102 protein-coding genes, 1 tRNA gene and 3 pseudogenes (1 of these 106 running past the window's edge) are annotated in these 112,622 nt (G+C 63.8%); 65 read left to right on the forward strand and 41 right to left on the reverse strand.

All coding sequences use genetic code 11. The features are described 5' to 3' along the window. Positions 1–111 precede the first annotated feature (111 nt). The 8 genes from ACZK3W_RS09510 to ACZK3W_RS09545 all read left to right on the forward strand — a co-directional run bounded on the left by ACZK3W_RS09510 (position 112) and on the right by ACZK3W_RS09545 (position 11,402). Positions 112–2,088, forward strand: a complete 1,977-nt coding sequence (locus ACZK3W_RS09510) for a type I restriction-modification system subunit M (protein WP_478450689.1) — start codon at positions 112–114, stop codon at positions 2,086–2,088. After that, positions 2,085–2,420, forward strand: coding sequence for a restriction endonuclease subunit S domain-containing protein (locus ACZK3W_RS09515; RefSeq protein WP_478450690.1), 336 nt, complete (start codon positions 2,085–2,087; stop codon positions 2,418–2,420). Before ACZK3W_RS09510 ends, ACZK3W_RS09515 begins: the two co-directional genes overlap by 4 nt. Before the next feature lie 34 nt (positions 2,421–2,454). Beyond that, on the forward strand, positions 2,455–3,471 hold the full coding sequence (locus ACZK3W_RS09520) for a restriction endonuclease subunit S (RefSeq protein ID WP_478450691.1): 1,017 nt from the start codon (positions 2,455–2,457) through the stop codon (positions 3,469–3,471). Next, complete coding sequence (locus tag ACZK3W_RS09525) at positions 3,471–6,659, forward strand: type I restriction endonuclease subunit R (protein WP_478450692.1); 3,189 nt, start codon at positions 3,471–3,473, stop codon at positions 6,657–6,659. The genes ACZK3W_RS09520 and ACZK3W_RS09525 overlap by 1 nt, the downstream gene beginning before the upstream one ends. Before the next feature lie 153 nt (positions 6,660–6,812). Beyond that, positions 6,813–7,754, forward strand: coding sequence for a DUF5655 domain-containing protein (locus ACZK3W_RS09530; protein WP_478450693.1), 942 nt, complete (start codon positions 6,813–6,815; stop codon positions 7,752–7,754). Between the two features lie 176 nt (positions 7,755–7,930). After that, positions 7,931–9,268 carry a DUF4433 domain-containing protein gene (locus ACZK3W_RS09535; protein ID WP_478450694.1) on the forward strand — a complete coding sequence of 446 codons (1,338 nt, stop codon included), beginning with the start codon at positions 7,931–7,933 and terminating at the stop codon, positions 9,266–9,268. A 7-nt stretch (positions 9,269–9,275) separates the two neighbouring features. Further along, positions 9,276–10,577: a macro domain-containing protein gene (locus ACZK3W_RS09540; protein ID WP_478450696.1), complete on the forward strand. Its 1,302-nt coding sequence runs from the start codon at positions 9,276–9,278 to the stop codon at positions 10,575–10,577. A 594-nt stretch (positions 10,578–11,171) separates the two neighbouring features. Then, the gene (locus tag ACZK3W_RS09545) at positions 11,172–11,402 is read left to right on the forward strand and encodes a hypothetical protein (protein ID WP_478450698.1); all 231 of its coding nucleotides are present in this window, start codon (positions 11,172–11,174) and stop codon (positions 11,400–11,402) included. 319 nt (positions 11,403–11,721) lie between these two features. Here ACZK3W_RS09545 and ACZK3W_RS09550 read toward each other — a convergent pair whose 3' ends face one another. Both ACZK3W_RS09550 and ACZK3W_RS09555 read right to left on the reverse strand, forming a co-directional pair. Then, positions 11,722–12,078, reverse strand: coding sequence for a hypothetical protein (locus tag ACZK3W_RS09550; RefSeq protein WP_478450699.1), 357 nt, complete (start codon positions 12,076–12,078; stop codon positions 11,722–11,724). Positions 12,079–12,632: 554 nt separating this feature from the next. Continuing rightward, entirely contained in the window at positions 12,633–13,556 is a 924-nt protein-coding gene (locus tag ACZK3W_RS09555) for a LysR family transcriptional regulator (protein WP_478450700.1), read from the reverse strand. A gap of 96 nt (positions 13,557–13,652) precedes the next feature. Here ACZK3W_RS09555 and ACZK3W_RS09560 point away from each other — a divergent pair, with 96 nt between their 5' ends. Continuing rightward, on the forward strand, positions 13,653–14,492 hold the full coding sequence (locus ACZK3W_RS09560) for a type 1 glutamine amidotransferase domain-containing protein (RefSeq protein WP_478450701.1): 840 nt from the start codon (positions 13,653–13,655) through the stop codon (positions 14,490–14,492). Positions 14,493–14,587: 95 nt separating this feature from the next. Here the strand turns inward: ACZK3W_RS09560 and ACZK3W_RS09565 are convergent, their stop codons facing one another. Further along, the gene (locus tag ACZK3W_RS09565; RefSeq protein WP_478450702.1) at positions 14,588–15,163 is read right to left on the reverse strand and encodes a 5' nucleotidase, NT5C type; all 576 of its coding nucleotides are present in this window, start codon (positions 15,161–15,163) and stop codon (positions 14,588–14,590) included. A 398-nt stretch (positions 15,164–15,561) separates the two neighbouring features. On the opposite strand from ACZK3W_RS09565, the gene ACZK3W_RS09570 reads away from it, so the two are divergent. The 5 genes from ACZK3W_RS09570 (at position 15,562) to ACZK3W_RS09590 (ending at position 21,629) form a co-directional block, all read left to right on the forward strand. Continuing rightward, positions 15,562–16,914 (forward strand): YwqG family protein, encoded by a 1,353-nt coding sequence (locus ACZK3W_RS09570; RefSeq protein WP_478450703.1) that lies wholly within the window; start codon positions 15,562–15,564, stop codon positions 16,912–16,914. Between the two features lie 91 nt (positions 16,915–17,005). Continuing rightward, on the forward strand, positions 17,006–17,737 hold the full coding sequence (locus ACZK3W_RS09575; protein ID WP_478450704.1) for a hypothetical protein: 732 nt from the start codon (positions 17,006–17,008) through the stop codon (positions 17,735–17,737). Positions 17,738–17,816: 79 nt separating this feature from the next. Beyond that, a complete protein-coding gene (locus tag ACZK3W_RS09580; RefSeq protein WP_478450705.1) occupies positions 17,817–18,296 on the forward strand; it encodes a hypothetical protein in 480 nt (159 codons plus the stop codon). 1,120 nt (positions 18,297–19,416) lie between these two features. Continuing rightward, entirely contained in the window at positions 19,417–20,199 is a 783-nt protein-coding gene (locus tag ACZK3W_RS09585; RefSeq protein WP_478450706.1) for a 3-hydroxybutyrate dehydrogenase, read from the forward strand. A gap of 269 nt (positions 20,200–20,468) precedes the next feature. Further along, positions 20,469–21,629 (forward strand): hypothetical protein, encoded by a 1,161-nt coding sequence (locus ACZK3W_RS09590; RefSeq protein WP_478450707.1) that lies wholly within the window; start codon positions 20,469–20,471, stop codon positions 21,627–21,629. 259 nt (positions 21,630–21,888) lie between these two features. Here ACZK3W_RS09590 and ACZK3W_RS09595 read toward each other — a convergent pair whose 3' ends face one another. The 3 genes and pseudogenes from ACZK3W_RS09595 to ACZK3W_RS09605 all read right to left on the reverse strand — a co-directional run bounded on the left by ACZK3W_RS09595 (position 21,889) and on the right by ACZK3W_RS09605 (position 23,156). Further along, positions 21,889–22,350 carry an SRPBCC family protein gene (locus ACZK3W_RS09595; protein ID WP_180844117.1) on the reverse strand — a complete coding sequence of 154 codons (462 nt, stop codon included), beginning with the start codon at positions 22,348–22,350 and terminating at the stop codon, positions 21,889–21,891. 2 nt (positions 22,351–22,352) lie between these two features. Next, entirely contained in the window at positions 22,353–22,685 is a 333-nt protein-coding gene (locus tag ACZK3W_RS09600) for an ArsR/SmtB family transcription factor (protein WP_132809957.1), read from the reverse strand. A 10-nt stretch (positions 22,686–22,695) separates the two neighbouring features. After that, a pseudogene (locus ACZK3W_RS09605) lies at positions 22,696–23,156 on the reverse strand (SRPBCC family protein). 164 nt (positions 23,157–23,320) lie between these two features. Between ACZK3W_RS09605 and ACZK3W_RS09610 the strand changes: the two are divergent. Continuing rightward, positions 23,321–23,845: a GNAT family N-acetyltransferase gene (locus ACZK3W_RS09610; protein WP_478450708.1), complete on the forward strand. Its 525-nt coding sequence runs from the start codon at positions 23,321–23,323 to the stop codon at positions 23,843–23,845. Between the two features lie 141 nt (positions 23,846–23,986). Continuing rightward, positions 23,987–25,756, forward strand: a complete 1,770-nt coding sequence (locus ACZK3W_RS09615) for an oleate hydratase (protein WP_478450709.1) — start codon at positions 23,987–23,989, stop codon at positions 25,754–25,756. Between the two features lie 43 nt (positions 25,757–25,799). On the opposite strand, the gene ACZK3W_RS09620 is transcribed toward ACZK3W_RS09615, so the two are convergent. Continuing rightward, on the reverse strand, positions 25,800–27,044 hold the full coding sequence (locus ACZK3W_RS09620) for a hypothetical protein (protein WP_478450710.1): 1,245 nt from the start codon (positions 27,042–27,044) through the stop codon (positions 25,800–25,802). A gap of 79 nt (positions 27,045–27,123) precedes the next feature. After that, positions 27,124–28,125 (reverse strand): helix-turn-helix domain-containing protein, encoded by a 1,002-nt coding sequence (locus ACZK3W_RS09625; RefSeq protein ID WP_478450711.1) that lies wholly within the window; start codon positions 28,123–28,125, stop codon positions 27,124–27,126. 317 nt (positions 28,126–28,442) lie between these two features. Here ACZK3W_RS09625 and ACZK3W_RS09630 point away from each other — a divergent pair, with 317 nt between their 5' ends. From ACZK3W_RS09630 to ACZK3W_RS09670, 9 genes and pseudogenes are all read left to right on the forward strand, one after another. Then, the gene (locus ACZK3W_RS09630; RefSeq protein WP_478450712.1) at positions 28,443–31,019 is read left to right on the forward strand and encodes a TonB-dependent receptor plug domain-containing protein; all 2,577 of its coding nucleotides are present in this window, start codon (positions 28,443–28,445) and stop codon (positions 31,017–31,019) included. Positions 31,020–31,071: 52 nt separating this feature from the next. Next, positions 31,072–31,653 carry an FMN reductase gene (msuE, locus tag ACZK3W_RS09635; RefSeq protein ID WP_478450714.1) on the forward strand — a complete coding sequence of 194 codons (582 nt, stop codon included), beginning with the start codon at positions 31,072–31,074 and terminating at the stop codon, positions 31,651–31,653. Between the two features lie 142 nt (positions 31,654–31,795). Continuing rightward, the gene (locus tag ACZK3W_RS09640; RefSeq protein WP_219626372.1) at positions 31,796–32,173 is read left to right on the forward strand and encodes a DUF3088 family protein; all 378 of its coding nucleotides are present in this window, start codon (positions 31,796–31,798) and stop codon (positions 32,171–32,173) included. 14 nt (positions 32,174–32,187) lie between these two features. Next, entirely contained in the window at positions 32,188–33,165 is a 978-nt protein-coding gene (locus ACZK3W_RS09645; RefSeq protein WP_329810479.1) for an MsnO8 family LLM class oxidoreductase, read from the forward strand. 18 nt (positions 33,166–33,183) lie between these two features. Continuing rightward, positions 33,184–34,527 (forward strand): LLM class flavin-dependent oxidoreductase, encoded by a 1,344-nt coding sequence (locus ACZK3W_RS09650; RefSeq protein ID WP_478450715.1) that lies wholly within the window; start codon positions 33,184–33,186, stop codon positions 34,525–34,527. Positions 34,528–34,531: 4 nt separating this feature from the next. Further along, positions 34,532–35,752, forward strand: coding sequence for a M20 aminoacylase family protein (locus ACZK3W_RS09655; protein ID WP_423162743.1), 1,221 nt, complete (start codon positions 34,532–34,534; stop codon positions 35,750–35,752). Continuing rightward, positions 35,749–36,154: pseudogene (locus ACZK3W_RS09660) on the forward strand (GNAT family N-acetyltransferase); the annotation flags it as partial. The gene ACZK3W_RS09655 and the pseudogene ACZK3W_RS09660, both read left to right, overlap by 4 nt. 138 nt (positions 36,155–36,292) lie before the next feature. Next, the gene (locus ACZK3W_RS09665) at positions 36,293–38,038 is read left to right on the forward strand and encodes an amino acid ABC transporter permease/ATP-binding protein (RefSeq protein ID WP_478450716.1); all 1,746 of its coding nucleotides are present in this window, start codon (positions 36,293–36,295) and stop codon (positions 38,036–38,038) included. Positions 38,039–38,054: 16 nt separating this feature from the next. Further along, positions 38,055–39,103, forward strand: a pseudogene (locus ACZK3W_RS09670) (ABC transporter substrate-binding protein). Positions 39,104–39,192: 89 nt separating this feature from the next. Here ACZK3W_RS09670 and ACZK3W_RS09675 read toward each other — a convergent pair. Continuing rightward, on the reverse strand, positions 39,193–42,309 hold the full coding sequence (locus ACZK3W_RS09675; protein ID WP_478450717.1) for a discoidin domain-containing protein: 3,117 nt from the start codon (positions 42,307–42,309) through the stop codon (positions 39,193–39,195). A 198-nt stretch (positions 42,310–42,507) separates the two neighbouring features. On the opposite strand from ACZK3W_RS09675, the gene ACZK3W_RS09680 reads away from it, so the two are divergent. Then, entirely contained in the window at positions 42,508–42,804 is a 297-nt protein-coding gene (locus tag ACZK3W_RS09680; protein WP_049398559.1) for a hypothetical protein, read from the forward strand. 80 nt (positions 42,805–42,884) lie between these two features. Here ACZK3W_RS09680 and ACZK3W_RS09685 read toward each other — a convergent pair whose 3' ends face one another. Beyond that, positions 42,885–43,961 (reverse strand): MBL fold metallo-hydrolase, encoded by a 1,077-nt coding sequence (locus ACZK3W_RS09685; protein ID WP_478450718.1) that lies wholly within the window; start codon positions 43,959–43,961, stop codon positions 42,885–42,887. 104 nt (positions 43,962–44,065) lie between these two features. Here ACZK3W_RS09685 and ACZK3W_RS09690 point away from each other — a divergent pair, with 104 nt between their 5' ends. Further along, positions 44,066–44,677: a TetR/AcrR family transcriptional regulator gene (locus ACZK3W_RS09690; protein ID WP_049398557.1), complete on the forward strand. Its 612-nt coding sequence runs from the start codon at positions 44,066–44,068 to the stop codon at positions 44,675–44,677. Here ACZK3W_RS09690 and ACZK3W_RS09695 read toward each other — a convergent pair. Both ACZK3W_RS09695 and ACZK3W_RS09700 read right to left on the reverse strand, forming a co-directional pair. Beyond that, a complete protein-coding gene (locus ACZK3W_RS09695; RefSeq protein ID WP_478450719.1) occupies positions 44,674–46,620 on the reverse strand; it encodes an EAL domain-containing protein in 1,947 nt (648 codons plus the stop codon). The genes ACZK3W_RS09690 and ACZK3W_RS09695 overlap by 4 nt on opposite strands. A gap of 63 nt (positions 46,621–46,683) precedes the next feature. Then, the gene (locus ACZK3W_RS09700; RefSeq protein ID WP_478450720.1) at positions 46,684–47,610 is read right to left on the reverse strand and encodes a LysR substrate-binding domain-containing protein; all 927 of its coding nucleotides are present in this window, start codon (positions 47,608–47,610) and stop codon (positions 46,684–46,686) included. Between the two features lie 96 nt (positions 47,611–47,706). Between ACZK3W_RS09700 and ACZK3W_RS09705 the strand changes: the two genes are divergently transcribed. Beyond that, positions 47,707–49,218 (forward strand): MFS transporter, encoded by a 1,512-nt coding sequence (locus ACZK3W_RS09705; protein WP_478450721.1) that lies wholly within the window; start codon positions 47,707–47,709, stop codon positions 49,216–49,218. Here ACZK3W_RS09705 and ACZK3W_RS09710 read toward each other — a convergent pair. Genes ACZK3W_RS09710 through ACZK3W_RS09720 form a run of 3 tightly spaced genes read right to left on the reverse strand, consistent with a single transcriptional unit; the run spans position 49,212 to position 51,365 of the window. Next, entirely contained in the window at positions 49,212–49,928 is a 717-nt protein-coding gene (locus ACZK3W_RS09710; RefSeq protein ID WP_478450722.1) for an SDR family NAD(P)-dependent oxidoreductase, read from the reverse strand. The two genes, ACZK3W_RS09705 and ACZK3W_RS09710, sit on opposite strands and share 7 nt — an antisense overlap. 28 nt (positions 49,929–49,956) lie before the next feature. After that, positions 49,957–50,685, reverse strand: coding sequence for a GNAT family N-acetyltransferase (locus tag ACZK3W_RS09715; RefSeq protein WP_478450723.1), 729 nt, complete (start codon positions 50,683–50,685; stop codon positions 49,957–49,959). 14 nt (positions 50,686–50,699) lie between these two features. Next, positions 50,700–51,365, reverse strand: a complete 666-nt coding sequence (locus ACZK3W_RS09720) for an ArsR/SmtB family transcription factor (protein WP_032129739.1) — start codon at positions 51,363–51,365, stop codon at positions 50,700–50,702. Positions 51,366–51,420: 55 nt separating this feature from the next. On the opposite strand from ACZK3W_RS09720, the gene ACZK3W_RS09725 reads away from it, so the two are divergent. Together ACZK3W_RS09725 and ACZK3W_RS09730 are read left to right on the forward strand one after the other, a co-directional pair. Next, positions 51,421–51,924, forward strand: coding sequence for a DUF2938 domain-containing protein (locus ACZK3W_RS09725; RefSeq protein ID WP_032129738.1), 504 nt, complete (start codon positions 51,421–51,423; stop codon positions 51,922–51,924). Between the two features lie 41 nt (positions 51,925–51,965). After that, positions 51,966–52,769 carry an APH(3')-II family aminoglycoside O-phosphotransferase gene (locus ACZK3W_RS09730; RefSeq protein ID WP_478450724.1) on the forward strand — a complete coding sequence of 268 codons (804 nt, stop codon included), beginning with the start codon at positions 51,966–51,968 and terminating at the stop codon, positions 52,767–52,769. Here the strand turns inward: ACZK3W_RS09730 and ACZK3W_RS09735 are convergent. Continuing rightward, the gene (locus ACZK3W_RS09735) at positions 52,742–53,167 is read right to left on the reverse strand and encodes a DoxX family protein (RefSeq protein ID WP_049421317.1); all 426 of its coding nucleotides are present in this window, start codon (positions 53,165–53,167) and stop codon (positions 52,742–52,744) included. The two genes, ACZK3W_RS09730 and ACZK3W_RS09735, sit on opposite strands and share 28 nt — an antisense overlap. Before the next feature lie 143 nt (positions 53,168–53,310). Here ACZK3W_RS09735 and ACZK3W_RS09740 point away from each other — a divergent pair, with 143 nt between their 5' ends. The 3 genes from ACZK3W_RS09740 to ACZK3W_RS09750 all read left to right on the forward strand — a co-directional run bounded on the left by ACZK3W_RS09740 (position 53,311) and on the right by ACZK3W_RS09750 (position 56,036). Then, positions 53,311–53,901, forward strand: coding sequence for a TetR/AcrR family transcriptional regulator (locus ACZK3W_RS09740; protein ID WP_049421318.1), 591 nt, complete (start codon positions 53,311–53,313; stop codon positions 53,899–53,901). Further along, on the forward strand, positions 53,898–54,932 hold the full coding sequence (locus tag ACZK3W_RS09745; RefSeq protein WP_478450725.1) for a DUF418 domain-containing protein: 1,035 nt from the start codon (positions 53,898–53,900) through the stop codon (positions 54,930–54,932). Before ACZK3W_RS09740 ends, ACZK3W_RS09745 begins: the two co-directional genes overlap by 4 nt. 99 nt (positions 54,933–55,031) lie before the next feature. Next, the gene (locus ACZK3W_RS09750) at positions 55,032–56,036 is read left to right on the forward strand and encodes a phosphotransferase (RefSeq protein WP_478450726.1); all 1,005 of its coding nucleotides are present in this window, start codon (positions 55,032–55,034) and stop codon (positions 56,034–56,036) included. Between the two features lie 141 nt (positions 56,037–56,177). Here ACZK3W_RS09750 and ACZK3W_RS09755 read toward each other — a convergent pair whose 3' ends face one another. From ACZK3W_RS09755 to galE, 8 genes are all read right to left on the reverse strand, one after another. Next, complete coding sequence (locus tag ACZK3W_RS09755) at positions 56,178–57,065, reverse strand: DMT family transporter (RefSeq protein WP_180844127.1); 888 nt, start codon at positions 57,063–57,065, stop codon at positions 56,178–56,180. A gap of 32 nt (positions 57,066–57,097) precedes the next feature. Next, a complete protein-coding gene (gene murB / locus ACZK3W_RS09760) occupies positions 57,098–58,159 on the reverse strand; it encodes a UDP-N-acetylmuramate dehydrogenase (RefSeq protein ID WP_107431775.1) in 1,062 nt (353 codons plus the stop codon). A gap of 8 nt (positions 58,160–58,167) precedes the next feature. Continuing rightward, a complete protein-coding gene (locus ACZK3W_RS09765; protein WP_478450727.1) occupies positions 58,168–59,223 on the reverse strand; it encodes a quinone-dependent dihydroorotate dehydrogenase in 1,056 nt (351 codons plus the stop codon). Between the two features lie 8 nt (positions 59,224–59,231). Then, positions 59,232–60,002: a class I SAM-dependent methyltransferase gene (locus tag ACZK3W_RS09770; RefSeq protein WP_049398543.1), complete on the reverse strand. Its 771-nt coding sequence runs from the start codon at positions 60,000–60,002 to the stop codon at positions 59,232–59,234. A gap of 5 nt (positions 60,003–60,007) precedes the next feature. Continuing rightward, positions 60,008–60,292, reverse strand: coding sequence for a DUF4190 domain-containing protein (locus ACZK3W_RS09775; RefSeq protein ID WP_010484694.1), 285 nt, complete (start codon positions 60,290–60,292; stop codon positions 60,008–60,010). 219 nt (positions 60,293–60,511) lie between these two features. Further along, the gene (locus ACZK3W_RS09780; RefSeq protein ID WP_478450728.1) at positions 60,512–61,321 is read right to left on the reverse strand and encodes an SDR family NAD(P)-dependent oxidoreductase; all 810 of its coding nucleotides are present in this window, start codon (positions 61,319–61,321) and stop codon (positions 60,512–60,514) included. Positions 61,322–61,361: 40 nt separating this feature from the next. Beyond that, a complete protein-coding gene (gene amaB / locus ACZK3W_RS09785) occupies positions 61,362–62,894 on the reverse strand; it encodes an L-piperidine-6-carboxylate dehydrogenase (RefSeq protein ID WP_478450729.1) in 1,533 nt (510 codons plus the stop codon). A gap of 158 nt (positions 62,895–63,052) precedes the next feature. Then, positions 63,053–64,090, reverse strand: coding sequence for a UDP-glucose 4-epimerase GalE (gene galE / locus ACZK3W_RS09790; protein ID WP_478450730.1), 1,038 nt, complete (start codon positions 64,088–64,090; stop codon positions 63,053–63,055). A gap of 340 nt (positions 64,091–64,430) precedes the next feature. On the opposite strand from galE, the gene ACZK3W_RS09795 reads away from it, so the two are divergent. From ACZK3W_RS09795 to ACZK3W_RS09830, 8 genes are all read left to right on the forward strand, one after another. Next, positions 64,431–65,888 carry an undecaprenyl-phosphate glucose phosphotransferase gene (locus tag ACZK3W_RS09795; RefSeq protein ID WP_478450731.1) on the forward strand — a complete coding sequence of 486 codons (1,458 nt, stop codon included), beginning with the start codon at positions 64,431–64,433 and terminating at the stop codon, positions 65,886–65,888. Positions 65,889–66,103: 215 nt separating this feature from the next. Continuing rightward, entirely contained in the window at positions 66,104–66,475 is a 372-nt protein-coding gene (locus ACZK3W_RS09800; protein ID WP_478450732.1) for an arsenate reductase/protein-tyrosine-phosphatase family protein, read from the forward strand. Between the two features lie 57 nt (positions 66,476–66,532). Then, complete coding sequence (locus ACZK3W_RS09805; protein ID WP_478450733.1) at positions 66,533–68,746, forward strand: polysaccharide biosynthesis tyrosine autokinase; 2,214 nt, start codon at positions 66,533–66,535, stop codon at positions 68,744–68,746. 97 nt (positions 68,747–68,843) lie between these two features. Then, positions 68,844–69,593 (forward strand): WecB/TagA/CpsF family glycosyltransferase, encoded by a 750-nt coding sequence (locus tag ACZK3W_RS09810; protein ID WP_442247147.1) that lies wholly within the window; start codon positions 68,844–68,846, stop codon positions 69,591–69,593. A 163-nt stretch (positions 69,594–69,756) separates the two neighbouring features. Beyond that, the gene (locus tag ACZK3W_RS09815; protein WP_478450734.1) at positions 69,757–70,839 is read left to right on the forward strand and encodes a hypothetical protein; all 1,083 of its coding nucleotides are present in this window, start codon (positions 69,757–69,759) and stop codon (positions 70,837–70,839) included. A 100-nt stretch (positions 70,840–70,939) separates the two neighbouring features. Continuing rightward, on the forward strand, positions 70,940–72,169 hold the full coding sequence (locus ACZK3W_RS09820; RefSeq protein WP_442247149.1) for an oligosaccharide flippase family protein: 1,230 nt from the start codon (positions 70,940–70,942) through the stop codon (positions 72,167–72,169). Between the two features lie 13 nt (positions 72,170–72,182). Continuing rightward, positions 72,183–73,577: an SDR family NAD(P)-dependent oxidoreductase gene (locus ACZK3W_RS09825; protein WP_442247150.1), complete on the forward strand. Its 1,395-nt coding sequence runs from the start codon at positions 72,183–72,185 to the stop codon at positions 73,575–73,577. Beyond that, on the forward strand, positions 73,574–74,395 hold the full coding sequence (locus tag ACZK3W_RS09830; protein WP_478450735.1) for a LicD family protein: 822 nt from the start codon (positions 73,574–73,576) through the stop codon (positions 74,393–74,395). The genes ACZK3W_RS09825 and ACZK3W_RS09830 overlap by 4 nt, the downstream gene beginning before the upstream one ends. A gap of 57 nt (positions 74,396–74,452) precedes the next feature. On the opposite strand, the gene ACZK3W_RS09835 is transcribed toward ACZK3W_RS09830, so the two are convergent. The 6 genes from ACZK3W_RS09835 to ACZK3W_RS09860 form a co-directional block, all read right to left on the reverse strand. Further along, positions 74,453–76,624: a YjbH domain-containing protein gene (locus ACZK3W_RS09835; protein WP_442247152.1), complete on the reverse strand. Its 2,172-nt coding sequence runs from the start codon at positions 76,622–76,624 to the stop codon at positions 74,453–74,455. Continuing rightward, a complete protein-coding gene (locus ACZK3W_RS09840) occupies positions 76,621–77,394 on the reverse strand; it encodes a capsule biosynthesis GfcC family protein (RefSeq protein WP_442247153.1) in 774 nt (257 codons plus the stop codon). Before ACZK3W_RS09840 ends, ACZK3W_RS09835 begins: the two co-directional genes overlap by 4 nt. 2 nt (positions 77,395–77,396) lie before the next feature. After that, a complete protein-coding gene (locus ACZK3W_RS09845; RefSeq protein ID WP_442247154.1) occupies positions 77,397–78,077 on the reverse strand; it encodes a YjbF family lipoprotein in 681 nt (226 codons plus the stop codon). A 1-nt stretch (position 78,078) separates the two neighbouring features. Next, entirely contained in the window at positions 78,079–79,233 is a 1,155-nt protein-coding gene (locus ACZK3W_RS09850) for a polysaccharide biosynthesis/export family protein (RefSeq protein ID WP_478450736.1), read from the reverse strand. Between the two features lie 35 nt (positions 79,234–79,268). Further along, positions 79,269–79,592 carry a hypothetical protein gene (locus ACZK3W_RS09855; protein ID WP_478450737.1) on the reverse strand — a complete coding sequence of 108 codons (324 nt, stop codon included), beginning with the start codon at positions 79,590–79,592 and terminating at the stop codon, positions 79,269–79,271. Positions 79,593–79,701: 109 nt separating this feature from the next. Further along, the gene (locus ACZK3W_RS09860; RefSeq protein WP_478450738.1) at positions 79,702–80,292 is read right to left on the reverse strand and encodes a phosphatase PAP2 family protein; all 591 of its coding nucleotides are present in this window, start codon (positions 80,290–80,292) and stop codon (positions 79,702–79,704) included. 109 nt (positions 80,293–80,401) lie between these two features. Between ACZK3W_RS09860 and ACZK3W_RS09865 the strand changes: the two genes are divergently transcribed. The 4 genes from ACZK3W_RS09865 to ACZK3W_RS09880 all read left to right on the forward strand — a co-directional run bounded on the left by ACZK3W_RS09865 (position 80,402) and on the right by ACZK3W_RS09880 (position 83,521). Then, positions 80,402–80,478 (forward strand) — tRNA-Arg (locus ACZK3W_RS09865). A 144-nt stretch (positions 80,479–80,622) separates the two neighbouring features. Next, a complete protein-coding gene (locus ACZK3W_RS09870; RefSeq protein ID WP_478450739.1) occupies positions 80,623–81,537 on the forward strand; it encodes a hypothetical protein in 915 nt (304 codons plus the stop codon). 150 nt (positions 81,538–81,687) lie between these two features. After that, a complete protein-coding gene (locus ACZK3W_RS09875; protein ID WP_478450740.1) occupies positions 81,688–82,461 on the forward strand; it encodes a hypothetical protein in 774 nt (257 codons plus the stop codon). A gap of 52 nt (positions 82,462–82,513) precedes the next feature. Beyond that, the gene (locus tag ACZK3W_RS09880; protein WP_478450741.1) at positions 82,514–83,521 is read left to right on the forward strand and encodes an acyltransferase family protein; all 1,008 of its coding nucleotides are present in this window, start codon (positions 82,514–82,516) and stop codon (positions 83,519–83,521) included. Between the two features lie 192 nt (positions 83,522–83,713). On the opposite strand, the gene ACZK3W_RS09885 is transcribed toward ACZK3W_RS09880, so the two are convergent. Together ACZK3W_RS09885 and ACZK3W_RS09890 are read right to left on the reverse strand one after the other, a co-directional pair. Continuing rightward, the gene (locus ACZK3W_RS09885; protein ID WP_478450742.1) at positions 83,714–84,676 is read right to left on the reverse strand and encodes a hypothetical protein; all 963 of its coding nucleotides are present in this window, start codon (positions 84,674–84,676) and stop codon (positions 83,714–83,716) included. A 326-nt stretch (positions 84,677–85,002) separates the two neighbouring features. Continuing rightward, positions 85,003–85,917 (reverse strand): BstA C-terminal domain-containing protein, encoded by a 915-nt coding sequence (locus ACZK3W_RS09890; protein WP_478450743.1) that lies wholly within the window; start codon positions 85,915–85,917, stop codon positions 85,003–85,005. A 170-nt stretch (positions 85,918–86,087) separates the two neighbouring features. Between ACZK3W_RS09890 and ACZK3W_RS09895 the strand changes: the two genes are divergently transcribed. Further along, positions 86,088–86,591 carry a hypothetical protein gene (locus ACZK3W_RS09895; protein ID WP_478450744.1) on the forward strand — a complete coding sequence of 168 codons (504 nt, stop codon included), beginning with the start codon at positions 86,088–86,090 and terminating at the stop codon, positions 86,589–86,591. 163 nt (positions 86,592–86,754) lie between these two features. Here the strand turns inward: ACZK3W_RS09895 and ACZK3W_RS09900 are convergent, their stop codons facing one another. Continuing rightward, entirely contained in the window at positions 86,755–87,645 is an 891-nt protein-coding gene (locus ACZK3W_RS09900; protein WP_478450745.1) for a dihydrodipicolinate synthase family protein, read from the reverse strand. 108 nt (positions 87,646–87,753) lie between these two features. Here ACZK3W_RS09900 and ACZK3W_RS09905 point away from each other — a divergent pair, with 108 nt between their 5' ends. Further along, complete coding sequence (locus tag ACZK3W_RS09905) at positions 87,754–88,227, forward strand: GNAT family N-acetyltransferase (protein ID WP_478450746.1); 474 nt, start codon at positions 87,754–87,756, stop codon at positions 88,225–88,227. 7 nt (positions 88,228–88,234) lie between these two features. Here the strand turns inward: ACZK3W_RS09905 and ACZK3W_RS09910 are convergent, their stop codons facing one another. After that, positions 88,235–88,792: a GNAT family N-acetyltransferase gene (locus tag ACZK3W_RS09910; RefSeq protein ID WP_478450747.1), complete on the reverse strand. Its 558-nt coding sequence runs from the start codon at positions 88,790–88,792 to the stop codon at positions 88,235–88,237. Between the two features lie 146 nt (positions 88,793–88,938). Here ACZK3W_RS09910 and ACZK3W_RS09915 point away from each other — a divergent pair, with 146 nt between their 5' ends. After that, positions 88,939–89,832, forward strand: coding sequence for a helix-turn-helix domain-containing protein (locus ACZK3W_RS09915; protein ID WP_478450748.1), 894 nt, complete (start codon positions 88,939–88,941; stop codon positions 89,830–89,832). Here the strand turns inward: ACZK3W_RS09915 and ACZK3W_RS09920 are convergent. After that, positions 89,780–90,610, reverse strand: a complete 831-nt coding sequence (locus ACZK3W_RS09920) for a universal stress protein (protein WP_478450749.1) — start codon at positions 90,608–90,610, stop codon at positions 89,780–89,782. The genes ACZK3W_RS09915 and ACZK3W_RS09920 overlap by 53 nt on opposite strands. Before the next feature lie 171 nt (positions 90,611–90,781). On the opposite strand from ACZK3W_RS09920, the gene ACZK3W_RS09925 reads away from it, so the two are divergent. Continuing rightward, on the forward strand, positions 90,782–91,348 hold the full coding sequence (locus ACZK3W_RS09925) for a TetR/AcrR family transcriptional regulator (RefSeq protein ID WP_049421338.1): 567 nt from the start codon (positions 90,782–90,784) through the stop codon (positions 91,346–91,348). 31 nt (positions 91,349–91,379) lie between these two features. Here ACZK3W_RS09925 and ACZK3W_RS09930 read toward each other — a convergent pair whose 3' ends face one another. Both ACZK3W_RS09930 and ACZK3W_RS09935 read right to left on the reverse strand, forming a co-directional pair. After that, entirely contained in the window at positions 91,380–91,739 is a 360-nt protein-coding gene (locus ACZK3W_RS09930; protein WP_010482617.1) for a response regulator, read from the reverse strand. Next, positions 91,729–92,892, reverse strand: a complete 1,164-nt coding sequence (locus tag ACZK3W_RS09935; protein ID WP_478450750.1) for a two-component system sensor histidine kinase NtrB — start codon at positions 92,890–92,892, stop codon at positions 91,729–91,731. The genes ACZK3W_RS09930 and ACZK3W_RS09935 overlap by 11 nt, the downstream gene beginning before the upstream one ends. A 151-nt stretch (positions 92,893–93,043) precedes the next feature. On the opposite strand from ACZK3W_RS09935, the gene ACZK3W_RS09940 reads away from it, so the two are divergent. The 5 genes from ACZK3W_RS09940 to ACZK3W_RS09960 all read left to right on the forward strand — a co-directional run bounded on the left by ACZK3W_RS09940 (position 93,044) and on the right by ACZK3W_RS09960 (position 99,183). Further along, positions 93,044–96,145: a response regulator gene (locus tag ACZK3W_RS09940; RefSeq protein WP_478450751.1), complete on the forward strand. Its 3,102-nt coding sequence runs from the start codon at positions 93,044–93,046 to the stop codon at positions 96,143–96,145. Beyond that, a complete protein-coding gene (locus ACZK3W_RS09945) occupies positions 96,142–96,966 on the forward strand; it encodes a CheR family methyltransferase (protein ID WP_032127427.1) in 825 nt (274 codons plus the stop codon). The genes ACZK3W_RS09940 and ACZK3W_RS09945 overlap by 4 nt, the downstream gene beginning before the upstream one ends. After that, entirely contained in the window at positions 96,966–97,541 is a 576-nt protein-coding gene (locus ACZK3W_RS09950) for a chemotaxis protein CheB (RefSeq protein WP_049398526.1), read from the forward strand. The genes ACZK3W_RS09945 and ACZK3W_RS09950 overlap by 1 nt, the downstream gene beginning before the upstream one ends. Beyond that, on the forward strand, positions 97,538–98,671 hold the full coding sequence (locus ACZK3W_RS09955) for a hybrid sensor histidine kinase/response regulator (RefSeq protein ID WP_478450752.1): 1,134 nt from the start codon (positions 97,538–97,540) through the stop codon (positions 98,669–98,671). The genes ACZK3W_RS09950 and ACZK3W_RS09955 overlap by 4 nt, the downstream gene beginning before the upstream one ends. An 83-nt stretch (positions 98,672–98,754) precedes the next feature. Then, positions 98,755–99,183 carry a BLUF domain-containing protein gene (locus tag ACZK3W_RS09960; RefSeq protein ID WP_032127425.1) on the forward strand — a complete coding sequence of 143 codons (429 nt, stop codon included), beginning with the start codon at positions 98,755–98,757 and terminating at the stop codon, positions 99,181–99,183. A gap of 3 nt (positions 99,184–99,186) precedes the next feature. Here the strand turns inward: ACZK3W_RS09960 and ACZK3W_RS09965 are convergent, their stop codons facing one another. Further along, a complete protein-coding gene (locus tag ACZK3W_RS09965) occupies positions 99,187–99,507 on the reverse strand; it encodes an ArsR/SmtB family transcription factor (protein ID WP_478450753.1) in 321 nt (106 codons plus the stop codon). An 86-nt stretch (positions 99,508–99,593) separates the two neighbouring features. Here ACZK3W_RS09965 and ACZK3W_RS09970 point away from each other — a divergent pair, with 86 nt between their 5' ends. The 3 genes from ACZK3W_RS09970 (at position 99,594) to ACZK3W_RS09980 (ending at position 101,561) form a co-directional block, all read left to right on the forward strand. Beyond that, positions 99,594–100,031 carry a YeeE/YedE family protein gene (locus tag ACZK3W_RS09970; protein WP_032127423.1) on the forward strand — a complete coding sequence of 146 codons (438 nt, stop codon included), beginning with the start codon at positions 99,594–99,596 and terminating at the stop codon, positions 100,029–100,031. Beyond that, complete coding sequence (locus ACZK3W_RS09975; protein WP_032127422.1) at positions 100,028–100,441, forward strand: DUF6691 family protein; 414 nt, start codon at positions 100,028–100,030, stop codon at positions 100,439–100,441. The genes ACZK3W_RS09970 and ACZK3W_RS09975 overlap by 4 nt, the downstream gene beginning before the upstream one ends. A 67-nt stretch (positions 100,442–100,508) precedes the next feature. Continuing rightward, positions 100,509–101,561 (forward strand): linear amide C-N hydrolase, encoded by a 1,053-nt coding sequence (locus ACZK3W_RS09980; RefSeq protein WP_478450754.1) that lies wholly within the window; start codon positions 100,509–100,511, stop codon positions 101,559–101,561. On the opposite strand, the gene ACZK3W_RS09985 is transcribed toward ACZK3W_RS09980, so the two are convergent. After that, entirely contained in the window at positions 101,558–102,337 is a 780-nt protein-coding gene (locus ACZK3W_RS09985; protein ID WP_049421346.1) for a DUF6491 family protein, read from the reverse strand. The genes ACZK3W_RS09980 and ACZK3W_RS09985 overlap by 4 nt on opposite strands. A gap of 81 nt (positions 102,338–102,418) precedes the next feature. Between ACZK3W_RS09985 and ACZK3W_RS09990 the strand changes: the two genes are divergently transcribed. Next, positions 102,419–103,117, forward strand: a complete 699-nt coding sequence (locus ACZK3W_RS09990) for a helix-turn-helix domain-containing protein (protein ID WP_180836979.1) — start codon at positions 102,419–102,421, stop codon at positions 103,115–103,117. 159 nt (positions 103,118–103,276) lie between these two features. Further along, the gene (locus ACZK3W_RS09995) at positions 103,277–104,227 is read left to right on the forward strand and encodes a DMT family transporter (RefSeq protein WP_180836981.1); all 951 of its coding nucleotides are present in this window, start codon (positions 103,277–103,279) and stop codon (positions 104,225–104,227) included. Between the two features lie 9 nt (positions 104,228–104,236). Here the strand turns inward: ACZK3W_RS09995 and ACZK3W_RS10000 are convergent, their stop codons facing one another. Beyond that, complete coding sequence (locus ACZK3W_RS10000; protein WP_162489745.1) at positions 104,237–104,557, reverse strand: hypothetical protein; 321 nt, start codon at positions 104,555–104,557, stop codon at positions 104,237–104,239. 27 nt (positions 104,558–104,584) lie between these two features. Here ACZK3W_RS10000 and thrA point away from each other — a divergent pair, with 27 nt between their 5' ends. From thrA to thrC, 3 genes are read left to right on the forward strand one after another with little or no spacing between them, the layout of a single operon-like run. Beyond that, the gene (gene thrA / locus ACZK3W_RS10005; protein WP_478450755.1) at positions 104,585–107,089 is read left to right on the forward strand and encodes a bifunctional aspartate kinase/homoserine dehydrogenase I; all 2,505 of its coding nucleotides are present in this window, start codon (positions 104,585–104,587) and stop codon (positions 107,087–107,089) included. Further along, positions 107,086–108,000 (forward strand): homoserine kinase, encoded by a 915-nt coding sequence (locus ACZK3W_RS10010; RefSeq protein WP_478450756.1) that lies wholly within the window; start codon positions 107,086–107,088, stop codon positions 107,998–108,000. Before thrA ends, ACZK3W_RS10010 begins: the two co-directional genes overlap by 4 nt. 29 nt (positions 108,001–108,029) lie before the next feature. Then, the gene (gene thrC, locus ACZK3W_RS10015; RefSeq protein ID WP_478450757.1) at positions 108,030–109,316 is read left to right on the forward strand and encodes a threonine synthase; all 1,287 of its coding nucleotides are present in this window, start codon (positions 108,030–108,032) and stop codon (positions 109,314–109,316) included. Between the two features lie 101 nt (positions 109,317–109,417). On the opposite strand, the gene ACZK3W_RS10020 is transcribed toward thrC, so the two are convergent. Then, positions 109,418–110,170: a Crp/Fnr family transcriptional regulator gene (locus tag ACZK3W_RS10020; RefSeq protein ID WP_032127414.1), complete on the reverse strand. Its 753-nt coding sequence runs from the start codon at positions 110,168–110,170 to the stop codon at positions 109,418–109,420. Between the two features lie 127 nt (positions 110,171–110,297). On the opposite strand from ACZK3W_RS10020, the gene hisS reads away from it, so the two are divergent. The 3 genes from hisS to ACZK3W_RS10035 form a co-directional block, all read left to right on the forward strand. Next, a complete protein-coding gene (hisS, locus tag ACZK3W_RS10025) occupies positions 110,298–111,695 on the forward strand; it encodes a histidine--tRNA ligase (protein ID WP_014037003.1) in 1,398 nt (465 codons plus the stop codon). Positions 111,696–111,721: 26 nt separating this feature from the next. Further along, complete coding sequence (locus ACZK3W_RS10030; RefSeq protein WP_478450758.1) at positions 111,722–111,988, forward strand: hypothetical protein; 267 nt, start codon at positions 111,722–111,724, stop codon at positions 111,986–111,988. Between the two features lie 410 nt (positions 111,989–112,398). Continuing rightward, positions 112,399–112,622: the 5' portion of a YerC/YecD family TrpR-related protein gene (locus tag ACZK3W_RS10035; RefSeq protein WP_088025802.1), read on the forward strand. It continues 85 nt past the right edge of the window; the window shows 224 of its 309 coding nt (coding positions 1–224); it begins with the start codon at positions 112,399–112,401; its stop codon lies beyond the right edge, outside the window.

A 112,622-nucleotide genomic window follows, 5' to 3' on the forward strand; every position in this document is an offset into this window, starting at 1 on the left:
GCCAAGGGGGAGGCGCTGGAAAAGGGGTGGGGCGGGGAGGCGGCTCGTTGCTCCTGCCGGCCGACCTTGAGTGTAGACTTTCCCTTTGCATTCGATCCAAGGTGTTGTTGCGTGAACTCGGAAAATCACTCCCAGACGGCCGCATTTCTCTGGTCGATTGCCGATCTTTTGCGTGGTGACTTCAAGCAGTCCCAGTACGGTCGAGTCATTCTGCCGTTTACTCTTCTTCGCCGAATGGAGTGTGTGCTCGCACCGACCAAGGACAAGGTGATCAAACAAGCTTCGGCTCAGCAAGGTCGGCCAGATCAAGTGCGAGAGATGCTACTGCTGCGCGCTTCAGGCCAGCAGTTCTTTAATGCGTCATCGCTCAACCTCAGCACTCTATCTGATACGCAGACCGCGGCCGATCTGATGAGCTATGTGCAAGCCTTCAGCAAGGATGCACGTGAGATCTTCGAGCACTTCCACTTTGAAGATTTCGTTCAGCAGCTGGAAACTGCCAACCTGCTCTATCAAGTGGTACAGCGTTTCGCAGCTACGGATCTGAGCCCGGAGCGCATCAGCAACTTCGGCATGGGCATCATCTTCGAAGAGCTGATCCGCAAGTTTGCAGAGAGCTCCAACGAAACCGCCGGTGAGCACTTCACGCCGCGCGATATCGTGCACCTCACTACCTCCTTGGTGATCACCAATCAGGACCACAAGCTCGCGCCCAACAGCATCGTCACCATCTACGACCCAACCGCTGGCACCGGTGGTTTTCTGTCTGAGGGTGATGAGTACATCCAGTCCATCAGCGAAAAGGTCAGTGTGTCGCTGCACGGCCAAGAGCTAAACCCCGAGTCTTACGCCATCTGCAAGGCGGACATGCTGATCAAGGGCCAGGACGTGGCCAGTATCAAGCTCGGCAATACCCTGTCCAACGATCAACTGGCCGGCAAGCACTTCGACTTCATGCTCAGCAATCCGCCATTTGGCGTGGAATGGAAGAAGGTGCAAAAGCAGATCACCGACGAGCACAGCCACAAAGGCTTTGACGGCCGCTTTGGACCCGGCCTGCCACGCGTATCCGATGGCTCGCTGCTTTTCCTCCTGCACCTGGTCAGCAAGATGCGTGACCCGCGCGACGGTGGCTCGCGCATCGGCATCATCCTCAACGGCTCGCCATTGTTTACCGGCGGTGCGGGCTCGGGGGAGTCGGAAATTCGCCGCTACCTGCTGCAGAACGACCTGGTAGAGGCCATCGTCGCGTTGCCGACCGACATGTTCTACAACACCGGCATCGCCACCTATGTGTGGATACTCAGTAACCACAAGGCCGCTGTGCGTCAGGGCAAGGTGCAGCTGATCGACGGCAGCCAGCACTTCGCCAAAATGCGCAAGTCGCTGGGCAGCAAGCGCCAGTACATTACCGAAGATCAGATCAGCAATCTGGTGCGCCTATATGGTAGCTTCGAGCAGACCGCCAATAGCAAAATCTTCCCGATCGAGGCCTTCGGCTACCGGCGCATCACCGTCGAACGCCCGTTGCGTCTAAACTTCCAGACCAGTGCTGAGCGCGTCGCTAAAGTTCTGGAAGAAAAAGCCCTACAGAAGCTCGACAGCGCCGCTCAGCAGCTCCTGATGGCGGCCCTGCAAACAATGGATGCCAGCCGGCTGCACCGCAACCGCGAGCAGTTCAGCAAGCTGCTGAAAAAAGCCCTCACCGCCCACAGCGTCAGCCTCAGCACGCCGGAGCTAAAAGCTTTGATGAGCGCCTTGAGCGAGCGCGACCCCGAAGCGGACATCTGCATGACCAAGGGCCAGTCGGAAGCCGACGCCGGCCTGCGCGATAACGAGAATGTGCCGCTGGGTGAATCGGTGTATGAGTACTTTGCGCGCGAAGTCATTCCCCATGTGCCGGATGCCTGGATCGACGAAAGCAAGACCGATGCGCTGGATGGTGAAGTCGGTATTGTCGGCTTCGAGATTCCCTTTAACCGCCACTTCTACGTGTTCCAGCCGCCGCGCCCATTGGTCGAGATCGACCGCGACCTAAAAGCCTGCACCGACCGTATCAAGCAGATGATTGAGGGGCTGTCGGCATGAGCTTTCCCCGTTATCCTGCATACAAGGATTCTGGCGTTGAGTGGCTGGGCGAGGTGCCGCAGAATTGGTCGGTTTACTCACTTAAGCGTACGGTGGATGGGTGTGTAAACGGCTTGTGGGGCGATGAGCCCGATGGCGAAAATGATATTGCAGTCATCCGGGTTGCCGACTTCGAGCGATCTTTTTCGACTATTGGACTCGATAAGCTGACCTACAGAAGTATCACGCCTAAAGAAAGACAATCGCGATTGATCAAGTCAGGTGATTTGCTGATCGAGAAGTCTGGGGGGAGAAAAAACGCTGGTCGGCTGTGTCGTTTTGTTCAAGCATGAGTTTGACGCTATCACATCAAACTTCGTGGCGAGAATGCGCCCGCTCGCGGAGTTCGATAGTCAGTTTCTTTGTTATGCCTTCGGCAATCTTTACCGCGGCCGGGTTAACTACCCTTCGGTGAAGCAGGTTACCGGTATCCAGAATCTTGATGCTGAGTCCTATTTGCAGGAGCGGTTTTGCTTTCCTGCGCGAGTCGAACAAACCCAAATCGCCCGCTTCCTCGACCACGAAACCGCCAGCATCGACGCGCTGATCGAAGAGCAGCAGCGCCTGATCGAACTGCTTAAGGAAAAGCGCCAGGCCGTGATCTCCCACGCCGTTACCAAAGGCCTCGACCCCAGGGTGCCGATGAAAGACTCCGGCGTGGAGTGGCTCGGTGAGGTGCCGGCACATTGGAAGCAGATTCGTATCAAGCACATATTGAACGCAATGATTGATGCTGAGCATAAAACTGCTGAATATAGTGATGATGGTGAGTACTTGGTTTGTCGCACGACAAATGTTCGAAATGGCTTGCTTAGTCTTGACGGGGCAAAATATGCCGACAGAAATACTTACATTGACTGGACTAGGAGAGGGGTGCCAGAGCCATTAGATATACTTTTCACGAGGGAGGCGCCGGCAGGTGAGGCATGTTTGGTGCCAGAAAACCTTGAGGTATGCCTGGGTCAACGCATGGTGCTTTTTAAGCTTGACAAGACTAGGATTGATCCTGCCTTCACTGTCCACTCAATATATGCCGGGCTGGCTTCAGACTTCGTTAAACAGTTGTCTCAAGGAAGTACTGTCAGTCATTTCAATATGGCGGATATCGGAAATATTCCACTTTTTGAGCCGCCTCTGTCTGAGCAGAAGGGGATTTCTGATTTCTTAGCCAAGCGCTGTGACTCTTATGACCTACTAATCAACGAGGCACAGTCTTCGGTGAAGCTAATCTCCGAACGCCGCTCCGCCCTAATCTCCGCCGCCGTCACCGGGAAAATCGATGTGCGCGGCTGGCAGCCACCGACCCGCGCGTCATTCCCCGAATTAGAAGAAGAGGCCGTGTAATGGCGGATAGCAAGGAAGCGCAATTCCAGCAAGACATCATCGACGTCCTGGCCGCCCAAGGCTGGCTGGTTGGCACCGCCAGCGGCTACGATCGCCGTACGGCGTTGTACACTGAAGATGCGCTGGGTTACTTCAAGGAGGCCTGGCCGGAGCGCTGGGACAAGTTCGCCAAAGCCAATCCGAATAATCCGGATGATGTGTTGGTGCAGAAACTGGTGCGCGAGCTGGAGCAGAGTGGCACTCTGGATGTGCTGCGGCATGGCTTCAAACTGCCGGGTGTGAAGGTGGAGCTATGCAGCTTCCAGCCCGACCATGGCATGAACCCCGACACGCTAAGACGTTACCAGTGCAACCGCCTGCGCGTGGTGCCGGAGGTGTCCTACTCGCCGCATGCGCGCGAGGCTGGCAGCGGTGGCCAGAGCTACAATCCACGGCTGGATCTGGTGCTGTTCGTTAACGGCGTCCCTACCGCCACGCTGGAGCTGAAAAGCGAGTTCAAGCAATCGGTGGAAAACGCCAAGCGTCAGTACCGCCAAGACCGCCCGGTAAAAGACCCGCTCACGCGCAAGCCCGAGCCGCTGCTGACCTTCAAGCGCGGTGCGCTTGTGCACTTTGCCGTGGGCCAGAACGAAGTGGCGATGACCACCAAGCTGGCGGGCAAAGACACCTTTTTCCTGCCATTCAACCTCGGCAGCGAAGAAGGCGGCGCGGGAAACCCCATGCCCGAAGACGACAGCCAGTACGCGACCAGCTACCTGTGGCAGCGCTTGCTGCAGCCGGATGCCTGGCTCAAGGTGCTGGGGCGCTTTCTGCACATAGAAAAGAAGACCAGCGAGGGCTCCGACGGCACGCCGGTGACCAAGGAGACGATGATCTTCCCCCGTTACCATCAGTGGGAGGTGGTCAACCAGTTGATAAGCACCACCCGTGCCGAAGGGTCGGGCAAGCGCTACCTTATCCAGCACAGCGCTGGTTCCGGCAAGTCGAACTCCATTGCCTGGACGGCGCACCAGTTGGCCTCGCTCTACGAGGCTGACGGCCAGCGCCTGTTCAACTCGGTGATCGTGATTACAGATCGTACGGTGTTGGACAGCCAACTGCAGAACACCATCTACCAGTTCGAGCACGCCCAGGGCGTGGTCAAGCCGATCACTCGTGATGTCGGCACTCTGAGCAAGTCGGAGCAACTGGTTCAAGCATTGGCCGGGCAGGCGCGCATCATCATTGTCACCATCCAGACTTTCCCTGCTCTATTCGATGCCCTGGACAAGCACCCCAAGCTGGCCAGTGGGCGCTATGCGGTGATCGCCGACGAGGCGCACTCCTCACAAACCGGCTCATCGGCCAGCAAGCTGAAGCAGATTCTCGGCAGCGATGCGTTGGATGCCGAAGAGGTCAGCGCCGAAGATCTACAGAATGCCGCCGTTGCAGCACGTGGCCCCAATGAGCGCATCAGCTACTACGCCTTCACCGCCACGCCTAAGCCCAAGACACTGGAACTGTTTGGCCGCCCGGCCGACCCGACGCTCCCGGCCAGCTCCAGCAACAAGCCAGAGGCGTTTCACCTGTACTCGATGCGCCAGGCCATCGAGGAGGGCTTCATCCTCGACGTGCTGCGCAACTACGTCACCTACAGCACCGCCTGGAAGATCGCCCACCCGGAGGGCGCAGACGACGAGGTGGATAGCAAAAAGGCGCGCATCAAACTGGCCCGTTGGGTACGGCTTCACCCGTACAACATCAGCCAGAAGGTGGAGGTGATCGTGGAGCACTTCCGCGCCAGTATCCGTGGTCTGCTGAATGGTCAGGCCAAGGCCATGGTGGTGACCGGCAGCCGCCAGGAAGCGGTGCGCTACCAGTTGGCGGTGAAAGCGTATGTGCAGCAGATGGGCTACCGCGATGTACACCCCCTGGTGGCGTTCTCGGGCAGCGTGTTGCCCGATGAGGTGATCCCCGAAGAGGTGACGGAAAGCAGCAACTTGCTCAACGCCGGCCTGAATGGCCGTGACCTGGCGGATGCCTTCGATACCCAGGATTTCAATGTGATGATCGCGGCCAACAAGTACCAGACCGGCTTCGATCAGCCAAAGTTGTGCGCCATGTACGTGGACAAGAAGCTGCAAGGCGTGGACTGCGTGCAGACCCTGTCTCGCCTGAACCGCACTTTCGGTGACAGCAAGGAAACCTTCATCCTCGACTTCTTTAACGAGCCGCAGGATATCCTCGACGCCTTCCTGCCGTACTACACCAAGGCAGAGCTGACCGACGTGACCGACCCGCAGATCATCTATGACCTGCAGAAGAAACTGGATGCCGAAGGTATCTATCACTGGCAGGAAGTTGAGGCGTTCGCCATGGCCTTCTTCGACCCCAAGGCGGCGGCCAGTAAGCTCAGCTACTACTGCGCGCCCGCGAGGGAGCGCTTCGCCAAGCGTTATGCATTCTCGCTGGAATCACGTCAGCAGGCGCTGGAGTACAAGCGCACTGCAGAGGCTAATGGTGACATCGCCGGTCTGAAACTGGCCGAACACGCACTGAAAGAGGCCGGCGAGCAGGTGGACCAGCTCGATCTGTTCCGCAAGAACCTGCAGAGCTTTGTGCGCCTGTACGAGTTCCTCTCGCAGATCGTTCCTTATGAGGACCGCGAGCTGGAGCAGCTGTGCGTGTACGCTAAGCACCTACACCCGTTACTCCGCGTGGACCGTCTGCAACAAGACGATGTGGACGTGGGCGAGCTGCAATTAAGTCATTACCGCCTAAGCAAGCGCGCTGAGCACCGCCTGCGATTGAGTGAGGAAGAGGGCGAGTACGCCCTAAAGCCGGGCAGTGACGTGGGCAGCGGTAAGCCACATGATCCCGAAAAGAAGCGACTGTCGGAAATCATCGAGGCGCTGAATGATATCTTCGGTGCGGAGGTTAGCGATGACGACCAGCTGCAGTTCCTCACTGGCATCGCTCAGCGCATTAGCCGGCAGGAAGATGTAATGGCCCAGGTCAACAACCACTCGGTGGAACAGGTGATGCATGGACTGTTCCCCAAGCGGGTACTGGAAACCGTGCTGGACGCGATGACCGACCACGAGAAGCTGTCGCTGGAAGTGCTGGATAACGACACCAAGAGTCGAGCATTCGCGCTGGTCATTCTGAAAATGCTCAAGACGGCCGTTGATACGCGCAAGCTTGAGTAGCCTCCGGTTTCTCATTGCGGGTGCTGCGTGAGAGTCTAGTCGGGTCTCACTTGCTATGACGAGGCTATCGTGCGTCCATCGTCTGTACTTCATGGACTGTGGGCTCTAGTAGTAAGTTCATGGGCTTCAGTTGAAGAGACGGGTATAGAGAAAGTGAGCGACATCAAACTCTTTAGATTGGTAGATGGAAGAGCGGCAGAGTTGCGTGGCAGTGCGTCTGACTTGGAGAAGCCGCTGCAATCGCTTATCGAGGCCAATCTACTCACCATGTTGGGTATCCGTTTCGTTGCCACCGAGTACGCCACGGGGAGAACTCATGGCGGTCGCATCGATTCACTGGGCTTGGACGAAAACAATAGTCCCGTGATCCTCGAGTACAAGCGTTCCGTCGGCGAGAACGTTATCAACCAGGGCCTTTACTACCTGAACTGGTTGATGGATCACCAAGCGGAGTTCAAGCTCCAGGTAATGGATGCCCTTGGCATGGACGTGGCTGCACAGATTGACTGGAGCTCGCCGCGAGTTCTTTGCATCGCCGCTGATTTCACGAAGTTCGATGAGCATGCCGTTCAGCAGATCAATCAGGGCGTGGAGCTCATCCGATACCGCCGTTTTGGTGCGGATCTGCTGCTCTTCGAGCAGGTCAACACTGTTGGTGGGCCCCGATCTAAGCCGAGGGCGCGGATCCAAGAGGTTGAGGCACAGCCTGCGAGTGGGACTCGACCAGTTGGAGCTACTGGCGACCGTAGCTATGCAGAATGGATGGGCTTGTTTGGGCCGGATATGAAAGAGCTGGTCAGCTCACTGGACGACTTCATCGGATCGCTTGGTGATGACGTTCAGCGAAAAGAGCTGAAGTTGTACACGGCCTTCAAGCGTCTGAAGAACTTCGCAACGGTTGTTCCTCAGAAGAGCCGTCTGCTTCTATTCCTGCACGTGGACCCAGATTCGCTCATGCCGCTCGCGCCCAATATGCGTGATGCGAGGACATTCGGCCACTGGGGGACAGGGGATTTGGAAGTTGCTATCTCCAGCTTTGAGGACCTTGAGCAAGCGAAGCCTCTCATCGTGCAGGCCTACGTAGGCCGAGAATAGCGAGAGGGGTGGATTCCCGACCTCATCATTGCCCTCTAGAGAATGATCTGCCAGTATTGCAGCTGCCCACATTAATTTTCTATGCCGTGTTTCATGTTGCGTATGGTGTAGATAATAATCGAATCAAGCGGTAGGATAAATTCCGCAGAAATGCCACACAACAAGGATAGTTCTGAATGCCAATCCCAGTCGTCCACGCGCATCGCTACGTCTATCACTTCTCTCACATTGACAATTTGCCCGGCTTGCTGGAGCACGGGTTTCTGTCAGTTAATCATCCTCAGTTCCCTGAGAGGCACCGCTCGATCGCCGCTGCGGGCATACAGAAACGCCGTGCCGAGATGAAAGTTACCTGTCCGCCCGGCGGGTGTGTTCATGATTATGTGCCGTTCTACTTCGGCTCGGTCAGCCCGATGCTCCTCGGCGTGATCAACGCAAAGAATGTCGATCAGTACGACATTCTCTATTTCGAGTTTCCGATCACACTGGCCGATCAGCCTTGCGCGGTGTTTTCGGACAGCTCTGCTAACACGATGGTTCCGCCCACCTTCTACAGCGATCCTGCAGACCTCGACAAGCTTGACTGGATGGCGATCGACTGCCGCAAGTGGGGCAGTATTGACGAAAATTTTCGGCATCGGCGCATGGCTGAACTGCTGATTCTGGGCCACCTTCCAGTCACCGCTGCCACTCGCTGCGTCGTTTGGAACAACGACGTGAAGCAGCGTGTTCAAGAGATCGTCGGTGCGGCGCCGTTTCCCGCCATCGAGTTTCAGGATACATGGGGAAGGCCGCATTGGTTCACCGATTTCGCCAGCGGTGGCAGTTCAAGTGTGGTCAAGGGGCCGGGTGAAATCGCGATGAGGTTCGAAGACGCTTGTGCTCTCGTTGACAAGCATTCGGGCTCGCATGCCGGCACCGCGAAGTTCAAAAGCCTGCGGGACCTGCGAGGCGGGCTGCGCACGGACTTCGGCTGTCTTCCCCAGACCGCTGAACTTGTTGGGCTCAAATCCGCGAACGGCGTGCACAAGCGGACGGTCGACGTCCATACCGAGGAGGTGGTCGACAAGCTCCGGTCGTTGAGAGAATTCGCCGCACTAGACGAGAAGTCGCAGCTCTTAGTGGAGATTGCCGCTTACCTCCACGACATTGGCAAGGGGCCGCGGGCGCGCTGGGATGAGAATGGCGGGTTACAGAAGGTCGATCCCAATCATCCGGTTGGTGCAATGCCGATGATGGTGGAGATCCTCACCAAGCATATCGGTAAGGTTGGCCAAGCATCGGCCAGGACGCTGATGAAATTGGTCTGTTACCATGACCTAGTCGGTGACGTGCTTGGGAAGGGGCGCGACGAGCAGCAGATTGTCGACGTTGTTGATAGCGAGGAAGAGATGGACATGCTCTTTGCCCTTGGCAAGGCTGACGCTACTGTGCTTGTTGAGCACTGGTGGGACGAACCGGCAGCGAAGGCGCTCTATGCTCGCTGCCTCGAAGCGATCGAGGAGGCGGCGTAAGCGCGCTATGCTGGAATTCACGCAAGGCGACATGTTCGAGACTCCGGCGGATATTCGCGTCAACACAGTGAATTGTGTCGGCGTGATGGGCGCTGGCGTCGCTCTAGCGTTCAAGCAGCGCTATCCGGAGATGTTCAAGGATTATCAGCGCGCCTGCAAAGATGGCCGGGTGCGCCCCGGGAGGATGCACGTTTGGAAGTCTCTAGAAGGCGACTGGATCGTGAACTTCCCAACCAAGCGAGACTGGCGTGATCCGTCGTGTTACGAGGATATCGACGCTGGCCTCGACGATCTTCGTGCCTATCTTGAGAGCGTCGGGCAGGTGACGGTCGCGCTACCTGCTCTGGGATGCGGACATGGCGGGCTCGACTGGGACCGGGTCTCCGGAATGATCCAGAACAAGCTCGGCGACATAGATGCGCGTGTGTTGGTGTTTCCACCATCAGCATCGCGGCAGGCCGGACGCTCGGCTAGTGAAGTGCCAACGAGCGATGAGCGCGCAAACGCTGTGAAACTAGGCTATCGGCTGGTGGAGCCCGGTGCGGTGCCAGCACTGCAGTTGCAAAGCCCGGTTTACCTGATTGGTGAGGAGCAGTTGCTGTCTCGCAGGTGGATCGCGCTTCTGCCCTCTCGCGAACCGGGGGGGCGAGAGATTCAGGCGCTTCATACCATTGCAGCTGAGCTCGCACGTTCTGCCGGCGTAGCGACAGTGGCGCTGGTCCACGGCGGGAAGGTGAGTGAGACAGTTGCTCAAGTATTCGTCGACCAAGGTATCAACACGCTGTTGCTGCTCCCATTTGGTGTGCTCACTCGCAAGGCGATCGCGAGGCAACCTGCGATTGACCTCAGGCAAGCGCCGGCGCTGGCTTCTGTAGCGCCCGCTAGCGCGAAATGGTCGCGCCAGCTGTTCGCTCAGGCGCAGGATCTGCTCCGTGCCAACGCCGCCGCATTGCTGATCTCGGATCCGGAACCGGACTGGTTGACCGCCAAGGGCCTCGGCAAATGGGTAAAGCCCCCGATTTCGTATATCCGCTACGAGACCACCCCTGTGCACATGCATGAGGCACTTGCGAGTGTAGGTGCTCGCCGGATTTCCCGGCGCCGAGAGGATGGGGCGCCTGACATCCACTATCTTGTCGGCGCTTTGGACGCGGCCCGGTTGGCGCAACCGGATTCAGTGAATGCGTACGATTCTAACTCGGATGCGAACATCGTAGATCAGCCATCGACAACCCGGGTGCTGGAAAAGGGGGGGGGGTGTCAATGTCGTCACAATCGCGTGGGACAAGCTTTCGCAAGAGTCGCGTAGGGAGTGGCTTGAGTTGCTGAGCGGGCTGGATGTTGCCGACGTTACTGTCTCGCTTAAACTTCCGACCACCCTGTCCAAGGTCGACCGTGAGCGCCTCGCACATCTGCTCCCTGCCGGAGACGAAAGGTAAGTCGTTCGGGGTCGGCGCCGTCATAGCTGGAGAAGGATGGCCAATCTAGATCTGGGGAGTGAGGTGATTACACGTAGAATTTGGAGGGCAGATTGACGAGTCCATGCGCGGTAGTAAGGCGGAGCCCATCTTGAATGGCGTCAAATCCCTGATTGCGTGTTGTTATCCAGCCTCGGGCGCACTAAGATCGAGCTGTGCCAGAGGGCTAGCCCACCAGACGGTGAGCTGTGGTTAAGTCGCATATCCGGATGTAGCGATCCGGCTACTAGCTCGGGGGGGAGATGATTCTTAGCGATGCTGATGCAAAAGCAATTCTTATGGCCAAGGGGCGGTGGCCAGTAAGGACAAATACTTGGCCTATTCCTGGATACAAAGGCTACTGGATCAAGACCTGTCCCAGCAACGCACCGCGTCCTTTCATCCATCCAGCAGGCGCCAAAGTCGGTAGGACTTGGCCGGATGGCATGTACGTCTACGTACATGCCGAGAGTGGCTTTGCGGACATCATTGCCATTGAGGTTTGCTGTAATAATCAAAATTTCAATGACAAAAGGTCGCGCTACACGCCAACTTCGGGCAATGTCCAGATGACCTTGCCCATGGAATGGCTGGATTCAGATCTCACAATTCAGAAAGGGCGAAAGCGAAAAGCTTGGGAAGCGTCCGGATGGTTTGCAAAAAAAGCCCGCAGCTGACTTGACGCTTACAATTCGCCACCTTCGTGCATTGTTTGTGCTAACCGATGCAGATTACAGCCGCTTCGGAGCAAACCACTTGCCCGCCGGGCACGAATATTTCTGCAGGCATCGAGACCTCAACCAGATAACGCGCCAGGAAATGCAGGCCTTTGTTAAATCCATGGCGCTCATGCACCATTTCCGAGTGCGCCCCTAACAGTTGACTCAAGCCGACGCCACTTAGCGGCGCAGCTTAATTCTGGCGTGGGTCGATGTCCGCTTCTGACCGGAATCGGATACTGGGTTCATCAGTAGGCATCTAGGCAGCTAAGGGAAATCACTCTGGCCTAACCTCCCGACAAGCCCACTCAACCAACCCCCGGCAAGCCAGAAACAACCCATCCACTACCCCCTCATCCAGATGCCGCTCCGGGTCCGCTGCAACCCGGCAGCGGTCTGCTGAATGCAGCACCTCCAGCACCGTCAGCAGCCCCACCAGCGCGCGTTCGGTTCTCGCCAGGCTCACGCGACGGCCGGGTGACACGTCGTTCTCCGGCCAGGGCAGCCCATCAGCCCCCTCGCAGCCGCGCATGCGCTTGAGGATGCCAAGCAGGGAGTTCAGGTCGGGCAGTGGGGTGTCGTCGTTGATCGGCTCAACAGCGGCGTACGAGGAGAAGGTGTCGGATTCGTTCATGGCGTCGGTTTCCTTTGCTGCGCTTAACAGCGCCACCGCGTGAGCGGGGTGGCGGACGATGCGTGGCTGCAAACCGGTTGATGCAGCGCTATTGGCCGGTGAGTCCGAAGACTCCCACGCACCGCCCGCCAGAAAGGCCGACGGATTGCCCGCCGGCACCGGTTAAGGACGGTGCCGACGGGCAAGCGTAAACAACTTGCGCGTGCATCAAACGGGTTTGCAGACCCGTTGCCACCCGTTGTCGGTGGCGCGTCATGGTGTTTACGCGGTCGCTTCGAATGCAAATTGAAATTCGCGAAGAAATCGCGGAGTTCGAGAGCGAAGATCTATTGTTGCACGCGCTATTCGTGCAGCACGCGACGCCACAAGACGCATTCGTGCAGATGCTCTCCTTATTGCGAATCAAAGTGGCGCAATCGCCCGTGCCGCAAACGAATAGTGCGATGGCTTTCTTTGCAACAGTTCTTAGTCCGCACTGGGTGGCCACGCCGCCTGATCTGCCGCGTGGTCCGAAAATCGGTTCAAACCCGACACCGCAAGTAGGCATCGCTTCCTTAGCCGACGCCTTCCTCAACGGCCGACGCATTCCCTACCAACAGCTCAATCATCGCCCGCGCCGCAGCCGACTGCCGCCGATGCGGCGCATAGATCACCGAGAATGGTCTTGACCGCCCCCGCAACTGCGGCAGCACTTCCACCAACTTCCCACGCTGCAATCGCTCGCGCACGATGAACTCATAGCTCTGGCAGATGCCGATGCCCTGTTCGGCCAGCGACACCACGCCCAGCACATCGTCGGAGGTCTCGATGGGCGAACGCGGCAGCCAGTCCACGTCGCGCCCGCCGTCGCGGAAGATCCATGGCGCCAACCGCCCGGTGCGCGGCATCACAAACGGCAGGCACAGGTGCTGCTGCAGGTCGTCCAGCGTCTGCGGCGTACCACAGCGCTGCAGGTACTCCGGCGAAGCCACCAGCACCAAAGGCGCATCTTCCAGCTTCCGCCCCACCAGCCCGCTGTCCGGCAGCTGGCCCAGGCGGATGGCCAGGTCGAAGCCTTCGGCCACCAGGTCCACGTTGCGGTTGGTGATGTTCAGTTCCACCTGCACCTGCGGGTACTGCTGCGCAAAGCGCGCCAGCACGGGCGGCAGCCGGTAGTGGCCATAGGTGGTGGGCACGCTCAGGCGCACGCGGCCGGCCAGCGCACCGTCCTGGGCCAGTACGTCGCGCTCGGCGTCGTCCAGCAGGCCGAAGGCGGTGCGCACCTGTTCCAGATAGAGCCGCCCGGCGTCGGTCAGGCCCACGCGGCGGGTGGTCCGCTGCAGCAACTGCTGGCCCAGACGCGCTTCCAGGCGGGTGACCGCGCGGCTCAGCACCGAGGGCGTGGTGGACAGTGCCACCGCGCCGGCCGTGAACGAGCCGTGCTCGACCACCGCCAGGAACACCTCCACATCGCCCAGGTAGTCGAACTTGCGGCTCATTTGGCTCTCCAGGGAACAGATGTTTTGCGATGGGGCCAATTTATCGCCGCTGGGGCGATGAATAAAGTGACGGCCATTCCCCGATAGGAGCTCCCCATGATCCTGATGACCCGGCTGGCCGCAGCGCTGGCCCTGGCCCTGGCTGCCAGCGGCGCGCATGCCGCCAACGTGCTGGTGGTGCTGTCCGACGAAAACCACCTGGACCTGAAGGACGGCAAGGTGCTGTCCACCGGCTTCTATCTCAACGAGCTGATGCAGCCGGTCAAGCTGCTGCTGGACGCGGGCCACGAGGTGACCTTCGCCACGCCGCAGGGGCGGGCGCCGACGGTGGATGCGTCCTCGGTGACGCCCGCATACTTCGACAACGATGCCGCGCAGCTGACGCTGCACAAGGATCTGCTGGAGAAGCTGGCGCTGACCTCGCCGACGGCCTCGCCGGTGGTCAGCCTGGCGCGCATCGAGCAGCAGGGCTATGCGCGCTTCGATGCAGTCTACATTCCTGGTGGCCACGCGCCGATGCAGGACCTGCTGAAGAGCCCGGCGCTGGGCCGGTTGCTGGCCGACTTCCACCAGCGCAACAAGACCACCGCGCTGGTCTGCCACGGGCCGATCGCGCTGCTGTCCACGCTGCCGGACGCCGATGGTTTCGTGGCGAAGCTGGAAGCAGGTGCGATGCCGACCACGCCGAAGTGGATCTACAGCGGCTACCGGATGACGGTGATCAGCAACCAGGAAGAAGAGCAGGCCAAGCCGCTGTTGGGCGGCGGTGAGATGAAGTTCTACCCGCAGACTGCGTTGCAGCGGGCGGGGGCGACGTTCAGCAGCAACACTGCGCCTTGGACCGGGCATGTGGTGGTGGACCGCGAGCTGATTACCGGGCAGAACCCGGCTTCGGCGCTGGAGGTGGGGCAGCGGTTGGTGGAGCGGTTGAAGTAGGGCGGGGCTACAAAGCAGGCTGCCAGCCTTGTGGGCCGAGGGGCCAGCTCCTCGGCCTGTCCATGGAAACATCAACGTGGCCGTTACGGGAAGAATCAGCCCGCCACGAGCGCTGTTGCTGACAGATCTTCTATCTCGGAAAGCGCGTGACGCGTTACGGCCCAATCGCCGGAGTGCCTGATCGCCACGCCTCCCGCCGCCGTCCAGGCATCACAGTTCGTTTCGAAATCATCGATCAGAACATCGCCCGGCTGGTGCATGAAAAGAGGCTTGTGCCTGCCGCCAAGCACAGGCAACACCAGGCAGGTCGCTGACAGGTGTTCGCGAACCCACTGTCGCTTCTGCATGGCAGCGAGCGGATAGTTCGATTTCGGGCAGGCAGTGAGAATGACCGGATTCAAGTGGTGGATGCTGTGGAAGAACTCCACTGCACCCTGCATCGGCGGCAGGTCGCGGAAAAACGACGGGTGGTTGTTGATGTGTGCCCACATTTCATCGTCGGCAAGCAATCGATGGTCCAGGCCAAACAGCGCCGGGAATGCCGCGTCGAAGTCGGCCATGACACCATCAAGGTCTACGTAGATGGTGCGTCTGGATGCACTCGATCCATCTATGCACTGCTTCGCAAGCGGGTCCATCATCGGTTTCAACTTCACATCATCAGCGTTCATTAACGCGTTCTCCTCTCAAGAGTGGGCTTTCATCTTCATCCGTTCCCCAGGAGCGGGGCAAAGTGTTTGGCGATTGCGACAGACATGGCAGCAACCGCGATGCCGACTGCGCCGGCACGACTGAAGGGGCCGGCGAGCCACGGATGCCGTAATCGGCATGCTGGAAATGCGGATTATGTCGCGGCGCTTCTTCAAAGGCCTGCCGGGCGGCTGACCTGGGCCTTGGCCAGGACGCACGGCCCGCAGCCGCTGGCTCATTTCGCCAATCAAGGAGCAATCTGGCGCGCCGGTGAGTAGATCATCGCCGGGCGCTACAGGCAGGCCGGGTGGTGATATACCTGTGGTGCTCGATCCAGACTCAAAAGGACGTCACTGAAATGGATGCTCAGGCCCATTCAATGTACCACGCCGACCAACGCGACCACCATGCCGAAGCGGTGCTTGAGGCCTTCTTCGCCAAGCACCGAACCCCGGCCCTGGTGCTGCAGCGCTTCTACCCGCCGGCGGCATTCCCCAGGGTTCGCAGCCGTCTAGGCGGTCTGCCGCAATTGCCCGATGGGATGGATTGGCCGGTTGGGGAAAGTTATGGCGAAGCGGCGCCGATGCACTTCCTGGCGCAGATCGATTGCGCCGAGGTGCCACGCGTGGATCCCGATATGCCCTCGCAGGGCATGCTGTTCTTTTTCGCCATGAACGACGAAGAGCAGATCTGGGACACGGACGAACCACAGCAACGCGTGCGTGTACTGTACGCGGCTGAGGTAGCGGTCGATCAGCACGTGCGTGCGCTGCCGGACGGTATGCGTCCGATTCTGAATGAAGGCCCCTCGGACCATGCGCACCGCAATCCCGCATGGCTGCTACCTGAGGAGGATGGGCCGTGCGTGCATGTTCAATGGCCCTTGGTGGCGCGGCGCATGGATACCTGGCCGGACGAGCTGGAGCTGCCGCCGGGTGAGGAGGATCGGCCGTATTACGATATCTACCCCTCGCGCCGGGACGAAATGCGGCTGGGTGCGGTGGTGGCGGCCACGGGCCTGTTTCCGTGTGCAGACGCCGCCACCGAATGGGAGCGCCCGAAGTCACCTGCGTGGACCTTTCCGGTGCAATGGCTGCGCTATCAGACCGATTTCCCCCAGGTAGGCATCATCATTGACCGCCTTTCACGGGTGATCGGCAATGAACGGCGTGCAGGCAAGCGCGGGGGTATTGATTACGCCGATGTACGCGCGTGGGTGAAGCGCGCCGCCGCCATTGGTCTGGATGAAGCCCCGGATGATGCAACGCGGGAGGCGTTCCGTGAGTGGATTATCGGACAGATCAGCGACGACTTCGAGCGTATGACGCTGACCGACCTGGGCATGGGCCGGGCGTTCACAAAGGGACTGCTGGCGGCAGTTGCCTACGCGGCAGGCTCGCCGGCTGCGGCCGCGCGCATTCCTGCACTGATGTACCGCCACTTGCAGGACGAACATCTGCCGTTTGATGAAAGCCTGGGCGCGTTGCCTGATGGCCGCAAGCGCTGCGCCGAGACGCGCGTGCACCAGATGCTGGGGCACGCACCGCGCTTGCACGGCATCGTACCCGACGTGGAAGGCGAGGGCGACGCGGTCTGCCTGCTGCAGTTGGCGTGTGACCCGGCGATTGATCTGGTCTTTGGTGACTGTGGCCAGGCCACGTTCTGGTTGAGTCGTGAGGATCTGCGCAACTGCAGGTTTGACCGCGTCGTGGGCGTGGTGGAGTCGCATTGATTGGGCACGGCGGGGCTGCCATGGCACCATGATGGACTGGCCTCGTCCTTCCGGGCGGGGCCGTTTTCCCAGGGAAGCCCTCGAACACGACATGCGAACGTCCTTCTTCATTCTCTCCGCCCTGTGCCTTGGCCTGTTGTCTGGCTGTGCCAGTGGCCCGGAGGAGCACGCCTCAAGCCGCGAGATCACGGGTGCGTTCGTGGCCGACGACGGCCAGTTGTATCTGCTGCCGCGCTTTGAAGAGCCGATGCGTTTCAATGCCGAGCCGTTCCGCGAGTACCGCGCGCTGATGGACAGCCCGCTGCGCGAGGCGGTGGCCTGCGCGCAGATGTACTTCCATGAGGATTGGCGCGACCCGGCCAACAAGGCCAAGGTGCACGGCAGCTATGCGCTGCTGCTGCGGCCGGAGCAGGTGACGGCGGAACAGGCCGCGCAGTTCAAGCTGGAGCGGATTGAGGTGCTCCCGCGCGAGGCGAAGTATGTGGACGAGCGTGCGCGCTACTACCTGCCGCAGGACCGGAGCCGTTATGCGCTGGCGTTTGATCGGGCCTGCAATCTTTCAAAGAAGGGCGGCAGCTATTACAGCGCGCTGTTCGAGGGCGACGGCGAGCGGGTGAAGTTGCCGGATGCCGCTGCGCTGGCGGAGAAGGGGAAGCTGGCGCAGCCGATCAGTGCACGGGCGCAGCGGATCCTGCCGGAGCGGGATGACAAGCCGGGTGTGGGGACGGCGGCCGGCAAGGTGCTGGGCGCGGCGCTGATTCCTGTGGCGGTTCCGGTGTTTGTGTTGAGCCTGCCGTTCCTGGGGCCGGATCATTGGAAGTGATGGGGCGTTGAGGGAGAGCCATCCACGCGTGGCGTGGATCTACTTGGGCATCGCCTGAAAGTTCATCCTGGAGATCTGTGTGCCCAGCACGCTGGAAACTGTTTTGAAGACCGTAGGCTTCATTGTCCTCGCGGCACTTCCGTTGGTGATCCTCTGGTTCACCCTTCGGCGAATGTCGGCAACTGCTCGCTCGTCCGTGAAATCGGGGCTGCATTTGGATCCTCCTCGCAGGATCTCCGGAACATCCATGACCTTGGTGATGGTGGATAGCAAAGAGGATCGCGAGCACTATTTCTTTGATGCGGCGTCCTTTTACCTGCGGCGTGGGCCGGTGCCCACGGCGGTTCCGCTCTCGCAGATCACTTCAGTCACACGAACGTCCGACGTCATCTATTCGCGCTATGTCTGGCAGGTGTGCTTCAGCAGAGCATCGGGTAGAAAGTGCGTGACGTTCACCAATAACCTGTCGCTGTTCAACCGCGACTTCCTGCTCTTTCTGGAGGCGGTGCGGAAGGCCAACCCGCTCGCGACCGTTGATCGAGCGAGCGTTCTCTTCTAGAACGTGTTTGAAGTTCGGTATGAACAGTGTCACTGCAATGGCATCACAGCGCGCAGCTCCTGTTCGGCCAATGTGATCGATGAGAAATGGGCGTTTGTTGCGCGCTATCTGATACTGAAGCATTCTCATGCGTGGCAGTGCAAGTATGATCTGCGATGAACACGCAAAGCCCGCAACATAGAACGAGGCCCGCTCGTTTCTGCGCGCGATGCGAAGCGTGGGCCTTGTCACCTGTGACGAAGACGCATTTGAGGCAATTGTCGAGACGATTTACGTTTAAGGCATGCGGTCAATCTCTGCGGAGTAGTTCCTGATGATGTGCCGATCGACGCTGGACGTATCCCTGATTCACGCCTACGCGCTTCCTCTCGGCATAGATGCTTCAAGGATCACGCTGCCTCACCGGCAACTTGGAACGAGCACCGGTGGCGTTGAGCTTGGCAAGTTCCGCATGCACAGCGGTCGCAACGTCTTGGTGCTGCGCAGGGACCGTAGCTCTGTTCTCGTCACAGCCAGAGGGGATACTGACTTGATTCTGGACCGACGTCTTCACGAACAGCTCAAAGCATGCTTGGATCAGGTACGTGAGACCGGCGGCCATCGAGGAAGATTGCAATGATCAGCAGGAAGTACTGGTTTACCAGGAAAAAGTACGGATGGGGTTGGGGGATGCCGTGCGCGTGGCAGGGCTGGCTTGTGTACGCAGTCGCATTCGGCCTGCTGCTGGCAGGTCCGTTTCTGTTCTCTCCATTTCGCGAGCCCATCGCGTTTCAGCTCTACACGTGGGCCGTAGTGTTGGTCCTCGTCCTTATCTGCTGGATGAAAGGCGCTCCGCCCGGTTGGAGGTGGGGGGAGTAGAACGGCCGCAGAAGCTATTTTCGGACGTGTTCGATCCGCCGGGCAAAGCATGGATGCATTGCCCTTGTGGGAGTCGGACAGTATCGCCAGCAAGCCACGGCTGCGCCCCCTCTGAGGTGTACCGTCCGTTCTGAATGAACGCTGGACACTTCCCTCGGCGGGTACCGAACGCGTTCTAACCGTTGATTGACCAAGGTAGCGTCGCTTAAAGGGGGCGCCGGTGAAGCTACACTGACCACCTACGCCCGATGGAAGCTCGCCCATGTTCTCTGGAAAGGTTGCGGTGGTCACCGGCTCCACCGGCGGTATCGGTCTTGGCATCGCCACCGCGTTGGCGCGGCAAGGTGCCGATATCGTGCTGAACGGCTTTGGCGATGCGGCGGAGATCGAACGCATCCGTACCGAACTGGAAACCGAGTTCGGCGTACGGGTGGTGCACGATGGGGCCGATCTTTCCCGTGGCGAGGCAGTGCGCGGCATGATCGATCGCGCCGTTGCGACGATGGGACGCATCGACATCCTGGTGAACAACGCGGGCATCCAGCACACCGCGTCGATCGAGGAATTCCCCGTCGAGAAGTGGGATGCGATCCTCGCGCTGAATCTCTCGGCCGTATTCCATGCCACGGCGGCGGCCTTGCCGCACATGAAGCAGCAGGCTGCCGGCCGCATCATCAACATCGCCTCGGTGCATGGGCTGGTGGGTTCGGTGAACAAGTCGGCCTATGTGGCGGCCAAGCATGGCGTGGTCGGGTTCACCAAGGTGACCGCGCTGGAGAATGCGGGCACCGGCATCACCGCCAATGCCATCTGCCCGGGCTGGGTGCGAACGGCGCTGGTCGAGCAGCAGATCACCGCGTTGGCCGAGCGCGAGGGCACAGATCAGGAGACCGCCGCCCGCGCGCTGCTGACCGAGAAGCAGCCTTCGTTGCAGTTCGTGACGCCCGAGCAGCTGGGGGAGATGGTGGTGTTCCTGGCTTCGGACGCTGCGGCGCAGATCACTGGCACGGCGCTGCCGGTGGATGGGGGCTGGACGGCGCGCTAGCGGGCTGAGATTTCAACTGCGGCAACTGCGTGTTTCCTGAGTGAGTGTCCACCAAACTCTGACGTGCCCAGGTGACGTGCCGGTGCGCTTGCCCCGTGCTTGCAGGCATGAGGTCAGTGTTCGCATGCTACAGAGCAGTAGCTTTTTTCCAATCCTGTATGCCATATCAACAATCTGGATTCGCGAGCCCGATCGTCATGTCAAGCAATGAAGTGAAAATTCCTGGCAACCGTGGGTCTGCAAGAAAGAACAGGGACAACGATAGGTGTATGGCTCATCTTCGCGCCAAATGGCGGAAGATCCTGACCAAGAGGTTTGACTACTTCTTCCAGAAGTCGCCGGAATGTGGTCAGCGTATGGGGTTGGTCATTGACTGCATACTTCAAGGCCTGGAATCTATCTTCTTGAGATTTTCGGAGTTGAAGGATACTCAGTTCAATGCGCAAGTCATGCACGATGATGTCGGCATATATTCCCAGAGGATGGCCGAAATGCTGTTCTACTATCAGCTTCTCGGAATGGGTTTCGATGAGATCAGGAGCGATGATGCCGGGCCTGACTTTATTGCAATGAGCAATGGGGAGACGTTCTGTTTCGAGGTGGTCACTCCAACGCCACAATCCGACGTCAGAAATCTCATTGAGCAGAGAAGGTTGGAGCCGGAAGATCGTGATGCGGTTTTCCGTGAGCGATTGCTGTCGGTCACATCGGCTATCAGGGGCAAGCTGGACCAGTTTGAGCGTCACAAGGCTGCCGGGCATGTGCCAGACGGCGCGCATTACATAATCGTCATCAATGATTCGATGCTACTGCCCTATAGCCAGCCCTGGTACGGTGTGCTGAGTGAACTCTGCTTTGGTGACAGCACTTTGCCCATTTCAGTAGACGCAACAATTGGCTCTGGGGACCTCGACTTCTCTGATCTCCGCGGCGAAGCATCTTCTGGGGACGGGGAAATCCAGTGCCAGAGTGTCACCATGAGGAGTAGTTACGGGGTTTCCGTCAATGGCGGCGAGGTGAGCACTCCAGAGGAATCCTGGGTGCGGTTGAGAATGAGAAAAAAAATCCCCACTAGAAAGAATACCGATACCATTGATGTTGATATAATTGAATCCGTCGGCGTGGCTGCAATTTATCAAATAACCTTGCGTGAGGATTTGATGTTCTTTCATTCCTTCAAGGCCCATCAGCAAGTAAAGCCCCCTTCGGCTCTGATTAGCTCGGTGAAGACCAGGGATGTCGTGAGGAAGTCTCTGTTTGCCACTTCGATGTATGCCAAGGATGAGGCGCTGGTGCAGCCGCATATGTCATCTGCACGTCTGTTTGGCTTTGAGCCGGACGAATACAACAATTCGGCCGTTTACAAATATTTTTTCGTGCCCTACCTGAAGGGTGGGGAGTTTTATCAAGCGCCACAGGGTGTAGGCTAGATGGCTTGCTCGCAGCGAGGTTGAACTCTGGCAACGACAAAGCCATCTCCGCGACCCTGTTGAGTGTGCTTGGCCAACAGCTGAGCAGATGCAAACGCATAAGCAGCAGCGATCTGGTCTGGAAGCTGCTCTCCGCCACGCCCTGTACTGCGTCGGTCGCAGCGCCGCAGATGCCGGTAGACATGGTTCTCTGCGGGAAGGAATGCCGAAATGGGCGGGGCGGAGACGGGGGCGGCGGTGGCAGCTTAGCGCTGCAGGCTCAACCTGTCGGCTTCGCAAACACATCCAACCCCTTGCCCGTCTCCAACAACGACTTCAGGCTCGACAGCACGATCGGCCAGCCCTGGCGGATGCCGGTATCCATGCCGCTGCCCGGTTCCAGTTCGTCGTGGGTGACGGTCAGCCGCACCATGTCCTGGTAGGGCACGATGTCGAAGGTGACGCGGCTGTAGGCGTCCGGGTTCTCCGCCTGCGAGGCGGCGGCCCAGGTGATGACCAGTCGCGAGGGTGGGGTGCTTTCCACCACTTCGCCCACCAGTTCGACCGAGCGCGTTTCGTTGGCGCGCACATGCTGCCAGCGCGAGCCGGGCTTCCAGTCCGAGACGTTCTCGTGGCCCCAGTAGCGGCTGGCGATCTCGGGGCGGGTGATGGCCTCGAACACCTTCTGCGGCGTGGAGGCGATGTAGATCACGTGGATGAAGCGGGTGGACTCTGCGGACATCGTCATTCTCCTTCCAGTTCTCGTTTCAGGTCATGCAGCAGGCCCAGGCGCTGCTGCTCGAACTTGCGTACCCAGCGCTCGTAGACTTCGTGCAGGGGCACCGGGTTGATGAAGTGCAGCTTCTCGCGGCCACGGCGCACGGTGCTGATCAGGTTGGCGTCTTCCAGCAGGCCCAGGTGCTGGGTGACCGATTGCCGGGCCATGTCCAGGTGCTCGCAGAGCTGGCCGAGCGTCTGCCCGTTGTCTTCGCAGAGCAGGTCCAGCAGCGTCCTGCGCGTGGGGTCGGCCAGTGCCTTGAAGACCTTGTCTGTGTTGCGCGCGTTGTCTACCGCCATGGGAATGTCTTCAATTCCAGTTATCGATCCTGACGTCGTGTGGGTTGGGCTGGCCCTTGCCGGTTTCCAGCAGCGCCTTCAGGCTCATCAGGAACACCGCCCACTTGGTGCTGCAGTGGGAGGTGAACTCGACGCGCTCTTTCCAGCCTTCATGGGTGAACAGCACGATGCAGTAGTCGCCCTCCTGCTTCAGCAGGAAGCGCGCGTGGGTGCCGATCCATTCGGCAGGGCCGGCGAGGAACCGCCAAAGCACGAGCTCGCCTGGAACAAGCTGCTCAAGTTTCATTTCCATGGCGCCGATTTCCTGGCCGTTGTTCGTGAAGCGAACCTTGACCGTCCCGCCGGCCACGCGGTCGCCATGGGTGTCTTCAGCCCACCAGGCGGCGACGCCTTCGCCTTCGGGGTTGCCAAGGCCTCGTACACTTGGCTTGCATGGGCCTTGATGCCGACCCTGTGTGCGATATCGACCATTGCAGGTTCCTCGCGGTGGGCGGACAGGCGCCGTCCTTGGGTGGACTATAGGCAGGCAAATGCCTGCATGTCAAATCCGGCTCACGGACTTCCAGCCCTGGTAGTGCCGGCCGCTGGCCGGCATCCTCGTCGCAATTGATTGAAGCGTTGAAAGGAATGCGCACATGACTGAAGCTGGAAAGGAAATCTTGAACATCCGCCGCGCCAACGTAGACGATGCCCCTGCGGTGCTGATGCTCTTCGACGAAGTCATCGAATGGTTCGTGTCCATCGGCAATCTGCAGCAATGGGGCAGCGAGCCGTGGTCCACGTTGCCGCGCCGGATCATCCAGGTGACCGATGCCTGCGCACTGCCAGGTGCATGGGTGGCGCAGAACGAGCACGGCGTGGTGCGCGCGTTCCTGGCGCTGGGCGAGTCGATGCCCTATGTGCCTGCGCCCACCGGCCCGGAACTGTATGTACGGGTACTGGTGGCATCGCGTGATGCGCGCGTGCGTGGCATCGGCCGGCGCCTGATGGCCTTTGCCGATGAACAGGCGCGCGCTGCCGGGCTCGACCATCTGCGTGTGGACTGCTACGGCGGTGGCAACGGTGATCTGGTGCGCTTCTATGAGACCTGCGGCTACACGCGCATCGCGCCGTTCACTGTGGATGGCTGGCCGGGCATGCTGCTGGGGCGACAGCTCTGACGTGGCTGCGTCATTCGGTCACAGCGTGCGTGCAGGAAACGGTACATCGGTTCGGCGCTAGAGTAGGGGCATGACCTGCATGGAATGGCTGTGTCATTCCACTGTGGGTTCCTGATGACCCCCTCCAGGAAGGAGCAACGCATGTACTACAGCAGTGGCAACTACGAAGCCTTTGCGCGCCCGCGCAAGCCCGCCGGTGTCGACGGCAAGCGCGCATGGTTCGTCGGTTCGGGCCTGGCCTCGCTGGCCGGCGCCGCGTTCCTGGTGCGCGACGGCCGCATGGCCGGTGAGCGCATCACCATTCTCGAGCAGCAGCAGATTCCCGGCGGCGCGCTGGATGGCCTGAAGGTGCCGGAGAAGGGCTTCGTGATCCGCGGCGGCCGCGAGATGGAAGACCACTTCGAGTGCCTGTGGGATCTGTTCCGCTCGATTCCGTCGCTGGAGATCGAGGATGCCAGTGTGTTGGACGAGTTCTACTGGTTGAACAAGGATGATCCGAACTATTCGCTGCAGCGTGCCACGATCAATCGCGGCGAAGATGCGCACACCGACGGCCTGTTCACGCTGAGCGAGCAGGCGCAGAAGGACATCATCGCACTGTTCTTGGCCACCCGGCAGGAGATGGAGAACAAGCGCATCGACGAGGTGCTGGGTCGCGATTTTCTGGACAGTAACTTCTGGCTGTACTGGCGCACCATGTTCGCGTTCGAGGAGTGGCATTCGGCGCTGGAGATGAAGCTGTACCTGCACCGCTTCATCCACCACATTGGCGGCCTGCCGGATTTCTCGGCGCTGAAGTTCACCAAGTACAACCAGTACGAATCGCTGGTGCTGCCGCTGGTGAAGTGGCTGCAGGACCACGGCGTGGTGTTCCAGTACGGCACCGAGGTGACCGACGTCGACTTCGATCTGGCGGCCGGCCGCAAGCAGGCCACGCGCATCCACTGGACGCGTGACGGTGTAGCCGGTGGCGTGGATCTGAGCGCGGATGACCTTGTGTTCATGACGATCGGTTCGTTGACCGAGAACTCGGACAACGGCGACCACCACACGGCTGCGCGATTGAATGAGGGGCCGGCGCCTGCCTGGGACCTGTGGCGACGCATTGCCGCCAGGGATCCTGCGTTCGGGCGCCCGGATGTGTTTGGCGCGCATATCCCGCAGACCAAGTGGGAATCGGCGACGGTGACCACGCTGGATGCACGCATTCCGGCCTACATCCAGAAGATCGCCAAGCGCGACCCGTTCAGTGGCAAGGTGGTGACCGGCGGCATCGTCAGTGTGCGTGACTCGCGCTGGTTGATGAGCTGGACGGTGAACCGCCAGCCGCATTTCAAGAACCAGCCCAAGGATCAGATCGTGGTCTGGGTGTATTCGCTGTTCGTGGATACGCCTGGAGACTACGTGAAGAAGCCGATGCAGGACTGCACCGGCGAAGAGATCACCCGCGAGTGGCTGTACCACCTGGGCGTGCCGGTGGAGGAGATCGACGAATTGGCCGCGACCGGCGCGAAGACGGTGCCGGTGATGATGCCGTACATCACCGCGTTCTTCATGCCGCGCCAGGCCGGTGATCGGCCGGACGTGGTGCCGGAGGGTGCGGTGAACTTCGCCTTCATCGGACAGTTCGCCGAATCGAAGCAGCGCGACTGTATCTTCACCACCGAGTATTCGGTGCGCACACCGATGGAAGCGGTGTACACACTGCTTGGGATCGAGCGCGGTGTGCCCGAGGTGTTCAATTCCACCTATGACGTGCGCTCGCTGCTGGCCGCCACCGGTCGCCTGCGCGATGGCAAGGAGCTGGATATTCCCGGGCCTGCGTTCCTGCGCAACCTGCTGATGAACAAGCTGGACAAGACCCAGATCGGTGGCCTGCTGCGCGAGTTCAAGCTGGTGCAGGAGGACTGAGCGCGCGTCAGCGTGGAGGGGAGCGCGCCGGCAACGCCGCGGATCAGTCGGCCAGCACGGTACCCGCTCGTTCGCCATAGGTTGCCCTGGCGCTGCCACACACCGCGTAGGTGGCAGCGCTGGCTGGCAGGCCAGTGGCCTTGATGCCGCGCCGCGAATCGCCGTCAAACACTTCGGCGTAGCGTTCGGCGGCCAGCGCGTCATCGGGCAGCATGTACAGCAGGACGCGCTGCAGTGTGGATTGCCCCTGCAGCGGCTGCGGCTGCCGGAACGCGGGCACCTGCACGCGCGCGCTGTGCCACCGCGTCGGCACGTCTGCAGTCTGCCAGCGCACCTGCAGGGGCAGGTTGAGCGGCAATAGCGCGGGGCTGACCGGGTAGCCGTAGGCCGTGCAATCCCGGGGCGCTTCCGGGATGTTCGCGATGGCCCCGTCGCCGATGTCCAGTGTGAGGCCATTGATTTCCATCCGCAGGATGGGCGCACTGCCGTAGTTGTGGATCTTGAACAGCGTCAGGCCTTCGAAGCGGCTGCGTTCCAGATCATCGGTGGTGAAGCCACTGAAGCGTGCGAGCGCGGGCGCGACCTCTACGTGATCGCTGTAGTGGTAGTAGATATGCACGAGCTCGGGTGTACCCGCGCGTCGCCAGGCCGCATTGAATGACGCAAGGTCGGGGTACGGCCGACGGACCAGCGGCACATCGGTGACGGCGCGATCTCCAGACGGTGTGGCGTAGCGGTAGTGGTCGACGGAGGGCTTCAGGCGCGCATCTTCATATGGGAACCCCCTTTCTGCATCGGACTGCGGGTTGGGGTAGCGGTGGAAGGCCAGGAAGCGCTGGGGCGTTTCGCCCTGCATGGGCAGGTCCGGGCCAGCGCCGGAGCCGGTGGACGCATACGGTGAGGTGTCCAGCCACAGGGGCTGCCCGCTGAGGTTGATATGCATCTCCGCGATGGGCGCACGCGAGCCACCGGCAACGCTGTCCCAACTGCGTTGCAGGGAGAGCCACACGGGGACGATGAGCAGGGCCGCGGTGGTCGGTGCGAACATCAACGCGTGTACACGGCCGGGCATGCGCCCGCGCTGCCGCACCATGTAGCGCAGCCACACCAGCAGCAGGACCAGCAGCAGCGGGAGGCCGACCCAGATCGCGACGGTGGCCAGCGCCACGATGCCCCAGCCCAGGTTGGGCGTTGCCACCGCTATGAGTGAGAGCGCGGCGATCAGCACGGCCAGCAGCAGCGACATGCCGATGCCAACGCGGTAGGGTCTGTAGGGGCTGTCAGTCATCACCGTTCCATCGGCAGTGTGGGGCGTGCCCCTATCTTGCAGCGGTGATGACGGCGTGGAAAGTTGGGAACGAGGGCGCTCAGCAGCCAACCAGGCGGTCGGCACCGATGCCGTTGCGATGCTGGCTGCGGTACTCGGTGGGGCTGGCATCGACCTGGCCACGGAAGTGCCGACGGAACGACTCCTGCGAACCAAAGCCGGCCTGCTCGGCAATCCACTGCAGTGGCCGGTCGGTGGTTTCCAGCAGCTCACGCGCGAAGGCCACGCGCTCGCGGATCAGCCAATCGATGGGCGACAGACCGGTGGCCTCCAGGAACTGCCGTTGCAGGGTGCGCTGGCTGAGTGCGGCCTGCTCGGCGAGGCTGCCTAGCGAATGTGGCTCGCGCAGGTTACGGCGCATCCATTCCATCAGCTTTGCCAACCGCGTGGGCTCGCCATTGGGAATGGCGCGGCTGACGCGCTGGCTGCGTTCGGCATCACGCCACGGAGCCAGCACCAGCCGCTCGGCCACCAGGTTGGCCACGCGGGCACCGTAATCCTTGCGCACCATGTGCAGCATCATGTCCATGCCGGTGGCCGAGCCGGCCGAGGTGATGATGCTGCCGGTGTCCACATACAGCACGTCCTCGCGCACGTCGATGCGCGGGAACTCGCGCGCGAGCGCTTCGGTGAGGCGCCAGTGGGTGGTGGCCTGGCGGCCATCGAGCAGCCCGGCCCAGGCCAGCACGAAGGCACCGGAGCAGATCGAGGCGATGCGTGCGCCACGTGCGTGGGCACGGATGAGTGCATCGAGCAGGGCCTGCGGCGGACGTTCGCTGGGTTCGCGCCAACCGGGGATGACGATGACGTCGGCGTCATCGACGCTGCCGAGATCGTAGGGCAGCTGCACCTGGGTGTTGCCGAGCATACGCAGTGCGCCGGGCTCGCCTGCGCACAGCTGGGTGCGGTACCAGGCCACGCCCAGCTCGGGCCTTATCGGCGCGAACAGGCCCACCGCACAGCCGAACTCGAACAGCCCCTGGCCGTGGCAGGCAACGATGGCGACGAGCGGCGCGGCGGGATCGGCGGGAGGGCTGGGCATGGCCTGATGCTACGGGTGGTGGTGCGCGCCGCAGAGTGGTGCGCGGGCATGAGGTGATGCTGGGCGGGCATATGGAGGCTGGGGTCGGATCCCTTCCGCAGGAAGGGCTCTGACCCCGTGGAGGGATGCGTGCCTGGGGTCAGAGCCCTTTCCTTTGGAAAGGGATCCGACCCCGTGCGTGTGGTCTGCCTAACGTCATTACCAGCGGTCATGTGGGTGGCCGGATGTTACGGCTGGGTGACGCGATCGCGCCTGTCGTCGCGGGTGAACAGGCCCTTGAATGGAAGCGTGTTTCCGGCCCACCCCCACGAGCCCCCATGCCTGCCGCCTACGCCCCAGCCCTGAGTACTCTCGCTGTCCTGATCGCTGCCGCCCTCGCTGCGACGCCCAGCCATGCCGCGGAAGCCGATGCGGATCCTGCCACCACCGCGGCGACGGCCAACGTTGCTGCATCCACGCTGGATGCGGTGGTGGTGACCGGTTCACGTACCAGCACGCGCACGGTGAAGAATAGTTCCACACCGATCGACGTGATCTCCGCCGAGGACCTCGCTGCAACCGGGCAGGGCAACCTGCTGGAAGCGCTGCAGCGCAGCCTGCCGTCGCTGAGCCAGATCGGCGGTTACCAGAGCGATCAGGAAAGCCTCATTCGCGGCTATCAGCTGCGCAACCTGTCGCCGGGCTACACGCTGGTGCTGGTCAACGGCAAGCGCCGTAATGCCAGCGCCTATGTGAGCGGGGCCAATGGGGGCGGCTTCCCCGGCCATGCGTGGGCGGACCTGGCGTTGATTCCGGTCTCGGCCATCGACCATGTGGAAGTGCTGCGCGATGGCGCTTCGGCCATCTACGGTTCGGATGCGATCACCGGCGTGGTCAACGTGATCCTGAAATCACAGGCACACGGTGGTGATGTGTCGGTGGAGAGCGGGCAGAGCATCGATGGTGATGGTTCGCGTACCAGCGTGCGCGCCAACGTCGGCCTGCCGTGGGGCGAGGATGGCTTCGTCAACCTGTCCGGTGAGACCACCCGCCAGCACCATGCGATCCGCACCCGCCGCTACATCGATGGCTACCTGAGCTACCCGGCCGTGGACGGCAACGGCAATCTGGTGGCGCTGCGGCCGAACAATCGACTGCCTGCAGGTGCCACGCCGAACCCGGCCGAGGCCAACCGCAATGCCGAGGCCAACACCATCCTCAGCTCGCCGTCGTATGCGTTGAAGGCCTTCGCGGTGAACGTGGGCCATGGCCTGGGCGAGAGCGCGCAGTTCTACGCCAACGCCACGGCCAGTGACCGCACCGCGCAGGCGATCCAGAATTTCCGCCTGCCCGCGACGATCTTTACCACTTACCGGGCCCCCGGCGTACTGAGCGTGTTTCCCGATGGCTTCCTGCCGGTGCTGGAAACCAAGGAGAAGCAGTACACCGGTACGGCCGGTGTGAAAGGCCAGATCGCGGGTTGGGACTACGACGCCAGCCTGACCGGCAACCGCAGCACAGTGCGTACCTATACCCGCAATTCGGTGAACTACTCGCTGCCGTACCCTGGCTCGCCCACTGATTTCTACGACGGCAAGCTGGACTACCAGCAGGGCATCGCCAACCTCGACCTGCGCCGAGGTTTCGAGGTGGCGGCGTTTGCTTCGCCGCTGGAGGTGAGCGCGGGCGCCGAGTATCAGCACGAGCAGTACGAGCGCGGGGCAGGGCAGTGGGAGTCGTACACCGGCTTCGGTGCGGCGGCCTTCGTCGGCTATTCCACTGCGGACGCGGTGAAGGCGACCCGCAACAGCAAGGCGGTGTACGTGGGTGCCGCCACCAACATCACCTCGCGCTGGTACCTGGATGCTGCCGCGCGCTGGGAAGACCATTCCGATTTCGGCAGTGTCTCCACCGGCCGCCTGACCACGCGCTTCGACTTCACCGACGCGCTGGGTGTGCGGGCAACGGTGAGCAACGGTTTCCATGCGCCCAGCCTGGGCGCGCAGTACTACCAGGCCACCGGCAGCTGCCCGTGCGGGACCACGCTGGTGGCGCAGGTGTCTTCGCCGGCGGCTCTCGCGCTGGGCGCAACGCCGCTGAAGCCAGAGAAGGCCACCAACTACAGCCTGGGCGTGACCTGGGACCCGAGCCCGGCATTCCACCTGGCAGTGGATGCCTATCAGATCGACATCCGCGGCCAGCTCGGCCAGTCCAGCCAGATCGGCTACAACGCGCAGGATCCAGCGCGCATCACCGACAACAGCGGGACGGTGCTGAGTGCGGCGCAGAAGAGCACCATCGATGCGCTGCTGGGTTCGGCCGGCATCAGCATCCTGCCGGGTGATGCGTTCTACGCCAGCTACTTCACCAACGTGGGCAATACCCGCACACGCGGCGTCGAGCTGACCCTGGAGGCGAACCAGGAAACCGCGTGGGGCAAGCTGCGCTGGAGCTACGCGGCCAATGTTGGCCGTACCACGATCCAGAAGGTCAGCGACATTCCGGCGGCGCTGCAGGGCCTGCCGAACATCAACCTGCTGACCAGATCCAGCGAGTACGCGCTGCGCTTCCGCACGCCCAGCTATACGCAGGTGGCGGGACTGGGCTGGCAGAACGGGCGCTGGCGCTCGAATCTTGACTTCACCTACTACGGCCCGATCAAGCGGCTGAACAACGGCGTGGAATACACGCAGCCGCCGGTGCTGGTGACCAACCTGTCCGGCGGCGTGGAGCTGGGTGCGGGCTGGAGCGCGACGCTGGGCATCAACAACGTGTTCGACAAGCGCACGCGCAAGGTGCCGGAGTACGCGCGCAGCGCGACCGATGTGGCGAGCATCGAGACCACCTGGGACAGCGGCGATGTGCTGAGCAATGTGGGTGCGTACTGGTATGGGCGGGTCAGTTACCGGTTCTGAAGTTCACGCCAACGGCAGCCGAGCATGGCTCGGCTCTACATGGGAGCGTTTCATGTCTTCTGCATTGAAGGTGGTTGCACTGGTCGGGTCGCCGACCAGCTCGGCGACGTCGCGCACGTTGTTGCTGGCGCGGCATCTGCTGGCGTCGCTGCAGCAGCGGATGCACGCCAGCGTGGACCTGGTGGAGCTGGCGCCGATCGCGCGCGCGCTGGGCCAGTCGCTGTCGCGCGACGAGGCGGGGCCGGCAGTGGAGCAGGCGCTGCAGACCATCGAGGCCGCCGAGCTGCTGGTGGTGGCCGCGCCGGTCTACCGCGGCTCGTATCCTGGGTTGTTCAAGCACCTGGTCGACTTCATCGGGCTGGAAGCGCTGGTGGATACGCCGGTACTGCTGGCGGCAACCGGCGGCAGCGAGCGCCATGCACTGGTGATCGACCACCAGCTGCGGCCGTTGTTCAGTTTCCTGCAGGCGCACACGCTGCCGATCGGGGTGTATGCCACACCGGCCGACTTCGAGGGCGAGCACATCAGCAGTGCGGCCCTGCAGGAACGCATCGAACTGGCGACCGAGCGTGCAGCGGGGCATCTGGCCACGCAGGCACTGGCGGTAGCGGCGCCGCTGCGACGTATTGCCTGACGCCATAACCGACGGCGCTTTGCTTATGGCTACGCCGCATCTGCGTGGCCGGATCTGACCGCCGATTGTCGCCAGCCGTCGCTGCTGCGGCTGCCGGCATCTCTAGCATCGATATCGAAGCGGCATCGCATTGCCGGCCCCGATGAGGACGACCCCAGTGACTTTCGACGCAGCAAGCAAACCCATCCTGTTCCTGCTCGACCGTGAGTTCGAGGACGGCCAGATTCCCGGCCAGCGCTTCTTCTGCCGGCACAGCCTGTTGCTGGAAGGCGCGCTGTCGAGCATCGACGGCCTCGACGCGCAGCTGGACGTGCGCCGCATCGGCTTCGCGCGGCCGCGCCGCGAGGTGATCGCCGAGATCGGCGAGCAGGACCAGTCGCTCCCCAAGCTGGTGCTGCCGCAGGGCGTGCGCAGCGAACTGGCCAGTGGCGCGCACCAGGACCGCCAGTACATCTCCGGTGCAGAGCCGATCCTGGCCGCGTTGAACGGCTTGCTCGGCATTCCCGTGGCCCACCCCTGAGCGAGGACGTGACCATGAGCTATCAGATCAGCGTGCTGGACAAGAGCCCGGTTGCCGAAGGTGCCTCGCCGGAGCAGGCGCTGCGCAACAGCCTGCAGCTGGCGCAGCGCGCCGAGCAGCTGGGCTACCACCGCTACTGGTTTGCCGAACACCACGCTGCACCAACGCTGGCCAGCCCTGCACCGGAAGTGCTGGCTGCGTGGGTGCTGGCGCAGACCCGGCGTATCCGCATCGGCAGTGGCGGGGTGATGCTGCGCCACTACGCGCCGTACAAGGTGGCGGAGAACTTCAACCTGCTGTCGGCGCTGGCGCCGGGGCGTGTGGATCTTGGCGTGGGTAAGGCCCCCGGTGGCCTGCCGGCCTCGACCGCGGCGCTGGCAGCCGGGCGTCCGGCGTTCGCCGACTTCGACCAGCAACTGCGCGACCTGGAAGGTTATCTGTCCGGCGCCGAAACCGAGGCACAGGCTCGGCCGGTTCCGCAGCAGGCACCGGAGCGCTTCCTGCTCGGGGCCAGCCCGCAGAGCGCGCAGCAGGCGGCCGAGCTGGGCTGGCGCTTCGTCTACGCCGCGCACTTCGATGGTGACCCGAAGCATATCGAGGCCGCGTTCGATGCCTACCGCACCGTTTCTACGCAGCCGCCACTGCTGGCCACGGTGGCGTTCGCCGCACCAACTGCCGAAGCCGCAGCACGTCATATCGGTGCGCTGCGCGTCTACAAGCTGCACCTCGGCCCCGGCCAGACGGTGAATCTGCCCAGTCCCGATGCGGCTGCCGAGTACGCGCGCCAGGTGGGCGTGGCCGATTTCCGCATCGAGGAGACACGCCCCAGCGTGTTGTCCGGTGATGCGCAGCACGTGCGTGACGAACTGGATGCGCTGCACCGGCGCTTCGGCGTGGGCGAGTTCATCCTCGATGCGCCGGTGGCCGACCTTGATGCACGCCTGACATCCCTTGAACTGCTGTCGCCCGCGCCGCGCGCGGCGGTGGCCTGACCTGCAGGAGCGATTCCCATGAGCACGACCCCGCGCCACATTCCGTTCGGCATCATGCTGCAGGGTCCTGGCAGCCACATGCATGCCTGGAAGCATCCCTCCAATCCGGCCGATGCCAGCGTCAACCTGCAGTTCTACATCGACATCGCGCGTACCGCCGAGGACAACGGTATCGCCTTCGGCTTCGTGGCCGACGGCCTGTACATCAACGAGAAGTCGATCCCGCACTTCCTCAACCGCTTCGAGCCGATCTCGCTGCTGTCGGCACTGGCCACGGCCACAAAGAAGATCGGCTTGGCCGGCACGCTGTCGACCTCCTACAGCGATCCGTTCACCGTGGCCCGCCAGTTCGCTTCGCTGGATCTGCTCAGCGGCGGTCGCGCTGGTTGGAACGTAGTGACGTCGCCGTTGGAGGGTTCGGGTCGCAATTATGGCCGGCCACACCCCGAGCACGCGCTGCGCTACCAGATCGCCGACGAGTACCTGGACGTGGTGCAGGGGCTGTGGGATTCCTGGGATGACGATGCCTTCGTGCGTGAGCGCGACAGCGGCACGTTCTTCGCGCCGGACAAGTTCCGCCGCCTCGACCACAAGGGCCGCTTTTTCCAGGTGGAAGGGCCGCTCAACATCCAGCGTTCGCCACAGGGCCAGCCGGTGATCTTCCAGGCCGGGTCGTCCGACGATGGCATCGCGCTGGCCGGCAAGTACGCCGATGCGGTGTTCACCCATTCGCCATCGCTGGAGGAGACCCGCGCGTTCACCCAGAAGGTGAAGATCTCGGCTATCGCCCACGGCCGCAGCGGCAATGACGTGAAGATCTTCCCGGGCATCGGCCCCATCGTCGGCCGCACCGCGGAGGAGGCTGAAGCCAAGTACCAGGCGATTGCTGCGCTGGCCACGCTGGAGGATGCGCTGGCCTATCTCGGCCGCTTCTTCGACCACCACGATTTCAGCCAGTACGATCCGGACGCGCCGTTCCCCGAGATGGGTGACATCGGCAGCAATTCGTTCCGTTCCACCACCGACCGCATCAAGCAGGATGCACGTGAGAAGGGCCTGAGCCTTCGCCAGGTGGCGTTGGAAGCGGTGAGCCCACGGCCAAATTTCATCGGCACGCCGGAGCACGTCGCCGATGAGCTGATCCGTTGGTTCGACGCCGGTGCCAGCGACGGCTTCATCCTTGGTTTCGCGGCACAGCGCGAAGGGCTGGACGATTTCGTGACCCAGGTGCTGCCGATCTTGCAGGCGCGCGGCTACCACCAGCGCAAGCTGGAAGGACAGACCCTGCGAGCGCATCTGGGCCTGCCGTACAAGGCCAGCCGCCATGCGACCGATGCCGAGCCGGCGCGGAAGGCAGGGTAAGGCGATGAGCGGAGAATACGCGGCAGCGCCGGGCCATGCCCGGCGGAATTCCCAAACGACGGGCGTTTTGCCGGAGATCGCGGCGCGCGCCGAGGCCGCCATCGCGATCCGCCATGACCTGCATCGGCACCCGGAGCTGGCCTTCGAGGAACACCGCACCAGCGCACGCGTGGCCGAGCTGCTGCAGCAGTGGGGCTATGAGGTCACCACCGGCCTCGGCGGCACCGGCGTGGTCGGTACGCTGCAGCGCGGGCAGGGCAGCCGTCGACTTGGGCTGCGTGCCGACATCGATGCACTGCCGATCCACGAGGACTCCGGGCTGGCTTACGCCAGCCAGAACGAAGGGTTGATGCATGCCTGCGGCCACGATGGGCATACCGCCATCCTGCTGTCTGCGGCGCACTACCTGGCCCATCACGGCCGCATCGACGGCACCCTGCAGCTGGTGTTCCAGCCGGCCGAGGAAACCGGTTCGGGGGCATCGAAGATGATCGCCGACGGCCTGTTCGAACGCTTCCCGGTGGATGCGATCTATGGCCTGCACAACTGGCCGGGTGTGCCGGTGGGGCACTTCGGCTTCGTCGACGGTCCCGCGATGGCATCGGTGGACTGGGCGCGGCTGAAAGTGATCGGCAAGGGCGGTCACGGTGCCGAGCCTCAGGGTAGCGTCGACCCGATCCTGGCGGCAGCGCATATCGTCACGGCGCTGCAAAGCGTTGTCTCGCGCAATGTGGATCCACGGCAGATGGGCGTGGTCACCGTCGGTTCGATCCACGGCGGGCAGGCCGCCAATGTGATCCCGGACGTAGTGGAGCTGAAGCTGACCGTGCGCGCCTACCTGCCCGAGGTACGTGACACCCTGCGGCGCCGTGTTACCGAGGTCGCCGAGCAGACCGCCGCCGCGTTCGGCGCGCGCGCCGAGATCGAGTTCCCGCGCGGCTTCCCCAGCGTGATCAACCATCCTCAGCAGACTGCCTATATCCGCGACGTAGCCGTACAGGGCTTCGGCAGCGAGCAGCTGGTGCCGGAGTTCGCGCCACGCACGGCCAGCGAGGATTTCGCCTTCCTGCTGCAGGCGCGGCCGGGCAGTTTCGTGTTCGTCGGCAACGGCGACAGCGCACCGCTGCACAGCCCGCGCTATGTGTTCAACGACGCCGCCATCGCACCCGCCGCCAGCCTGTGGGCGCGGCTGGCTGAAGACTATCTGGTGAAGGACGTGGCATGAGCAGCAACGAACGCTTCCTCTACACCTCGGTGGATGATCCACTGGCGCGGCCGCTGTTCGATGGCCTGGAGCAGGAGTACGACAGCCGCTACGCCGACGTGCGTCGACGCATCGGTGGCAGCGCCCGCGAGGAGCTGCAGCGCTACCCGGCGCAGGCCTTTGCTGCCCCGGTTGGCGCGTTCGTGCTGCTGCTGCGCGATGGTGTGGCGATCTCCGGCGGTGCCTTCATGCCGCACCGCGATCCGGACACCGCCGAGTTCAAGCGCATCTGGACGCTGCCGGGCCTGCGCCGCCAGGGCATCGCGCGGCGTGTACTGCAGGAACTGGAGGACCAGGCGGCGCGCCAGGGTTACCGGCGGGTGTTCCTGACCACCGGCTTCCGTCAGCCTGAAACCCCCGGCCCGCACCCCCCCCCCCGCCACCCCCCCGCGCCCGCCCCGGGGGCCCCCCCCAAACCCCCCCCCCCCCCCCCCCCCGGAAAACCCCCGGGGGGCCGCGCCCCCCCCCCCCGCCCCAGACCGAGCTGCACGGAGCCCACGCATGAGCACGCCTTCGACTGCGCTGGATGGCATTGCCACACGCCCGGCGCCCACCCCGGCGTTGAAGATCGTGCCGGCCCGGCATCCTCTGCAGGTGGTCGGAACCCTCCTGGCGCTGGCTTTGATCCTGATCGGGCTGCAATCAGTGCTGGGCAATCCGCGCTGGGGCTGGGGTACGTTCGCCGAGTGGTTCTTCGCACGCCCGGTGCTGGAAGGCCTGGGTCGCACGCTGCTGCTGACCGCGTTGGGTACTGGCCTCGGTTTCGCGCTGGGCACCTTGCTGGCGTTGGCCCGCGTCTCCGGTTCGCCGCTGCTGTCGGCGGTGTCGTGGGGCTATGTGTGGCTGTTCCGCTCGATTCCGCTGCTGGTGCTGTTGCTGCTGTTGAACAACCTGGGCTACCTGTACAGCACCATCGAGCTGGGCGTGCCGTTTACCGGCATCAGCCTGTTCTCGTACCCGACCACGCAGCTGATCGGTGTGTTCACCGCCTCAGTGCTGGGCCTGACCTTGAACCAGGCCGCGTTCTCGGCCGAGGTGATCCGTGGCGGCATTCTTTCGGTCGACCACGGCCAGTACGAGGCCGCGGCCGCGCTCGGTCTGCCGCGTGGCCGCCAGGTGCGCCGCATCATCCTGCCGCAGGCGATGCGCTCGATCCTGCCGGCCGCGTTCAACGATGTGATCGGTCTGGCCAAGAGCACGTCGGTGGTCTACGTATTGGCGCTGCCGGAGCTGTTCTACACGGTGCAGGTGATCTACCGGCGCAACCTGGAAGTGGTGCCGCTGCTGATGGTGGCCACGGTCTGGTACCTGGTGATCCTGACCGTGCTGTCGCTGCTGCAGCGGCGCGTGGAGCAGCGCTTTGCGCGCGGCCAGCTGCAGCGCGAGCGTTCGGTATCGCGTGTCTCGTCACCGACGGGCGCCACAGGTGAGGCTGCACCGCGCGTGGTCAATCGCCCGCGCATTGCCGCGCAGGTTGAGGCGGGTGAGGGGGCATCGGTGTCGCTGCATGGCGTAGGCAAGGTGTTCGGCGACCAGCCGGTGCTGGAAGACGTGAACCTGGACCTGCGCGCTGGCAGCGTGACCGTGCTGATCGGCCCGTCCGGTGCCGGCAAGTCCACGCTGCTGCGGCTGATAAACCACCTGGAACGTGCCGACAGCGGTTACGTGACCGTCGGCGGGCAGCTGATCGGCTACCGCCGCGATGGCGACACCCTGTTCGAACTGCCAGAACGCGAGATTCGCCGCCGTCGTGCGGAAGTGGGCATGGTGTTCCAGGGCTTCAACCTGTTCCCGCACCTGACCGCGCTGGAGAACATCATCGAGGCGCCGATCGCGGTGCGCGGCGTGCCGCGTGCGCAGGCCGAGCAGCAGGCGCGCACGCTGCTGGAACGGGTCGGCCTGGCCGACAAGGCCGATGCCTTCCCGCGCCAGCTGTCCGGCGGCCAGCAGCAGCGCATCGCGATTGCCCGCGCACTGGCGCTGCAACCGAAGGTGCTGCTGTTCGATGAACCGACCTCGGCACTGGACCCGGAGCTGGTAGCCGAAGTGCTTAGCGTGATCGAGGAGCTGGCAAGCTCCGGCACCACGCTGGTGATTGTCACCCACGAACTGAGCTTCGCCCGCCGCGTGGCCGACCACGTGGTGATGATGGACCAGGGGCGGGTGATCGAGCAGGGCACGCCCGAGGCGCTGTTCGAGCGCCCGCGCCAGCAACGCACCGCCGATTTCCTGGCCAAGACCCTGTAACCCCGGAAGGAAGACCATGAGCCCTGCAGCACCGCGTCGCCCCTCACGCAGCACCCTGTTGATCGTGGGCGTGCTGGTCATCGGCATCGCCGGCATCGTCTATTCGCGCGTGCGTCAGGCACCGGATGCCGGCACCGTGGCCGCAACCAGCCTGGCGGGTGCGAACACCGCAATCCTGAAGGGCACGCTCGATCCGAGGATGCCGGCACCGTGGCCGCAACCAGCCTGGCGGGTGCGAACACCGCAATCCTGAAGGGCACGCTCGATCCGAAGGCGCAGGCGTTGATTCCGGCCGACTATCGCTTTGTCACGCCTGGTACGTTCACCGTGGCCACCCATCCGGGGCAGCTGCCGCTGGCCGACTATGGTACCGACAGCAAGGACGTGGTCGGCATCGAGCCGGACATCGCGCGGCTGATTGCCGATGGGCTGGGCCTGAAGCTGGTGATCGTGCCGGTGGCGTGGGCCGACTGGCCGCTGGGTCTGGAATCAGGCAAGTACGATGCGGTGTTGTCGAACGTGACGGTGACCGAAGAGCGCAAGAAGAAGTTCGATTTCTCCAGCTACCGTTACGATCTGCTGGGAATTTACACGCGCACTGATGGGCCGATCCAGAAGATCGAAAAGCCGGCCGACGTTGCCGGGCTGAAGGTGGTGGTCGGTGCCAGCACCAACCAGGACCAGATCCTGCGGCAGTGGGACCAGCAGAACATCGCCGCTGGCTTGAAGCCGGTGGAGTACCAGTACTTCGATGACGCCGTGGTTGGGCGGCTGGCAGTGATCACCGGGCGCGCCGATGTCTCGTTCGAGCCCAACGCCACCGGCGCCTATTCGGCGCGCGATGGCAAGGTGCGGCGTGTGGGCCTGTTCCCGGGGGGCTGGCCGAACGCCGCGGCGATCTCGGTGACCACGCGCAAGGGCAGCGGCCTGGCTGATGCGGTGACGCAGGCGCTGAACACCCAGATCGGCAGTGGCACCTATGCGCAGGCGCTGAAGCGGTGGAATGTGGCCGAGGAGGCCGTGCCGCAGTCGCAGACCAACCCGCCGGGATTGCCGACGCTCTGACGCCGGGCATGGCCGGCGCGCCCCTGTAGAGTCGAGCTTGCTCGACTGGCGCATGGTGATCGGCGAAATGCAGTCGAGCAAGCTCGACTCTACCAACGCGCCTCCAGCGTCTTGAACGGCTTCGCCACGCGCACGCTTTCCGCATCGAACGCGGTAACCTCGCGTCCATCCACACGCACCGTCTTCGGCATCGTGCGCGCCGGCCACCAGACCTTCACCGCCGTCCCGCTGCGCAAGCCCTTGCCCAGCGTGACCGTCAGCAGCCCGTCGCGCTGCCGCGCCTGCATCTGCAGCGTGCCATACGCGATCGGCAGGCGTTCCACCGCCAACCCATCCCCGGCCACCCAAGACGGCGGCGTGCCCGGCAGCAATGACAACGCGTCATCGTCCTCGCGCATCAACATGCCGAACAGCGTGCGGCCGTATTCGGCACCGATCCAGGTATGCGGCATGTCGCCGAGGTAGCGCGGGAAGCGCAGCCGCGAATGCACGACCTCGGCCAGCACCTGCCACTCAAGCGGGCGCCGATCATGCAGCAGGCCCTGCAGCAGTTCATCGGCTGCTTCGGGCTGACCAAGATGCACATAGCTCAGCACGTTGCGGATCTCGTACGGGGTGTAGGCATACAGCGCCCCGGGCTGGCTGCGCTTGCGAACGTCCTCCAGATAGCGGGCGAAGGTGGTCCGCAATGCATCTGCCGGCAGCACGCTCTGCGCACCGGTGGGGTCCAATGCAATCGAAACGCCGGTGGGATCACCATCGCCCAGATCCGCCGAGGACGGAATGAAGTCGATGCCCTTCCACGCCATCGTCGCCCGGATCGAGGCATGCAGTGCGTCGTACAGCAGCTTGTACTGTTCGCGCGCCCAACGGGCGGTTTCATGGTCGCCAAGTGCCTCTGCCAGCCACGCGCCGTCGTGCCAGCCCTTCAGTCCCCAGTAGTCATCCCAATAGCTGTGGGTGGGCGAAGGGTAGCCCTCGTGGCTGATCGACGGCGCAAGAATGCCCGCGAAGCGCTCCGGCGCTGGCTGGTCAGCCATGTAACCCGCTACCAGCGTGCGCTCGCGCAGCTGCTGCAGGAAGCGCAGCGCCGCCTTCACTTTCGGCAGGTAGTCACGCACCGACTCGGGCCCACCATCCAGGCGTGCGACATCGGCCACCAGCGTCACGTACTGGCCCTGGCTGTCGTACTCGATATCCGATCCGAAGCCGGTGTTGACACTGCCATCGTCGTTGAGGATCGGCGAGACCAGTCCGCTGCCGTGCACGCCGTGCTGGCTGTACCACGCCAGGTAGTCGCGCGCGACCTTGGCTTCGCCCATGCGCAGCAGCACCGCCGAGGTGGCCATGCCATCGCGGATGAAGGAGCGGTTGTAGTTGCGCGGGCCGGGCTGCATGGCCGGGCCGGTCTGGTTGATCAGCATGTAGGCAGCCTGCGCGCGCAGCATGTCGACCAGCGAGGGATCGGGCAGGCGCAGGCCGACCTGGCCCAGCCGCGCCTGCCAATCTGCGGACGCCTGCGTGGCCAGCGTCTCGAACGCCGCATTGGCATCACGGGGCAGCGTGGACAGGTCAAGCGCAGGCGCCTCGGGCAGCACGCCATTGGCATCGGCAGCGGCGGTACCGAGTGGGAACGCCACGACCACCGCATCGCTGGCACCGGGCGCGAGGCGGATCCGGTAGCTCAATGCGGCTGCGGCCAGTCCTTGCTCGTCACGTGCCTGCTGCGAGGAAGGCAGTTCGCCGGCAGCGATGTCCGCGGTGATCTCCGTTGCGCCGTCCTTCCCGAACGGCGCAACGCCGGACGCAGCCACCGGCGTGAGCGAGCGCAGCAGCGAGCGGCCATTGATGCGCACCGCCTGTCCGTCGATGCGCACCTCGCGGATCGGCGACAGTCCGCCGTTCTGCCACGGCGGGTTCATCTGCATCGGTCGTACCGCCAGGGTCAGCGTGCCGTCGATCGCGGTGGTGCCGGTGTTGCGCAAGCGGTGGCGGACCAGGGTGACCGGTTGCCCGTCGCGTTCGATGGCGAAGGCCTCGCTGCGTAGTTCCAGTCCCGGCTGCGGTGCCCACGTGGCAGACGGCATTGGCTTCCAGCCGTCGCGCAGCGCGTGCTGCACCTTCTGCCCGGCGGCCCCGGCTGCGCTGCCGTCGGCATTGCGCCAGATCGGCTGCACCAGTGGTGCGCCCTTGAAGGCCTCGACGTTGCCGTACTCGTCGAAGATCGACTTCTGCCGGCCCGCGTGCACGCCGACCGCAGTCCAGTAGGTCTGCTGCATCTGCAGCGAGGCGGGGAACAACGCGCGCTGTGCGCCGCTGGCGGCGATCTGGTAACGCTTCATCGGCGTCATCACCGCCTTCGGGCCGAGCAGGCGGATGCGTGCCACCTGGGGGGCATCGCCGTCGACGTTCAGCCGCAGTGCCTGCAGGTCCAGCGGCGCGCTGGCCGCGAGCCAGCTCTGCTGCCGGGTTGCCGCCTGTGCATCCGTGGCCAGTTCGTGCCAGCGGCCCTGGGCATCGCGTGCCTGCAGGCGCGCAGCGCCGTGCTCATTGGCCCAGTCCACCGCCAGCCCGGTGCTGGACTGCGCGCGCGGCAGAACGATGTCGAGTGTGTGGGTACCGCCCTTGCCGGCGGGAATCGCCACCGCACTGCCGCCCTGCCAGAGTGCCGCGGACTGCGTGGCATCGAGTCCGGCCACGCGCGCACTGAGCGTGCTGTCCAGCGGCTCCATCTCGAAAATCGACACGCCCCAGTCGGACGTGCGCTGCGGGCTGGCCAACCGCAGGTAGCGCGCCTGGCGTGGCGCGAAGTACAGCGTTTCCACGTCGCCCAGCGAATCGGCCATGGTGTACGCGGTCTGCCACTGTGTGCCGTCCAGCGAGGTCTGCAGCGAATAGCCTTCCGGGTTGGAGACATCCCAGGTGAGGCGTGCGCCGGCCAGCATTGTTGGCGCGCCGAGGTCGATCTGGAACCAGTGGCCCGGACTGAAGGCACCGCCGGTGACGGTCTTGGGGTCGCCGTCGATCAGATGGCTGATCGCCATCGCCGGAACCTGCTGCGAGGAGGCGCTGGCCTGCCATTGGCTGCGTGGTGGCAATGTCTGTGCCTGCGCGGAGGATGCCAGGACGGCGAGCATCAGAGTGGCGGCAGGTCGCCATGGGGCAGGTGGGCGGGAGACCTTGGAGCGTTCGGCGCGCAACGTCATTACGGACAGCCTCGCAGGTTCGACCGGAATCGGGCGAGCGCTACGCTAGCAAGGGATGTAATCGGTTACATGACGCACTGCAGCGCCGCCGGGCGCTGGCGCTGCCATCGCGGGAGCGCTGACGGATGTGGCTCTGGACGGCTGCCGGCTTGCCCCTATCCTGACTGGCAGCGACCACCGATCTGAAATGGATTGATGATGGAATTCAGTTTCACGCTGATGTACCGAGTGCCTGATACCGGAAAAGATCTCAGTGCATTTGAGCGAGGTCTTGCAGAGGTGGGGTGCGACGATGCGCTGCTGGGCAGTGGTTCGCCGGGCGTGTTGGCGTTGCGATTCCAGCGAGAAGGCACAGCCGCAGACGATGTCGCGCGTGCCGCATGCGTGCAGGTTCAGAGTGCGCTACCGGAAGCCGAATTGATAACCGTGCATGTCGATGTCAGCAATGCTGCCGGCGTCTCCAATTTCGGTGCCTCCAAAGCTGAGCTTGTTTGACGTCCACGGCGCATTTCTCGGAAGCAGCCGAGCATGGCTCGGCTCTACATGGCTTCCGGCAGGTCAAGCGGCATCCCCCATTACAGCTCCACCGTCTCCCACCAGCGCGTGCCCGCCTGCGGCGCCTGCATGTCCAGCGCTTCGCCCATCATCGGCGTGGCCACCGGCACGTTCTTTGCGCCAGCCAATGCAGTGATGCGCTCGAACGGTTGCTGCCAGACGTGCAGCGCCAGATCGAAGGTGCCGTTGTGGATCGGCAGCAGCCACTTGCCGCGCAGGTCCAGGTGCGCCTGCAGGGTCTGCTCGGGCTGCATGTGCACGAAGGCCCAGCGCGGGTCGTAGGCACCGGTTTCGATCATGGTCAGGTCGAACGGGCCGTACTTCTCACCGATGGCCTTGAAGCCGTCGAAGTAGCCGGTGTCGCCGCTGAAGAAGATGCGGAAGTCGCCGTCCTGGATCACCCATGACGCCCACAGGCTGCGATCGCTGTCGCCCAGACCGCGGCCGGAGAAATGCTGGCCCGGGGTGGCTGTCAGGCGCAGGCCACTGGCCTCGGTCGATTGCCACCAGTCCAGCTGTTCGACCTTGCTGGCGTCCACGCCCCACGCAATCAACTGGTCGCCCACGCCCAACGGTGCGATGAAGCGCGCGGTCTTGCCGGCCAGCTGCATCACTGCGGCATGGTCCAGGTGGTCGTAGTGGTTGTGCGAGAGGATCACGCCGGCGATCGGCGGCAGTTCGTCGATGCTGATCGGCGGTGCGTGGAAGCGCGCCGGGCCCAGCCACTGTACCGGCGAAGCGCGCTCGGAGAACACCGGATCGGTCAGCCAGTATTGGCCACGCAGCTTCAGCAGGATCGTGGAATGCCCGAGCCGGAACAGGCTGCGATCAGGCGCGGCGTCCAGGGTTGCACGGTCCAGCGGCAGCACCGGAATGGGGTGGGCGGGCACGGTGCCCTTGGGCTTGTTGAACAGGAACGTCCACCAGATCTCCGCGCCATCGCGCAGGCCCATCGCCGGACGCGGCAGGGCATTGCGGAACTTGCCGTCGCGGTACTGCGGCGAATCGGGGAAGTCGGGGAGGGACCAGGACTTGCAGAAGGTGTAGGCGGTCACGGCGAGGATTCCAAGCAAAAGGACAAGGAGCAGGCGCTTCATGGGTGACGTCCGCTGTGTACACTGCACAGTGTAGTTTCGTATTTTTCAAAAGTACACTGCCGGGTGTAAAATGGTGGCATCCGTTCAGTTATCTGGTTCCTGCCATGTCCCGTGCCCCGCAACGCCTGACCGACCGCAAACGCGAAGCCATCGTGCGTGCGGCGGTGGAGGAGTTCCGCGCGTCGGGCTACGAGGCGACCAGCATGGACCGCATCGCCGAGGTGGCCGGGGTCTCCAAGCGCACCGTCTACAACCACTTCCCGAGCAAGGAAGCGTTGTTCTCGATGATCCTGGAGGAGCTGTGGGAGCGCAGCGTGGCCAGCGACGCACTGCCGTACCGCGCCGACCAGCCGCTGCAGGCGCAGCTGATGCAGCTGCTGGGGCAGAAGCTGGAGCTGCTCAGTGATGCCAACTTCATCGACCTGGCGCGGGTGGCGATGGCCGAAATCATCCACTCACCGGAACGGGCGCAGGCCATCGTCTGCCGCATGGGCGAGAAGGAAAGTGGCGAGAGCGCATGGATCCGCGCGGCAATCGCCGATGGCCGGCTGCGCCAGGTCGATCCGGAGTTCGCCGGCCACCAGCTGCACGGCCTGGTGAAGAGCTTTGCATTCTGGCCGCAGGTGACGATGGGGCAGGCGCCGTTGAACGAACAGGAGCGCGCACGCGTGGCCGAATCGGCGGTGGCGATGTTCCTGGGTTACTACGCGGTCTAGCTGGCGGCGAAGCGGCGGAACTCGTCGGCCGGCAACGCGGCCGAGTACAGATAGCCCTGGCCGACATCCACGCCCAGTGCGCGCAGTTGCTGTTCCTGCGCGAGGGTTTCGGTACCCTCGGCCACCACGATCGCACCGCAGCGATGCGCGACTTCGACGATGAAGCGAACGATCGACTGCGACTTGGCGTCGGACAGGGTGGCAATCAACGCCTGCTCGATCTTGACCTCGGCGATGGCCAGCTGCGAGAGCAGGATCAGGGTTGAATAGCCGGCACCGAAATCATCCAGTGACAGCGTGACCTCCGCCGCCAGCAGCTGTGCGATGTTGGCATCGACCACGTCGCGCTCGACGATCTCGGTCCATTCGACGATCTCCAGGCGCAGCATCACGCCGGGCACATCGTGCAGTGCCAGCAATTCCTGCAGGCGCAGGCCGAAGTCGGGCAGGCGCAGTGACTCGGCCGAAACGTTCACGGCGATCTTCAGCTGCGAGCCATCGCGTCGGCACTGCTGCAGGAAGTGGATGGCCGACTGCAGCGTGGCCCATTCCAGTTCAGCCAACCGCCCCTGCCGGCGCAGCAGCGAGATCACCCGCATCGGCGCGATCAGCCGGCCCTCGCTGTCGCGCATGCGCAGCAGTGCTTCGGCGCCGACCAGCTGGCGATCCTGCAGGCGATGCTTGGGCTGGTAGCACAGGGGGGCATCTCCCTGCTGCAGCCAGCGTTCGAGGGCGACTTCGATCAGGGCGTCGATCTCGCTGTCGCGCTGGATCGGGTCGTCGAAGAACACGACGCCGGATTCGATCGCACTCAGCGCCACGGTGATCGCGCGGAACGGAAGATGTCCTTCGTCGGCATCGGAGGGGGGCTTCAATTCGACCACCGCACAGCGGAACAGCGGCCGGAAGCCGGGCCAATCGCGGCCGACCCGATCGGCCAGGTTGCTGGCCAGCTCGGTGATCTGCGGCTGCGTGCGCAGTTCGAACAAGGTCAGGTCGCGCACCAGGATCGCCAGCGCGGCATCGCCGAACTGGTAGATCTCCAGCTGCCCGGCTGGCAGCGAGGGCAGCAGCCGATGCACCTCGTCGGTGCTGTCGCGCTGCCACAGGCCGTTGTCCTGCAGCGGACCATAGCGCAGGCGCAGGTCGCGCAGGTTGCCCATCTCGGCCACGATCAGGCAGGCCTTGCCGATGCCGTCGTTGTCGCGCCAGTAATGTTGCAGGCGTTCGCCAAGTGCACGCATGTTGGGCAGGCCACTGATCGGATCGATGCGCAGCCAGGCCTGTTCGCGCTGACGCTGTGCATCGATCTGCGCATCGTTGTAGACCAGCGCGAACACCGCGCCGAGCATCAGCAGCGATAGTGGCAGTGCCAGCAGCCGCTGGATTGCCAACTCCTCCACGGGCAGCTGATTGGCGCCGATGATTGCGACGCCCAGTGCCAGGCCCAACGCAGTGACGGCGATGCGCACGCTCCAGGCCTGCAGGATCACGCGCAGCGAGAGCTCATTGAGCATGCGCGGGTGCAGGCGCCTGCGCAGCCAGACGCCGGCCAGCATCTGCAGCGTGGCCTCGAGGCCGGCCGGCAGGAAATACTGGGTGCCGGCAAACTGGTAGCGGGCCAGCAGGCTGGCGGCCAGGCAGGTCAGGCCGCCGCGCCAACCGCCCAGCAGGCCACTGACCAGCAGGATGTCGAAGCCGAGGTGCAGCTTGACCGCACCCTGGGTGTAACGGGCCACGAACCAGGAATTGAACAGGTAGATCAGGCCCAGCGCCACGCCGACATACAGGCGACGGCCTTCAATGGCATGGCCGGCGCGGCGGGTGGCGATCAGCAGCACGCCGATCATGCCGATCACCGCCGTGGCCTGCAGCAGGTACAGCGGCAGGCTGGGCAGGGCGCTGTCCAGGACCTGGGCCGAGACCCGTGAAAGCGCATCCATAGCAGGTTCCCGCCTGTGACCGACGGCCAGTGACGAGCAGCGTAGTCGCAGCAGGGCGCAGGTTCAATTGCACTGGCTGGGTTCGGGCAGGAGGTGTTCGGCCATGAAATCGACAAACGCGCGTACACGCGGCTGCTGATGGCGATGGCTTGGCCAGAGGGCCCAGAAGGTGCTGCGCTCGGTGCTCCATGGGTCCAGGACGCTGACGAGTTCACCGCGGTCCAGCGCATCACGCGTGGCGAAGTCGGGCAGGCACGCAATGCCATGGCCATCAATGGCCATGTGCAGGATCGTCTCAAGATGATTGGCGGTCATTGCGGCAGTCAGCCGTGGCTCAGTGCCTCCCTCATGCGTGGGCAGCGGCCAACGTTCGATCAGGCCGGTGCCGGGAAAGCGATGGAGGAGGCATGCGTGGCCGCTCAGATCATCCGGGTGCTGTGGCGTGCCGCGCTTGGCGAAGTACGCAGGGGCGCCCACGCAGAGCAGGCGGGCACTGCCGAGGTTGCGGCCGTGCAGCCTGGAGTCGGCGGGGTTGCCCGTGCGGACAACGGCGTCGAAGCCCTCCTCGATGACATCGACAAGACGGTCGCTGAAGTGCAGGTCGAGTTCGATGGCGGGAAAGCGGTGCGCAAAGGCCGATAGCACCGGCAGCATCAGTCCGCTGGCGAGTGGAAGACTGACCTTCAGGCGACCGCTGGGCGCGGCCTGGGCGTCGGTCAGCTCGCGCTCCGCTGCGGCGACCTCGGTCATGATGCGACGGCAGCGTTCAAGGAACTGCTCGCCTTCGGCAGTCAGGCTGACGCTGCGGGTATTGCGATTCAGCAGGCGGGCGCCCAGACGCTCTTCCAGCCGGGCAATGGTCTTGCTTGCCGCCGAAGGGGTGATGCCACGCTGTCGTGCTGCGGCCGCGAAGCTGCGTGCCTCGGCGACCAGAACGAAGAGGCTGAGACCGGCAAAGCTGTCCATGACATGGCCATTGATGACGTTCATGTCATTAAAGCACGGACACAACGATGGATTCTTAGGCGATAGCGTCGTCGCTAGCATCAATGCGGTGGCGCCTCGCCACGCTGGAGTTTCATCGACATGTCAGTTGCTTCTGCTGAGACGGCCGGATCATCACGCTTTGGAGTGGTGCTGGCGGGCTGCCTGACGGCGCTCACCATTCCCTTGAGCATTGCCAGCCCCGCCGTTGGCATTCCCGCCATCCGGGACGCGCTGGACGGTTCGCCTGCGGCGTTGTCCTGGATCATCAACGCTTATCTGTTGACCTACGGCTGCACCACGCTGGTGGCCGGTGGGCTGGCCGATCTGCATGGCAGGCGCCGGATCTGGCTTCTGGGCGGCGCGTCGTTTGCGCTCGTCACCGGCCTGATCCCCTTGATGCCCGGTGTGGCGTGGATCAATGCACTGCGACTGCTTCAGGGGATGGCGGCGTCGGCTGCGTTTGCCGGTGCGATGGCGTCGCTGGCGCAGGTGTTCGACGGCCAGGCGCGGGCCAGGGTGTTCAGCCTGATCGGCACCACCTTTGGTGCAGGAGCCGCAGGCGGTCCGCTGCTGGCAGGCGGATTGATCGATGCGCTGGGCTGGGAATGGGTGTTCTTCCTGCCTGCGTTGCTGGCCGCCCTGACCGTACCGTTGGTCGCCCTGTCATCCGTCGAATCGAAGAGCGCCGGTTCGCCACGCCTGGATTGGCTGGGCGCCGTCACCTTCATGCTGGCGCTTGGGTCTCTCACCTACGCCATGATCGTGCTGCCGGAACGCGGCCTGTTGCATCCGCAGACGCTGGTATTGCTGGCGCTCTCGATGGTGTTGCTGGCCGCGTTCATTGCCGTCGAGCGCTCCCATCGAACACCGCTGCTGGATCTCGGGCTGTTCCGCAACCGGCGCTTTGTCGGCGTGCAGATTCTCGCCGCTGCGCCTGCGTTCTCGTACGTCGTCCTTCTGGTGGTGCTGCCGGCGGGGTTCATCGGTGTTGAAGGGCTGCGGCCCACCGAAGCCGGACTGGCGATGGCAGCACTGTCTGCACCCTTGCTGGTTGTGCCCCTGGTTGCCGGTTACCTGCTGCGCTGGATTCCGGCGCGGACGCTGTGCTGTGCAGGCCTGCTGATCGGCGCGCTTGGGCTGGCATGGCTGGCCCAGGTGTTCCAGCTACCTTCGGTGCGCTGGATGCCGATGCTGGTCATCGGGATCGGCATCGGTCTGCCTTGGGGGATCATGGATGGACTGGCGGTCAGTGTGGTCGGCAAAGAGCAGGCGGGCATGGCCGCTGGCATTTTCAATGCGATGCGACTGGCAGGTGATTCCATTGCCCTCGCGCTTGTCGGCATCATGCTTTCTGCCCGGATTGGCGGGAGCGTAGCGCTGGAAGCCGGCGTCGTGGCCCGTGCCGCCGTGCACAGGCTGTCCATGGGCGACCTTGGCGGAGCGGTGGAGGCATTGCCCGGCGTTTCGAGAACGGCGCTGGCCCAGGCATACATGGAGTCCGTCCGTGGCCAGCTGTTTGTCCTGGCGATGGCGACCGTGCTGACCGCCATCGTGCTCGGGTACCTGTTGCGCGAAGAGTTCGAGCCTGGCCTGCGCAGGCGTGGTCAGTAGCGTGGGTCGGCGATGGCCGGCAGCACCAGTTCTCGCACGAAGCCGGACGGTGACAACTGCAGCAACGCGCGCACCATCGCAACGACGTCGTGCACCGGCACCAGCTCGCCGTCGCCGCGCGCTGCGGCCTCGGCCACCGGCACTGAAAGTGCATCGTCGGTGTTGAGGTAGCCCAGCTGCAGGCTGGTCACCGCCAGGCGGCGATCGCGGAAGCCCTCGCGCAGTGCATCGGCGATACCGTTGAGCGCGAACTTGGATGCGCCGAACGCCACTTCCGGGCGGCCGCTGCGTGGCAGTGCCGAGGTCGAGCCGGTCAGCACCAGCTGCGGGCGTGGCGCGCCCAGCACCCGCGGCAGCAGGCGCTGCAGCAGCACCAGGGGGGCGGTGATGTTGACGTCGACCAGTTGGGTGAGCGCGGCATCGGTTTCGTCGAGGAAGGCGTACTCGTCGCTGAAGGCGGTCTGTTCCCAGATGCCCAGGTTGTGGATCAGCACATCCAGATCGGCCGGTGCCTGCGCTGCGATGTGATTCGCAGCCAGGGTGGGCTGGGACAGATCGGCTTCGATCCACTGCAGGGTGACGCCCTCGGGGCATTCAATATCGCGCGGTCGGTTGCGTGAAACGCCGATGACGGTGTCGCCTGCACTGCACAGGCCTTCCACGAACGCCCGACCGAGGCCCCTGCTGGCGCCGATGACCATCAATTTCATGTTGCTTCCTTGTTGTACTGCGGCGGCCTCAGTCGGCCACCAGAACGGTGTCCCAATCGGCGAACGCACGCAGGCCGCTGCGTTCGGCGGTAATGATCGAGGCGGTGTTGTCGAGCTGGCAACGGTACTGCGGCTGCAGCCCGGCCGCCCGCGCGGACACGGCCATGGCGTGTACCAGCTGGCGCGCGTGCCCGCGACCGCGGGCCTCGGGCAGGGTCAGCACGCCCATGTCGGCCAGGGCCGGATCCAGGCTCCACGGGTACATGCTTCCCGCGGCAACCAGCCGCTCGCCATCGAAGGCGCCGAACACCTGCCAGTGGTCCAGCTCGACCCAGGCGGCATCCAGATCCTCCTCGCTCGCGCTGGCCTGGAACCCGTCGAACGCGGCTGCGTCGGCCGGGCCAAGACGGCGGATATGTGGCGGTGCAGGGCGCTCGGCCAGGGCCGCAAGTGCTGCGGCGGGGAAGTAGAAGACGCGATCCGCGCCATGCGTGCGCTGGCCGAGCTGCTGCAGGCGCAGTTGCAGCTGCGGGAGCGTCCAGTGCGGCTGCGCGTGCAGTTGCAGGCGAGCGGCCAGGGCCGGGCGCAGCAGTGCGCGCGCGGGGCCCGCGACCGGCTGCAGCAGCATGCCGTCCTCGCCCTCATCGAAATCATCGCTGCACGCCAACTGCAGCAGTGGATCATCCTGCAGCATGCGCTGCCCGGAGAACACGCTGCGCCAGGTCGCATCGATCAACGGGGCAAACACATCATCCATGACCGGTGTCTCGCTCAGTGCCGGGGCAGGTCCACCTGCAGGCCGGCGGCCTTCCATTCGGGGTAACCGGCGGCGAGCCGCTGCGCGGTCAGTCCGGCCTCGCGCAGCATCGCCACCGCATCGTTGGACAGCACGCAGTAGGGACCGCGGCAGTACGCGACAATGTGGACGGCACGCGGCAGTTCGTCCATCCGTGCACGCAGTTCCGTAACGGGAATGTTCAGCGCGCCGGGCAGGTGGCCCAGATCGAATTCCTCACGCGGCCGCACATCCAGCAGCACCACGCTGCTGCGTTGTTCCAGCAACTGCTCGACAGTCAGGCCTTCCAGAGCATCGCGGCGCTGCAGGCTGTCGTGGATCACGCCGTGCATCTCGCTGCGCTGGTGGTCGGCATAGTCGCGCAGCGCGGCCAGCAGGTTGCCCAGCGGACCCTCACCACTGCGGTAGAGGATGCGCTTGCCATCGCGTCGGGTCTGAACCAGGCCGGCACGGCGCAGCTGCTGCAGATGCTGGGAGGTATTGGCCACCGACAGCCCGGTCAGTTCGGCCAGGCGCTCCACTGCGCGCTCGCCCTGGGCGATGTGCTCCAGCAGGGCCAGGCGATGGGCATGGCCGAGCGTGCGGGCGATTTCGGCCAAGGCTTCCAGCGGTGAGAGCGGTGGCTCTGTTGCAGCGTTCATGCGGCGCACGCTAGCATCGCTCTATCATTCAAGCAAATAATTGAAGGTGCGTGATATGGCTGGCCTGGCGACATTCGTGATGGATGCGGTGGTAGTCGGCGTGGGAGCGACCGCAGTGATGGACCTGTGGGCGCTGGTGCAGCGGCGGCTGCTTGGCATTCCCTCGCTGGATTTCGCGATGGTGGGCCGCTGGCTGGGGCATCTGCCGCGCGGGCGCTTCCGCCACGATGGCATCGGCCGCTCGGCGGTGGTCAGTGGCGAGCGCGCGCTGGGTTGGACCGCGCATTACGTGATCGGTGTGGTCTTCGCCGCGTTGCTGCTGGCCGTGGTGGGGAACGGTTGGGTGCAGGCGCCGACACTGTGGCCGGCGCTGGCCTTCGGCATCCTCAGCGTCGCCGCACCGTTCCTCATCCTGCAGCCGGGCATGGGCGCGGGCATTGCCGCTTCAAAGACCCCGGCGCCGGGCAAGGCGCGCCTGCGCAGCCTGGTGGCGCACAGTGTGTTCGGCCTGGGCATGTACCTTTCCGCGTTGTTGTTGGCTGCGGTCCATGCAGGATGAGCGAGAATCCGTGGGGTCACCGGCAACAGGAACACCTCGGCATGGAAGCACCCGAATCCATCACTGATGACATGCCGCTGCCGTGGGCGTGGCAGGACGCATTGGCCGATGCGCGCATCGAGCGGCAATCGATCGGTGTGTCGCGTGCGGATGTTGCCCGCGTGCATCGGCCGGGCCAGGCCGATGCTTTCCTGAAGTCGGAAGTGATCGACGCCTTCAGTGAGCTGGGCGATGAGATCGCACGCCTGCGTTGGCTGCAGGCACAGGGACAACCGGTGCCAACGGTGATTGCCACTGCCGAAGAGGCGGGCCGGCGCTGGTTGCTGATGAGCGCGCTGCCTGGCCGCGACCTGGCCTCGTCGCCGGAGCTCGCGCCGCAGCAGCTGGTGGAGCTGCTGGCCGACGCGCTACGCGAGCTGCATGCGTTGCCGGTGGCAGCCTGTCCGTTCGACCAGCGACTGGCGTCGCGCGTGCAGGTCGCGCAGGCCCGCATTGAAGCGGGCCTGGTGGATGCCGATGATTTCGATGACGAACGCCTGGGGCAGAGTCCGCAGCAGGTCTTCGCCGAACTGTGCAGCACCCGGCCCGACCATGAAGACCTGGTGGTCAGCCATGGCGATGCGTGCCTGCCGAATCTGATGGTGGCCGAGGGCCGCTTCAGTGGTTTCATCGACTGTGGCCGGCTGGGTGTGGCCGACCGCTACCAGGACCTGGCGCTGGCCGCGCGCAGCCTGGTCCACAACTTCGGCGACACGCGTTGGGTCGCGCCGTTGTTCCAACGCTACGGTGCGGTGGCCGACGAGCGCCGGCTGGCGTTCTACCGGTTGCTCGACGAGTTCTTCTGAGCCCGCGCATGGCTGGCGATGGCCGCGCAGATCAGGCCACCGACCACGCTCAGGTGTTCCAGCGCGAAGAACAGGGCCAGCTGCTGTTCGGCGCCGTGCTTGTTCCAGAAGGTATGCACGATGACGATGGTCAGCAGCATGAACACCGCCAGCGCGCCGCTGCCCAGCCAGAGCAGGCGATCGAGCAGCAGGCACAGTGCGCCGCCCAGCAGCACCACGGCGCTGGCGATGTTGAACAGCACAGGTGGTTGCAATCCGGCGGCCTGCATTTCGGCCACGCTGTTGTCCCACGCCAGCAGCTTGGCCAGGCCCGAGGACAGGAACACCACGGCCAGCAACAGCCGCGCGAGGAACCACAGCACGCGGCTGTCGAGCAGGGTGATGATCATCCGTGGCATGCAGGAACTCCGGCTTGAGCGTGGGACAGGCCGCGCAGTATCGGGCCTCAACCGCAGTTGAGGTCAAGGCTGGCTGAACGGAGCCCGGCGTTGGCCGGATTGCCAGCTTCTAATTGGACGAACGTTCGTTCACTATTTGCGCCATGAACCGAGCCGACCGCAACGAGCAACGCATCGCGCAGATCCTGCAGGCCGCCCTGCAGTGCTTCCTCGTGAAGGGATTCCACCAGACCAGCATGCGTGACATCGCGCAGGCGGCCGGCGTCAGCCTGGGCAATCTCTACAACCACTTCCCGGGCAAGGAGGCGATCATCCTTGCGGTGGCGGTGGCCGAGAGCGAAGAACTGGCACCGTTGCTGCAGCGACTGGCCGCGTCCGATGGCGAACGCACACAGGTGATGGCCTTCCTGCAGGACTTCCATGCACTGTGCCGGCAGCCGGAGTGGGCAACACTTGCAGTGGAGGTGCTGGCCGAGAGTGCACGCAATCCGGCCGTGGCCGAGGCCTTCGCGGCCAATCGCAGGCAATTGCAGGCGACGCTGGCCGAAGCCCTGCAGCAGATGGCACAGCGCGAACGTCGGCGTCCCGTACTGGCGCCGGCACTGCAGGCGCAGGTGCTGCTGGATGCCATCGAAAGCGATGCGCTGCGTCGGGGGCTGGGCGAAGCCGAGGGCGCCGATGAAGCATCGCTGGATCTTGGCCTGCTCGCGCTGCTGCTCGGGGCACGCGCATGAGCGTCGTGGACCGGCGGCTGCACGGACTGGACCTGGCCCGCTACCTGGCACTGGCCGGCATGGTGCTGGTGAATTTCCGTCTGGCGATGGCTGTGCCGGCAGAGGGTGAGGGTTGGCTGGCAGGGTTCTTCCATCTGCTGGAAGGCAAGGCTTCGGCGACGTTCGTTACGCTGGCCGGCTTGGGCCTGGTGCTGGCCACGCAGCGGCAAGGGTGGTGGCCGGCCAGCGTGCATACCTGGAGGCGCGCGCTGTTCCTGATGGTGCTGGGCCTGCTCAACCTGACCCTGTTCCCGGCCGATATCCTGCACTACTACGCGGTGTATTTCGCGTTGGCAGTGCTGTGGCTGCGTGCCTCGCCGCGGGTGTTGCTGGCCAGCATCGTGGGCCTGGCGGCCTGTTCGTTCTGGGCGTTGCTGCACTGGGACTACAGCCAGGGATGGAACTGGCAGACGCTGGAATACACCGGTCTGTGGCAATGGCCGGGCGCGGCCCGCAACCTGCTGTTCAATGGCTTCCACCCGTTGATGCCGTGGCTGTGCTTCTTCCTGCTGGGCATGCTGCTGGCGCGCCTTCAGTTGTCGCAGCCTCGGGTGCAGCATGCATTGCTGGTGCTGGGCCTGTTGCTGATCGCGGCTGGACATGGCGTGCAGCAGCTCGCACAGGGAACGCTCTGGCAGGCGTGGCTGGGAACGCAGCCGATGCCGCCGGGACCCGCCTACGTGCTTACCGGTGCGGGCGCGGCCTGCAGTGTCATCGCCGCCTGCCTGTGGCTGACGCGTGTACGCCCGGGCGACTGGCTGGAGCCGTTCACCGCGGCCGGGCGCATGACCCTGACCCTGTACGTGGGTCACATCCTGCTGGGCATGGGCACGCTGGAAAGCCTGGGCCTGCTCGATGGCCGTGCATCGCTGGCGTCGGTGCTGCTGTGGGCGCTGCTGTTCCTGATGCTGGCGACCGGCGCGGCGTGGCTGTGGTCATGGCAGTTCGCGCGCGGTCCGCTGGAGGCGGTGATGCGCCGTATTGCAGGCTAGTTCTTTGGTCGTGCCGAGGTGATGTTGTGACGGACATGTCTGTGTCGTGGCGAGCGCATCTGCGATAGTGGTGGCAGGTAACACTTTCCGCTTGCATCCATGTCATTCGCTTCGGCGCAGCATCTCGGCGAAGTCCTGCAACAATCCTATGGCATCACCCCCACCGCCGTGGTGCCACGCCCGGTGGGCGCCGACGCCAATGCCAGCGTGTATCGCGTCGATGCGCGGCACGGGCAGTGGTGGTTGAAATGCCGCACCTACCAGGTCGACCCATCGGTGTGGGACAGCCTGCACTGGATGCGCGGCACGTTGGGTATCGATGAGATCGTCGCGCCGTGGCCGGCACTGACCGGTGGTGCGTCGGTGCAACGTTGGGGATTGCAGTTCACCCTGTTCCCTTATGTGGAAGGCCAGTCCGGGTTCGAGGCAGCGTTGAGCCGCACGCAGTGGAAACGGCTGGGTGAGGTGCTGCGGCGCCTGCACGGCGCGCAGCTGCCACCGGAACTGCAGCAGGCGTTGCCGATCGTGCGGCTTGAAACGGCGGCGCTGGAGACCGTTGGGCAATGGCTGGCCGGCGAGGGCCTGGCGGCCGCGAAGGACGGGCTGGGCCGCGCATTCGTTTCGGTATGGGACCAGCAGCACGCGCGCATCACAGCGCTGCATGCACAGGCACGGGAACTGCTCGCGGCCTTGCAGGACGTGCCGGTAGACCTGCATCTGTGCCACACCGATCTGCATGCCGGCAACCTGCTGATGGGCAATGACGGTGGGCTGCACCTGATTGATTGGGATGGCCTGTCGCTGGCACCGCGCGAGCGCGACCTGATGTTCATCGGTGCGGCGGTTGGCGGGCGCTGGGGGCGCGAGAATCCGCTGGGCTTCGAGGACGGCTACGGCAGCGACCGCGGCGACCCGCGCTGGATCGCCTGGTACCGGCACTGGCGCATCCTGCAGGACCTGATCGAGTTCCAGCAGGTGCTGCTGGGCAGCGATGGCGAGGAGCGTTCGCCGCAACTGCGCCGACAGTCGCTACATTACCTGGGCGAGCAGTTCGCGCCGGGCAATGTGTTCGATGCGGCGGAGCGGGTGTATCTGGCGTTGTAAATGCACGTCACCTGCCATGGGTGAACCGTCGCGCTTCGCGCGATGAGTCGAGCATGGCTCGACACTACAGTTACGCTCGGCAGCTCTTTGTGCCGCCATCGTTGATCGGGCGGACAGGAATCATCCGCGCATGGCGCGGATCTACTCGGCGGGCTTGGCCGCTGCCGAGGCCGCTGCGCTCGCGGCGCGGCGCGACAACACGGCCTCGCGGTGGGCGATGTAGGCGTTGGCGGCGAGGATGATGCCGGCACCGATGATCGTCCAGCGATCCACGCTTTCGTTGAACAGCAGCCAGCCGAACAGCGTTACCAGCGGCAACTGCAGGAAGCTGATCGGCGTCAGCGCCGAGACTTCGCCCAGGCGCAGCGCACGTGTCCACAGCAGTTGGCCGATGGTGCCGAGCACGCCGGTGGCCAGCAGCCACAGCCATGCGGTGCCGGTGGGCCAGACCCATACGAACACTGCCGGCACCAACGACAATGGCACCCAGAACACGTAGGTGTAGAGCACGACGGTATCGGCACTGTCGATGCGGGTGAGCTGCTTGATCTGGATCGCCACCAGCGAACTGAGCACGGCCGCACCCACCGCGACCAGACTGCCAGCGGTGAAACCGGCGGTGCCGGGACGCACGATCACCAGTACACCGATGAAGCCGACGACGACGGCGGCCCAGCGGCGCACGCGCACGGTCTCGCCCAGCCACAGCACGGCGGCGATGGTGACGAACAGCGGCGTGGAGTACGAGAGCGAAACCGCCTGCGCCAGTGGCAGGTGGCCCAGTGCCCAGAAGGCGCACAGCATCGAACCCAGGCCGATCGCACTGCGCACGAAGTAGCGCGGCAGCTGCTGGGTTTTCAGCGGCGCGTGGCCTGGCCGCAGCAGCATCGGCAGCAACGCCAGCAGGCCGAAGGCGTTGCGGAAGAACGCCACTTCCTGGGTGGGCACGTAGCGCGTGGCGTAGCGGATCGCCACCGCCATCAGGCCGAATGCCATCGTGCTGCCGAGCATCAGCAGCGCCGCCCGCATCGGGGTGGCGCTGGGGGAGAGGGCGGGGGTGTTCACCACTGTGCGCCGAGCAGGCGGGGCTCCGGTTCGATTGGCACGCCGAACTTCTCCAGCACGGAAGCAGAGATGCGTCGCGCCAGCGCCAGCAGTTCAGCGCCGGTGGCGTTGCCGTGGTTGACCAGCACCAGTGCGTGGCTCGGCGCCACGCCAGCATCGCCTTCGCGGAAGCCCTTCCAGCCGCAGGACTCGATCATCCATGCCGCCGAGACCTTGCGCTTGCCGTCCTGGTCGGACGGGAACACCGGCAGCTCGGGGAAGTGCTGCAGCAGCACGTCGACCTGTTCCAGCGGCAGCACCGGGTTCTTGAAGAAGCTGCCGGCGTTGCCCAGTACATCCGGGTCGGGCAGCTTGCGGCGGCGGATCGCGATCACCGCATTGGCCACGTCCACCGCACTGGGCAATTCCACACCCTGCGCCTGCAGTTCCTCGCGGATGCCGGCGTAGTCCATGCGCAGGTCATGCAGCAGTGGCAGCTTCAGTTCGATGGCGGTGATCAGGTAGCGGTCCATCTGCTGCTTGAACACGCTGTCGCGGTAGGCGAAGCCACACTGTTCGTTGTCCAGCCGCACCCAGGCCTGTTCCTGGCAGTCCCAGGCTTCGACGGCCTGGATGAACTCGCCGACCTGCGCGCCATAGGCGCCGATGTTCTGGATCGGCGCGGCACCGGCGGTGCCGGGAATCAGGGCCAGGTTCTCCAGGCCGGACAGGCCTTCCTGCAGCGACCACATCACCAGGCCGTGCCACGGCACACCGGCACCGGCGCGGATCACGGCATGGTCGGCGCGATGCTCGAGGAAGCTGATGTCACGGTTGCCGAACACCAGCACGGTGCCCGGCAGGTCCTCGGCGATCAGCACATTGCTGCCGGCACCCAGCACCAGCAGCGGGCCGCTGGCCACTTCGGGCAATGCCAGCACTTCCGGCAGCAGCGTGGGATCGTGCAGTTCCAGCAGCTGAGCGGCGCTGGCCTGCACATGGAAGGTGTTCAGCGCCTGCAGCGGCGCATTGCGGGTGAGCGTCCAGCGCAGCGGGGCGTTGCCGTCGACGGTATCCATGGGTGTGCTCACAGTGGGGCCATCGCGCCGCGGCTCGGCGCTTCGCGGCGGCGACGGATCGCCTCCACGCATTCGGAGACGAGGGCCGGGCCGCGGAAGATCAGGCCGCTGTAGCACTGCACCAGGGCCGCACCAGCAGCCATCTTGGCCACCGCGTCGGCACCGGACAGGATGCCGCCGACCCCGATCAGCGGCACCGACTCGGGCAGGCGCGAACGCAGACGGCGCAGTACCAGGGTGGACTGCTCCAGCACCGGCGCGCCGGACAGGCCGCCGGCCTCGTTGGCCAGCGGGTCGCCGGCCACCTTGCTGTGGTCGATGGTGGTGTTGGTGGCGATCACGCCGTCCACCTGCAGTTCGCCCAGCACGCGGGCAGCGGCATCGATGTCGCGCTCGCTCAGGTCGGGCGCCACCTTGACCAGCATCGGCACGCGGCGACCGTGGCGGGCCGCGAGATCTTCCTGGCGGTCGCGCAACTGGCTGACCAGCTGGCGCAGCGCGGTTTCTTCCTGCAGTTCACGCAGGCCGGCGGTGTTGGGCGAGGAGATGTTGACGGTGATGTAGTCGGCCAGCGGGTACACCTTGTCCAGGCAGGCGACGTAATCGTCCACGGCCTGTTCGTTCGGGGTGTCCTTGTTCTTGCCGATGTTGATGCCGAGCAGGCCGCGGCGGTTGCGCGCGCGCTCGACGTTGCGCACCAGCGCGTCCACGCCCGCATTGTTGAAGCCCATGCGGTTGATGATCGCGTTGTGTTCCGGCAGGCGGAACAGGCGCGGCTGCGGATTGCCGGCCTGCGGGCGCGGGGTGATGGTGCCGATTTCGACGAAGCCGAAACCCAGCGCGAACAGCGCATCGATGTGCTCGCCATTCTTGTCCAGGCCGGCGGCCAGGCCGACCGGATTGGGGAAGGTCAACCCGAACACCGTGCTGGGCATCGGCGCGATGCGTGCGGCCAGCAGCGGCGTGGTGCCGGTGCGGTAGGCCAGGTCCAGTGCGGACAGGCCAAGGCCGTGGGCGCGCTCGGCGTCGAGCGAGAACAGGAAGGGGCGGGCAAGCGAATACATGCGTCGGTTCAGTCCAGCGTGCCGAGGAAGGCTCGGGTTCGATATTCAAAAGCGACCTGGCCGTCGACCGCGTGGGCGGCGAACAGGTCCTGCAGAGCGTCGATCATCGGCGCGTGACGCGGATGACCGGCTTGCGGGGCATAGGAGGAGGACAGCAGGCGCCCGCGCAGGGCGTCGAAGTCCAGGTGCTGCACGTTCGGCAGCTCGACCATGCCGCGCAGGCCGGGGCCGAACCAGGCCTGCATGGTGGCATCGTCCTGGTAGCGCTCGGCCACGGCGGAGTAGTCGGTGCCGTAATCCAGCAGCAGCTGTTCGTAGCCGACCAGGAACGGACTGGCATCGAGCAGGCGCGAATTCCAGTAGATCAGTGCCAGGCCACCCGGGCGCAGGATGCGCTGCCACTCGGCGCGCACCGCCACGGTGTCGAACCAGTGGAAGGCCTGCGCGACACTGACCAGATCGATGCTGGCGTCGTCCAGTGTGGTGGCCTCGGCGCGGCCGTCGACCGCGCGGAACTGCGGGTACTGCGGTGCCAGCCATTGCTCGGCCGCGCCCCGCATGGCGGCATTGGGCTCAACCGCGACTACCGGATGGCCGCTGGCCAGGAACTGGCGGCTGGAAATACCGGTACCGGCGCCGATGTCGGCGACGAGCGCCTCGCGGCTGACGCCCATCGGGCCGTGCAGCCATTCCAGCAGCGCGGGTGGGTAATCGGGCCGGTAGCGGACGTAATCGGCGACGCGGCTGCTGAAGCGTTCAGTGCTGTCGGAAGCGGTCATGGCAGTCAGTTCGACATCGCAGCGAGCCAGGCCAGGCCGCCGAAGAACAGGATGAAGACCAGGATGGCGGCGATCACGGCGCCGACCATCACCCAGCCCAGTACCAGACCGGTGACGGCCAGGCCATCGCCTTCCAGTTCATGCGGGCGGCGGCGGATCTCGGCGCGGGCCATGTGGCCGGTGATGATGGCCACGATGCTGGCCACGAAGGGCAGGACGGTCCAGCTGGCGATGCCCATGACCAGGCTGACCACGGCCAGGGCGCTTGTCTGTCGGGGTGCCACGCTCATCGGGGTCCTCCTTGGCAGTGTGCACATGATAGTGCCTCTGCCCGGGCAATCCCATGCCCGGCGGATGCGATGGCAGGCGTCGACCTTGGTAGACGAACGGCATTTCAGCCGGGTAGGCGTCGACCTTGGTCGACGAAAGGCATGCCAGCCGTGGTAGGCGTCGACCTTGGTCGACGAAAGGCATGCCAACCAAGGTTGGCAACTACCGGAGTGCCGGTGTCAGCCCATCAACACCTGGCCACCATCCACGTTGAGCACATGGCCGGTGATCCAGCGCGCCAGCGGCGAGCACAGGAACAGGGCGGCATCGGCGATCTCACGCGGGTGGCCGAAGCGACCGAACGGAATCTTCGCCAGCGTACCGTGGTACAGGGCGGGATCTTCGGTGCGGCGGCGGTCCCATAGGCCGTCATCGAACTCGATCGAGCCCGGTGCGATCGCGTTGACGCGGATCCGGTCCTTGGCCAGCGCGAGGGCCTGCGAGGTGGTGTAGTGCGACAGCGCGGCCTTGGCGGCGGCGTAGGGCGCACCACCGGGACGCGGCTGCTGCGCGGCGATCGAAGACAGATTGAGGATGCAGGCGTCGCTGGATTTGCGCAGCCAGGGCAGGGCCAGGCGAGAGGCCCGAACCGCCGCCATCAGATCGATCTGCAGGCTGGCGGCCCAGCCATCCTCGTCGTCGGCCATGCCGTAGCCAGTGGCGTTGTTGACCAGCACATCGATGCCACCGAGTGCATCGGCGGCGGCCTGCAGCCAAGCCTGGATCTGGCCGGGATCGGCCAGATCGGCGGAGAATGTGTGCAGTTCGAAGCCCTGCACCCGTGCATCGGCACGCAGGGCATCCAGACCGGCCTGGCCGCGCGCGCAGACCGAGACCTGCGCACCGGCGCCGGCAAACGCCAGCGCCATTTCACGGCCAATGCCCTTGCTGCCGCCGGCGATCAGCACGCGGCGGCCGGTGAAATCAATCACCGGTTTGCCAGCCTGTAGAGCCGAGCCATGCTCGGCTGCACTTCCTGCAGTGTTCATGGCCCGTCCTGCCGAGCATGGCTCGGCACTACAGATAGCGTTACAGATCGAACTTGATGCCCTGGGCCAGCGGCAGCGAATCCGAATAGTTGATGGTGTTGGTCTGGCGACGCATGTAGACCTTCCACGCATCCGAGCCGGACTCGCGGCCACCGCCGGTGTCCTTCTCGCCACCGAAGGCACCGCCGATCTCCGCACCGGACGTGCCGATGTTGATGTTGGCGATGCCGCAGTCGCTGCCGGCCGCCGACAGGAACTTCTCGGCGGTCTTCAGGTTCTGGGTGAAGATCGAGGACGACAGGCCCTGCGGCACGCCGTTCTGCATGTCGATGGCTTCGTCGATGGTGTCGTACGGCATCACGTACAGGATCGGCGCGAAGGTCTCATGCTGGACCACGGCGTCGCTGTTCTTCAGGCCCGAGACGATCGCCGGCAGCACGAAGTTGCCAGCGCGGTCGATGCGGGTGCCGCCGGTTTCGATGGTGCCGCCGGCCGCCTTGGCCTGGGCGATGGCATCGAGGAACTGCTGCACGGCGCCATCGCTGTTCAGCGGGCCCATCAGGTTGGCGGCATCGGTCGGGTCGCCGATCTTGCCTTCCACCTGCTTATAGGCCTTGACCAGCGTGGCCAGCACGTCGGCATAGATCGAGCGGTGCACGATCAGGCGGCGGGTGGTGGTGCAGCGCTGGCCGGCGGTACCGACCGCGCCGAACACGATGCCCGGCACGGCCAGCTTCAGGTCGGCGGTTTCGTCCAGGATGATGGCGTTGTTGCCACCCAGCTCCAGCAGGCAGCGGCCGAGGCGGCGCGCAACCTTTTCGTTGACGGTGCGGCCAACCTGGGTCGAGCCGGTGAAGCTGATCAGCGGCACGCGGCGGTCATCGACCATCTTCTCCGACAGCGCGGTGCCGGCATCGTTGATCAGGAAGAAGATGTCCGGGAAGCCGGCTTCACGCAGGGCGTCGTTGCAGATCTTCAGCGAGGCGATGGCGGTCAGCGGCGTCTTGTTGGACGGCTTCCAGATGCACACGTCGCCGCAGATGGCGGCCAGGAACGAGTTCCAGCTCCACACCGCGACCGGGAAGTTGAAGGCCGAGATGATGCCGACCAGGCCCAGCGGGTGGTACTGCTCGTACATGCGGTGGCCGGGGCGCTCGGAATGCATGGTGTAGCCGTACAGCATGCGGCTCTGACCCACGGCGAAATCGGCGATGTCGATCATCTCCTGCACTTCGCCGTCGCCTTCGGGCTTGCTCTTGCCCATTTCCAGCGCAACCAGCGAGCCCAGGGCGTCCTTGTGCTTGCGCAGTGCTTCGCCGCAAAGGCGCACGGCTTCACCGCGGCGCGGAGCCGGCGTGGTGCGCCAGACCTTGAAAGCTTCCTGGGCGCGAGCGACGACGGTCTCGTACTCGGCCTCGGTGGTCGCGCGGACCTGCGCGATCGGCTCGCCGGTGGTCGGGTTGACCGGGGTGATCAGCTCACCGCTGGTCGCGCTCGACCACTCCCCGTTGCCCAGGTACGTGCCAGCGTTGATCGCGTCCAGGCCAAGGGACCTGAGCAGCTCGGAAGACATGCAGACTCCTGTGTTTCGTTACGTTGTTTGGCGCCATCGCGGGCAGGTGGGGGACGCGATGAACAGAACCGCCGATGGTAGCAGAGGGAGGTTGCTGGGCTTTGGTGCGGTGCGGGGTGAAACCGCACCGATAGGCCATCCCTATTCGGGGTGCCTGTTCAGGCAGGCAGGGCTTCGTCCAAGCTGCGCGCGGTGTCAGGAATGGCCGGCTGCGGCGACCACGCGGGAGGATAGCGATGCCACTGCCAGGCACTGGCGATGATTGGCGCCAACTCGGTCCAGCGCGGCTGCCAACCCAGGATCTCGCGAGCGCGGGCAGAAGACGCCACCAGGCTGGCCGGATCGCCCGGGCGGCGTTCCGCCATCTCAAACGGAATTTCGCGTCCGCTGACCGCTGCCGCGGCTGCAATCACCTCATGGACGGAGAAACCCTGCCCATTGCCCAGATTGAAGGCGTGCGCACCGGGCGTGTGCTCCATGTACTCAAGTGCCAGCGCGTGGGCTTGGGCCAGATCCTGCACGTGTACATAGTCGCGCACGCAGGTGCCATCGGGTGTTGCGTAGTCATTGCCGAACACTTTCATGGCGTTGCCGATGCCCAATGCGGCACGCAGGACATTGGGAATCAGGTGGGTTTCGCAGGCATGGGCCTCGCCAATGCCCTGGTCGGGCAGGGCGCCTGCGGCATTGAAGTAGCGCAGGCAGGTTGAACGCAGGCCGTAGGCTGTGGCTGCGTCAGCGAGAATCCGCTCTGCCATCAGCTTGCTGGCGCCGTAAGGGTTGATGGGCGCCTTGGGGTGGTCCTCATCGATCACGTCCGACTGTGGATTGCCGAATACCGCAGCGGTGGAGGAGAACACGATGCGATCGATGTTGTGGCGCCGCATGGCCTCCAGCAGGTTCAGTGTGCCAGTGACGTTGTTGGCGTAGTAGGCGTAAGGATCAGTAACGGACTCACCGACCAACGAGCGGGCAGCGAAGTGCATCACGGCATCGAACTGGCGACCATGGAGAGCGCGTTCGAGCGCTTCGGGATCCAGCAGGTCGGCTTCCAGCAGTTCGCCCCAGCGGACCGCGTCGCGGTGGCCGGTGGACAGGTTGTCGAGCACGGTTACGGCGTGGCCGGCTTCGGCCAGGTACTGGGCCATGTGGCTGCCGATGTAGCCGGCGCCGCCGCAGATGAGAATGTGCGACACGCATCTTCCTTGTTGCGAAAACTGGTCGCGAGTCTATCAGTGGTGACGAGTCCAGGGCGGATCCGGCGCGGGGATGGGTACAGCTTGTGACGCAAAATGACGCAGTTTGACATAGTTTGATGCATTAAAAATGTCCAATAATTTCAACTGTTTGGAGTGAATATTTGGGGTGGGGTGGGGATTCTCCCGACTTGAGGTTCCTATCTTTTGCCGCCGACATCATTCACAATTCAGTCACACCTGATTGACAAACCTTTGACAATCACGTGCTGGCTGGGGAGTCCATGCACGTGAAGACGAACAATTCAGCGTTCAGTCGAGTCGTGAATGGAGAAGTGCTTTGCTACATGGATCAGTAGAAGACCTCCTCGCAGTGCCGGCCCGGGCGGGCCGCCGCCGCGTAGAAGCCCGGGCTGCCCTCGAGTTGGGGTTGCGCTTGGGTGATCTGCTGCTGCTACCGGGCATGGCGGTCCTTTCGCATGCCCTGTTGTACGGCGCAGCTGCACCGGACTCCTCCCAGCGAATCGTGTTTGGCGCGGTGATTCTCAGTGCCATCGTGTGCTTCTCCGTTGCGCCCTTGTATCGGAACTGGCGGATGCGCGGATTGCTGGCCGACCTTTGGTTGTTGCTGCTGGCCTGGTCCGCCACCTTCGCGTTGTTCTCGCTCTACGCCGTGGTGGTCGGACTTGCCGATGCGGTCCCCTCTACCTGGCTGATTGGCTGGTATGCCTTTGGCCTGGGCTCAATGGCGGTGCTGCGCGTATTGCTGAGGGTGCAGTTGCACCGCCTGCGCTCGCGCGGGATGGACCATGAGCGGATCCTGCTGGTCGGACTGCGGGCCCCTGCTTTGAGGTTGCATCGCCTGCTGCGTGGAAAGCCAGAGCTTGGCAAGGACGTCATCGGCTATTTCGCCAGTGCGGGCGATATCGCCACCCGCCGCGGTGGGGACGCGCCGTGCCGGCTGGGCCGACTGGAAGACGTCCCGCAGTACATGGATCAGCACCGCGGCGAATTCGATCAAGTCTGGGTGTCGATGCCGATGGGGCACGCGGCCGCGATCAAGGACATGCTCAAGCAGATCGAGCGATTTCCGGTGCCGGTGCGCCTGATTCCGGACACCACGGGGCTGGGTGCGTTGAATCCCGGCGTGCACCAAGTGGGTGATGTGCCGATGATCGGTGTGCGCCAGGGTCTGGTGGATCATCGCTTCCGCCTGTTCAAGCGGGTTGAGGACATCGTTGTGGCAGGCATTGCGGTGATCCTTCTGGCGCCGCTGTTTGCCTTGCTGGCCATCGGTGTGAAGCTGAGCTCTCCGGGGCCGGTGTTGTTCCGCCAGAAGCGTCATGGGCTGGGCGGCAAGGAATTCTGGATGCTCAAGTTCCGTTCCATGCGTGTGCATGCAGAGGGCGCGGGACAGATCACCCAGGCAACGCGCGGTGATCCGCGCGTCACGCGGTTTGGCGCCTTCCTGCGCCGCAGCAGCCTGGACGAGCTGCCGCAGTTCTTCAATGTGCTGGGTGGGAACATGTCGGTGGTGGGGCCGCGACCGCACGCGATCCAGCACAACAACCACTACGAGCGGGTGATCGAACGCTACATGCACCGCCACTACGTCAAGCCGGGAATCACAGGCTGGGCGCAGGTGCATGGGTTGCGTGGCGAGACGCCGGAGCTGCGCTCGATGAAGAAGCGCGTGCAGTACGACATCGATTACATCCGGCGCTGGAGTCCGACGCTGGACGTGAGGATCATCGTGCTGACGGCGTTGAAGGTGCTGGGGCAAAAATCGGCGTACTGATGTGGCCGATTTTTGGAACTGCGACGTAATCCCATGAATCTGCTGGCGATTTCATCGCCTGTAATGCGCTTGTAAGGTATGCTGTGCGGCTGCCGCCGGCCCCGGATGTCCTGGTCGCGTGCGCCGCAAGGAATGCCACAGGATCCAGGTCAGTGTTCAAGAACGTTCTTTTTGTATGTGTCGGCAACATATGCCGCAGTCCGTCCGCAGAAGTGATGCTGCGCCAGGCGGTCGAGGGCAGGGGCATCCAGGTATCCTCCGCTGGTCTCGGTGCGCTGGTTGGGCATGGCATTGATGCCACAGCGCAGGAGCTGCTGGTCGAGCAGGGCATGGATGGCCTGGCCCATCGCGCGCGCCAGATCGATGACGCCATCCTGGGAGCCGCCGATCTGGTGCTGACCATGGAGCGCAAGCACGTGCGTCGCATCGCCGAGATCGCGCCGCAGGCATCCGGAAAAACCTTCCTGCTGGGCAAGTGGCAGCAGGATCGGGAGATTCCCGATCCCTATCGCCAGCAGCGTCCGGCGTTCGAGCATGTCTACAGGTTGATGGCCGAGGGTGTGTCCGGCTGGGCGCGTCACCTCTGACTGCCCGCTGCGTGATCGCGTCCTGCAACCCTTTTCTGCATTGAAGATTCCCAATCCATGACCACTGAAGCCCGTACCTCCGCACCGGAAGACAGCGACGAGATCGATCTGCGCCAGCTGCTTGGGACCCTGATCGACTACAAGTGGTGGATCGTCGGCATTACCGGCCTTTTCTTCGTGGTCTCGGTTGCATACGCGCTGCTGGCTACCCCCGTCTATCGTGCAGATGCGATCATTCAGGTGGAGCCCAAGACGCCAAGCCTGCCTGGACTTGCCGATATCAGCCAATCGCTTGGCATGAGCACCGGTGCCGTCGAGGCAAGCACGGAGATTGCCCTGATCAAATCCCGTGCGGTGGTAGGGCACGCTGTCGACCAGCTGAGGATGCATATCGAGGTCGTGCCCAACCGCTTCCCGGTCCTGGGTGGCTACATGGCGCGCCGCGCAGAAGCTGTCGATCCCGATGTGTTGGCAGCCCCGCTGCTGGGTATGTCGCGTTTTGGTTGGGGCGGAGAGGCACTCGAGATATTCCAGCTCGACGTCCCGCGCCATCTCATCTCCAAGGAGCTGACTCTTGTTGCCGATGAACACGGCACCTACCAGTTGCTGGATGGGCACGGTGACCTGCTCGTGTCCGGCGTCGTTGGAAAGCCGGCCAGTGGGCGGGGAGTAACCCTGCAGGTGGCGAAGCTGCGGGCCAACCCGGGCATGAGGTTCGAGGTGGTCCGCGAGAGGCTGCTTACCGTAGTGGGTGATCTGCAGAAGGAAATTGGTGCGGGCGAGTCCGGCAAGGAGTCGGGTATTCTCGCGCTCACTTATGAGAACACCAATCCGGATCTGGCGAAGAATTTTCTCCAGAAGGTCGCGGAGGCGTACGTGCGTCAGAACGTTGACCGCAACTCCGCTGAAGCGTCCGCGCAGCTGGCCTTCGTCAAGGAGGCGCTGCCCAACATCCGCAATCAGGTTGATACTGCACAGAAGACGCTGAGTGCCTATCAAACCCGTGCCAACTCGGTTGATCTGACCCTTCAGACGAAGGGCCTGCTGGACCAGGAGGTCGCGGTTGAGACGAGCATTCAACAGTTGCGATTGCAGCAGGCTGAGATGGATCGCAAGTTCACCCGTGATCATCCTGCGTATCAGGCGCTGATGCGCCAGATTGGCGAGCTGGAAGGGCGCAAGAGCGGCTTCCAGGGGCAAGTAAAGCAGCTTCCCGAAGCGCAGCAGGAATTGTTGCGTCTGACCCGGGATCTGCAGGTCAGCAATGAAATGTACACCGCAATGCTCAATCAGGCGCAACAGCTTGACGTTGCCCGCGCTGGCACTGTCGGAAACGTGCGCGTCGTGGATACGGCCGAGGTGGACTCGACAACGCCTGTACGTCCGCGCAAGGCGCTCGTTGTGCTTGTCGGAACGGTCCTGGGTGCATTTCTTTCGATTGCACTGGTGCTGCTGAAGCAGCTGCTCAATCGCGGCGTGGAAGATCCATCGCAGATTGAGGAGCTGGGTCTTCCCGTGTACGCATCGATCCCGGTGAGTGTGCAGCAGCAGGGTGATTCCGTGCGCGGCAAGTTCCGGGCAGATGGAAAGCTGCATCTGCTGGCGGTGAAGGATCCGGCTGACCTGGCCATTGAGGCGGTGCGTAGCCTGCGTACAAGCCTGCACTTCGCACGGCTGGAGGCCAAGAACAATATCGTGCTGATCTCGGGCGCCAGCCCGAATGCGGGCAAGACCTTTGTATCGTCGAATCTGGCCGCTGTGATCGCTCAGGCCGGCCAGAAGGTACTGATTGTTGACGCTGATATGCGCAAGGGCACACTTCACAAAGCGCTGGGCGCAACCCAGATGCCGGGCCTGTCGGATCTGCTGGTCGGCAAGGCGGATTGTTCGGACGTGGTGCGCACGCTGCCGGGTCTCGAGAACTTGAGCTTCATCTCTCGTGGTGACGTTCCGCCGAACCCCTCCGAGCTGCTGATGCATGCCAACTTCACGCGGCTTCTCGAGGATCTGGCACCGCAGTACGACCTGATCATCGTCGATACGCCCCCGATTCTTGCCGTTACCGACGCCGCGATCATTGCCCACCACGCCGGCACCTGCCTGATGGTTGCCCGTTTTGGCCTGAATCAGGCAAAGGAACTGGCGCTGGCCAAGCGTCGATTCGAGCAGAACAACGTGCGCATAAAGGGCGCCATCTTCAACGCAGTCCAGCGCCGTGCAACTGGCTACTACAGTTACGGTTACTACGAGTACAAATCGACTGCCGCATAGGGTTCTTCAAGCTAGGGTGCGAGGTACAACGCCCTGTAGAGCAACTGCTGGCACCCGCCCTGTGGGTGATCAGGCTGATACTGGTGTGGTGCGCGTGATGAAAAGTAGTGATTCGCTCCGTCTGTTGCGTGAGCTCCTCCTGCACAGAAACAAGGACTGGCGACAACACGATCCGGATCGCGATGGTTGCGTGCTGGCCACGTTTGTGAATCCCTTGACCGTGCATGTCCTAAATCAAGCGCCGGAGTACGCAGAAGTCCTCGGAAAGTTTGATCTCATCCAGCCAGATGGCGGACTGCTCGCACGGCACGCAACGCGCGTCCTGGGTTTTCCGGTAGCGCGTCGGTCATTTGATGGAAATTCGCTGGCGCCGGAGGTTTTCGCACATTGCGTAACCAATGGGCTGCGTGTTGGCTTCATAGGTGGTGTGGATGGCGTTGCCTCTGCGGCGTCGGGGCGCATCCAGGATGCGTTCGGCATGGACGTGAAGTACACAAGGTCCGGCTTCTTCTCAGCAGCAGCAGAGGTTTCAACGTGCTACGACGAGATCATCTCCAACGGAGTTGATGTCGTAGTCTGCGGAATGGGGGCGCCATATCAGGATCGTTTTCTTGTCGGTCTGAAGGAAGCTGGCTGGCGGGGCCTGGGCTTCACCTGCGGCGGCTATCTTGATCAGGTTGTGGATTCCGGCATTGAGTACTACCCGGCGCTGGTCAACAGGCTGAACCTTCGCGCGCCCTACCGGCTGATCCGTGAGCCTCGACGGCTGTGGCGACGATACCTCCTGGAGTACCTGCCTTTCATGTGGGCGGATCTGATCGTTCGCCTGTCCAGAACGCAACGATAGGCATGCATAGAAGAATGAAGTTGGAGCGATTGATTCCCGTTGCAGCTCAAGCGGAGTGCGGGGAACAATGAGGGTTTCGAGTGCGGGCTCGGGCGTGAGCAGGGCAGTGCTTGCCTCGAGGATGTCGTCCTGGTCGCTGATTGCACTTGCAATCGCTGGTCTGATGAGTCCGTTCTCCTACAACATGCTGCCCGCCGGCGGCATGCTTGAGATCGTGTTCTTCCTGACGGCTCTCGTGGTGGCTCGTCTGCCGCGAAAGAACATGATCTGGCTCTTCCTGCTGGCGGGTCTCTACGTGGTGGTCTCATTCGCTCTCATGCGGGTGTCACGCCCAGCGAACGTACTGGACTTCATCCAGGCCTACAAGGCATTCATCTACATCGTTCCGCTTTGCATGTTCGTCCGGTCGGGGGTCTTCTCTGCGGCGGCATCTGCACGCCTGCTGAAGCTCCTGATCGTTCTGTTCCTGATCAAGTACGGCTACTCGCTTGCATTGGATTTCAATGCCCGCATGGGGAGTCGACCGGGTATCTATGTAGAGAACAATTACGAACTGATATTCCTGATCTTGGTCTTCTATGTGCTTCGCAACGCGCTCGGTCCGCGTCGAATGCTATGGCTCGCATTGCTGTCCGTGCTGGTTGCAATATCCGGATCGCGGAGCTCGGTGCTGGCGCTGGTCGTGATGTTCTTCGGCATCTACATGACGCGGCTCAGCCTGAAGACCTTCTTCTACGCATTGGGGTTCATTGTCCTTCTCGCCGGAGCGGCCCTGGTCTTTGTCGAAAGGTCTGCGGGTGGCGGCGTCGAAGATATTGACAGGTACAGGTTTCTGATGGTTTTCCTTTCTGAGACCAGCTCCTGGTCAATCTGGAACTATGCATTCGGGACAATGCCGCTGACCCCTCTCTCGACCCATGCGTGCAATGCACTTTCCTACTATGAAACGCTATTCAGCTTCTCCGGTGACGGCAGTTGCTACTCGGTGATTCTGCATTCGTACTTGCTTCGAGCACTCTTTGATCATGGCGTGCTTGGTCTGCTTTTCCTGCTCTTCTTCATCGCCAGGTCGCTTCGTGCGAGCGGGTACAGCAAAATCGATGTCCTGGTTGTGCTGGGGGTAATTCTGAGTTCTGCCGTTTCAGTATCGGCAATGAACAGCATCTTCGTAAGTCTTGGGCTGATGCTTGCGTTGGGAATGCGTAGAGAGCCTGCGCCCACGTCTCCTGAGGCGAGTGGAAATTGATGACGGTTCTCTGCGTTGTCCGTAAGGTGGCGTTGGTGGGAGAGGCACCATTGAATCGCTGGTGGCTCCCGCTCACTGAGCTCAAGCTGGCTTGCCGCTGATGGATGCATCTACCCTCAAGCGTCTGTCTGGAAACGCCGGCGCACTGCTGGCCATCCAGTTGGCTAATGCGCTGTTGCCCCTTGTGCTGGCTCCGTACCTGACGAGGGTGTTGGGGCGAGACGGCTATGGCGCATTCGCGTTCGGTGCTGCATTGATTCAGTTTGCAGCGATCATCACGGACTATGGCTTCGGAATTTCGGCTGTCTATCAGATTTCAAGAGCACGCGGCCATCGGGAGCGAATTCGCCGGATCGCCGGAGCGGTACTGCTGGTAAAGCTGGCGCTCTTTGCCCTGGTGAGCGTGGCGGTGATTGGCTACGTGATGACCACAGATCACGTTCCGGGCGGCAGTGTCTACATCATACTTCTGCTGATATCGATCCTGGGCCTGACACTGCAGCCGGTATGGCTGTTCCAGGCGCTTGAGAAGATGGCCAGCGTGACGATCTACATCGTGGCGTCCCGCTTGGCCTTCGTTCTACTCGTCCTGCTCTTCTGCCGAAGCGCCGACGATCTTCCTCTGGTGGCGGTCCTCAATGGGACGGGGTACCTGTTTGCAGCTCTCGCTGGCTTGTATGTCATGCGGGGGCGTGGCCTCGCTCCCCGCTGGCCGGGCCTGAAACGTACAAGAGTGATTGCGGGCGCTTCAACGGAGTACTTCTGGTCACGGATTGCGGTTGTCAGCTATGGCGCGGGCGCGACCATTTTTCTGGGTGTCTTCGGCACCGCAAGCCAGGTTGCGATCTTTTCTGTGGCGGAGCAGTTCTACAGGGGTGCTATCGCCATCTACTCGCCAGTAACCCAGGCGATTTACCCGTATATGGCCAGGTCCCGCGACATCGCCTTGTTCAGGAAGATATTCGTCGGTGCATTCTTTGTGGCGGTGCTGGGTGTCGCATTTGGAATCATCTGCGGGCCGATGCTGATATCAATGATATTTGGAGAAGGCTATCAGGAGAGCTACCCGGTGCTGGTGGTGTTTCTGCTTGCGCTGCTTGCCGCCATCCCCTCAATCCTTCTCGGTTACCCCTTCCTGGGTGCGCTGGGACAGGCGAAGGTCGCCAATCGCAGTGTCTTCCTGGCCGGCTTCGTTCAGGTGCTGGCGCTGGGCGCAATTTATTTCCTGGGCGTTGGCTCTGCGTTGACAGTAGTTATCGCGGTGCTTCTGGCCGAGTCAAGCGCTCTTATCTGGCGCGCACGTGCTGCTTACCCCTACCTAAAAGCTTGAGGATGTTGGACATATGAAGGACGTCAAAAACATAGCGGTCGTTCTCGCGGGGGGGAAGGGCTCAAGGAGCGGCTTTAACAAACCCAAGCAGATGATGAAGCTTGCTGGAAAGACGGTCCTTGAGCATGTGATCCAGGCCTTCCAGTCACATGAGGCCATCCACGAGATACTGATCGTTTCTAACATGGACTGCATCGAGGAAGTCGAGTCCGTTGTCACCAACGGTCGGTTCGGAAAAGTGAAGGCAATCATCGGAGGGGGGAGTGAGCGCTACCAGTCCTCGCTGGCTGCCATCGATGCGACGCGGCATTACTGCAAGGATCACAGGGTTCAGCTGATCTTCCACGATGCGGTGCGCCCGCTTATCAGTCGTCGGATCATTGGCGATGTCATCGAAGCGTTGCGGAGCTACAACGCAGTGGATGTGGTGATCAAGACGACGGACACGATCATCGTCGCAGACCCCAGGACCAACACGATCTCAGGGATACCCGATCGTAGCCTGCTGAGGAATGGTCAGACCCCGCAGGCATTCTCGCATCGGACGATCGAGCGCGCTTATGGTATTGCCATGAAAGATCCATCCTTTGTAACGACCGATGATTGTGGCGTCGTCCTGAAGTACCTTCCCGAAGAGAAGATCTTCCTGGTGGATGGCGATACGGGCAACATGAAGCTGACTTACGAAGAGGATCTGCATATCCTCGACAAGCTCTGCCAGCTACGTTCGACGCTCCTGGATGTAAAGGAACGAGTTCAATTCTCGCTTTCGGCGCTGAGGGGCAAGGTCCTGGTGGTCTTCGGCGGAACGAGTGGGATCGGCAAGGAAATCGCCGATATCGCGACTGCTTATCAAGCCAAGGTTGTTGTGGCCGGTCGTTCGACTGGCATCGACATATCCAGTCTTGAGGACGTCACAAACTTGCTTGCGGACGTCGCGCGCGAGCATGGCAGGATTGATTTCGTTGTGAACTCGGCGGCAGTGCTGGTTCGTCAACCTCTGGTTGATATGGATCAGCTGGATGTGGCCGAGGCAATCAACGTGAACTATGTCGGTGCAGTGAATGTCGCGCTCGCATCTTTCGACTATCTCCGCGACTCGCAGGGGCAGTTGCTCAATTTCACCTCCAGCTCGTATACCTACGGAAGATCGATGTACAGTCTGTACAGTTCGTCGAAGGCCGCAGTGGTCAACCTGACGCAAGCGCTCGCTGATGAATGGCACGCGCAAGGCGTGCGGGTGAATTGCGTGAATCCAGAACGAACCGCGACTCCCATGCGCACGAAGGCCTTTGGAATCGAGCCGGAAGGCTCCCTGTTGAGTGCGGAAGAGGTTGCAGAAAAGTCCCTGCTGGTGCTGCTGTCTGACTACACGGGCCAGATCTTCGATGTGAAGAAGACGAAATGACTGCGCATTCGATCGAAGATGTTCAGCAGGTTATGCTCAATGCGCTTCAGGAGTTTCACGAATTCTGCCTGCGGAATCAGCTTCGCTATTACCTGATTGGCGGCAGTTTGATTGGTGCGGTTCGGCACCAGGGGCCGATCCCCTGGGACGATGATATCGACATTGGAATGCCCAGGCCCGACTATCTCCGATTCCAGGAGCTGTCCTCGGAGTTCTCGCCCAGTTATCGTGTGTCGTATGTTGGGGGAGATGCTGGATACATCTATCCTTTCAGCAAGGTCTACGATGTCAGGACGTCGGTTACGGAAGTGCTGTGTTTCGAGTTTACCCGGGGGGTCTGGCTCGATGTGTTTCCATTGGATGGGACATTCCAGGGGCGGGCGATGCGGACTTTCCATCTCTGGCTTGCCCGCCTGATGAAGGGCGGCTTTGCCACGGTAACCGGTGCCTATGTTCCGAAGGACTGTTCCCGGGCCGTTCGAAGCGTGCGCGCGTGCATCAGGTGGGTTGCGAAGCCGGTTCCTGTGGGCTGGATTCATTCAGCCCTGCATTCCTTCCTGGCGCTGAAGTCGTTTGACGCTTCTACCCACGTGGCGAATCTGCTGGGCCGTTGGGGCGCGAGAGAGGTGTCCCGGCGCGAAGTCTTTGAAGCGGCCGTACCGATGCAGTTCGCCAATCATGAATTCCTGGCGCCGGTTGGTTACGATGAGTATCTTCGTGGCGTCTATGGCGAATACATGAGGCTGCCGCCGGAGGCCGCGAGGGTTCCGGCGCATTCCACGGGTCACATCTCACTTGTGAAATCGTTTATCGACTGAGTCGCATGCGCGCCGTAGGTTCATTCCTGCGGCGGCATGTCTGCCAGTTGGAGGCTATCAGTCGACGACATCCTGAAGATTTTCGTAGAAGGAGCGCCTGTCGCGTTCGCCGGTGAGCGTGTAGAGAGTGTACTTGCGTCCAAGCATGGCGCCACCATCGCGAATCAGCGGAGCCCACGTAATGGCTGCCTGGCCGCGCGTCGACCTGGGAAGAACTGAATCGAACGGTATGCTGAAGTAGATTCCCTTGTCGAAGCTTCCTTCGCCGAAATCCTTTGCAGACATGTCCGTCTTTGTGACGTAGGCACCCATGCTCATGCCATTGTCGAACACCCGCGCGACGTTCAGCGTGGCGCCGTAGTCGCCAGCAAGGTAACGCCCCAGGGAAAGCGTGCCTACAACGCGATTCTGGCTGTCGAATGAGTAGTAGAGCGTTGCATGGCCTGTCGTGATTCCGTAGTCGCGCAGTCCGAAGTGCTGGTCAAAGTCACGCTGGCGAACATGGTTGAGATTGGCGCCAATTGCCCAGGACTCACCCATCGGGCGATACAACAACTCCCCGCCGATGCCTGCGTACATCCACTCAAGATAGCCGGCATAGGCAATACCGTACGTGTCCCTTCCAAGCCTGCCGGCCACGTTGGCTTGAAGGTTGGGAAGTGTGAGTTCAGAGGTGTTCAGGTATTTGCGGATGTCCGTGCGAACCCGGGGCACTCTGCTTGGCGCGTCGTAACGGAACTTGTCATAGTTGTTGATGACGTTGGCACTTGCGGTTCCAGTCACCCACGTGTTCGGGTTGAGGAACGCGCTACCGCTCGCATTGGCTGAGATCTGGTACAGGATGAAGCCATCTGGCCCACCCAGATTCTGGCGGTACCCAAGGCTGAAGCCGCCGCCCCAAGGCCGGTTGCTGGCTGCATAGAGCTGCTCGACCTGTCTTTCGGCCGGCGCGGCTATCTCGACGCTGCGGCGCAGATCATCCTCGGTTGCACGGCCATCGAGATACGCCTCAAGCGTTTCGCGCTTGAACGACATGTCGACAACGGGCATGCCCATACGCGTGGTCCGGAAGGTGTACCAGTCGTATCGGCCATCAATGGAGTTCGCCAGGATCCGTCCCGCTCTTCCCGCTCCCTTGGCGCTGCTGGCGTAGCGGTTCTGATAGCCCTCAATGATCAGCTCGCTACCATCGTGCGAGATGCTGTCGACGCGTAGTCCTGCGTTGTTGTCCAGTTCGTTCGCGATCCCGGCCCAGGCCGGTTCGCGTGCGGGGCTTGAGGGCGCGGTGCCTTGGCGCTGTGATGGGTGTTGAACGATTCGCTGCGGAGGCGGGTCAAAGGGCTTCGGGGCCGAAGATGCGTGCCCCGGGTTTCCCCGTAGAGTCAGCGAGAACATTGCTGCTTCGCCACGCTCCCACGCGGCGGTCAGTTCAACGTTGCGATTTGGCGTGTAGACCAGGCCAAGGTTGATGGGTGAGCTCTGCGCAAGGTTGTTGCGGCGGGGTTCGCGCCTGTAGTCATTGCCGTCATATTCGACCTTGAGAAGAAGGGAGTTCAACGGCGTCTGATAGGTGACGCCACCGAATACCCCGACAGGCCCCTTGAACATGTTGCTGATGCCGAACTTGCCAGCGTCCTGGATGTTGCTGGACGCGATGGGTCTGCGATCCTTGAAGCGATCACTGACGAGCCCAAGGGGATTGGAAAAGTCGCCGCGATTTCCAAGGTAGCCCGTTGCGAGTCCCAGTGAGGCATCGATGGGTCCAAAGCGCTTGCTTGCGACAAGGTACTCGCTCGAGAAGAAGCCGGTGCCGCCAAGGTCGCGCACGCCGAAGGCAAGGTCGGGTGTCCAGGGTGTCTCGCTCCACAGGCGGAGCTTGAAGTCGATGGACTTGTCCTTGTAGTTCTGGTCGCCGCTTACCTTGTTTGCGCCATAGCGGATATTGGACACGTTGATGTAACGGAACGAGCCTTCCAGCCATGGAAATGGCTGCAGCGTCAGGTTGTAGCGACTGTAGGGCGAGTTGTGGGAGGCGGTGAACGCGATGTCGCCATCCTCCGCCATCCGCGCGGTCGGCGTCTGCAGCAGACCGACGCCGCCCCATTCGCTGGCGGTGGCAGGCGGAGCCTGCTGCGCGTGCAGTTCGGTCGCCAGGGAAAGCGCCAGCAGCGACAGGGCGAAAGCAGCAGGACGAGCAGCGCAGGTGGGCTTCTGGGTGGAGCGGATCACGGGTGCGGGGCCTGGGTAGCGATGAATGCCGCGAACTCGGCATTGAAGGCGCTGTCGACTGCATCGATGGCATGCTGGCGAAGCGGTACGAAGATGACGCCGCCAGGTGCAACGGCCTGCGGGTCAGTCCGGTTCCATTGCGCGACGCCGACTTTCTGCACAGTCATGTCTGGCTGTACGACATAGAGATCATTGCGATCGGCGGCGCTGGTCACGGTGCAGTCGCGCAGATAGTCATGCACGTCGCGCAACGGCTGGTGGGGGAGTTCGCAGGCTGATTCGACTGCGCCAAGCACGGTGATCGTGTTGGGCCGACGGGGCACGCGCAGTGCATCGCCTTGCTCAAGGATCGGATCGCTACCCCATTGAACCTGCATCAGGCGCATGTCGTTGATGGGGAGCGGCATGCGGCCGGATGCGGGATGGTCCTGCAGCCAGCGAGACAACGCTGCCGCGGCCGTTGCGATCTGCGGATCCTGGTCCTCTTCGAGCAGGTCCAGGCTGTACTGCAGGCCGGCCCGCAACCGAACCTGCTGCGGGCGCGCACCCTTCCGGTACAGCGCGATTCCGGGCAGGTAGGCGTCTGAAGCGGGGTGCGTGGTGGCCATAAGCTGCGACAGGCGAGTGCCTGCAGCCACGGTGTAGCTTCCTGGTGCCAGCAACGCACCTTCGGCGACAACCTCGAGATTGCGTGATGCGGCAGATCCATTCGCGAGGGCAGCGCCCGATGCCAGCAGCACTGCCAGCAGAAGCAGGAATCGCAATGCCATGGTCAATCCTTTGCGGGGCGGTATGGCTTGAGCTGCACCAGCTCCACGGTGTAGAACGGGCCCAGTTGCTGCCTGCTCTTCCAGATGAAGCCTGTAACCGGATCTGCCCAGTAGATGTTGTGTGCCCGGAAGCCGCCCTCGATGCGCTCGTCAAAGCGCACCAGGGATCGCTCCTTGCCCAGGATGCTGATTGACTCGATGTCGCCGCGGGTCAGCGTGCCGGTGGCCTGGACGCCCATGCGATAGCTGGGGATCCAGTCGTATTCCCGCTGCACGGTGGTGCTGGCGTTGAGCTCCCGCAGCCTGACAAACGGCGAAGCGCCGATGATGCGGGCCTGGAGTTGCCGACCCGGGCTCGAAACGCCTGTCACCAGTCCCGTGCTGTCGAGCTGGAACACGGCATTGCTGCCGGCATACCAGCTCTGGCGACCTGCATCGACGTAGCCCAGCACCATCACCGCTGACAGATCGGGGGCCTTCAACTGCGCCTGGGGAAAGCGGTTTGCCGCGACCTGTTCAGGCGTAGCCGCCACCTGTCGCTTGAACAGCAGGCGGAAGGAGTCGCTGGTTGCACGGCTGGCCGTGGTGCAGCCTGCCAGCGTCGCCAGAACGGAAAGGGCCATCATCCATTGGAGGGTGCGCCGCAGATTGCTGCGCGCCCGAAGCACATCCATGCACATCATGTCACTTGTTCCCGACTTCGTTCTCCGTGCGGGCGGCGGTATACAGGATGTTGGTGAACGGCAGCAACTGGTTCACGAAGCGGTTCCAGCGGGTGACGCCGGCCGCGCCGACGAAGACCACATCGCCCGGCTGCAGCATGAACTGACTGCCGACCGCGAATGCGGTGGGAGAGCGGGCTTCCAGCTGATAAATCGTGGAGGGAACGGTTTCCAGCTCCTTGCTGCCACGGATCACGTAGACCGCATTGCCGGCGGAGGTTTCCTGGGTCAGGCCGCGGGCACGGCCCAGTGCCTGATTCAGCGATACATCGCCGGTACGGAAGCTGTAGGCACCGGGAAGGTTGACTTCGCCCACCACGAAGATTTCCTTGCGATCCAGGTAGGGAATGAAGATCGAGTCCCCGTCCTTCAGGAATAGTTGGCGACCGCCATGCTGGGTAGCCAGTGTTTCCAGATTGATCGTATAGGTGGCGCCAGCGCGGCTGAGGCGCACGCCGGACAGATCCGCCTGATTGACGTTCAGGCCGGCTTGGCTGATGGCGTCGGCCAGGGTCAACGGCGAGGTGCCCAGCGCGATCGGCGCCGAGCGCTCGGCAGCGCCAGTGACCCACACGCGTTGACTGCCGTAGGTGAGAATGGAGACATCGACCTGGGGGGATTCGATGTACTGGGCCAGGCGCCGGCTGATTTCCTCGCGAAGCGCGACGGGCGTCTTGCCCTTTGCCTGGACCTTGCCGATGTACGGGTAGAACAGGGAGCCATCGCTCTGCACAAGGCGCCCGGCAAGGTTGCCCTGTTGTTGAGGGCCTGCCGGTACCGTCAGTTCCGGGTGATCCCATACGGTGACGTAGAGAATGTCGCCGATGCCGACGGTGTACTCCGGCGGCTGGTAGTCGAACAGTTCGGAGGGAAGGACCTGCTCGCCCTGCGTGGCTCGATCCATCGCAACGAGCTTCGGCGTGATGCTGATGAGCTCAAGATGGCGGTCGTCGCTTTGACGTCCAAGCGAGACATCGCTGTGGCGCAGGTGCTGGCCGGGCGCGAGCAGGCAGCCGGAAAGTGTGGTGGCTGTCAGCAGGGCAGCCGCGAGGCAGGTCAACTTCTTGGTCATTTGATTACGTAGATTCGACGGGCATAAAAAACCCTCGCCAAGCATTGCCCGGCGAGGGCCTAAAGCGTGCTGCAGCGGTATTAGCCGCCGGTGCCGCCGGTCCCACCAGTGCCGCCGGTACCGCCGGTACCGCCAGTGCCCGGGGTGCCCGGATTGCCCGGGTTGCCACCCGGATCGCTCGGACCGCTGGTGCTGTCACCGGCAACGCTGTACAGCACGGCGCCGGCAGCAACTGCGATGACGCTGGTGCCGACAATGGCGGCGGTGGACAGGCCGGCTGCTTCGGCGCCTGCAGCAGTTGCGGCTGCTTCTTCCGGAGCGGCAGCGGCTGCGACAGGAGCTTCCTGAGCGAACACCGGCGAGGACAGGCCCAGCAGGGCCAGGGCGGCAATCATCTTCTTCATCTACGGGGTCTCCTACTCCGTGAGGGAAATTTTTCCACCGCTATGTTGGCTGCTATTCATTTGCCCTGTCAAGGAACGTGAAGGAAATGTGGAGTCATGTTGGCGGTTCTCAGAAGTGCTGGAAGATCTCAGACCTTCCCGAGATGCACTTCGCCAGTGCGATCACGAGCTGATGGGTATGAAGGTCGGGCAGGGTGAAGGGTAGGATCATCCCCGCAACTACGGCGGCGACAACAGCCATCGCGGGCGGACGTCCGGTGGGTGGGGTCGTGCGCAGCGCCAATGTGCTGCAGCTCAGTCCAAGTGCCAGACCGGCAACGACTTCCGACAGGCTATGTGCATGCAGTGGGATTCGTGACCAAGCAATGGCGGTGGCCAGCAGCACGCCGATGACCGCGCCGAACGTCCGAGCACGCCTGCCGGGTCCAGCAAGCAGCACACCAACCACTGGGTAGATGGCGCTGGACATTGCCGCATGCCCGGAGAAGCCAGTGAAGTGCACGCTCTTGATGCCAATCCCCCAGCCCATGAAGGCCAGCTTTGAGGCAAGCGTAACGCCGGCGGTGACGGCGATGGCCAGCAGCCATCGCCATTTCAGGCTTGCGTCTGCGCGGGGCAGGGTGATCAGTAGCACCAGGGCCATCGGCAGCAGCCAGCGGCTGTTGCCGAGGGCGGAGAGGGTTCGCCAGACGTCGGACATCCAGTTCACAACGGGTCGCGGCGGGCCAGCATATCTACTCCGAGGGCCCTGCAGAACGCCCCGCGCTTGGTCCATTCAGCCAGACGAGGTATCCTTTCCCGCTGCCAATGGCCCCGTAGCTCAGCTGGATAGAGCGTCCCCCTCCTAAGGGGAAGGTCGCCCGTTCGAATCGGGCCGGGGTCACCAAAAATCAATGAGTTACGATTTCGTGCGAGCTGTAGGGGTGTTCAATCCTGCTTTATGACGTGCCCTATTGGCACAGTTGGCACAGACTTGGACGCATTAGCTGAATGCAGAGAGCTAGCTCATTCATCCGTGCAGGTATCCAGTGTGATCAAAGATATCCCCAGTCGCGAAGACTTCGAGAACGTCGGCTCAGCGTTGCTGAACCAAGCTTGGCAAGACCTTGTTGGTCTTCAGCATGCTTTCGAGGAAGCCAGTGACTGGTCGGATGAGCTAGATCTGGCGGAGTATTGGCGCTCCGCAACTACGAAACTGTCTACGACCCTGTCATTGGCCCACCAGGCTGCAGAGTTTTTCCTAAAAGGTCGCATTGTTGAAGTGAGCCCATTCCTTTTGGTAGCTAACAGTCCAAAGGACTGGCCAAAAGAAGAGGCAGATGGCCACACTTCGTTCTCGAAATTCCGCACGGTCGATGCCCAAGATTTGCCCCGTCTCCACGACCGGGTTGCGGCTGATAAAATGGATGACGATTTTCTAGTTCTTCTTGAAAACCTCCGTGGAAGTCGCAATGCAATAATGCACACGGTCGCCAAGGACTTGGAAGTCAAGGTGGCGGAGTTGGTCCGATGGATTCTGGAGATTCACCGCAACCTGATCGGCGGTAGCTGGGTCGAATTTCGGCGGGACGCGATGTATGGTGCCGGCACAACACACCTTTACAGCTGCGATTGGATCGACCCGCAGCTGGTGAGGGAGTATATCTCTGTCAAAGAAATGCTCACCTCGGCTGAGGTTGAGCAGTATTTCCGCATTCCAGCAAAGCCGCGCCACTACCTTTGCCCTCATTGCACGTGGAGGATTATGCGAGATGAGGGCGTGGAGGTTAGGTCAGCGGTTCTGGACCCCAACGAGCCCTCATCCGTCAAGGTTCACTGCGCGATATGCAATTTGAGACACTCCGTCGAGCGAGTGGATTGTCCAAATGAAGAATGTCTTGGGAATGTGCTGTGCACCGAGTGGGGGTACTGTTTGACGTGCGGTGAAGAAATCGATGTGACATAGCACTACCTAGAAGCGTAGTTTGGCAACTGCGCCGTCATCGCCGTTTGGCGTCAGATGCGCTTAATATTTTTCGGTGGTTGCATAGTCGGCATGGCCTGCGAGCAGCTGGACTCTTCTTAGAGCTGGGATTTCACATCCAACCAGTTCACGGTGCAGAACAACTTTGATAATCGGCCGAGCAGCTATGCCCTGCTGGCGTACAACAAGTTTGGCCAGATTGTGTCTGGTCTACCGCTCGACGTCATGCTCCGCATGACTGATGATCTCCGAGAATGCCAGCTGGTGGTATCGCCGTGGTACACGGATGGGATCATTAGCTCGGGCGTTCTGCCTCGCCTGGACCTCTTGCTCGGTGCCAGTGGCTATGCCGATGGCTCGTTCTTGGACTTCAGCAACCCGGCAGGTACGCCGCGGGTCTCCATTGAGTTCTTCGTGATGGACGGCGCTGGAGCAGTTGTGAAGGAAATCGGCGGAAGCGGGGCCGTCGCGTGCTGGATTTCGACGTCCCAGGCACTTGAGGTAATCGAGGTGTCCATGCGGGAGAACGGTACTTTCCGGACCGACCGGAAGTTCCGCTATGACGCGATCAAGAAGGATGGATCTAAGAACGTCATTGAGACAGAGGACTGCTGCATCTTCGGCGGACGATATCTGCTGGCCGGCGGGCGATACGAAGGCGAGTTCTGGTGGTGCCTTTTCCCGCTGTACAACGAGATGGGCGGGGTCGCAGATATTGGCGAAGCCGTGACGTTCCCGTTCCCCCTGCAATCAAGTTCCCCAGCCGGTGATCGCTGCGGTGGGGGGGGGGGGGGGGGCGTCGGATCTGCGGATCGACGCGCTGGACCGCGAGGGCTTCATGGTCTCCTCGGAAGGTGGTGGCGCGGGCAAGTACCACTGGAGCGCAGGGATCTCCTGAACGACTAGGGCACAGGGACGTGCCCCGGGTTAGAATCCGCCCCTCAGGAAGGGGATAGCTATGCGCAACTCAAGGATCGACGCAGCCAAGTTCATTTTGATGGTACTGGTCGTCGCAGGGCATCTCATCGAGTGGCTGCCCCTCGACTCGGATCAGGTGGTCTACCGCTGGATCTACATGTTCCACATGCCGGCCTTTGTATTCCTATCAGGCTTGGTGTGCGCGGACGTTCTTGACGTGAGGCGTGCGCGGACGCTTGTCGCGTTCGTAGTCCTCCCATATTTGGCGCACCAGATGGCGACGAATGGCATGGTTTCCGTCCTCGGGAGGGAGCCGTTTGCTTATCAGGTCAGCAACCCTTACTGGGCGCTCTGGTATCTGGTGAGCCTGTTCTGTTGGCGCTTGCTGCTTCCCGTCATGGTTGCCACGGGGGCGCCGGTTCTTGTGGCTGTGGGTATCAGCCTCCTCTCCGGCTTAGCGCCTGAGTTCAATCATTCCTGGTCAATGGGCCGAACGGCGTCTCTGCTCCCGTTCTTTGTCTTGGGTTACGTGTTTGCGCAGAACGGCGGCCCGAGGCTTCCGACCGGAAGGCCCGCTGTTGCCGTGGCCATGCTGGTGGCAGTCGGTGCCGCCGCATACCTTTCCCGGGAAGTCCCGCTGCAGTGGCTGTGGGCGCACACCCCTTACCAAGGGTTCGACGTCGGGCCTGTTGGGGGAATATCGCTGCGTGCCGCCCAGCTACTGCTGGGGATGTTGGGTGCCATCGCAATCTTCATGCTGGTGCCCGACTCTGAGAAGATTGCGGGGTTGGGCCGGCAGTCGTTGGCCATATTCATCGGGCACATCTACGTTTTGAAAGCAATGTATGCGTTTGGGATTATTGCCTTGATGTCAAGCCTGCAGCTGCCAATTAAGGCGGTAGCCGTTTGCTTGCTGGCAGTGTTGATCGCGCTTGCATGCGCCCTTGGGGGCAGATTGTTCCCGTGGGCTTTCGATTTCACTTGGTTGCTAAAGCTGGTCGAGAGAGCAAGAGGCCTAGTTGGTCGAAGCTCAGCCACCAGAGCCTGACAGCGATCTTTCATCAGACAGTAAGCAGGAGGTCCTCGCGGTTGTTCCGCGGCGTGTTCACTGCGCGGCTGAAGCGGTAGGCCTCCATCGCCGGCGTCTCGCTGGCCAGAAGCATGACCAATGCATCGCCCGGGCTTGCGGCGCGTATGAGGCCCGGGCTGCTGAGTGCCGCTGAGTGCCGCTCCAGTGGATCTATAGCCCTTGAAGAATGTAGTTGTTGAAATCGCTAGTCGGAGCTACGTTGACGTCAGCGCATGTGGACGTGCGCGTCAGTGGCCACTGTAGAGCGAAGTAAATTGATCTGCTCATTCCACTGGCTGCAGAAGATATGTTCATTGCAGAAGTTGAGTCATTGTAATAGGACTCGCCTATGATGATTCCCTGCGGCCAATTGATGGCATTGAGGCTGGCATCAATGGACCTTAGCTGCATTTTTTCATCCCCATAAAGGTGGAAATCAAGCAAATACGGTGGTAGAGATCCATATAGTTCAGGGAGGAATGCGATTCGATCGGCGCTGTTTGTTGGTATTGAGAAGCCGACCGTCTCTGTTCGGCCAAAAACGTAAGTGAAGTTGGCCCACATTTTTTTTGTATACTCTCGCCACAGGTATGGGGCGGAGGATGGTGGAGAGCCTTCGTTCATCAAGTCGACAAGGAATTTAATCTTTGATTCCCGCATGTAGGGCATCAAGTTGGCGATCAAGTTCCAGTTCTCTTGGAAGTATTCTTCGTGAGATGCGTTCCAAGTGGTGCCTGCCCATGATCCTGGTCCGTTATTTAGCTGAGGGAAAAAAGCAACAACGACTTCTACGAATCCTGCGTTCTTGGCAGAGATCATTAGGTCACGCAGGTTCTCCCGTTGTTGCACCGGAAGGTTCCCGCCGTCAGAGGGGATGACGGTCCCCGTGTTCGCATTCCGTGCGTGGAACACGCCAATACGCAATCGCTGCTGGCCACCTGACGCCATCTGTTTCAGTTGCGCATCTATCTCGTTACGGAAGAGGTGATAATTGGAAAGCACGCCGTATGGCTCCCTTTGGCAGCCTTCAGTGTGGAACCAGTTGTAATTTGATCCTCCGCGATAAGGCTGGGCGTTCGTGGTGGTGTAGAAGGCCATTAGAAGAATGGCTAGCACAGCAATACGGATCTTCATTGTCGTCCTTCCTCCAAGAATCATTAGGCGCTCGGGATATTACTTTTTGCCAAGTGCTAGAGGCAGATAGTGTATGCGTTGATGCGGATACTGAAATTCGGATCCGCTAAGTTCTGCTAGGACTCTGCCATGCGATTTGGGGAAGGCGCGTTCGCCACTTTGCAAGCACAAGCCGACGGCGGAGGGAGTGGTCGAAGCTCCTTGCGTGAATATCAAATCTCGTTCCTGGGCATTGCGGGAATCTTGATTTCGCCGGATCCGGGGCCGCTGGCAGTTCAACCGGGGGCGCGTGAGCAGCGCCGCGCCGGTATCAAGCGTTGGTCAGTTCAGTTGCGCGGGGCGGGGAGCGCCTCTCGCTTCACCGCACCGAGCAAGATCTCTGCGCCAGAGGCCAAGAATGTTCCACTTTTGACTTTGCCTTGGATGTACTTTGGGAATGACTTCGGCAGATAGTTCTCATAGAGCCAAATGCGGAAGGCGCCAAGCGCATCGAGAGGGTAGATCCAGGCTTCAACCGGATTAACAGCCGCCTGGGGGAACCATTCAGGGAAGAAGTGCGGGTGCTTTTGCCTAGTCCCGAAGGCGCTGTCGCCATCAATTGCCACCCAGTGCTTCGACCAGGCAATACCGACGCTCAGGTCGGGGACGGTGTGCTCGTCGATTGGGCACTCTGCTTGAATCATGTGGACGACCACGTCAGCAATCTCTCGGAATACCGAGAAGAATCCCAGTGGGACTTGGTCATTTAGCAGAATTCGCTCATGGTAGTTCTTCCATGGGGCGGGAATGGCATTGGTTGGGTCGTAGCCGCACCGATTGTAGATGAACGTGCGAATCGAGGACCTAGCCAGCAGGCGGTAGTTTCTGATGGCGTCGCCGCTGTCGTTCTGCTCCGCCTCAAATGCGTAGTACTCGAGGATCGCCATGCAGACGGAGTCTGGATAAGCATGGGTCTCAACGCCCTTGGATTGAGTACGGAGATAGAGCGACTCACCCGTGTAGCCTTGATTAGCCAGGAGCGTAGAGATCTTTCTACCGCGCGGCTTGTTCCGCTCCTCTGCCCAATTGTTGGCCATTCGGATCAGGACTGAGTTATCGATGCCGCACATAACCGCCAGTCCTCGCGCCGTGAGGTAGGGAGTGCCGTCACTCAGCACGCCCATCTGGATTCCGTCGATCTCCACTTCCTTAACAGGCAGCAATTCCATCTGCTGGGGGCGCTGCTCAACTGGCAGTTTCACGGCTGTAACTCCTTGAATTTGTTTGATTCCAGGTGCTGCTCGAATTGTCGGCGGCGCATAGACGGTCCTTGCCGTCCTCACGATCATCGCCGTGGCATATGCCAACGTCAATTCGGCGTGAACCCCTGATTGTCGCAGCCGATGCGACGGCCGGCCGTATCCTTCCGCCCATGATCTCCTCCACCTACCAAGGCTTCCGCACCCCGCCGATCCCGTCCGGCTGGGTCGAGACGGGTGAGCGGTGGGATCTGTGGTGGAACGGACGGTCAGTCGCCAACTTCACGCCCGCGCCCGGCCGTGGTGCCCGGGTGCACTTGGATGCGCGAAAGATTTTCCAGACCAAGCAGGTCTTTGCCGCCAGCGTGCCTCAGGGCAGGCGCTACGCCGAGCGCTGGCGCGCGGCTAGGCTGTACCCCGAGATGCCGCTGCGTCAGGCCGTCGCCATGCTGACCGACAACGCCCCGATCCAGCCGGCACCGCCGCCACCTGGCCTGCCGCCCATCCGCGAGCAGCAGCAACAGGCCCGGCGCTTGGCCGAGGCCGGCGCGAAGGAGGTCGAGCGGATCAAGGAAGCGCTGGAGCCGCGCAAGCCGCCGGTAGAGACGAAGCCCCGTCCGAGGGACGCCCGCAAGGCGTGGGTGAGGGCAGGGCGTGCACAGCTTCGGAAGGTGTAGGCGACCGTTCCCATCCTGTGATTTGGCACGCGATTGGCACAGCCAGAGCCGCAGGCATTGGTACTATTGGAGCCGTCGCCCCCTCCTAAGGGGAAGGTCGCCCGTTCGAATCGGGCCGGGGTCACCATCTTCTGCAGCCGCATGGCAGCCGCACTCCGGGCTTCTACAACAACCCCAGCCCACCCAGCACCGTCTCCACCTCCTCGCGCTCACCGTCCCGCAGCCCCTGCAACGGCAACGGCAGGCAGTTCTCGCCGCACAGTCCCAGCAGTGCCGCCGCGCAGGCCATGACGCGAATCCCGCCGAACCGGTCGTACAGGGACCACAGCGGCGCCAGCCGGGCAGACAGGGCAATAGCACCCTCTTCATCGTCACTACCCACGGCCCGCATGATCTGCAGCGCAACCTCGGGGAACAGTCCGGCGGTCACCGAATACCAGCCATCGCACCCCGCCAGCAGTCCACGCACCGCCGAGGCGTCACCACTGACGCCCAGCGTCACATGCGCGGGAACGCATGCACGGAGCGCAGCAACGCGGGCGGCCGCCTCGGCCGGATCATCAGCGAGGCGCGGAATCTTGATCGAAGCGATGTTGGGCAGCGCGGCGATCCGGCCATGCAAGGCATCGGAGAAGCGGAAGTGCGTGGTGCCTGGATTGTCGTAGACGCAGATCGGTGTACGCACCGCCGTACAAATGGTCTCAAACAGTGCTTGCACCTCATGGTCCTTCAGGGGCTGGTAAGACACGGGGGCGAGCAGCAGGCCTGCAGCACCTGCATCCTCGGCGTCCAGGGCCAGTTCCAGCACATCGCGGGTACGCAGTGCACCGATGCCGGCGATGACCGGTACGCCTCCTGCGTGCGCCAGGGCTTCGCGCAGCACGCGCTTGCGCTCGTGCTTCTCCAGATAGGCGTAGCTGCCAGTGGAGCCAAGCACGCCCATCGAATCAACACCGGAATCGGCCAGGCGCTCGACCAGTCCGGCAAACGCACGAAAGTCGATGCCGGCTTCAGAGAGCGGGGTCAGTGGAAACGCGCTGAGGCCTTTGAACATGGGATCTCCCGAAGGGGGAATGGGCTGGACACCTGGCATTGTTTATTGTCCTATGACAAAACTCAAGTGTCGCCACGCAGCGTGTCTGATCGCCACGAATGACGCACCATGCGGGTCATGAAACCAAACCTTTGCGCCGTCCAGCCTTCCCACTACGCCACCATTGCCGATTGGCTTGATTCCGCCGAGGCCACCCAGCGCTGGGCGGGTCCCGGCGTGCTGTTTCCCTTGCCGCAGGAACGGTTCGCGCAGGTGCTCGAACTCGGGCCGAGGCCGGGCTGGGCGCTGCTGGACGAGCAGGGCCAGTGCCTGGGCTTTGGCCAGTACTGGATGACCGACGCCGGTACCGCGCACCTGGGCCGCATCATTGTTTCCCCGCTGGCACGCGGGCGCGGCCTTGGCCGGCTGCTCATGCACGCCTTGAGTGCACAGGCCATGCGCGAAGCCGGTGTGCAGCGCCTCACGTTGCGCGTCTATCGTGACAACGCAGCTGCCGTGGCCCTGTATCGCGACCTCGGCTTCCAGCAGGTTGATGCGTCCTCGACGCCGGAACTTCTGTTCATGCAGCGCACGTCGGCCTGAACTTCGCTCATGCTGGCAAGGTGGCCTGCAGGGCAAACCATTGCTCGCGGGTGATGCGGCTGATGTGCTCGGTGCGGTAGTCGCCGAGGAAGCTGTTGAACTTGTTCACTTCGGTATGGTGATGCTGGAAGCCGCATTTGCTCTGCGCGCTGAGCGATTGCAGGTTGTCAGCGAAGTAGCCGCACCACAGTGCGTCCAGTTCCAGCTGCATGAAGGCGTACCGCATCACTTCGCGCACCGCTTCGGGCACCAGTCCGCGGCCCCAGTACGGAACGCCGATCCAGTAGGCGATCTCACCCTCTCGATCGCTGATCTCGAAGTTGCTGTCGGTGCCGATCAGGATGCCGACACAGCCGATCGCGTGGCCGTCCTCGCGGCTCTGCAGCGCGTAGACCTCTGGCCGGTTGAAGACGGTGCGGATGATTTCGGTACTTTCCTCAACGCTGGTGTGCACCGGCCAGCCAGCGATCGGCCCGACCCGCGGGTCGCGGGCGTACTCGTACAGATCGGCAGCGTCGGTGTCGCGCCAGGGGCGAAGGATCAAGCGTTCGGTGTGCAGCTGCATGTCAATTCCACGGGAACAAAGAGAGTGCACAGGCTAGGTCGCCAGGCGCGATCGGCCCAGAGCGGGACCTTGATGGTTTCGGTACTTTTCACAACGGGTGGCCGAGCCCGGGTATGCTGGGGCCCGGAATACAGCCGGATCGGCCGATGGATCGCGTACCCCAGCTCCTGGACCAGGACGAATCCATGCGCCTGGAGGTCAGTACGCTGGCCGAAGGGCGGGGCGTCCCGTTGTCGTTCGGCCACGCTTATCTGGCGGTGCTGGTATGCGTATCGGGGCGCGCACGCTTTGCACTGAACTTCCGCGAGGTAGCGGTGCAGCGGCACGATGTGCTGGTGCTGGCAGAGGACACGCTGGCGCTGCTGCGGCAGCGCTCACGCGGCTTTCTGGCGGTGGTCTGCCTGATGCCCAAGGCGCTCGCATCGGAGGTGGCCTATGTGCTTCCCAATGCACTGTTCAAGTTCCTGCACGATCAGCCCCACTGCGTGCCGTCGCCGCTGGACGTGCCGCTGCTGCAGGGCTGGCTGCAGCAGTTGATGGATGCACAGCACAATGGCGGCCGCTATCGTCACGTGATGCTGCGCAACCTGCTGCAGACGTTCTTCCTCAAATTCGCCACGCTGTTGCCGGCGCGCAGTGTGGCCGTGGCGCAGGTCAGCCGACGCGAGCGCTTGGCCTGGAACTTCTGGGAACTGGTCGGTGAGCGGAGCACGCGCCAGCGCGACGTGCAGTCCTATGCCGACGCGCTGTGCATCACCCCGTTCTATCTTTCGCAGCTGACCCGCGAGTGCTTCGACGAAACGCCAAAGGCGTTGATTGATCGCCAGGTGGTGCTGGAAATCAAGGCGCTGCTGACCTACAGCGAATTGCCGATCGGTCGCATCGCCGAGCGCCTGTGCTTCGAGGATGCATCCTACCTGTGCCGCTACTTCCGGCGGCACACCGGGCAGTCGCTGACCGGCTATCGCCGGGCAGGGCAGGGCGGTACTAGTGCGACACGAACAAGGGCGCCGGTACTTCGGCCAGCAGATCCTCGGTGACCCCGCCGAGCACACGCTCGACCACCCGGCTGCGGCTGTAGGGGCCCAGCACCAGCAGGTCGGCGTCGGCATCGAGCACGTGCTGGCGGATGGTCGCGGCAACGCCGCCCTGGCTTGAACTGATCGCCTGGATCTCTACTTCGACGCCGTGCCGCGCCAGGTGCTGGGCCATCTCGGCGCCAGGTGTGGCCTCGGCCCTGGGCGTGTCGACCATCAGCAGGTGCACCGCTTTCGCACGTGCGAGCAGCGGCAACGCATCGGCTACCGCACGACGTGCCTGCTTGCTGGCATTCCAGGCCACCACGATGCGATGGCCGACCTGGTCGCCCTGCCAATGTGGTGGTACCAGCAGCATCGGCACGCCGGTCTGGCGCAGCGTTCCCAGCGGGTGCCAGCCAGAAGGGGCGCCGGGAGTACGCGGATAGCCGGCGATGATCAGGTCGCAGTACAGCGACTGCAGGGCCAGGTCGGCGCCGCCCAGGTAGTCCGAGACGATGCGCAGTTCGGTGCTGATCTGCAGCGGCTCGGACACGGTCCGCAGGTTCTGCATCAGCTGCGCGGTGCAGGCGGCATCCGCGCGCGCCTCGTGGTCGAGTGCGGCGGCGATGCCGGCACCGCGTGCGAAACCGTTGGCGATGTCGGTGGGATGCTGGGCAGTGGAGACCGCGACCAGATGGGCCTGCTGTGCCTGCGCCAGATGGGCGGCGATGTTGAGAACGCGGTCCCCGGTGTCGCTGGCGTCGAACAGCACAGCGATATCGCGTAGTGGATGCAGCATGGCGTTGTCTCCTTCGATGCCTGTGACGCGCTCCCTGCCGTGCACCGACCCGGGTGCACCGGACGCATCTCTGTTTTAGCGCATCGGTGATCCGAATGAATCATCTTTGATTCAGTTTATTAATTGGTGATTCATGCTAGCGTGAGGGCGAACCCATACCTCAGCGCTTTCATGCGACCTGCCGCAGCACGCACCCGCCGCGACCTGCCCCATGCGCTGGCGGCCACCCTGGTCAGCCATCCACGCTGCACCCTCAGCGAACTCGCGCGCGGGGCTGGTATCAGCCGCGCGACCCTGTACCGGTTTGCGCCCACCCGGGAGGCGATCGACGAGGCACTGTTCGCGGCCGGCTTCGAGCGCGTGGAAGCGGCGGCGGTCTGGTTCGATGAGGGCGGTGATGCACACCACGTGCTGGAGCAGGTCACCGCCACGCTGCTGGCGGACTGGGAACTGGTAACGCTGCTGTTCGCGCGGATGATGGAAGAGCAGCAGCGCCAGGGTGACCTGCATCTGCTGCCGGAGCGCTGGGCGCCGATCGGCGAGCGCTTCGAGGCCTTTTTCCTGAGAGGTCAGGCGGCCGGAGAGTTCAACGTCGGTTTCACCGCAGTGTGGCTCGCGGACTTCTACTGGACCTGCTTCTACGGCATCACCTGGTCACTGGCGCGCGGTCGGCTGGCGCCGGCAGCGGCAGCCTCTACGTTGCTGGCTTCGTTCCAGCGGGGGGCGATGACGGGTTGACCGCAGGGCCCTGCTGCCGGCGCACAGTTGATTACGCCTGCTTCAACAACTGCACCAGCTGGCGCAGGCGGTACGGCTTGGGCAGGAATTCCACCTGTTCCGGCAGGGGCGGCAGTTGCGAGCGCGCATAACCGGACGACAGGATCATCCGCGCCTGCGGCTGTTCGCGCGCCACATGCTCGCTCAGTTCGATGCCGGACATGCCGTTGGGCATGCTGACGTCGCTGAACACCACGTCGAAACGCGCTTCGCCCTTCAGCAGGGCGGCGGCCTCATGCGCATCGGCGGTCGTGGCCACGTCGATGCCGAGGTCGCGCAGGGCCAGGCCGATCATTTCACGCAGATCGGTCTGGTCTTCCACCATCAATACGCGGATCGGGTCATCGGTCATCGGCAGGGTCCTCCATTGCGGGGAGCAGCAGGCTGACCGTGGTGCCGACACCGGGCGTGGTGGACACGTCGACGAAGCCGCCGCTCTGGGTAGTGAATCCGAACACCTGGCTCAGGCCCAGGCCGCTGCCTTTGCCGATGTCCTTGGTGGTGAAGAACGGCTCGGTCGCCCGTTCGGCGATGTCGGCCGCCATCCCGTGGCCCTCATCGCAGACGCTGAGGGTGACATAGCCACGTTGCAGCGTGGAGTCCGCATCCGGATCGAGGCGATGTTCCAGCGCAGTGCCGATCAGGATGCGGCCGCCTTCAAGGGTAGCATCCGCGGCATTGGCGACCAGATTGGCCAGCGCCGTCTGCAGCTGCAGCGCATCGGTGTTGATCGCAGGCAGGCCGGGCGCCAGCTGGGCATTCAGCACCACCGTGGGCGGGCAGGTGCGTTGCAGGTCCGGCAGCCACTGCCGTATCAGCGCATTGATATCCAGTGGTTCGCGGATCAGGGTCTGGCCGGTGCTGAAGGCCAGCAGCTGGCGGGTCAGCAGCGCACCACGATCGGTCGCGGTCTGCGCCGCATCAAGCAGCTCGGCGGCGCGTGCATCGTCACCGTTCACGCGCAGGGACAGCAGGTCCAGGGCGTTGCCGATGGTGGTCAACAGATTGTTGAACTCGTGCGACAGCCCGCGGCTGAGGCGGCCGACGGTCTCGAACTGTTGGGTATTGCGCAGCGCACGTTGGGCATCACGCAGCAGCCGCTGTGCCTGCCACTGCTCGGTGATGTCGCGGGTGATCTTGACGAAGCCGAGCAGCTCGCCTGCTTCGACGACCGGCTCGATGACCACGCTGGCCCGGAAAGACGAGCCATCGCGGCGCACCCGCCAGCCTTCACTGGCGACGTGACCGTGCTGCGCTGCGAGGCGGAGCAGGCGCTGCGGTTCCCCGGCTTCGCGATCGGCAGCCAGATAGAAACGGCCAAAGTGCGTGCCGACCACTTCACCGGCTGAATAGCCCTTGATGCGCTCCGCGCCCGGGTTCCAGCTGCAGACGATGCCATCAGGATCAAGCAGGTACAGCGCATGGTCGCGCACGCTGTCGATCAGCAGTCGCAGTTGGCGGGAAGGGTCCGTCAGTACGGACGTCGTAGAGGCGGCAGCGTCCACGTAAAAATAAGTGTTACCCCTGTGAGGGACGTGAAGCTAGGCATTCAAGTGTGAAGGAGGCGTGGAGGCGGGACACGTGCCATTTGTCCTGTGCGGCTGAATACGACACGGAGTACCATCACCCACCCTTTGTGTTCTGGAACCGACCTGCATGCGTCCTGGTGCGACTACGCGTGACCGCTGGATCTGGATGACCTCCGCCGTACTGCTGGCTGCGACCATTGCGCTGGAACTGGTGGTTCCGCTGGGCTATGCCGTCTGGCTGGCGTATTTCCTCGCCGTTGGCGTCACGCTGTTCCAGCGCAGTGCACGCGCGCCGTTCATCGTGGCCGTCGTCGCCTGCATCCTGTTGATCATCGGCTACAACGTTGCCCCGGCCAGCTCCAACTCGGCGTTCTCGTTCGTCAACCGCAGCATTGGCGGGTGTGCGTTCCTGATGATCGCGCTGATCGTCTCCCGCGCCATCCAGGCGCGGCGCGAAGCGATGCGCGCGCTGTGGCTGCAGGAGGCCGAGAACGCGGTGGCGATGAGCCTGCGCGGTGATCTGGGTCCGGAGCAGATCGCCGAGGCGGCGGCAACCAGCCTGGGGGCTCAGCTGCAGGCCGACGTCGCCGCCGTCTACCGTCTGGAAGGGGGAAGACTGCAGCTGACCGGCGGTCTGGCGTTGCCGTCCGGTATGCCGGCGTCGCTGGCATTGCAGGAGGGCGTGGCCGGGCAGGTGGCACGGGACGAACGCATCCGCCACCTGCATGGGGGGGATGATGCGGTGCTTGAGCTGCAGACCAGCCTGGGGCGGTTGCCGGTGCGCGAGCGCATCCTGGCGCCGATCAGCAGCGATGGTGCGGTGGTGGGCATCATTGAACTGGGACGCACCCGCGCCGGCGAACAGGATCGACTCGATGTCGAGCTGCTGGAGCGCTGTGCCGAGACCATCGGAATGGCGCTGCGTGCCTCGCTGCTGCGCGCACAACTGGTGGTACTGCTGGAGGAATCCCAGCGCCAGGGTGAGGAGCTGCAGGCCCAGCAGGAAGAGCTGCGCGTGGCCAATGAGGAACTGGAAGAACAGAGCCGTAGCCTGCTGCAGTCGCAGAGCCATCTGGAAGAACAGCAGGCCGAGCTGGAACAGAGCAACGTCCAGCTGGAAGAGCGGACCCACGAGCTGGAGGCGCAGAAGCAGGCACTGCTGGTCGCGCAGAGCCAGCTGGTGCGCAACAGCAACGAACTGGCCGCGACATCGCGCTACAAGTCCGAGTTCCTGGCCAACATGTCGCACGAGCTGCGCACGCCGCTGAACAGCTCGCTGATCCTGGCCAAGCTGCTGGCCGACAACAAGGACGGCACGCTCACCGAGGAACAGGTGAAGTATGCGCGCGCGATCCTGTCGTCCAACAACGATCTGCTGGCGCTGATCAACGACATCCTGGACCTGTCGCGCATCGAGGCCGGCCACGTCGAGCTGGCCGATGAAGTGGTGGTGACCGACAGCGTGCTGCAGCGCCTGCGCGAGACTTTCGAGCCGATGGCGCGGCAGAAGGGCCTGGCCCTGCAGATCGAGGCCGATGCGCTGGCCCCCAGCCAGCTGGTGGTCGACAGCCAGCGCCTGCAGCAGATCCTGAAGAACCTGCTGGCCAATGCGGTGAAGTTCACCGAGCATGGCAAGGTCAGCCTGCACGTGCGTGCGGGCGGTCAAGGACGCATCCGTTTCGAGGTCTGCGACAGCGGTATCGGCATTGCCCGCGAGCAGCTGCAGGTCATCTTCGAAGCCTTCCGCCAGGCCGATGGCAGCACCCGCCGCCGCTACGGTGGCACCGGCCTGGGCCTGTCGATCTCGCGCGATCTGGCCGAGCGCATGGGTGGCAGCATCCAGGTCGACAGTGAACCGGGTCGCGGCAGCTGCTTCATCCTGGAACTGCCGTTGCAGGGCGCGCCCGCGTCGAACGCCGCTGAGATTTCCGCCGCCCCCCTAGCGTCGCCAGTTGCGGCCGCTGCGCCGGCGATGCCGGTGCCTGCACCGGCTGCGGTGGCACCGACCACCACGGTGCCCAGCGTGGCCGATGACCGCGGCCGTCGCCAACGCGCCGGCCGCTTGATCCTGGCCGTCGAGGACGACGCCACCTTCGCCGAAGCGCTGGTGGCCCTGGCGCATGAACTGGACTTCGACTGCGTGGTGGCCGGGACCGCCGAAGAGGCGCTGACCCTGGCCAGCGAACTGCGCCCGAACGGCATCCTGCTCGATATCGGCCTGCCGGACGTGTCCGGCCTGAGCGTGCTGGAGCGCCTGAAGCGCAACCCCGATACCCGGCATATCCCGGTGCACGTGGTTTCGGCGATGGACCGCAGCCAGGTGGCGCGCGAGCTGGGTGCGATTGGTTTCGCGATCAAGCCGACCACGCGCGAGCGGCTGGTGACGGCCATCGAACAGCTGGAACAGACCAGCCAGCGCGACGTGCGGCGCCTGCTGATAGTCGAGGACGACAGCGAGCTGCGCCACAACCTGGAACTGTTGCTGGGCCGTGATCAGCTGCAGATCGTTGCAGTGGGAACGCTGGCCGGCGCGCTGGAGCAACTCAGCACGGTCACCTTCGACTGCATGGTAATGGACCTGTCGCTGCCCGACGGCAGCGGCTACGACCTGCTCGAGCACATGGCCGGCAACGATGATGTCGGCTTCCCGCCGGTGATCGTCTATACCGGTCGCGCGCTCGGCCGCGAGGAAGAGCAGCGCCTGCGCCGCTATTCGAAGAGCATCATCATCAAGGGCGCGCGTTCGCCCGAACGCCTGCTGGATGAGGTCACCCTGTTCCTGCACAGCGTGGAAGCCAGCCTGCCCACCGACCAGCAGCGCCTGCTGCGCGAGGCCCGCCGTCGCGACACCGTGCTCGATGGCCGTACTGTTTTGCTGGCCGAGGATGACGTGCGCAACATCTTCGCGCTGTCCAGCGTGCTTGAGCCGCTGGGCGTGACGCTGGAGATCGCGCGCAACGGCCAGGAAGCGGTGGATCGCCTGGCCGAGCGTGAGGTCGACCTGGTGCTGATGGACATCATGATGCCGGAGAAGGACGGCCTGGCAGCGATGCGCGAGATCCGCGCGCAGCGTCACCTGCAGGACCTGCCGATCATCGCGCTGACTGCCAAGGCCATGCCCGATGACCGCGAGCGGTGCCTGCAGGCCGGCGCCAACGACTACATCGCCAAACCCATCGACGTCGACAAGCTGGTGTCGCTGTGCCGGGTCTGGTGCTCGCGGCAATGAACGAACAGGCGTTGTTCGACCTGGAGCTGAAGGTCCTGCTGGAGGCGCTGTACCAGCGCTACCACTATGATTTCCGCAGCTATGCTGTGTCGTCGCTGCGCCGGCGCATGCGCCAGGCGATGCAGCGCTATGAGTGCGAACGGCTGGTCGACCTGCAGTACCGGCTGCTGCACGAGCCGGAGCTGTTCGCCCAGGCCATGCAGTTCTTCACCGTGCAGGTCTCGGAGATGTTCCGTGATCCCGCGTACTTCCGTGAACTGCGCGAGCAGGTGGTGCCGGTACTGCGCACCTATCCCTCGGTGAAGCTGTGGGTGGCCGGTTGCAGCACCGGTGAGGAAGTGTGGTCGCTGGCGATCCTGCTGCATGAGGAAGGTTTGCTTGATCGCAGCATCGTCTATGCCACCGACATCAATCCGGCCGCGTTGGCCACCGCCGAGGCGGGCGCCTATGGCATCGACCGGATGGCCCAGTTCAGCCGCAACTACCTGGCGGCCGGTGGCACGGCGTCGTTGTCCGACTACTACGCCACGGCCTACGACGGCGCGGTGTTCGACCGTCAGCTGCGTCGCAACGTGGTGTTCGCCGACCACAGCCTGGCCACCGACACCGTGTTCTCCGAAGTACACCTGGTGTCGTGCCGCAACGTGCTGATCTATTTCAACCGCGACCTGCAGGACCGCGCTGTCGGTCTGTTCCGCGAAGCGCTGGTGCACCGGGGCTTCCTCGGTCTTGGCAGCAAGGAATCGCTGCAGTTCGGGTGCCACCATGACGCCTTCGAGGTCTGTTCGCGCGAGCACCGCCTGTACCGGAAGGTGGCCTGATGGCCCTGCCGGCGCGTCCTGCCGTGCTGGTGATCGGCGCGTCTGCCGGTGGCGTGGCGGCCCTGCAGGCGGTACTCGGTGCGCTGCCGGCGACGCTGCAGGTGCCGGTACTGGCCGTGCTGCACCTGCCGCGTGACCGCACCAGCCGCATCGCCGAGGTGCTGGCGCCGTACTGCGCGCTGCCGGTGCGCGAAGCCGAAGACAAGCAGCCGCTGCGGCCGGGCACGGTGACGTTCGCGCCGCCGGATTACCACCTGCTGGTGGAGGACGAGGGGGCGGTGGCGTTGTCGGTGGATGCGCCGGTGCTGTTCTCCCGTCCGGCCATCGATCCGCTGTTCGACTCCGCTGCTGCGGTGTTCGGCAGGCGGGTATTGGCCCTGCTGCTTACCGGTGCCAGCAGTGATGGAAGCGAGGGCGTCGCCGCCGTGCGCCGTGCCGGTGGCCGTGCCTGGCTGCAATGTCCCGAGGAAGCCGAAGCGTCGATGATGCCGGCCTCCGCCCTGCAGTACGCCGGCGCCGATGCCGTGCTGCCCCTTGAACTGATGTGTCGTCGCCTGAAGGAGTTGTTTGCATGAACCTGCTGCCACCGGACCCTGCGCAGTCGCAGTCCCCGGTCAACCTGCTGATCGTCGATGACGTGCCGCAGAACCTGGTGGCCATGCAGGCGCTGCTGCAGCGCGAGGGCGTGAATCTGCTGCTGGCCGGCTCCGGCGCGCAGGCGCTGGAGCTGCTGCTCGAGCACGAGGTGGCACTGGCCCTGCTGGACGTGCACATGCCGGAGATCGATGGCTTCACCCTGGCCGAACTGATGCGCGGTTCGCATCGCAGCCGCGACGTGCCGATCATCTTCCTGACCGCCTCCCCGGATGATCCCCTGCGCGTGTTCAAGGGCTACGAGAGCGGTGCGGTCGATTTCCTGCACAAGCCGGTGGCGCCGCAGGTGATCCTGAGCAAGGTCAACGTCTTCATCGAGCTGTACCAGCAGCGGCAGCTGCTGAAGACGCGCAACGAGGCGCTGGAACGCGCGCTCAAGCTCAACGAAACAATGGCGGCGGTGCTGACCCACGACCTGCGCACGCCGCTGTCGGCGATCCTGCTGTGCAGTGACAAGCTGGCGATGGAGATCCCGCAGGACAATGCGGGCGCGCAGCAGACCCTGCAGTACCTGGAGGCAAGCACTCTGCGCATGGCACGCATGGTCGAACAGCTGCTGGACTTCTCGCGGATCCGCAGCGGTGGCCTGCACCTGCAGGCGAGTGCCTGCGATCTGGCCGACGTGACCCGCGCGGTGGTGGCCGAAGCGGGCAGCGCGCATGGCGCGGACCGGATCCATCTGGACATGCACGGCGATACGCGGCTGCAGGGCGATCTGGACCGTCTCGGCCAGGTTGCCGCCAATCTGGTCGGCAACGCGCTCACCCATGGCAGCGAGGCGAGGGTGGAGGTGGACGGTCGCGATCCGCGCAGCGTGCTGCTGCGGGTCAGCAATGCCGGCCGGATCGACGACGCGCTGCTGCCGCGGCTGTTCGAACCGTTCAAGGCCAGCTTCCACCAGAGCAAGGGCCTGGGGCTGGGCCTGTACATCGTCGATCAGTTCGTGCGTGCGCACGGGGGGCGCATCGCAGCGCGCAACGAGGCCGGGCAGGTGGTGTTCGAAGCCCTGCTGCCGAGACGCGCAGAAGGGCTGCCTGCAGCGGCAAACTGAATTCTTCAGGAAACATCCACGGGCGCTGAGACGGACTCGTCCGCAACTGCTACCGTGGGTGTACATCTTGTCAAGGAAGCACCATGCCACTGCGTGCCATCGCCTATGTCAGCCAGGCGTTGCCGGATCTTTCCGCTGAACGGTTGCAGGCGCTGGTCGACGACGCCGCTCGCTTCAACAAGATGGCGGGCGTGACCGGTGTGCTGCTGCATGACGGCGGGCGATTCCTGCAGTACATCGAGGGGCCGCCGGACGGTATCGATTCGGTGTACGAGCGCATCCTGCAGGCCGGCAGCCATGTCGACATCATCGAGCTGGCGCGCGGCCGCCTGGGCCAGCGTCAGTTTCCGTACTGGTCGATGCGCGCGTTGCCGGTGGATGCAGCACTGCTGCGCCAGCTGTCGGCCAGCGACTGGTCGGGTTTCAGCCGGGCGCTGGAAGGTGATCGTTCGGCGCCGACCCCGGTGGATCTGCTCGACAACGTCGTGCAGCCTGCCCTGCACGCCGGCTGAGCGTCAACGCGAAGTGCCGCCGCAGTAGGCGGCATGCAGCGCCTGCAGCACGTCCAGTGCGGGCCCTTCAATCACGCGGTAGTGGATGGCCTGTGCTTCGCGACGCGTCGCGACGATATCCAGTTCGCGCAGCACCGCCAGATGCTGTGACAGCGCCGATGCGCTGAGGCCGGTCAATGCCTGCAGTTCCGGTACTGGTGCCTCATCTTCGACCAGGCGGCACAGCACGCGCAGCCGCGCAGGATGGGCCAGGCTTTTGAGCAGGGCTGCAGCCTCGGCGGCGTGTTCGGCCATGGCGGCGCTGTCGAGCGGGGTGCGGGCCATGGTTGACCTTTTTGTTTAGAAGTGTCTAATTTAGAGAAATCTAAATCAAAGAGCAATCCCATGAGCGGCGTGAAAGAGGGCAGGGCATGAACCTGCCATGGACTGCGGTGGCTGGCGGAGCGCTGATCGGCGCCGCCGCGGTGTTGCTGCTCGCCACTGTGGGGCGCGTGGCGGGTATCAGCGGGATCGCTGCGGGCAGCCTGCGCGCAGCGGAAGGCGAGCGTGGCTGGCGCTGGGCATTCCTGCTGGGGCTGCTCGCAGCAGCGGGGCTGGTGCTGTGGTGGCAGTCGCTGCCCGAGGCCTCGCCACGTGTGCTGCTGCGCGATGCCTTGCCCGCCTGGCAGTTGATCGGCGCCGGCCTGCTGGTGGGCTTCGGCACGCGCCTGGGGAGTGGTTGTACCAGTGGTCATGGCGTCTGTGGCATGGCCCGAGGCTCGAAGCGCTCGCTGCTGGCAGTGCTGGTGTTCATGGCCTGCGCGATGCTGACCACGTTCCTGGTCCGTCACGGCGGAGGCCTGGCATGAGCCGCGCGGTCGTGGCCGCCGCGGTGGCAGGTGCGCTGTTTGGCGCGGGGCTTGCGCTCTCGGGGATGACCGACGCGCGTCGGGTACTCGGCTTCCTCGATGTGGCCGGTGATTTTGATCCGACGTTGATGTGGGTGCTGGGCTCGGCACTGCTGGTCAGTGCCGTCGGGCAGCGTTGGGTGCTGCGACGCGCGCAGCCGTGGTTCGCACTGCGCTTCCAGCTACCCAGTGCACGTGATGTCGATGCTCGCCTGCTGCTGGGTGCTGCACTGTTCGGTATCGGCTGGGGATGGGCTGGTTACTGCCCCGGACCGGCCATCGCCGGGCTGGCTGTCGCATCGCGTGAAGCGCTGTGGTTCGTGCCTGCCATGGTGGTGGGCTTCTGGCTGCACGATCGCTTCGTGCGCTGAGGCTTCACCCCTGTGTCACCATGGATCGGGTCAGATCGACGGACCACGGGGAAAGGAGCGTAACGACATGGCACGGATGAAGTGGAAGGGAAAGGCAATGCTGGCCATGGCGCTGGCATCTGCGATCACGCCGGCACTGGCCTGCACGCGTGCGGTGTATCGGGGCGACAACGGCGATGTGATCACTGCGCGCTCGATGGACTGGAAGGTCGATGTGGCGACCAACCTCTACGTGTTGCCGCGTGGCATCGCACGCACCGGCCTGGCCGGTCCGAAATCGCTGGCCTGGACTGCGCGCTACGGCAGCGTGGTGGCCACCGGCTACGACGTGTCGACCACCGATGGCATGAACGAGAAGGGGCTGGTGGCCAACCTGCTGTGGCTGGTGGAATCGGAGTATCCGCAGCAGCGTGGCAACAAGCCGGGACTGGCGATCTCGCTGTGGGCGCAGTATGTGCTGGACAATTTCGCCACCGTGGACGAGGCGGTCGCGGCGCTCAAGCGTGAGCCGTACTCGATCGTCACCGACAAGGTGCCGGGCGAAGACCGCCAGGCGGCGCTGCACCTGTCGCTGTCCGATGCCACCGGCGACAGCGCCATCGTCGAGTACATCGGCGGTCGCCAGGTGATTCACCATGACCGCCGCTATCAGGTGATGACCAACTCGCCGATCTTCGAGCAGCAGCTGGCCCTCAACAGTTACTGGCAGCAGATCGGCGGCACGGTGATGCTGCCGGGCACCAATCGCTCGTCCGACCGCTTCGCGCGTGCGTCGTTCTACATTAACGCCATTCCCAAGGCCGAAGACCCGGTGGAGGCGCTGGCCAGTGTGTTCAGCGTGATCCGCAACGCGTCGGTGCCGTATGGCATCACCACGCCGGGTGAGCCGAACATCTCATCCACGCGCTGGCGCACGGTGGCTGATCACAAGCGGCGGCTGTACTTCTTCGAGTCGGCGTTGACCCCGAACACCTTCTGGGTCGATCTGAACAAGGTCGATTTCGGCGGCCAGGTGCTCAAGCTCGATCTTGGCAAGGACCAGCGCAACACCTTTGCCGGCGATGCACTGGGCCAGTTCGTGCCCAGCGCACCGTTCACCTTCCTTGGCGTCGACGGTTAGTTCGACGCCTGGCTGGAGGCCGGGTAGACCGCCTGGATCGTGCAGCTGCCGCGGGTGTACTGCGGCAGTGGGGCGATGCTTTCACCGCGCAGATCGTCTGTCTCGAACTCGGCAGTCATGATCCGATCGCCGGGATTGCCACAGATCAGGCCGTTCTGCAGGCCCGAGTGGAAGCTCAGCTGCGGCGCACGGTCGAGCTGGCGGCAGTGGCTGCCGAGTTCGACCCGGTAGTAGCGGTGGCCGCCATTGCGGCGCGGATTGGTCTCCACCAGCATGCCCTGCGCGTCGGACGACCACGCGCGGACGTTGCGGGTGGCAAAGCAGTACGACGGTGAGCCGCCGAAGCTGCGGCGGATTTCCCTGCGCTCGCGGATGGTCACGGCGGGCAGGGTAGCCGTGCGCAGGCGGTCGCTGTCGCGGGCGACGCTGGCGTAGTCGCGATCCTGCAGCGGGGTGACCGCACTGACGGCGCAGCGGCGGCCGTCGACCACGACGCGTTCGCTGGGGCGACCACAGGCCCAGCCGGCAGGTGCTTCCAGCTTCAGCGAGGTAGCACCGCGGACGCCGGGGCAATCCTCGCTGAAGTCGATGCGATAGGCCTGTCCGGAGGCGGCGCGCAGTGCGATCGAGCGCGGTGATGCCTGCTCCACTTCCTGCACGCCGACCGCGTCCATGCAGTGCGGGGCCGGGGGCGTACGCTCCTGTGCGGACGCCGAAGCTGCGAGCGCCAGGCCGAGGCTGCTGGCGAGCATCAGTGACACCTGCCGATGGGTCATGTCCTGCACTCCCTGCGTTGGATGACGGCTCGACTATAGCAGCGGTTTGCACGGCCGTTGCTACACGCGCACACTGCGCGGATGGGCGCCATCTTCCATCTGCGGCACTACGGCCAGGCCACCGGCCTGGATCGCCATGACTACGCGCAATGGGTGCTGCCGCTGCAGGGCGAACTGCACTTCGAGATGGAAGGCCGCGGTGGCCGCCTGGACCTGCTGCAGGGTGTTTTCGTTGCGGCCGGCGAAGCGCATGACCAGATGGCCGATGGTCCGAACGGTTTCGTGATCGTCGATTGTCCTCCCGGCGTGCTTGATGACGGCACGCAGGAGCATCTGTGCCGGCAGCGCTGGCTGCACCTGCCGCATGCGCTGCGACAACGCCTGGCGGGCGTGCAGGACGGGCAGCCGATGCCGGCCCTGCTGCCGCAGCTGCTGCAGGTATTTGCACCGGCCGGCAGTGGCGCGCGCATGCAGGGACTGTGTGCGGCAGTGCAGGCCGATCCGGGCCAGGCGTGGCCAGTGGCGCGCATGGCCGCGTCTGTCGGGGTCAGCGAGAGCCGCTTGCACGCGCTGTTCCAGCGTGAGTTCGGGCTCAGCCCCCAGGCATGGCTCAGTGCATGCCGGTTGCGTTGGGCCAAGCACCAGCTGCGCTCCAGCACGGCGCCGATCAGTGATATTGCGCTGGCCGCAGGCTATTCCGAGCAGAGTGCACTGACCCGCGCGCTGCGCCGTGAGTGTGGGCAGACCCCGGCCGCGTGGCGCAGGAACGCCGGACTGTAGCGTCGAGCCATGCTCGACGGCTTCTGCACCGGCCACCTCGCGAACGGCAGTCGAGCATGGCTCGACGCTACAAAGGCGGGAGGGCAGTAGCCTCGGTCAAGAGCGCCCAGCGGCCAGCGCTTACACTGCGCGGCCTGTTCTCTCCCCCGAAGAACCCGAATGCGCAACAACCCGATGGCCTTGGGCATCGCCAATGGCGTTGCCGCTGGCGCGCTGTGGGGCGTGGTCTTCCTCGCGCCCGCCGTGCTGCAGTCGTTCAATGCCCTGCAACTGTCGGCCGGCCGCTATCTGGTCTACGGTCTGATCGCCGTAGCCCTGCTGCTGCCGCGCTGGAAGCGGCTGGCACCACGGCTAGGCCGCGCCGAGTGGATCGGCCTGTTGTGGCTGAGCCTGGCCGGGAACCTGGTGTACTTCCTGCTGCTGGCGACGGCGGTGCAGTGGGCCGGCGGTGCGGCGGCGTCCTTGATCGTCGGCCTGATTCCGGTGGTGGTGACCCTGGTCGGTGTGCGCGAGCAGGGCGCGGTGCCGCTGAAGCAGCTGCTGCCGGCACTGGGCCTGTGCGTGCTGGGCGTGGCACTGGTTGGCTGGGAAGCACTGATGTCTGAGCACCTCGCGACACCGTGGCGGCAGCGCCTGATCGGCCTGCTGTGCGCGTTCGGCGCGCTGTTTTCGTGGGCGTTGTACTCGATCGGCAACAGCCGCTGGCTGGCGCGCCGACCGGATCTGTCCAGCCACGACTGGTCGCTGCTGACTGGCGTCACCACCGGCGGCCTGGCTCTACTGCTGGTGCCGATGGCCTTCATCGGCCACACCGGCGGGCACACGGCGGCGCAGTGGGGTGGTTTCTGGGCGATCAGCGCAGGTGTGGCGGTGGTCGCCTCGATCCTTGGCAATGCGTTCTGGAACCGTGCCAGCCGCCTGCTGCCGCTGACCCTGACCGGCCAGATGATCGTGTTCGAGACCCTGTTCGCGTTGCTCTACGCATTCGCCTGGCAGCAGCGCTGGCCCTCCCTGCTCGAAGCGCTGGCGATCGTGTTCCTGGTGGCCGGCGTGATGCTGTGCGCGCATGCGCATCGCACGCCCCGCGCGATCGCCGAACATGCCGGCTGAATGCGGCCGTCAAGCATACTGATGGCCGCTTTGTCTCAGATGCAACCAAATGCCGGCACGTTGGCCGATGATCGCGGCAACGACTTTTTGCACCGCAGCACTTGACAGCGGCCCGGCGCACGGTGTTTTCTGTGCGTCATGGTTCTTGATGCCGCCCACGCCAGCCTGATCGCCCCCGCTACTGCGGGCCGTTCGACTGCGCCGGTCGCCACCACCACCATTACCACCACCACCGTCACCACTGCCCTGGTGCGGCCCGTCGTCTTCGTGTAACTCCCGAAAACCACGGCCCCGCACCATACAGGTGGCGGGGAAACTCGACACCTGCATGCGACGGGGCCTCCTACCGAGGTCTGCATGTCTTCCCACGCCCCCGCTCATCCCGTTGCCCCGGCCGATCTGGCTGCGCCGTCCATCGTCGTGCACAAGTTCGGCGGCACCTCGGTGGCCGATGCCGAACGCTACCGCCATGTTGCCGGCCTGCTGCTGGCCCGCCCCGAATCGCTGCAGGTCACTGTCGTCTCGGCGATGAAGGGCGTCACCGACGCACTGATCGATCTGGCCCAGCTGGCAGCCAAGGGGGACGACGGCTGGCGCGAGGCCTGGCATGCGCTGCGCGCGCGCCATCGTGGCGCCGCTGTGGCCCTGCTGGGCGAGCAGGTGGGCGAGACCGTCGAATGGATCGACGCCCGCTTCGATCAACTGGCCGAAGTGCTGGCAGCGTTGGCGGTGATCGGCGAGCTGCCACGCGAAGTACTCGACCGCGTGCAGGGCCTGGGCGAAGTGTTTTCCGCGCAGCTGCTCGGCACGCACCTGCAGGCGCTGGGCGCAGACTGTGCAGTGCTGGATGCGCGCGACGTGCTGGTGGTGGGGCATGGCGAACTGGGCGTGGATGTCGACTGGGAAGCCAGTGCCGACCGCCTCGCCAAGTGGCGCCTGCAGCATCCGCAGCCACGCCTGGTCGCCACCGGCTTCGTCGCCCGTGACCGTCATGACCGCATCACCACGCTCGGCCGCAATGGCAGCGATTACTCCGGCGCGATCTTCGCCGCGCTGTTCAACGCCGATGAACTGCACATCTGGACCGATGTCGACGGCGTGCTGTCGGCCGACCCGCGGCTGGTGCCCGAGGCGGTGCAGCTGGAGTCGCTGAGCTACGACGAGGCCTGCGAGCTGGCTTATTTCGGCGCCAAGGTGGTGCACCCGCAGACGATGTCGCCGGCGATCCGCCTCGGCCTGCCGATCTTCATCCGCAATACCTTCCAGCCGGCGCATCCGGGGACGCGCATCAGCGCCGAGCGCTCGCCGCGCGGGCCGGTGAAGGGCCTGACCCTGAGCCCCGGCTTGGCCCTGCTGAACCTGGAAGGCACCGGGCTGATCGGTGTGCCCGGTACCGCAGAGCGCGTGTTTGCCGCCCTGCGTCAGGCGCAGGTGTCGGTGGTGATGATCTCGCAGGGTTCGTCGGAACATTCGATCTGCTGTGTGGTGCGTGCTGCTGAAGCCGGCCGTGGCCGCGAAGCGCTGCTGCATGCGTTCGCGCATGAGCTGTCGGTGGGCCAGGTGCAGCGCGTGCAGGTCAGTGAGGGGGTCAGCGTGCTGGCCGCGGTCGGTGACGGCATGGCCGGCCAGCCCGGTGTGGCCGCACGTCTGTTCGAGGCGCTGGGCCGTGCGCAGGTGAACATCCTGGCGATCGCGCAGGGCTCGTCCGAGCGCAACATTTCGGTGGCGGTGGACAGTGCCGATGCCACCCGCGCCTTGCGCGCTGCACATGCCGGCTTCTGGCTGTCGCCGCAGACCTTTGCGGTCGGTGTGATCGGGCCGGGCAACGTCGGTGCCGCACTGCTGGACCAGTTGCTTGCCGCACGCCCGCAGCTGCTGGCCAAGGCCAATGTGGATCTGCGCCTGCGCGCGCTGGCCTCGCGTTCGCGCATGCGCCTGGAGGTGGATGGCCTGCACGCCGACTGGCGGGAGGCCTTGCAGGACGCAGGTGAGTCCAGCGATCTGGATCGTTTCACCGAGCACCTGCTGGCCGCACACCTGCCGCATGCGGTGGTGATCGACTGCAGTGGCAGTGCTGAGGTGGCCGAGCGTTATGAGGGCTGGCTGGCGGCCGGCATCCATGTGGTCACCCCGAACAAACAGGCCGGTGCCGGGCCGCTGCCGCGTTACCAGCGCATCCGTGCTGCAGCGGCGGCCAGTGGCGCGCGCTTCCGCTACGAGGCCACGGTCGGCGCGGGCCTGCCGGTGATCACCACGCTGCGCGATCTGGTCGATACCGGTGACGAGGTGCTGGCGATTGAAGGCATCTTCTCCGGCACGCTGGCCTGGCTGTTCAACCGTTTCGATGGCAGCCAGCCGTTCTCGCAGCTGGTCGCGCAGGCGCGGTCGATGGGCTACACCGAGCCGGACCCGCGCGATGATCTTTCGGGCGTGGATGTGGCGCGCAAGCTGGTGATCCTCGCCCGCGAAGCCGGCCACGCGCTCAGCCTGGAACAGGTACAGGTGGAAAGCCTGGTGCCGGCGCTGCTGCGCGATGGCAGCGTGGATGAGTTCATGGCGCGGCTGGGTGAGTCTGATGCCAGCCTGCTGCAGCGCCTGCAGGACGCGCGGGCGCGGGGGGCGGTGCTGCGCTATGTGGCACGGCTGGGTGCCGACGGCGCCTCGGTCGGCCTGCAGGAACTGCCGGCCGATCATGCCTTCGCCAACCTGCGGCTGACCGACAACGTGGTCCAGTTCCGTACCCGCCGTTACTGCGACAACCCGCTGGTGGTGCAGGGGCCGGGTGCCGGCCCGGAAGTCACCGCGGCCGGTGTGTTTGCCGACCTGCTGCGGGTCGCGGCCGGTGAAGGAGCGCGCCTGTGATCGCACGTGCGTTCGCGCCTGCCTCGGTGGCCAACGTGGCGGTGGGCTTCGATATTCTCGGCCATGCCATTGCCGGCATTGGCGATACCGTGAGCGTGCACCGCATCGATGAGCCGCTGGTGCGCATCGAGGCGATCCGTGGCAGTGCCATTGAGTTGCCACTGGATGCGGCCGGGAACACCGCAGGTGCAGCCTTGATGTCGCTGCGCGCAGGGCTGGGCCTGGACTTCGGTTTCGCGGTGGAAATCGACAAGGGCATTCCGTTCGGTTCCGGCATGGGCGGTTCGGCAGCGTCGAGTGTCGCGGCGCTGGTCGCCGCCAACGCGCTGCTGGATGTGCCGCTGTCGCGCGAGGCGTTGTATCCGTTTGCGCTGGATGGCGAGGCGGTGGCCAGTGGTGGCCGCCACGGTGACAACGTGGGGCCGCTGCTGCTGGGTGGTCTTGCGCTGTGCACGGCCGTTCGGCTGCTGCCGATTCCAGTGCCGGCTACCTGGCACAGCCTGCTGGTGCATCCGCACGCGGTGCTGGAAACACGCCGCGCACGCCAGGCCCTGCAGGGCAGCTATGCGCTGGGCGAGTTCGTGGCGCAGAGCGCGAACCTCGCACTGGTGCTCAGTGGTTGCCATCGCAGCGATGCCGCACTGGTGCGCGCGGGCCTGCGCGATGTGCTGGTCGAACCGCGACGGGCCGGATTGATTGCCGGCTTCGAAGCCGCCCGTGATGCGGCGCTGTCGGCCAATGCAATGGGCGCAGGCATCTCCGGTGCCGGTCCCAGCGTGTTCGCCTGGTTCGAGGATGCCGACCAGGCGCGTACCGCCGCCACACCGGTGCAGGCCGCATTTGCAGCCGCAGGTTTCGACAGTGACGCCTGGGTGTCGCCGCTGGATGCACCGGGAGCCCGCTTGTGCTGAATCCTTCCCCTTTACTGGATACCGAACCCATGCAATTTGTTTCGACCCGCGGCCAGTCTCCGGCCGTTGGCCTCAGCGCGGCGATCGCCGCCGGATTGGCGCCTGATGGTGGGCTGTACGTTCCGCAGATGCTGCCGGCGCCACGCGAGCTGCAGGCCGGGGCGACCCTGGCCGATACCGCCGCCGATCTGCTGATGCCGTTCTTTGCTGGCGATGCACTCGAGACTGCGCTTCCGGCGATCTGTCGTGAGGCGTTCGACTTCCCGGTGCCGCTGCGTGCGCTCGGCGACGGTGACCACGTGCTGGAGCTGTTCCATGGACCAACCGCGGCGTTCAAGGACATCGGCGCGCGCTTCCTGGCCGGTACGCTGTCGCAGTTGCAGGCCGGCAAGGACCGCGATCTGACGATTGTCGTCGCCACCTCCGGCGACACGGGGGCTGCGGTGGCGGCGGCCTTCCATCGCCAGCCGGGCGTGCGCGTGGTGGTGCTGTATCCGGATGGCCGCGTATCTCCGCGCCAGGCGCATCAGCTCGGTTGTTTCGGCGACAACATCCAGGCCCTGCGTGTGGCGGGTGCGTTCGACGATTGCCAGGCGATGGTCAAGCAGGCACTGGCTGACCGCGAACTGCAGGCGCAGGTGCCGTTGAGCTCGGCCAACAGCATCAGCCTGGGCCGACTGCTACCGCAGATGAGCTATTACGCGCATGCAGCGTTGAGCCACTACGCGGCGCATCGTCGCCGGCTCAATCTGGTGGTGCCGACCGGCAACCTGGGCAATGCGATGGCGGCCGTGCTGGCGCGCGCGCTGGGCGTGCCGATCGGTCAGATCGTGCTGGCCACCAATGCCAATGCGGTGCTGCCGGCGTACTTCAATGGCGGCGACTACCAGCCGCAGGCCAGTGTGGCGACGGTGGCCAATGCAATGGATGTGGGGGCGCCGAGCAACTTCGAGCGACTGCGCTGGCTCTACCACGGCGACGACGCGGAACTGCGTGCTGCGTTCCGCGCGTTCGCGGTGGATGACGTGACCATCCGCGCGACGATTGCGGCAGCGCATGCCAGCAATGGCGAGCTGTTCTGCCCGCACACGGCGACCGCGGTGAAGGTGCTGCAGGACCTGCGTGCTCGCGGTGCCAAGGGCGACTGGGCGGTGGTGGCCACGGCGCATCCGGCCAAGTTCGAGGCCGTGGTCGAGCCGCTGATCGGCGAAACGGTGGCGGTGCCGCCTGCACTGGATGCGTTGCTGCAGCGGCCGGCGCACGCCGAACCGTTGGCGGCCGATTACGCGGCGTTGCGCGAGGTGTTGCTGCGCTGATCGGAGAGGGACGCGGTTGCCGGCCAGCGGCCGGCACTACCAGGGAAATGCATTCGGGTAGTGCCGGCCGCTGGCCGGCAACCCCACGGACCGCGATGCGGTCAGATCAATCCTTCACCGGCCAACGTGCGCAGCCCGTCCTCGTCGAGGATCTCCACCACGTTCAGGTGGGGCAGGGCGATCAGCCCCTGCTGGCGCAGCTTGGTGAAGGTGCGGCTGACCGTTTCCATGGTCAGGCCCAGATGGTCGGCGATATCGCCGCGGCCCATCGGCAGCGATACGCGCAGGCCGTCGCCACCCAGCTTGGCCTCGCGCGCGGCCAGGCGCAGCAGGAAATCGGCCAGCTTCTCGGCCGGCTGCAGGCGCGCCAGTGCCAGCGCGGCATCCTGTGCGGCATCCAGCTCCTGGCAGGCACGTTGCAGCAGCTTGCGCTCCAGGTGCGGGAAACGGCTGCGCAGGGCCTTCATCTGTGGCAGCGCGACGCGGCAGACGCGGCTGTCGGCGATGGCCTCGATGTCGTAGCGATGGTGGTCGCTGCCGCTCAGGCCCAGGTAGTCGCCGGGCAGCACGAAGCCGTTGATCTGGCGGCGGCCGTCGGCCAGGGTGCGCACCAGGCGCAGTGCGCCGCCGGTCAATGTATAGACATGGTCGCGCTCTTCACCGGTGCGGGCCAGCGTGCTGCCCATGCTGACCTGCTGCGAGACGGTGACCTGCTCCAGCGCCTGCACTTCATCGGGCGACAGCGCCGAGCACACCGCAAGGTGGCGAACCGAGCAGTGCAGGCAGTCCAGCGTGGTGCAGGACGGCGAGGCGGGATCGTTGGTGGCGGGCGGAGCGCCGGAAGGCCGTGACATGTTGCGGGGGGCGTATCGCGGGCGGGGAGGGCCTTATGATACTTCAAGCGGCCGTTCGACCCTGCCCGTGGCGGGGGCGCTAGAATGTCGCCCCCTCCCACGTCCCGTTCCAGCAGGAGTTCCGCCCGTGATCAAGCCCCGTACCCCGCCCGGCACCCTTGAACTGCTGCCGCGCGAGCAGATTGCGTTCCAGCGCATGCTGGACGTCATCCGCCGCAACTACGAGCGCTTCGGGTTCCTGCCGGTGGAGACGCCGGTGTTCGAGCTGTCCGACGTGCTGCTGACCAAGTCCGGTGGCGAGACCGAGCGCCAGGTGTACTTCGTGCAGTCCACCGGGGCGCTGGCGAACGCGGCCGAGTCGGGCGATCGCTCGCTGCCGGAAATGGCGCTGCGCTTCGACCTGACCGTACCGCTGGCGCGCTACGTGGCCGAGCACGAACACGAACTGACCTTCCCGTTCCGCCGCTACCAGATGCAGCGCGTCTACCGCGGCGAGCGCGCCCAGCGCGGCCGTTTCCGCGAGTTCTACCAGTGCGACATCGACGTGATCGGCAAGGACAGCCTGAGCGTGCGTTACGACGCTGAAGTGCTGGCGGTCATCCATGCGGTGTTCTCGGAACTGCGCATCGGTGACTTCAGCATCCAGCTGAACAACCGCAAGCTGATGCGCGGCTTCTTTGAAAGCCTGGGTGTGGCCGAGGGTGAGCGCCAGCTGGCGGTGCTGCGCGAAGTCGACAAGCTGGACAAGCGCGGCGCCGACTACGTGCGCGAGACGTTGGTGGGCGAGGGCTTCAACATCCCGGCAGAACAGGTCGAGAAGATCCTGGCGTTCGTGGCCGTGCGTTCGCAGGGCCATGCCGATGCGCTGGCGCAGCTGGCCACGCTGGAAGCCGACGCCGGTTCTTCGGAGATCCTGCGTACCGGCGTCGCCGAACTGCGCGAAGTGCTGCAGCTGGTGCAGGCGCTGGGCGTGCCGGAAACCGCGTATTGCCTGAACTTCTCCATTGCGCGCGGCCTGGATTACTACACCGGTACCGTCTACGAGACCACGCTGACCGACCACCCGCAGATCGGCTCGATCTGCTCGGGCGGCCGCTACGAAGACCTGGCCAGCCACTACAGCAAGTCGAAGCTGCCGGGCGTCGGTATCTCCATCGGCCTGTCGCGCCTGTTCTGGCAGCTGCGTGAGGCCGGCCTGATCGACGGCATCGAAGCCAGCAGCGTACAGGCGCTGGTTGCACTGATGGACGAGCAGGGCATGCCGCAGTCGCTGGACATTGCCCGCCGCCTGCGTGCCGGTGGCATCAACACCGAAGTGCAGATGGAGCCGAAGAAGATCGGCAAGCAGTTCCAGTACGCGGCCAAGGCAGGCATCCGCTTCGTGGTGCTGGCGGGTGAGGATGAACTGGCGCGCGGTGTGGTTGCGGTGAAGGACCTGCTGCGCGAGCAGCAGTTCGAAGTGTCGCGCGACGAACTGGCCAGCACCCTTCTGGTGGAGCTGGAGCAGTCCAAGGCGATGGTGTGAAGCGTGCCGCCGCAGGAGTGCTGAGCGTGCTCCTGCTGGCGGGCTGCCGGAGCGATCCGTCGCTGCACAGCACGCGGATCGGGCCGGCGCAGTACCGGCTGGCGGTTGATCGCTGCCATGCGATCGACCGCGCACAGCTGGAGGACGATCTGCAGGCCCTGGCCTCGCGGACGTGCCGGGCGGGAGCGGGGGCGTTGGAGAACATCCAGTCCCTGCCGAGCCGGCAGGGCAGCCTGTTCGGCGAATGCCTGCGGCGCGGGGCGCTGCAGGCCGAGGTGCACTGTCTGCCCTGAGTCGGGCCAGGTTGTTGATTTGAAAGCAGAACGCCCACCCTTTGGTGGGCGTTCTGCGTTTCTGGACGAAGCGCAGTCGAGCATGGCTCGACTCCACAAAAGCCGTTCTCGATCACTTTCCCAGCGAGATCCGGCAGATCGCGGCCAACTGTCGAAGGCGGGGAGGGTCCGGTGGCAGGGGTGTGAGCGGCATGGATGCCGCGACCAAGCCCCCATGGATGGGTTAACGGCGTCCCCTGCCACCGGACCCTCCCCGCCAACGCTCAGCAAATCAGCATTTGCTTTTGCTCTGGCTCTTGGCGGGTGCAGGGCAGCAGCCCTGCCGCCCCCTCAATCCTCGATTTGACGCACTGCGCAAGAATGCGTTAACGTACTAACGCGCTATTACATTGATGCATGGAAACAACCCCGTGAAAGCCCGCCCCGAGATTGCCGCCAAAGACCCGAAGGCCGACCTGGAAGCCCTGGCCCAAGCCTTTGCCGCCCTGCGCGAACCGGAACAGGTCGAAGCCTTCCTGCGTGATCTGTGCACCCCGGCCGAGCTGGAAGCCATGGCCGACCGCTGGAAAGTGGTGCCGCTGCTGCAGCAGGGCGTGCCGTACCGCGAGATCCACGAGCGCACCGGCGTCAGCGT

It is taken from the genome of Stenotrophomonas sp. 80084_Sma, assembly GCF_056481995.1.

Bases quoted from the DNA above. Each gene is read 5' to 3' on its own strand.
- ACZK3W_RS09980 (WP_478450754.1), top strand. From the start codon at position 100,509: ATGGCACGGATGAAGTGGAAGGGAAAGGCAATGCTGGCCATGGCGCTG.
- ACZK3W_RS09765 (WP_478450727.1), bottom strand. From the start codon at position 59,223: ATGTATTCGCTTGCCCGCCCCTTCCTGTTCTCGCTCGACGCCGAGCGC.
- ACZK3W_RS10000 (WP_162489745.1), bottom strand. From the start codon at position 104,557: ATGCAGGTGTCGAGTTTCCCCGCCACCTGTATGGTGCGGGGCCGTGGT.
- ACZK3W_RS09690 (WP_049398557.1), top strand. From the start codon at position 44,066: ATGTCCCGTGCCCCGCAACGCCTGACCGACCGCAAACGCGAAGCCATC.
- ACZK3W_RS09540 (WP_478450696.1), top strand. From the start codon at position 9,276: ATGCTGGAATTCACGCAAGGCGACATGTTCGAGACTCCGGCGGATATT.
- ACZK3W_RS09550 (WP_478450699.1), bottom strand. From the start codon at position 12,078: ATGAACGAATCCGACACCTTCTCCTCGTACGCCGCTGTTGAGCCGATC.
- ACZK3W_RS09815 (WP_478450734.1), top strand. From the start codon at position 69,757: ATGAGTCCGTTCTCCTACAACATGCTGCCCGCCGGCGGCATGCTTGAG.
- ACZK3W_RS09895 (WP_478450744.1), top strand. From the start codon at position 86,088: ATGATCTCCTCCACCTACCAAGGCTTCCGCACCCCGCCGATCCCGTCC.
- ACZK3W_RS09590 (WP_478450707.1), top strand. From the start codon at position 20,469: ATGGCTCATCTTCGCGCCAAATGGCGGAAGATCCTGACCAAGAGGTTT.
- ACZK3W_RS09780 (WP_478450728.1), bottom strand. From the start codon at position 61,321: ATGAACACTGCAGGAAGTGCAGCCGAGCATGGCTCGGCTCTACAGGCT.
- ACZK3W_RS09595 (WP_180844117.1), bottom strand. From the start codon at position 22,350: ATGTCCGCAGAGTCCACCCGCTTCATCCACGTGATCTACATCGCCTCC.
- ACZK3W_RS09755 (WP_180844127.1), bottom strand. From the start codon at position 57,065: ATGCGGGCGGCGCTGCTGATGCTCGGCAGCACGATGGCATTCGGCCTG.
- ACZK3W_RS09950 (WP_049398526.1), top strand. From the start codon at position 96,966: ATGGCCCTGCCGGCGCGTCCTGCCGTGCTGGTGATCGGCGCGTCTGCC.
- ACZK3W_RS09710 (WP_478450722.1), bottom strand. From the start codon at position 49,928: ATGAAATTGATGGTCATCGGCGCCAGCAGGGGCCTCGGTCGGGCGTTC.
- ACZK3W_RS09860 (WP_478450738.1), bottom strand. From the start codon at position 80,292: ATGTCCGACGTCTGGCGAACCCTCTCCGCCCTCGGCAACAGCCGCTGG.
- ACZK3W_RS09880 (WP_478450741.1), top strand. From the start codon at position 82,514: ATGCGCAACTCAAGGATCGACGCAGCCAAGTTCATTTTGATGGTACTG.
- ACZK3W_RS09725 (WP_032129738.1), top strand. From the start codon at position 51,421: ATGGCTGGCCTGGCGACATTCGTGATGGATGCGGTGGTAGTCGGCGTG.
- ACZK3W_RS09695 (WP_478450719.1), bottom strand. From the start codon at position 46,620: ATGGATGCGCTTTCACGGGTCTCGGCCCAGGTCCTGGACAGCGCCCTG.
- thrA (WP_478450755.1), top strand. From the start codon at position 104,585: ATGTCTTCCCACGCCCCCGCTCATCCCGTTGCCCCGGCCGATCTGGCT.
- ACZK3W_RS09735 (WP_049421317.1), bottom strand. From the start codon at position 53,167: ATGCCACGGATGATCATCACCCTGCTCGACAGCCGCGTGCTGTGGTTC.
- ACZK3W_RS09750 (WP_478450726.1), top strand. From the start codon at position 55,032: ATGTCATTCGCTTCGGCGCAGCATCTCGGCGAAGTCCTGCAACAATCC.
- ACZK3W_RS09555 (WP_478450700.1), bottom strand. From the start codon at position 13,556: ATGAGCCGCAAGTTCGACTACCTGGGCGATGTGGAGGTGTTCCTGGCG.
- ACZK3W_RS09905 (WP_478450746.1), top strand. From the start codon at position 87,754: ATGCGGGTCATGAAACCAAACCTTTGCGCCGTCCAGCCTTCCCACTAC.
- ACZK3W_RS09805 (WP_478450733.1), top strand. From the start codon at position 66,533: ATGACCACTGAAGCCCGTACCTCCGCACCGGAAGACAGCGACGAGATC.
- ACZK3W_RS09640 (WP_219626372.1), top strand. From the start codon at position 31,796: ATGAGGACGACCCCAGTGACTTTCGACGCAGCAAGCAAACCCATCCTG.
- amaB (WP_478450729.1), bottom strand. From the start codon at position 62,894: ATGTCTTCCGAGCTGCTCAGGTCCCTTGGCCTGGACGCGATCAACGCT.
- ACZK3W_RS09650 (WP_478450715.1), top strand. From the start codon at position 33,184: ATGAGCACGACCCCGCGCCACATTCCGTTCGGCATCATGCTGCAGGGT.
- ACZK3W_RS09910 (WP_478450747.1), bottom strand. From the start codon at position 88,792: ATGCAGCTGCACACCGAACGCTTGATCCTTCGCCCCTGGCGCGACACC.
- ACZK3W_RS09655 (WP_423162743.1), top strand. From the start codon at position 34,532: ATGAGCGGAGAATACGCGGCAGCGCCGGGCCATGCCCGGCGGAATTCC.
- ACZK3W_RS09965 (WP_478450753.1), bottom strand. From the start codon at position 99,507: ATGGCCCGCACCCCGCTCGACAGCGCCGCCATGGCCGAACACGCCGCC.
- ACZK3W_RS09565 (WP_478450702.1), bottom strand. From the start codon at position 15,163: ATGAACGCTGATGATGTGAAGTTGAAACCGATGATGGACCCGCTTGCG.
- msuE (WP_478450714.1), top strand. From the start codon at position 31,072: ATGTCTTCTGCATTGAAGGTGGTTGCACTGGTCGGGTCGCCGACCAGC.
- ACZK3W_RS09700 (WP_478450720.1), bottom strand. From the start codon at position 47,610: ATGAACGTCATCAATGGCCATGTCATGGACAGCTTTGCCGGTCTCAGC.
- ACZK3W_RS09855 (WP_478450737.1), bottom strand. From the start codon at position 79,592: ATGAAGAAGATGATTGCCGCCCTGGCCCTGCTGGGCCTGTCCTCGCCG.
- ACZK3W_RS09680 (WP_049398559.1), top strand. From the start codon at position 42,508: ATGGAATTCAGTTTCACGCTGATGTACCGAGTGCCTGATACCGGAAAA.
- ACZK3W_RS09960 (WP_032127425.1), top strand. From the start codon at position 98,755: ATGCCACTGCGTGCCATCGCCTATGTCAGCCAGGCGTTGCCGGATCTT.
- ACZK3W_RS09800 (WP_478450732.1), top strand. From the start codon at position 66,104: ATGCTGCGCCAGGCGGTCGAGGGCAGGGGCATCCAGGTATCCTCCGCT.
- ACZK3W_RS09975 (WP_032127422.1), top strand. From the start codon at position 100,028: ATGAGCCGCGCGGTCGTGGCCGCCGCGGTGGCAGGTGCGCTGTTTGGC.
- ACZK3W_RS09585 (WP_478450706.1), top strand. From the start codon at position 19,417: ATGTTCTCTGGAAAGGTTGCGGTGGTCACCGGCTCCACCGGCGGTATC.
- ACZK3W_RS09920 (WP_478450749.1), bottom strand. From the start codon at position 90,610: ATGCTGCATCCACTACGCGATATCGCTGTGCTGTTCGACGCCAGCGAC.
- ACZK3W_RS09545 (WP_478450698.1), top strand. From the start codon at position 11,172: ATGTACGTCTACGTACATGCCGAGAGTGGCTTTGCGGACATCATTGCC.
- ACZK3W_RS09745 (WP_478450725.1), top strand. From the start codon at position 53,898: ATGAGCGTCGTGGACCGGCGGCTGCACGGACTGGACCTGGCCCGCTAC.
- ACZK3W_RS09955 (WP_478450752.1), top strand. From the start codon at position 97,538: ATGAACCTGCTGCCACCGGACCCTGCGCAGTCGCAGTCCCCGGTCAAC.
- ACZK3W_RS09885 (WP_478450742.1), bottom strand. From the start codon at position 84,676: ATGAAGATCCGTATTGCTGTGCTAGCCATTCTTCTAATGGCCTTCTAC.
- ACZK3W_RS09930 (WP_010482617.1), bottom strand. From the start codon at position 91,739: ATGACCGATGACCCGATCCGCGTATTGATGGTGGAAGACCAGACCGAT.
- ACZK3W_RS09775 (WP_010484694.1), bottom strand. From the start codon at position 60,292: ATGAGCGTGGCACCCCGACAGACAAGCGCCCTGGCCGTGGTCAGCCTG.
- ACZK3W_RS09985 (WP_049421346.1), bottom strand. From the start codon at position 102,337: ATGACCCATCGGCAGGTGTCACTGATGCTCGCCAGCAGCCTCGGCCTG.
- ACZK3W_RS09810 (WP_442247147.1), top strand. From the start codon at position 68,844: ATGAAAAGTAGTGATTCGCTCCGTCTGTTGCGTGAGCTCCTCCTGCAC.
- ACZK3W_RS09575 (WP_478450704.1), top strand. From the start codon at position 17,006: ATGCGAACGTCCTTCTTCATTCTCTCCGCCCTGTGCCTTGGCCTGTTG.
- ACZK3W_RS09560 (WP_478450701.1), top strand. From the start codon at position 13,653: ATGATCCTGATGACCCGGCTGGCCGCAGCGCTGGCCCTGGCCCTGGCT.
- ACZK3W_RS09900 (WP_478450745.1), bottom strand. From the start codon at position 87,645: ATGTTCAAAGGCCTCAGCGCGTTTCCACTGACCCCGCTCTCTGAAGCC.
- ACZK3W_RS09990 (WP_180836979.1), top strand. From the start codon at position 102,419: ATGGGCGCCATCTTCCATCTGCGGCACTACGGCCAGGCCACCGGCCTG.
- ACZK3W_RS09515 (WP_478450690.1), top strand. From the start codon at position 2,085: ATGAGCTTTCCCCGTTATCCTGCATACAAGGATTCTGGCGTTGAGTGG.
- ACZK3W_RS09610 (WP_478450708.1), top strand. From the start codon at position 23,321: ATGACTGAAGCTGGAAAGGAAATCTTGAACATCCGCCGCGCCAACGTA.
- ACZK3W_RS09845 (WP_442247154.1), bottom strand. From the start codon at position 78,077: ATGATGTGCATGGATGTGCTTCGGGCGCGCAGCAATCTGCGGCGCACC.
- ACZK3W_RS09705 (WP_478450721.1), top strand. From the start codon at position 47,707: ATGTCAGTTGCTTCTGCTGAGACGGCCGGATCATCACGCTTTGGAGTG.
- ACZK3W_RS09995 (WP_180836981.1), top strand. From the start codon at position 103,277: ATGCGCAACAACCCGATGGCCTTGGGCATCGCCAATGGCGTTGCCGCT.
- ACZK3W_RS09730 (WP_478450724.1), top strand. From the start codon at position 51,966: ATGGAAGCACCCGAATCCATCACTGATGACATGCCGCTGCCGTGGGCG.
- ACZK3W_RS09840 (WP_442247153.1), bottom strand. From the start codon at position 77,394: ATGGCATTGCGATTCCTGCTTCTGCTGGCAGTGCTGCTGGCATCGGGC.
- ACZK3W_RS09570 (WP_478450703.1), top strand. From the start codon at position 15,562: ATGTACCACGCCGACCAACGCGACCACCATGCCGAAGCGGTGCTTGAG.
- ACZK3W_RS09970 (WP_032127423.1), top strand. From the start codon at position 99,594: ATGAACCTGCCATGGACTGCGGTGGCTGGCGGAGCGCTGATCGGCGCC.
- ACZK3W_RS09720 (WP_032129739.1), bottom strand. From the start codon at position 51,365: ATGAACGCTGCAACAGAGCCACCGCTCTCACCGCTGGAAGCCTTGGCC.
- ACZK3W_RS09600 (WP_132809957.1), bottom strand. From the start codon at position 22,685: ATGGCGGTAGACAACGCGCGCAACACAGACAAGGTCTTCAAGGCACTG.
- ACZK3W_RS09615 (WP_478450709.1), top strand. From the start codon at position 23,987: ATGTACTACAGCAGTGGCAACTACGAAGCCTTTGCGCGCCCGCGCAAG.
- ACZK3W_RS09620 (WP_478450710.1), bottom strand. From the start codon at position 27,044: ATGACTGACAGCCCCTACAGACCCTACCGCGTTGGCATCGGCATGTCG.
- ACZK3W_RS10020 (WP_032127414.1), bottom strand. From the start codon at position 110,170: ATGTCACGGCCTTCCGGCGCTCCGCCCGCCACCAACGATCCCGCCTCG.
- ACZK3W_RS09535 (WP_478450694.1), top strand. From the start codon at position 7,931: ATGCCAATCCCAGTCGTCCACGCGCATCGCTACGTCTATCACTTCTCT.
- ACZK3W_RS09830 (WP_478450735.1), top strand. From the start codon at position 73,574: ATGACTGCGCATTCGATCGAAGATGTTCAGCAGGTTATGCTCAATGCG.
- ACZK3W_RS09825 (WP_442247150.1), top strand. From the start codon at position 72,183: ATGAAGGACGTCAAAAACATAGCGGTCGTTCTCGCGGGGGGGAAGGGC.
- ACZK3W_RS09850 (WP_478450736.1), bottom strand. From the start codon at position 79,233: ATGCTTGGCGAGGGTTTTTTATGCCCGTCGAATCTACGTAATCAAATG.
- ACZK3W_RS09645 (WP_329810479.1), top strand. From the start codon at position 32,188: ATGAGCTATCAGATCAGCGTGCTGGACAAGAGCCCGGTTGCCGAAGGT.
- ACZK3W_RS09945 (WP_032127427.1), top strand. From the start codon at position 96,142: ATGAACGAACAGGCGTTGTTCGACCTGGAGCTGAAGGTCCTGCTGGAG.
- ACZK3W_RS09820 (WP_442247149.1), top strand. From the start codon at position 70,940: ATGGATGCATCTACCCTCAAGCGTCTGTCTGGAAACGCCGGCGCACTG.
- ACZK3W_RS09525 (WP_478450692.1), top strand. From the start codon at position 3,471: ATGGCGGATAGCAAGGAAGCGCAATTCCAGCAAGACATCATCGACGTC.
- ACZK3W_RS09770 (WP_049398543.1), bottom strand. From the start codon at position 60,002: ATGACCGCTTCCGACAGCACTGAACGCTTCAGCAGCCGCGTCGCCGAT.
- thrC (WP_478450757.1), top strand. From the start codon at position 108,030: ATGCAATTTGTTTCGACCCGCGGCCAGTCTCCGGCCGTTGGCCTCAGC.
- ACZK3W_RS09685 (WP_478450718.1), bottom strand. From the start codon at position 43,961: ATGAAGCGCCTGCTCCTTGTCCTTTTGCTTGGAATCCTCGCCGTGACC.
- ACZK3W_RS09520 (WP_478450691.1), top strand. From the start codon at position 2,455: ATGCGCCCGCTCGCGGAGTTCGATAGTCAGTTTCTTTGTTATGCCTTC.
- ACZK3W_RS09675 (WP_478450717.1), bottom strand. From the start codon at position 42,309: ATGACGTTGCGCGCCGAACGCTCCAAGGTCTCCCGCCCACCTGCCCCA.
- ACZK3W_RS09940 (WP_478450751.1), top strand. From the start codon at position 93,044: ATGCGTCCTGGTGCGACTACGCGTGACCGCTGGATCTGGATGACCTCC.
- ACZK3W_RS09665 (WP_478450716.1), top strand. From the start codon at position 36,293: ATGAGCACGCCTTCGACTGCGCTGGATGGCATTGCCACACGCCCGGCG.
- ACZK3W_RS09915 (WP_478450748.1), top strand. From the start codon at position 88,939: ATGGATCGCGTACCCCAGCTCCTGGACCAGGACGAATCCATGCGCCTG.
- ACZK3W_RS09715 (WP_478450723.1), bottom strand. From the start codon at position 50,685: ATGGATGATGTGTTTGCCCCGTTGATCGATGCGACCTGGCGCAGCGTG.
- ACZK3W_RS09630 (WP_478450712.1), top strand. From the start codon at position 28,443: ATGCCTGCCGCCTACGCCCCAGCCCTGAGTACTCTCGCTGTCCTGATC.
- murB (WP_107431775.1), bottom strand. From the start codon at position 58,159: ATGGATACCGTCGACGGCAACGCCCCGCTGCGCTGGACGCTCACCCGC.
- ACZK3W_RS09740 (WP_049421318.1), top strand. From the start codon at position 53,311: ATGAACCGAGCCGACCGCAACGAGCAACGCATCGCGCAGATCCTGCAG.
- ACZK3W_RS09925 (WP_049421338.1), top strand. From the start codon at position 90,782: ATGCGACCTGCCGCAGCACGCACCCGCCGCGACCTGCCCCATGCGCTG.
- ACZK3W_RS09625 (WP_478450711.1), bottom strand. From the start codon at position 28,125: ATGCCCAGCCCTCCCGCCGATCCCGCCGCGCCGCTCGTCGCCATCGTT.